This is a genomic window from Mesorhizobium sp. EU05-FHT14A09 (assembly GCF_058790995.1).
This window is the reverse complement of record NZ_JBYTDF010000005.1, coordinates 169357-282607: the sequence shown is the minus strand read 5'-3', so window position 1 is coordinate 282607 and position 113251 is coordinate 169357. Positions and strand designations below refer to the sequence as shown.

Here is a 113251-nt window from a genome sequence, read left to right as displayed (position 1 = left end):
GGTCAGTTCCTTCTCCAGGAAATCCTTGAGTTCGCGCAGCGAACGGAGCTGGGTTGCGAGCGCATCCCTTCGAATGGTGAATATCCTGCGCTCCTGCTCCATTGCCAGTGCAACGGTCTCGTTCGATGCCCTGTCGGTCAGTTCGGAAGGGAAAGCCACGCTGTCATTGCCGGCCTGCTCCGACTGCAATCGTGCCCTGCGCGCAATCAGGTTGACATTGCTCAGGGCAAGGAGACCGATATCGCCCCGGCCAGAGATGACCTCTCGCTCCAACCGGGACATGTTATCCTCGCGTATCGGCAATCCGCCGGCGATGCCCAGGGCCTGCAGTACGGTAAGGCCAGGTCTGTATGGAAATTCGCCAGGTTGCTTGACGTTGCCTACGATATAGAACGGCCTGTATTGGGCAATCTCCACGGCCACATCTGGCTGGCGGCCAAGACCCATGCGCTGCATGAGGCGATCGGCTATCGAGCGGGCAAGATCCCCGGGAGCGGTGCCCTGCGCTCGTATCTGTCCGATAAAGGGCAAGAAGAGTGTGCCGTCGGCAGCAATCACGAAGCTGTCGTTGAGGGCAGTCCACTCGAAAATGACGTCGCGTGAGGCGCGCCATTCATAGACTTTGAGCCTGACCTTGTCCTGCGGTCCAAGCAGATACTCCGCGGCCGACGACGGCATCGGACCGATTGCGATCGCCAATGAAATGCCTGCCACTGTTGAAAGCCATTTCCGCATTGTCGCGACCTCGTCAGATCTTCAAGATGTATTCGGGTTCGATCCGGCCCATGGCGATATGCACGATCGCGAGCGCGTTGCCGCTCAGGCGGCCTCTGCGATCGACATATGGCTCGGGCCAAAGGCTCTTTGCGAGGTTGGCTGCAACATTGCGAAACATCAGGGGAAGCACGAAAGAGGCAGGAACCGTGCCTTTCCTCATCAGGTAGATCGCATTGGCGACCTGTGAGTAGCCGAACCGCTTACCGCTGACGCGTCCCGCCTTGATACCAAGATGAACGCCCGTGATCGACGTCACGCAGACAACGCGACCTTTGGATCTCATCTGGCTTGTGAAGTCGATGTCTTCCTGCCAGCCGTAGAGCACGAGGCGTTCGTCGAAGCGCAAATCGCCAATCAGTGAAGCGCGCAACGACATGTTGCATCCATAGGCACCAACGTGGTCGACCACAGGCGGCCCGCTCGGTGTTTGTCTTTCTGCGTCGCTTAACGCAACCCTTGCATCGTCCCAGGTCAGACCGGCGTTGCTGGCACCGTCCCTGACGACCCTGCCCATCACCACCGCCCACTCGTCGTTTTGAGCAAAGGCCTGTTCTATCTGCTCCAGGTATCGCGTGGACGGAACGAAATCGTCATCGAAGAATGTGATGATGTCGAAGCGATCCAGGGAAAGCTCGAGAGCTGCATTGCGTTGAGCGGCCAATCCTATCGGGCCTGAAACACTCGACAGCGGGAACGGTCCGCCATCCGTGAGTTTGAAGTGCGTTGCGTCGGGTACCGACAGGATGACCTCGTCAGGAAGCCTCGTTTGGCCGCCGAGATATCCCAACAAGCGAGCAACCTGCTCGCTGCGGCCGAGGGTTGGGATAATCACTGCAATTTTCATTGCTCGTCCGGGCGTTACTTCCCCTAAGCCTATGACGACGCGAGCGTTCGAACAGCCTGCATAAAAGTGGGTCCGACGGGCTCCGCCTACCTCCCAGCGCATGCTGTCGGTGTATCTCTGGCGTCCGGTTCACAACCATAAGCGGTAGGCAGGCATTCGACGGGAGCAATCTCTGACCGATCGGACAGCTTGCGAGGGTCATGGGACGAAAAGGAAACTGGGAAGCTTACGCAGGAAGGGAGAAAACATGCTCCATGAACGCTCTTCCGACCTGGCGGTCGCCGCCAAGGTCGACATGCCCATCGAGGAGTTTCCTGCTGCTTCGGCAAGCGGTGTCGACAGATACGGCAGGATAGCGGTTGTTCACGACTGGTGCCCAAATTTTCGCGGCGGCGAGCGCGTGTTGGCGCAAATCTGCAAGCAGTTTCCCAATGCAGAGGTGTTCACACTTTTCGATTTCCTTCCGGTCGAGGTGAAGGAGCAGTACTTCCGTGACGTGGAATTTCACACTTCCGCAGCCAACCGGCTTCCGATGATCGAGAAATTCTACCGGTCCCTCTTTTTTCTCTGTCCCTTCCTCATCGAGCAGTTCGACGTGACGGGCTATGACGCCGTGATTTCCTCTTCGGCCGCATTCTCGCGGGGGGTGATCACAAGACCCGATCAGCCGCATCTGTGCTATGTGCACAGTCCCGTCCGTTATGCCTGGGACGAGCAATTTTCTTATCTTCAGCAGGGCAGGCTCGGTTTCGGGCCGAAGGGATTGCTCTATCGCTATATGCTGCATCGTCTGAGAACGTGGGACACGAGAACGGCCCACGGTCCGGATCTGATGCTGGCAAACTCAAACTATGTCCGCTCTCGAATCCAGCATATCTATGGGCGTGACGCACGCGTTGTTTTCCCGCCGGTCTGCCTGAACGAACTCCCCTGCGTCGAGGACAAGGATGACTATTACGTCTCAGCATCCTTCCTCGCGCCTTACAAACGCACCGACCTGGTGATCAAGGCCTTCAATGCGATGCCGTCGCGACGGCTGATTGTCGTGGGAGAAGGGCAGCAATCAGCGGCTCTACGGTCGCTGGCCGGTCCGAATGTCACTTTTTCAGGGTTCCTCCCGCGCAAGGAATACGTCGAGACGCTCGCCCGGGCGAAGGCGATGGTCTTCGCCGGCTGTGAGGATTTTGGCATAGCGCTCGCGGAAGCACAGGCCTGCGGGACGCCGCTGATCGCATTCGGTCGTGGTGGCGCAGTTGATATCGTCCGGCGTATGGGGACTGATACCGAACCAACGGGCGTGTTGTTCAAGACCCAGGCCGTTGACAACCTCATGGAAGCGATCAATCGCTTCGAGGAAAACAGCCACCTGATCACGCCGCGGGCCTGCACACGGAATGCCCAGCGCTTTTCGGAAGAAAATTTCGACCGAGCCGTGCTGGAATCGTTCGCAACTGCCCAGGCCCTTCACGGGGTCATGTGAATTCGCGCAGCCTGATCACCCTGGTTCCTTTCTCGATGCCGTCAGCAACAGCCATCGCCTCCAGGTAACGCAAGGCGCTCGTCCTCCAGCTATAGGCGGAGGCTCTGGCCTTGCCCTTTTCCGTCAACCGGCGGCACAGCGCCTTGGAATTGCGGAGGCTCATGAAACGGTCGAACCATGCATCCGGGTTGTCGGCCGCAGCATAAAGTGCCGCATTCCCGCAGACCTCTGGCAGGCTGGCGCGATCGGACACCACAACCGGACAGCCGAGGGCCATTGCCTCGACAACGGGCAGGCCGAAGCCTTCCGTCAGCGACGGGAAAGCCAGGCAAAGCGAGTCCATCAGCAGTGCGGCCAACGCGCTGTCGCAAACGCGTCCGAGCCAATGGATGTTTCGGGCTTCAGCCCTAGCCGTTCGCGTCTTGAAAACGCGCGGATCCGACACCCCGACAACTGCGATCTTCAGTCCAACCATTCCGAGGCGGTCGGCCAGGCCCAGAACGAGATCGACGTTCTTGTGAGGCGCGGTGCTGCCGATCATGACGACGGTATCGCGCGAGGCAGCCAACCTTGTCGCCGCAGAGTGTTCTGGTTTCCACTCCAAGGCATGCTCATGACCGTTCGGAGCAACAAAGGCCCTGCCTGACGGAACAATGCCGCGCCGAACCAGTTCGGTCAGCGAAAAATGGGAAACCGTCGCAATACCGTATGCCGTTTTGCCGAGGCATGGCAGCAGTGCCTTGTACGACGCCCTGAAGCCGAGCGAATAGCTGTGGGGGGCATTCCAGACGTTTGCATCATGTATGCAGACTATATGCTTGCGTGACAGGATCGGCCCCGTATTGCACAGGCTGATCAGGCCGCCGCCGTGCAACGAGGCGGCCAGCTTGGTCTGCTCCCACAGATGCCCACCCGTGCTGCCGATCTTGCAGCATTCGATGGAGTTGAGCGGGAAGTCCGGACTGTCCGGCGGGCATTGGAGGCAGAGCTCTAGCCCGTGGGTGAGGGGGCTCCGCTCCGCGATCAAAACGTCGAGCGAGCGGACGATCTCCCTGGCATAGCGTTGAACGCCTGTTGTCGGCTGGGAAAGGAAACGCCCGTTGATCGTCCAGTGCCGTGCCATACCCGCCTCGCGATCCCTGCAGTTTGAGGCTGCGATCGCGTGCGGTCACTACGGCCATTGGGTCACCTGGAGGCGTCAAGCATCATCCGGCCAGACGAGAGCGCATGGTGCCAGTACCTCAAACGTTCGAGGGTCCCTGCGTTTCCGAGAATGCTAGTCTTTCTGCGGGTCCGGCAATGTGGGGAAGGGCTATGGCCAAATCTGTCTACACGGGGCCGGCGCGGCAAGGCCGGCATTTGAACGGGAACAGCGTTGCCGTGGCATCGGCGCGATCGCTTCCCGGGTTCTCCGGATATCTGATTGGCCATGGCGACCAGACACGGATGGATTTCGGGCTGCCCAGACGACGCTGGACAATAAACGGAGACTTCACCCTACTGCAGCGCAATGGAATAGCGCGTTACGCTCGCGAGGTAACGATGGCACTGGATGCCCTCATCTCGGAAGGACATCCTCTCAGCCATGATCTCGAAATCGACCTCGTGGTGCCACGCCCGCTGACTGAGGCTCTTCCACTGAAAGCCATACCGGTGCGGGTCATTCCGGAGTTCAACCGGCCTCGACTGCCTCAATTCTGGGTTCAGGCGCAGTTGCCCTGGCATGTGCCTGGCGGCCTGCTAAGCTTTTGCAACCTGGCACCCGTCGTGCTGAAGCGCCAGATTGCTTGTATCCACGACATGCATACAAGGCTGATGCCCTCAAGTTACGCACGAGGATTCCGCTGGGCTCATCGCATCATCCTTCCGTTGCTTGGCCGGCGGGCTGCTCGGATCACAACGGTGTCGCAGCTTTCGCGCCGGCATCTGGTCGAATTCGGGATCGCACGCGAGGCAAACATCGTCGTCACCTACAACGGCAGCGACCATGCCAAGCAATGGGATTCAGCGAGGTCTACGCTGGCCGTGAATCGGGGCAGGCCCTATGTCCTTTGCCTCGGCCGAGCGGATCAAGAATATAAGAACATGGGGCTGCTCGCTAAACTTGCCCCTTATCTGGATGAGATGGGTCTCGACCTGTGGATGCCGGGCGACGTCGACGAGACCACGATCCTGCGGCACGTCCCGCAAATGCCTGCGAACATCATCCTGCTTGGCCGAATAAGCGATGACGACTTCAAAAAGGCGCTCGAAGGTGCCCTTTGCTTCCTGTTTCCATCGCGGATCGAAGGTTTCGGGCTGCCCGCTGTCGAGGCGATGGCTTCAGGTTGCCCGGTCATAGCCTCGACGTCGCCTTGTCTGCCCGAAATCTGTGGAGACTCGGCGCTTTATGCGGATCCTGACGACATCTGGTCATGGCTCGAAAACGTGCGTCAACTGGCGATCGACCCTGACCTGCGCAAGCACATGATCGAGAAAGGGCATGCCAGGGCAAGCAGTTATTCCTGGCGCTGGATCGCGTGGAATTATCTCGAGCTCATGATCCAGGTCGATGCGGATTTCGGGGAACTCCACGAATAGTCGATCATTCGATCCAGTCGGCCACCCCTCAGTTCGCTTCCTCTGAGCAACCCAACCGTCCGGGTGTTGAATCGAGGCAATCGCAGTCAAAAGGTCATGCCGCCTGATGGGCAGGGCTACGCCCTCAAAAGGGGTACGGTGAGGCTTCATATGCCCATATAGGCAAATTGCTTCCGACCCCGGCAGTTCCGACTATTCGGACATCCAATGTCGTGTAGGGAGGCATGATTGCCATGTCGTTTCGTTTCGCTGCCACTGCTGCCGTACTGCTGACAACAGCAGCACCCGCATCCGCCGATCTGCTCTGGGGAGTGAATGGCCATCCGGTGATCTCCTACCCAGACGTCCCAATCGAAAAACAACTCGATTTCGTCAAGGATCTCGGCCTCAAATCATATCGGGTCAACGTTACCTCAGCAGATGAAGCGGATAAGCTGGCCAAGGTCGTGACGGCAGGGAAAGAAAGAGGGATCGACATCCTGCCCGTGGTCACACCCGGACTGGATCTGGAACAATTCAGCCAGGATCAACTTTATGCCGAAGCGCGAAAACTGGCGGTCACCCTTGGCTCCAGATTCAAGAGCGATATCCGCGTTTGGGAACTCGGCAACGAGATGGAAATCTACGCCCTCATAAAGCCCTGCGAAAAGCGCGATGACGGGTCGCAATATCCCTGTGCATGGGGCACTGCGGCTGGCACCGGAGTGCTCGATTACTACGGTCCGCGCTGGGTGAAGGTGAGTGCCGTGCTCAAAGGCCTGTCCGACGGAATGACGGCGGTTGACCCGACGATAAGAAAGGCGATGGGTACGGCCGGATGGGGTCATACTGGCGCCTTTGCACGGATGAAGCAGGATGGGATCGCCTGGGACATCTCTGTCTGGCATATGTATGGAGAAGATCCGGAATGGGCTTTCCGCGAGATTTCCTCCTACGGCAAGCCCATCTGGGTCACCGAATTCAACAACCCCTACGGCAGTCAGCGCAGCGAACGGCAGCAGGCGGACGGCGTCAAGCAAACAATGATGCGGCTTGCCGAACTCAGGGACAAATACAAGGTCGAAGCAGCGCACATCTATGAACTGTTGGATGAGACCTATTGGGCCCCGAGCTTCGAAGCCAACATGGGGCTGGTCAGGCTTGCAGCCAACAACCACGGCAAATGGACAACGGGCGAACCGAAACCTGCTTACCTGGCCGTTCGCGACATCACGCGGGGTCCGCGACCGCTGCCCAAGCCGCAGCGGTACTGCGATGCCGATGCCAAGCCCGCTGATGGATCCAATCATGCCCGCGAGGCGGTTTTTGCACACTGCCTCGTCATGGGACAGGCTGGCGACGCCGCCAGTCTGAAGCGTTGGTCTGAAGCGCTCGAGAGTGGGGGCGCCGGGGTTGTCGATGTGATCATGGACATGATCCGGTCCAAGGAATTCGAGGCCAAATACGCCACGATCGGCCTGACGGATCGCGCTTACGTCAGCTTTCTCTATCTGCTGTTGTTGGATCGTCCGGCGGACAATTACGGGCTGGAAACCTATGCCCGCCAGCTGCGGAAGGGATCGATGACACGCGACGCGGTGGCTTTGGGCATCATCAATTCGAGCGAGTTCAGATCCCGACATGCCACCATGCGCGACGTCTCGGACATGCCGGCGCCAGGCTGAGCCAAGAATTGTCGGCAGAGGACGGGAGAGCTCTCTCTATGTTAGCCGGCTTATCCAATAGCGGTATGTCGGATTTCGCCGGATAGCACCGTCGCCTCGCTCAATTCTCTTTAGGGATTAAGGCAACCGACACATAGGCAAATCGAACTCAGAGGCGCTCCGTTTTAGCCTTTTGTTACATTCCATAGGGGCGCGGTGGTGTCAGGTTCATCGTCAGGCCACCGCGGCTCTCTTTTCCAGTTGATGGACAAGGAGCAGGTTATGAACATCCAGGCGATTGATGCCATTCGCGATCACAACGCAATGCGCCAAGGTACCGGTTGCAGACTTTGCGGATCGCGCCTGCGACACACGCTTGTCGATCTCGGAATGTCACCGCCTTGCGAGAGCTTCCTGCGGGCCGACCAATTGGACCAGCTGGAACTCTACTACCCGCTGAACGTCCAAGTCTGCGACACCTGCTATCTGGTTCAACTCAAGGAATACATGAGTCCCGAAACCATCTTCAGCGAGTATGCATATTTCTCCTCACTCTCGGCAAGTTGGGTAGCCCACGCGAAGACTTATTGCGAGACGGTCACGAAACGCCTCGGGCTCGGTTCCGAGAGCCTTGCCGTGGAACTCGCAAGCAACGATGGCTACTTGCTCCAGCACTTCCTGCCGCTCGGCATTCCGGTTCTGGGTGTCGAGCCGGCCGGCAATGTAGCGCGCGCCGCGCTCGAAAAGGGTGTGCCAACCAGAGTTGATTTCTTCGGGGTCCGCCTGGCCCTGCAGATGCTAGCAGAAGGCCTTCGCGCCGACCTCATCATCGGTAACAACGTGCTGGCTCAGGTGCCGGATCTCAACGACTTTGTCGCTGGAATAAGGCTCCTTCTGAAGCCGCAAGGTGTGGTCACTCTCGAGTTCCCGCACATCGAGCGATTGATGGCTGAAAACCAGTTTGACACCATCTACCACGAGCATTTTTCGTACTTCTCGTTGCTGACCATCGACCTGATGGCCAGCCGACATGGAATGCGGCTGATCGATGTGGAAGAACTGTCTACCTATGGTGGTTCACTTCGCGTCTATCTTGCGAACAAGGAGAGCGACTGGACCGCAAGCGACAGCGTTGGCCGGCTTCTTGATCGCGAAAAGCGGCGCGGAATGACCGAAATGGCAACCTATGCCTCCTTCGGTGAAAAAGCCCGGCGCGCTAAGCGCGATCTTTTGGCGTTCATGATCTCGGCCAAGAACGAAGGCAAGAAAATCTGCGGCTATGGCGCGCCCCGAAAGGGCAACACGATGCTCAACTATTGTTCAATCGGCCCCGACTTCCTGGACTTTACGGTCGACCGAAATCCCTACAAGCATGGGCGTTTTACGCCGGGCATGCACATCCCGATCAAGCCGATCCAGGCGATCGACCATGCAAAGCCAGACTATATTTTGATCCTTCCGTGGAATTTGAAAGATGAGGTCATCAAGCAGATGAATCACGTTGCCAGCTGGGGCGCGAAATTCATCGTATCGACTCCGTTCCTGGCAATAATCGATCCATCGGAGTCGTCGAGATGAAAGTCGTCCTGTCTTATGGCTGACCCTGCGGTATCTGCATGAGTGACGACTACGATGGCATGTTGGACCGATGATCCCGTTGGACCGATCGTGCGTCACATGATGCAGCGGTAAGGCGATCGCGAGCTCGACCAATTCCCCCCCTTCATCTCGCGAAGGGGCCTATCAGCGTGTCTCGAGCGGTCGCTGTCGAGCCGAAGCCAGGGCATCGACGAGGTCAGACAAACGGGATGTGGTTCGCGCCGATCGCGAGCCAGTCAGATCGCAAAGAAGGGCAAAGAAATTGGCCCGTCGAGGACGCCCCCGGCGGACCATCTTAAACATCATCAATCCTGCGCCAGCGCGCCTTCACCGAAAAGGTCGTTGACCTTATAGGCGACCTCTGTCCTGTTTGTAGCCTTCAGTTTCTTCATGATGTTTCGAATGTGAACCTTTACAGTGCTTTCACGCAGGTTCAGCTCGTGCGCTATGATCTTGTTCGCCTTACCACGCCGAAGTGCCTGAGCCACTTCCGCTTGCCGGTGCGTGAACATCGTCGTCAACGAACGCGTGTCGCGGTTGCCTGAAGCGATGAGATGCCGCATCGGCAGCACACTGCTGGCCGGCACGAAGATGCCACCGGCTGCAGCAAGGTTGACGGCTTCGACACAGATATCAATGCCAACGGACGTTGGTATGTAGCCGCGTGCACCGCATTCGAGGGCCATCAATATTTGTGCCAGATCTTCTGTGTCCGCCAACAGAATTACAGGAACTGAATCGAATTCGGACGAGATCAGCTTGATCTCATTCGCAATGCTCTGTTCCGTGATTTTGCGTCCGCCAAGGTTGAATAGAATGGCAGCCAAGGGCGGATATGCTCCCTTCTTTTTGCGCCATTCTTCGATTGTGCCCATGGCGGCAACGGTCATACCAAGGTCATGGTCCTCAAGTGCACCAGCCAGGCACTCTCGATCCAGGGCCCTTCCGTCTAGGATAAGCAAGCATTCGCTGCCTGCTTGTTCGTTACCTTCACCGGTGTTGCTCGACGAGATTTCTGATTGAGTTGTCGAAACGAAATTGTGCAGTCCGATTGCAGAACCCATACTAATACCCCACTTTCGCCCATACGCGTCGCCATCGTGGCGGCCCGCTACAACCTCCCAAAACTCCTGGATATTTTTGAAGTTTTCTAAGCGGCCCGTGAAGGCACAGCCGGACTTTCTGCAACTTAGAGCGCCCGCCCGCTTCTCCCTACGCCACCTAGAATTGAATAGTTTATGCTCAACAAACGGTCGCTAACCTAAGTTAATTTTATGAAAAAATTTTCTTTGAGCCGCAAAGGAGGAAGCGACCGATGTCGGGAGGAAGCCATCGTGCTTCATCCGAAGGGAGGACGATGGGCCGACGGTCCTATGCGGTGTCTTAGCCCAAAAGCTTCGTTGACGGTTTACGCTGCCCGAGACGAACATCGGTGTGCCTGCGTCTGCCCGGGTGACGGGGCCTGTCTGCACATAATGCAAGACAGGATAGGGGAGCCACCCGCCAGCCCCCAGTGGCTCCCCTATCGCTCTGACCGGACCATATGGTTCCCGCCTGCCGGCATGGCCGCCAGGCGGCTGGACGTTGACTTTGCCTGGCCGTCAGGCGTTCCCCTGTGGATCGATTTTACTCAGCCAGTGCTCGCATGTTTGTTCGCTGCGAGCTGCGGCTTCGAAGGCATCGATCAACTTCCTCGCAGCTTTGTTGGCAACGTGAGAGTCGGGATATTGAGTCGTCACGACCCGCGCCCGTTCGTAAATTTCCCTGAGTTGCTCTACCTGCTTGGGGCCAAATGCGCGTTGCGCAACTTGGGTGGTCATACTGCTTAACTCCTCATACCGGAGCCTGAAGAACCCAGCCCATACCCAGAACTCGATCACTCTCCAACTAACGACATCTAACAATTGTATGCAGAAACACGCGTACAGCCACTGTATAAGTGCCACAATTACCGCCGTCGAGGCGTTCTTTAGTCTGCGCTTGCGCAGTTGGGGTCACCCATTTGCAGGATGGTCTGGCCGCGGTCCGAAAAGCTGTCATTCGAAGCATTGCAAGTGCCGGATATGCGACCGGTTCAACGTGGCTACCTTGCGCTTCTCCCGATGGCCTTACAGTCTCACGGCTATGTGCAACGCCGCGTCGCACTGACTGAAAAACTACGGCTTCTTGCGGAACGCAAGGCTACGCCGTTTGACTCACTTGCCGAGTTTGCTGGCGTGTCGAAAGATGCATCATCGAAGCGCGCCTGACGGCAGGATTATCAGGGTCAGCCGAGCGAGAGGCAGCATGCAGGTATCTTTGCCGGGTCTGCTGGTGTGCGTGGCAATTCTCGTCATTGCCTACTATGTCCGGGGTTCGTTGCTGGTCGGGTTGATCGCATCCCAGGCATTCGGAGCCACGGCCGCCGTGACCCTCACTTTCCTGGGTGGGTCATCGCCGCTGATCTTCACCATGTTCGAGGTTTTGCTCGTTACGGCCGTCGCTGCCAGACGTCGCATCTGGCTCGACCTTGGCAGCGTTTTCGGAAGCATCCGTCCGATCTGGATTCTCGCAAGTCTGATGGTTTACGCCATAATCGGAGCCTGGCTGTTTCCGCGGCTGTTTGCGGGGCAGACGGTCGTCTTTGTCCAATCGAAAATCCGCGGTACCGTCGTGGAAGCTTCGCTGACCCCGATCTCAGGCAATATCTCTCAGACTGGTTATTTCATTCTCGGTGGGCTCACCACCATCGCACTTTGCATCCTGCTGATGCAGAGCGAAAGGATCGACCAGATACGCCGGGGCTTCTTCTTGTGGTGCGGTCTGCACGCTGCCATGGGATTAGTCGATTTCGTCGGCAAGAACACAGGGATTGGCGATGTGCTCGGGCCAATCCGAACCGCCAACTATGCCATAATCAGCAATGCTTATGAGGCTGGCTTCGCGCGCATTACCGGGGCTTTTTCCGAGGCATCTGCGTTTGCCGGCGCTTCCCTGGCTTGCCTGGCCTTCTCCTACACCTACTGGAGACGCACCAAGTCGCGTCTTGCCTTGTGGCTGTCGGCCATCCTGCTTCTCCTGACCATTCTGTCGACGTCTTCGACGGCTTATGTCGGCCTCGCTCTGCTGTGCATTCCGGTCGTGCTCTCCATGTCAGCATCCGTCCTGCGCGGTAAGATAGAGCGTGATGAGATATTGATCGTCCTGCTGATGGTGATGGGGATGGTCGGCATCATGGGCGTAAGTCTCTACCGCACCGACGCTCTGGATCCCTTCGTGAAGCTTATCAACAGCACCATCATCAACAAGGCGGATTCCGCCTCTGGACATGAGCGCGCCTATTGGAACGTCAAAAGCCTGCAGTCCTTTGTCGACACGGGTGGGCTTGGAGTTGGATTCGGCAGTTCGAGGGCATCGAGCTGGACGATCGCAGTGTTGTCTCAGCTTGGTCTTTTTGGGTCGCTGATGATGGCGATGCTGCTCGGTGTCCTGATCCGTGGATTGAGGGGCGTGCAAGAATGGGTGGCACCTGAAACGGCCGCAGTCGTCATGAGCATCAGGAATGCCTCATTCGCCAGCGTGATTGCCAACTCGGTGTCGGGTGGTAGCGCCGATCCCGGCGTCCTCTTTTTCATTGCAGTTGCTGTTGTTTCCGCCACGAGGATCAAAGCCTTGCGCACAGCGGCTGACTTTGCGCCACACCGTCTGTATCGGACGGTACCATCGACAGCTGCTTTCGGGATCCCCGGGGTATCTGGGCGCTAAACGATGCTGCCTTCACAGAAGCGCGTTTGACGCAGCTGTCACAGCTCGACCAGAAGCTCTCTCCATCTCCGCAAGAACTGTTCCTTCGATGCATGCGCGGCAACCTCCCGCAGCCTGTGGCTGGTCTCCGTTTTTTCGGACGGACTCCGCGAAAGGGCGTGTCGCATGGCTTGTCCGATTGCGGCAGGGTCCTTGGCGGGGACTTGCAGGCAGACACCCTCCACGGCTTCAACCAAGGCACTTTCTTCGGAGACAATGGGCAAAAGACCCATGTAAGCAGCCTCCAACGCAGGCATACCAAATCCCTCAAGCAGGCTTGGCAGGACGAATGCCTCGGCATGCGTGTAAAGCCAGCGCAACTGGCTGTCGGGGACATATCCCGGCACGACGACGCCAGGCACCGATTTCGCGAACGCGATGATCCTGTCGTGTCCCTCGCCTCGCGAGCCGCAGAGCACGTATTTGATGCCCTGCTGATAGAAGCCACCGTCCCGATATGCCTCAAGCGCGGCAATCTGGTTCTTGCGGGTTTCGAAGGCGCCGACCGTCAAGAAGAAGGCGCCATCGAGCCCGGGGAGCGCCTCGAGGGGACCTTCAAACAGGCCCGCGCGCACGTAAAGCGGGATCGTGATCAGGAACCGGAAGTCCGAACCATGGATCGAAATGAAATTGTTCTTCGACCAGTCGCTGACGAACACAACGGCTGGCCGATGCCTGCGGATTTTTTCATACGCAATGCGATAATTGTCGACGGTTGCGGCATCATAAAGATCGCTGTGACTTAGAGGGCCGACGTCGTGGCAAAGCACGATATCCCTTTCAGCCAGCTCCGATCTCAACACGAACAGCGGATCGAGAAAGATCCGCGTGCTCTCCTTCACGGCGCGGGAGCCAATCAAGCATCGTCGACTGTCCTTAAGCCAGTTGATCTCCATCATCATCAACCGGGCGGCGACCTTGCGGGCCAGCCCCTCGGGAGGATTGCCGCCAAGGCGCCAGTACCGGACGCTTGCGTGTTGCGGCACGAACTCCTGACACAGGTCTCTGGCAATGTGCCAGGCCCCGGTTCTGTTCAATATCGATAGCGAATTTTCAAAGAGCGGGCGTCCGACTGTTAGACGCAGCGAGCGAGCCGATCGTGCGCTTGCCGGTCCGTCCTGTGTGCCTGGCTTTTCGATACCCAGCAAACCGTTCACCCGATTGCAGTCGTTGGACTGTCGGCGGCTTTCATCCAATACAAAGTCTGTATCGGGGAAAAGCGTCGCAAGTTTCAGTTTTGATTGCTAAAAGCCTATCGATCGGCGACTTTTTCTGTCAACAGAACCGCGTGACTGAAGGGTCGCCAAAAGGGACAGCTTGGCCCTAAGCTTATTGGATGGTTCAGCTTCGCTCGGCCGATGAAAAGACAGTCACGGTGCACCGCCTCGACAAGCCGCCCGTTGGCCGCGGACCTTAAGCTTCCAGGCAGGCCGGCGCCAGATCCAGCAGCCACTTCGGATCGATACGTCTGACTGTCGTGAGCAATTCCTGCATCTCGCTGCGCGAGAACCGCATCGTATAGCGGTACAGCGATTTTTCGTCGTAGAGGCAGCCGGCGCAAAAACGCAGCTGAACTTCATCACCGCTGACATCCACCTCGATCAACTCGAGGGGCTGTCTAAGGATTGTCTTCTCGACTCCTGGTCGCTTTGCTGGTCCGATCTTTATGTCCATGACGCGTTGCCCTTACCGACCCAAGTTACACGGTTGGATGATGGGGTTCATTGAACCCCACTCCTGCAAATGTTGCCACTTGCATCCAACCCAGGCCGGATGAACTGCCCCACGGAATGGGGCCCACGTACATCTGGGACTATACAGAACGACAGGATACCTCCTCATCAGCGTAAGCTCTAGTCCCTTTTGGGGTACTCACAAAGGCGTAGGGGATCACCCATCTGGCGTTTGGCTGTTGCTGGGGTTGATGCCGATCGTTCCCTGGGGGCTGCGTATCCAGCGGCGGCCCGTGCCTCAAAGAACCTTTGCCAGGAAGTCCCTGGTGCGCTGCTCGCGAGGATCTCCAAAAACATTCTTTGGCGCGCCTTCCTCGATGATCATGCCCTTGTCGATGAATATGACGCGGTCGCCCACTTCACGGGCAAAGCTCATTTCGTGGGTGACGATGACCATCGTCATGCCCTCGGCCGCCAGCGCCTTCATGACCTGCAGTACCTCGCCGACCATTTCGGGATCGAGTGCCGATGTCGGCTCGTCGAACAGCATCACATGCGGTCCCATGGCAAGGGCGCGCGCAATGGCAACGCGCTGCTTCTGCCCACCGGACAACGTCCTCGGGTAGGCGTCGGCCTTGTCGGCGAGGCCTACTTTGCCCAGAAGCGTGCGGGCAAGACCTTCTGCCTTTTCCCTCGGGATTTTTCTGAGATGGATAGGTCCCAGTGTAATGTTCTCAAGCACTGTCTTGTGCGGAAACAGATTGAAATTCTGAAACACCATGCCGACACGCTGGCGAAGCGCGTCGATATCGTATCCTTTCGCGGTGATTTCTTCGCCCTCGAAGAGTATCGAGCCACTGGTCGGCTGCTCCAGCAGATTGAGGCAGCGCAGGAAAGTCGACTTGCCCGAGCCGGAAGGGCCGATGATGCATGCGACCTCGCCCTTCTGAATCGCGAAGTCGATACCGCCGAGGACCTGAAGCGCTCCGAAACTCTTTGTGATGCCGTTCGCCGTGATCATGAATTGAACCGAAGCTCCAGATATCGAGAGAGGCGAACCGCTAGCAGCACGATGATCAGATAGATGATGCCGACGACTGTCAGCACGCGCACCGTCTCAAAGTTGACGGCATAGATGTTCTGTCCGGACATGGTGAGCTCTCCCACTCCAATGACCGACAGCAGTGAAGTGTCCTTGAGCGTGGAGCTGAACTGGTTTGCGAAGGCGGGGATCATGCGCCAGATCGCTTGCGGGAGAACGATCATCCGCATCGTTTGCCAGTATGAGAAGCCGATGGACCGACCGCCTTCCATCTGCCCGGTGTCGATCGATTCAATTCCGGCGCGGAAGATCTCGGCAAGGTATGCCGCCGAATAGAGGCTGATCGTGATGATGCCGGCGGTGAGGGCGGGAATCCTTATGCCCAGCAGAAGCGGGATGCCGAAATAGACGAACAGGATCTGGACCAGTAGCGGCAGGCCCCGAATGAGATTGACGTAGCTGGCGGCGAAACCGCGCAGCACCCGGGATGTCGAGATCCGCATCAAGCCCAGGACCAGCCCGAGGATCAACGCCCCGAAAAGGGAGACGACAGTGATTTCGATGGTCACCCACGCCCCGATCAACAGGGGTGGGAGCGTTTCTTTCAGAAAGGCTAGCGTTTCCAAGTTACCTCGCAATCACTGTCATCTCCGGGTTCCGATGATGGTCAGCCGCCGAAATACTTCTTGTTGATCCGAGCGAGCTCGCCCGTCTCCTGTGCTTTCCTGAGACCATCGTTGAAGACCGCGAGCAGCGGACTGTCCTTCGGGAAAGCAAGCGCTACATCCGAGGTGTCGATCACCGGTCCAATAAGGCGCAGCGTCGGGTTGGCGCCATCCTGGCTGATCTTGTAGCCCAGGATTGCCGAGTCATGGACGACACCGGCCGAATTCGCGGTTTGGACGTCGAGGTACATGGCGGGTTCGTCGTCCAAGGCACGCACCGTGGCACCGTGTTTTTGGGCGATCTTCTGTGCCGATATCAGGCCTGCTGCACCTTTCTTGGCGACAATCGTCTTGCCTTTCAGGTCTTCCAGCGACTTGATCTCGCTGTTCACCGGAACCGCCAGCACGTTGCCCTCGGCGTAGTACGATGTGGAGAAGTCGACCACTTTCTTGCGCGCATCGGTGACGAAAAAGCTCGCCGCCGCCGCATCGATCTGCTGCGCCTGCAAAGCGGGAATCATCGCTTCGAACTTGAGGTCGTTCCAGACGATCTCGAGATGCTCGGATTTGGCGATCCATTCGATGAGATCGACTTCGAAGCCTTTGTACTTTCCGTTTTCCTTCATCGTGAAGGGGGCCCCGGTGGTCAGAATTCCGATCGTGACCTTCTGATCTTCAGCGCGGGCCGGGCCAGCCACAGCGAGACTACCGAGCGTCAGCGAAAGCAGGATGGCCGCTCTGCGCGTGAAGGTTTTGGATTTCATGTCTTCCCCCATTTCTGATGATCGAACGGTTCCGCGGCGCTTGCCCGGACCGTCGCAAGGAAAGAACACCATAATTGGATCCAAAATACAATAGTTGACATTGTGGATTTTTGGATCCAAAAAAGATACCGAAAATGACGATGCTGTTACATCAGGTCAGGTGATGAACTTCGAAGACAGGCTGCCCACTCCCGCCGCGCTAGCGCATGACGCGCGGCAGAAGGTTTTCGATCGCGTTCCGCAATGCGACGCCATCATCACCTTCGATCCCGCAAACATCGGCTATCTCAGCGGGTATTTCAGCATGATCCATGACTTCGAACGCGATTGGGCGACGGCTGCCATCGCGACACGCAATGGCGTGGTGCTGGTGACCGACAGTTCAGACGCAGCGGCAGCCTCCGAGGTCCTCGACTATGAGCGAGATTTCATCCGCTACGGCGGCTTCGTGATAGAAGAGCCTCAGGGCCGCAGCTTCTCTGCGCATTCCTCCTTCGCTGAAGCACTTATGGCGGGTCTCGACGGCGTTGCGGATCGTGGCGCTTTGATCGGCCTCGATCATGCGGGACTGGACACCCGGCAGAAACATCTGGGAGCGAGCCTGAACGGCTTGAGTACCGTCAACGTGACCGACGGCTTGCGCATGGCGCGGCAGACCAAGCTCAGTGGTGAGATCGAACTGATCCGGGCCGCGACGCGACTGGTGGAAAGCGGTATGGAAACGGCTTTCAAGGAATGCGGTGGCGGCATGACGGAGCGCGACTTCAGCGCCATCATGTGCCGGGAGATCATTGCCGGCGGTGGGGTGCCACGCCTGGTCGCCGTGACGTCGGGACCGCGCGCTGCCATGGTCGACGCCTATGCTACCAATCGCAGGCTGGAACGCGGCGATGCGGTTCGCCTGGACATAGGTTGCACGTTCAGAGGCTATTGGTCTGATATGGCGCGGACCGGCATTGTCGGGGAAGCGTCACGGGAACAGGCAGTCCGTTATCGTGCTCTTGTCCAAGGCCTGGAAGACCTGCTCGACATCGCCAGGCCGGGCGTCGCCGCCGAAACGCTTTTCCACGCAGCCGTCGACGGCGTGAAGCGTCGCGGTATCCCGCACTACCGCCGGCATCATTGCGGTCACGGCATCGGCGCGGAGATTCACGAGCAGCCGCCAATTGCACCAGGTTCGAAGACTCTGCTCGAGCCGGGCATGGTCCTGTGTGTCGAGACGCCCTACTACGAGATGGGGTGGGGCGGCCTGATGGTCGAAGACACCATCGCAATCACCGCTACCGGTTACGAAAGTTTGACCGCGATTTCGCGCGACATGAGGACGATGCAGTCATGAGTTCGTGGGCGACACGCGTTATCCATTCGAAGGTCGAGATTCCGGGTGGCTTCAACTCCTTGGCGACCCCGGTCTACCGCGGGTCGACAGTGCTGTTCCCGTCTGCAAAGGAGATCAGATACGGTCCGGATGCCTACGAGACCGGATATACCTACGGGGTTTACGGCACGCCGACCGCTCTCGAACTGGCAGCGCGCATTTCCGAGCTGGAGGGTGGGCTGCGGACCTACCTCACGCCGGGAGGGCAAGCGGCACTTGCGCTTGTGAACCTCGCCCTGCTGCGGCCGGGGGATCATGTGCTGGTCGCGGATTCGATATACGGACCGCATCGCAGCCTGGCGGCGACCATGTTGCGAGACCTTCAGGTCGACGTGGAATTCTACCCGCCGGGAATAGGCTCCGGCATTGCGAAGCTGCTGCGGAAGACGACCCGGCTGATCTGGTGCGAAAGTCCAGGATCCGTGACACTTGAGATTCAGGACGTGCCGGCGATCTGCGCCGCGGCTGCGGTGCGTGATATCCCTGTCGCACTCGACAACACTTATGCTGCCGGCGTTCTGTTCGATGCATTTTCCGCCGGCATTTCGATCAACATACAGGCCCTGACCAAATATGTCGGCGGCCATGGCGATATCTTGCTGGGGTCCGTGACGGCACGCGACCCGGAAATCGTCGCCAGACTACGCCAAGCCCATGACAATCTCGGCATGGCTGTCTCGCCTGACGACTGCAGCATCGCGCTACGCGGATTGCAAACGTTGGCCGTCAGGCTCCGGGCTATCGAGAAAAGTTGTCTCGACGTCGCCAGATGGCTGGAGCAACAAGGGGTGTTCGGCCGCGTCATCCATCCGGCGTTGCCATCTCATCCCGGCCATCTGCTCTGGCGGCGGGACTTCAAGGGCTCCTCCGGCACGTTTGCCGTCACGCTTGCGGGTTCTATGTCGATTGACGATGTCGATCGCTTCATCGATGCGCTGAGGTTCTTCAAGATCGGCTACAGCTGGGGCGGCACGACCAGCCTGGTCATGCCCTACTACAAGGTCGTCCGGGACAGAAACCCGGAAGAGAAATTCCTTCGCATCGCGATTGGCCTGGAGGATCCGGCGGACTTGGTTGCGGATCTGGCGAGTGCGCTGATATCTAGTGGTCTTACGCAAACGGTTACGCCGTTCGAAGCTGGCAGGACCTGAATTGACCGGAACGAAGACATTCGCACAGTTCGCCGAAGGCCTCAGGCCGGCGCATCGCACCGTCAGCGAGTATGTGGCGGACGCATTGCGCAGAGCGATCCAGGACAACGTCCTGCCGCATGGCAGTACACTGCGCCAGGAAGATCTGGCAGCGTCGCTCAAGGTCAGCCGGATGCCGGTCCGCGAGGCGCTGCGCCTGTTGGAAGCCGAGGGATTGGTCGAGTTCTCTCCGCATCGCGGCGCCGTGGTGGCAAAGCTTTCGACGGAAGAACTGATCGCGGTGTTCGAGATACGCTGTGCCATCGAGATGTTGGCCATCAAGCATTCCGTTCCGCTGCTCACCGACGCGGAAATCGCTGCCGCCGAGGCGCAGCTTGTCGCCATGACCAAGTCAGACGACGTTCACGATTGGCTGCGGCTTCACAGGCAGTTTCATTTGGGCCTCTGCCGGCATGCACATGAACGCATCGTCGCGCTCGCAGCCGACCAATACAATGCCATCGACCGCTATCTGTTGCTCGAGCGCGCCACGATGCAGAACCGCGACGAGGACGATGTCGAACACCGGCAGATCCTCGACGCCTGCGCCGATCGCGATGTTAATCGCGTCCTGGAGTTTCTGGAGCCGCATATCGGCCAGGCGGGCCGCGATCTGGCTGATGTTCTGCGAGCCAAGCACAAAGCCTCACTCGCCTAGATACGCGATGGCCGCTGCTCTTCCCCTTGCCTTCGATATCGAACGGGCGCGTCGAGAGACCCGAGATTGCGCGCGGATCATTCATTTCAACAACGCAGGCGCCGCGCTCAGCCCGGATTGCGTCGTCGACGCGGTCATTGATCACCTCCGGCTGGAAGCGCGAATTGGAAGCTACGAAGCGGCGGCCAGCCGGACCGAGGCTCTTGAGGCCACATACGTCTCATTGGCCAAACTGCTCAATTGTCGTCCCGATGAAATCGCACTTTCCGAAAGCGCAACGCGGGCCTGGGATATGCTGTTCTTCAGTATGCCCCTGCAGCCGGGCGACCGGGTGCTCACGAGCCGGGCGGAATATGCCAGCAACTACATCGCCTACCTGCAGCGCGTCCGCCGCGAGGGTATCATCATCGACATCATTCCGGACGACGTCGATGGCGTCCTGTCGGTAGACGCCCTGGCGGGTATGATCGACGACCGTGTCAAACTGATCAGCATTACGCATGTGCCAACCAATGGCGGGCTGATCAATCCGGTCGAACAGATCGGCGAGGTCGCGCGCCGGCATCGCGTTCCATTCCTGGTCGATGCCAGCCAATCCGTCGGGCAGGTCCCGATCGATGTGCAGGCTGTGGGCTGTGACATGCTCGTGGGCTGCGGCAGGAAATATCTTCGGGGGCCTCGCGGCACGGGCTTTTTATATGTGCGCGAAAGCCTTCTCGACCGACTGGACCCGATCTTCCTCGATCTGCTGGCAACGACGTGGACCGGCCCTGACAGTTTCGAAATTCAGCCGGGTGCCAGGCGTTTCGAAAGTTGGGAATCCTGCATCGCAGGTAGGCTCGGCCTGGGCGTGGCGGTCGATTACGCGCTCGGCTGGGGCATCGAAACGGTCGCAGCACGCGTGGCTGATCTCGCCGCGGCCCTGCGCGAACGGCTGAACGCCCTTGATGGCGTGCAGGTTCACGATCTCGGCCGGCAGCGATGCGGGCTCGTAAGCTTCAGTTTCCACGGGGCCGACCCGGAAGAGCTGCAGCGGGATCTCAACGGCCTCGGAGCCAATGTGGATGTCTCCTATGCATCGTCGACGCTCATCGATATGTCCGCCCGGAGATTGCCGACATTGATGCGGGCTTCGGTCCATTACTACAACACCGCCGATGAGATCGAAGCATTTTGCGCAATGCTCGATACCTTGAGCCGTCGGTAGAACGCATCCGCGTCAAGCCACTGCATTCCGCGGGCATATCGTTTCCAAGCAAAGACCGGATTGACATCCCTTCGTCGTAACAGGTATGGCTACAACTGGATGTAATTAATCTTGTTACATTCAGAGGTTCGGAATGAGCGCCAACAGCCGTCTTACAGTCGCCGTTCATATCTTGTCATGGATGGCCCTTGTCGCCCGAAAGCGTACGGATCCGGTCACTTCGGAACGGATCGCGCTTAGCGTGAACACCAATGCCGTCGTGATCCGGCGCACCCTTGGCCTTTTGCAGAAGGCGGGGCTTGTCCGAAGCCATCGCGGTGCAAATGCAGGTTGGACGCTCCGCAAAAGCGCTGACGCAATCACACTGCGCGAGGTGTTGGGAGCTCTCGAAGAAGGCGGCGTGTTTGCCTTGCATCCTTCTCCTCCCAATCCTGCATGTCCGGTCGGTCGAGGCATTCAACCCGTGCTCAGCCGTGTCTATGGCTCGCTGGATGAGCTGATCGGAAACCACCTCGCCGGGACGACGATCGAGCAGTTGCTCGCCGATACGCTTTCGACAACATCAGTGTCCTAGGCCTGCCGAGATGACGATCTGGCAGGCCCACTTTCACGTCATTCAGTGTAACAAAAATTGTTACATCTATGGAAAGCTTCAACATGGATAAACGTCTGCTCGTGCTCGCTCTCGGCACATTTGCGATCGGCACAGACAGTTTCGTCGTCGCCGGCATCCTGCCGGACGTTTCGCATGCATTCGGCATAGGAGCGGCTACGGCAGGCCAGCTCATCACTGTCTACGCGCTCGTCTACGCACTGATGACACCTGTCATGGCAACGGTGACGGCGCATTGGCCGCGCCGGACTGTGCTCGCGGCAGGTCTTGTTGTCTTCATTGCCGGCAATGTGCTGACCGCAGTGCTGCCGACATTCGATCTGGTTCTGGCGAGCCGTGCGATAGCCGGCCTTGGCGGCGCCATGTTCACGCCGGCCGCCAGCGCCATGGCGGCGGCTCTCGTCGCGCCCGAGCGGCGCGGGCGAGCACTGGCGATCGTCATGGCAGGCTTGAGCGGCGCAACCGCACTCGGGGCACCGATCGGTACCCTTGTCAGCAGGTTTGGCGACTGGCGGTTGACGATGTGGTTTGTCGCTGCGCTCGGCCTGCTGGCGATGGTCGGGGTCCGCATGCTGCTGCCCCAGATGACGCCGCCACCGCCGCTGCGACTGATGGAACGGCTGGCACCGATCGCCGATGCGCGTGTCGCGATGACGCTGCTCACGACCCTGTTCGTGCTCTCCGGACTCTATACCGTCTACAGCTACATCAGCATCGCCTTCGAGCGCGCCACCGCAGGAGACGCATTGGTTCTGGCGGCTTTGATATCGATGTGGGGTATCGCCGCGATCGTGGGCAATCTGGCTGCAGGGTTCCTCACCGACAGGTTTGGAAACCGACGGATCATCAACATCGCGTTGCTCGTCGCGGCCCTGGATTTTGCGTTCATGCCCATGATCAACGGTACGTTTGCCGGGGCGAGCGTCGTGCTGGTCATCTGGGGTTTTTCAGGTTGGGGAATTCTGGTTCCCCAGCAACATCGCCTGATCGGCATAGCGCCGGCAAAGGCGCCTCTGCTGATCGCATTGAATGGAGCCGCAATCTACATCGGTGTTTCGGCTTCCGCTGCACTTGGTGCCGGGGTTCTTCAGGTGCTCGACCCGCGTTTTCTGGGCCCCGCAGGAGCCGTGCTGATCCTGGCCGGTCTCTTCGCAGCCGAACTGGCGCACCGCCTGATCGGAAGAGCCGGCGCATCCGCCGCATCGGCCGCGGTGTCAGGTGGTCCACAAGGAGCCGAGACTCGAATTTGACGGAGGATTCTTACAATGACGTCCAGGCTCTATTTTGAAGATTTTGCCGTCGGGCAGACGTTCCAGGCAGGGTCGTTTCATATGGAGGCAGGTGCGATAATGCGCTTTGCCTCCGAGTTCGATCCGCAACCTTTCCATATGGAGCCGGTTGCAGCCGAAGCTTCGTTCTTCGGCGGTCTCGTGGCGAGTGGCTGGCATACCGCCGCGGCCACGATGCGTCTTCTGGTGGACGGTGGCCTGCCGATTGCCGGTGGGGTTATCGGTGCCGGCGGAGATGAAATACGATGGCCACGTCCTGTGCGTCCTGGAGATATCCTCAGCGTGGAGACGGAAATATTGGAGGCGAGGCCCTCCCGGTCGAATACGAGATTTGGTCTGCTCAAGGTTCGAATTCGCACCCTCAATCAAAACAACGAAGAAGTGCAGGTCGCGGTGGCCAACATCCTCGCACCAAGAAAGACGCGCTGATAGATCATTCTAAGATGCGGAGGCGGAAGCATCGGCGAAATCATCAGCCGCAAGTTCCTGCCAATATCCTGGAGTTCCAGCGCGAGCTTTCGGAGGCCGTTACCCGTCGAAAAAATTTGGAAAGCCAAGTGGCGGAGAGAGCGGGATTCGAACCCGCGATACGGTTTCCCGTATACACACTTTCCAGGCGTGCGCCTTCAACCACTCGGCCACCTCTCCGTCCTGTCGCTGTCACGGCCGGTTTCGCCGCGCCGGTCGTCGGGAGCGTGTCCCTTTGTGAAACCGGACCGTGGCCCGTACAGGATCGCCTCGACCGAAGGCCAATCCGTTTCCGCGCCCTGAGCCGTCAAAGCTTCGGGTGCGGGGCTCATCTAGTCGATCCGGCGGCGAATGCCAAGTCATATCGGCAGTATTCGTAAGCCTTCCCTGTGCTTTCTTTTCTGCTGCCTGCGAGGGCGGTTCACCGTCTCGCTCGTGCGGTCCGAAGGGGGGAGCCGCCCCGAGCGGGCCATCGGCTGCAGGAACCGGTGAGCTCGGCGCCGTCGATGCTTTTATCGGCGTTGCACCAATTGCGTGGACCGGCATGACGCCATATCTGTAGAGGCGAAACAGACACTGGAGCGCCGCGCGTCCTTCTGGACGCGCAAAGGTCGCTCTAGCATCTTAATTTTGCGCATGATCCTTTCCGAAAATTTCGGGGTCATGCGCCGGAAAGGTCTGCATGTTCCGTTTCCTGTTCAGACTTGCCGCCATGGTGGCGTTGGCTGTCGCGGTCATCATGGCTGTCCTCGATGCCACCCGCACGGTTGCGGCCTCGCATCTGGTGATGACGCCGCTCAAGGTAAGTTGGAGCGCGGTTTCGCCCGATACATTGGCCAGGACGGAAGCGTTCGTGCGTGAAAAGGCGGGTGCCGTCGCCTGGGACCAGGTGATCGACAAGGCGCTCGACCTGCCGGGCTTCGTTTTGTTCGCTGTGCTGGCATTCCTCCTCTATGCGATCGGCTACCGCAGACAGCGCCGCACCGGAAACTTTGCGGTCAGCGCGTAACATTTCGCTGTCTGCGACGAATGAGAGATCGACGAAACAGGGAGACATCTGATGTTTTTCCTCAGTGACATGCTGAACAAGAAGATCAATCTGCCGAAGCCTGAAGAGGCGCTGCCGGGCCGGGACCGGCCAATTCCGACCGCTGCAAAACACTATGTCTCGAAGCGGCCGCTGAAGGGGCCTTATCCTGACGGGCTGGAAACAGCCTTGTTCGGCCTTGGCTGTTTCTGGGGCGCGGAGCGGTTGTTCTGGCAGACGGAAGGCGTCTGGGTTACCGCGGTCGGTTATGCCGGCGGCATGACCCCCAACCCGACCTATCAGGAAACCTGCACCGGGCTCACCGGCCATGCCGAGGTCGTGCTCGTGGTGTTCGATCCGAAGATCGTTTCCTACCCGGAACTGCTGAAGATATTCTGGGAAGCGCATGACCCGACCCAGGGCATGCGTCAGGGCAACGATGTCGGCACGACCTATCGTTCCGCCATCTACACCTTCTCGGATGCCCAGCAGCAGACCGCGATCGCCTCACGCGATGCCTACCAGGCGTCGTTGCGCGCCGCCGGTCGCGACAAGATCACGACCGAGATCGCTTCGGCGCCCGAATTCTACTTCGCCGAGGAGGATCACCAGCAATATCTGGCCAAGAACCCCTACGGCTATTGCGGGCTGAAGGGCACCGGCGTGAGCTGTGCCATACCTGGTGCTGCAGCGTCGGCCTGACGACAGGCAGTGACGCTGCGGAAGCTGGTTTCGACCGCCGCTAGCATCCTCTTCAGAAACGGTTTTCCATGGCGCCGCTTTGGCGCCATGCTTTTTCCAAAGGGTCAAAATTCCACGTGAATTTTGTCCCTAGCCGTGCAAGATAAAGCTTGAGCGGGAGGGAACAGCTCCTGCCGGACGTCGCAAGCCGGGCCGGAACCCGGACCTGCGGCAGACTGGAAAAATAAACCTCAGGGGTGTGGATCCTATGAAACGTATCGTTCTCGGCCTTCTGGCCGCAACTGCGCTGGCCTTCCCGGCGATGGCCGAAGACATCAAGCCGGCGCTGCTCTACGATCTCGGCGGCAAGTTCGACAAATCCTTCAACGAGGCTGCCTATAACGGCGCCGAGAAGTTCAAGAAGGAGAGCGGCGTCGCCTATGTCGAATTCGAAGTCTCGAATGCCTCGCAGCGCGAGCAGGCTTTGCGCCGCTTCGCCGAAGACGGCCGCAGCCCGATCGTCATGGCCGGTTTCTCCTGGGTCGATTCACTGACCAAGGTGGCCAAGGAATATCCGGAGCTGAAGTTCGCCATCATCGACGATCAGGTCGACCTGCCGAACGTGCGTTCGCTGAAGTTCAAGGAGCAGGAAGGCTCCTACATCGTCGGCCTGCTCGGCGCGATGGCCTCCAAGAGCAAGAAGGTCGGCTTCATCGGCGGCATGGACATCCCGCTGATCCGCAAGTTCGGCTGCGGCTATGTCGGCGGCGCCAAGGCCAGCGGCGCGACCGACGTCATCTATAACATGACCGGCGATACCCCGGCGGCCTGGAACGACCCGGCCAAGGGTGGTGAAATCGCCAAGACCCAGATGGACCAGGGCGCCGACGTGATCTACGCGGCGGCCGGCGGTACCGGCGTTGGCGTGCTGCAGGCCGCCGCGGATGCCGGCAAGCTCGGCATCGGTGTCGATTCCAACCAGAACGGCCTGCAGCCGGGCAAGGTGCTGACCTCGATGCTGAAGCGCGTCGACGTCGCCGTCTACAGCGCATTCATGGATGCCAAGGACGGCAAGTTCACCGGCGGCATCAACAATCTCGGCCTCAAGGAAGGCGGAGTCGACTACGCCATGGACGACAACAACAAGGATCTCATCACTGCCGATATGAAGGCTGCGGCCGACAAGGCCAAGGAAGAGATCATCGGTGGCAAGATCGAAGTGCACGACTATTCCAGCGACAACAAGTGCCCTTACTGATCTGCTTCTGAACATCGAATGAAGCACCGCCGGGTGAAAGCCCGGCGGTGTTTTTTTGCCAGCGGACGTGGCCCACCGACGGCAGGTGATTGGCGCCTTGTCGGATTGCTGGAGCGTAGGCAGGTGGCTGGCGCACTTGCATGTCTGTTCAGGAGATCGCGCATGTCCCCCATCATCCGCAAGATGCGGCATTCCGATCTCGCACCGCTTGCGGCTTTGCGCCATGCCACCTTCTTCGCCGATGGCAGGCACTCGCAGGAGGCGGATGTCATCGCGCTGACCGGGCTGCTCGACGGCGATGATCTGGAAGTCGGGCTTGTCGTGGAGATCGACGGCAGACTGGCCGGTTCATGCCTGCTGGTGCGTGAAGAGATCGACCCGTTGCACGATGTCTCGCCCTGGCTTGCCGGGCTGGTCGTCGCGGAAGCCTGCCGTGGGCAGGGGGTCGGCCGCATGCTGGTCGAAGCGATCGAACAGCATGCCAAAGCGGCCGGCTGCGAGGATCTCTATCTCTACACCGATGCTGCGGAGGCCCTCTACGCCAAGCTCGGCTGGATCGTCGTCGAGCGTATGCTTGTCGACAGCGAACCGCTGGTGCTGATGCAGCGCAAATTTTAGATCGCTTCGAGACGCCGGCTATCGAAGCGCACTTTCGTTCTCGCCAATGTGTTAGGCTCCCTTGCTGCAAATGGAGAGACAGCATGGCAAGAGTGACCGGCATCGGCGGCATGTTTTTCCGCGCTCGCGATCCGAAGCTGCTGGCGGAATGGTATGAGCGTCATCTCGGCATCGATAACATCGCCAAGACCGTATGGCGTCAGGACGCGGGCCTCACAATATTCACGCCGTTCGCGCAGGAGACTGACTATTTTGGTCGGGCCGAGCAGCAGTGGCTGATCAATTTTCGTGTCGACGATCTGAACGGCATGATCGCCAGCCTGAAGGCGGCCGGCATTGCAGTGGAAACGCGCGAAGAGTGGGATTCGGAGGTCGGCCGTTTTGCCCGTATCCACGATCCGGAAGGCAATCCGATCGAATTGTGGGAGCCGTCTGCGGATGCGGCGGGGAAGGCCAACGAGGCCAGCACTTCCTGAGTTTGGCAGATAGCTTCAGCCCAGGCTCAATCGGCCGATGAGATAGCCAAAGGCGAAGGCGACGATCAATCCGGCCGCCACCGCAATGGCCAGCCGACCCGGCAAGGCATGCAGGCCGATGCCGACCGGCGGCCGTGGCCCGTCGATGATCCGGTTGCCTGCTTTCGCGCTGCCCTGCAGCGACATTTGCGGCAACTCGGCAATGCGTGCGGCGACGTCCTGCCAGGGACGGTTTGCTTCACCTGCAGCAGCCCGGTCGAACAGATGCATGCGTTCGGCCAGTTGCACCACGGCGTTGCGAAAGGCCGGATCAATCTCCAGATCGCGCTCCGCCCGTTCGCGATCGCGCTCATTCATCAGTCCCAGCACATAGTCGCTGGCGCGCGCGATACGGTCGCTTTCCCCGGTCATGGCTGCACCCTCCTTGCCATGGTGTAAGGCCTTTACCAGTGTGGCGGCTTGGTAACCGGAACATCCGGTGCCGTCTGTTCTTCCAGAACCAGGAAGCGGCTGGTCAATGCGTCGAGCTTTTTCTGCAGGCGTTCGATCGTCTTCCACTGCTCGGCGATCTGGCCGGACAGTTCCTCGATGGTCTTGTCCTGCTCGGCGGCATGGATCTCCAAAGTCGTCATGCGGTCGTCTGACATATCAATTTCCCTGGGGACCCGGCTTTGGCGGGCTTGAGTTGCATTACAGTGCCTGCCAATGGCGCATGCCCCGTGTGTTCGAAATTGACAAGCACGCCGGGTTTTGTCGAGAGTGGACGCCATAGCCGGCCAATTGGCAGGGGATAGGCGCCGTGCTAGTCAATTTGACCAAACGATAAAAATAAGTGGGAACGATCGCATGGCGGAAGCCGCAATCGAGCTGATCGGCATCAACAAGAGTTTTGGCGCCGTGCGCGCCAATCGCGACATCAATCTTGAGATCGCGCGCGGCACGATCCATGGCATCGTCGGGGAGAATGGCGCCGGCAAATCGACGCTGATGTCGATCCTCTACGGCTTCTACCAGGCCGACAGCGGCGAGATCCGCGTCAATGGCAAGCCCGCCTCGATCAAGACGTCCAACGACGCCATCGCGACCGGCATCGGCATGGTGCATCAGCACTTCATGCTGGTCGACAATTTCACCGTGCTCGAAAACATCATCCTCGGCGCCGAGAGCGATGCGCTGCTCAAGTCCTCCATCGCCAAGGCACGGTCGGAGCTCGAGCGGTTGGAACGCGAATACGGGCTTGAAGTGGATCCCGATGCCATCATCGAAGAGCTGCCGGTCGGTCTGCAGCAGCGCGTCGAGATCCTCAAGGCGCTTTATCGCGGCGCCGAAATCCTGATCCTGGACGAGCCGACCGGCGTGCTGACGCCGGCGGAAGCGGATCACTTGTTCCGTATCCTCAAGCAGCTCAAGGACCAGGGCAAGACGATCGTGCTCATCACGCACAAGCTGCGCGAGATCATGGCGATCACCGACTCCGTCTCCGTCATGCGCCAGGGCACGATGGTGGCGACGCGCGAAACCAAGAAGACCACCGTCGAGGAACTGGCCGAGCTGATGGTCGGCCGGCGTGTGCTGCTGAGGGTCGAGAAGGGCGAAGCCAAGGCGGGCGACGTCAAGCTGTCGGTCAAGAACCTGGTGGTGAAGGACCAGCGTGGCGTTACCATGGTCGATGACGTCTCGTTCGACGTGCGCGCCGGCGAGATCGTCGGCATAGCCGGCGTGGCCGGCAATGGCCAATCGGAGCTGCTGGAAGCGATCTCGGGTATCCGCAAGGCGGTTTCGGGCAGCGTGACGCTGGACGGCAAGCCGATCGACCTGACCGGCGCCGCCGACCCCGGCGAGCTGCGCCAGCGCGGGCTGGCACACGTGCCGGAAGACCGGCATCACGTCGGTCTCGTCCTGGCCTTCGAGGAAAACGAGAACTCGATCCTCGGCTACCACAACGACAAGCGGTACCTCAAAGGACCGTTTCTGGACGTCGATGCCATCATGGCCGATGCCAAGGACAAGATTGCCAAATACGATATCCGCCCCACCAACCCACGTCTCAAGACCGCCAATTTCTCGGGTGGCAACCAGCAGAAGATCGTGCTGGCGCGCGAAATCGAGCAGGATCCCGGCGTGCTGATCGTCGGCCAGCCGACACGCGGCGTCGATGTCGGTGCCATCGAATTCATCCACAAGCGGCTGATCGCGATGCGCGATCAGGGCAAGGCGGTGCTGCTGGTTTCGGTCGAGCTCGATGAGATCCGCTCGCTGTCCGACCGCATCCTGGTGATGTTCGCCGGCCGTGTCGTCGGCGAGCGTGGGCCGGAGACCAGCGAAGGGGAACTTGGCCTGCTGATGGCTGGCGTCGAGCAGAAGGAAGCCGCCGAATGAGCACGCCTTATGCCAAGCTGCCGGCCTGGGCTGACTACGGTCTGATCCCGCTGATCAATCTTGCGGTGGCCTTCATCGTTGCGGGGCTTGTCGTGCTGCTGGTCGGTGAAAATCCGTTCCGGGCTGCTGCGATCCTGGTGGAAGGAGCCTTTGGCCGCGGCCAGGGCATTGCCTACACACTCTTCTACGCAACCAACTTCATTTTCACCGGCCTTGCCGTTGCGGTCGCCATGCATGCCGGACTCTTCAACATCGGCGGCGAAGGCCAGGCCTATGTCGCCGGCCTCGGCGTCGGGCTGGTCTGCCTGGCGCTGGACCGGGTCGTACCCTGGTATGTCACCTTTCCGTTCGCGATTGCCGGCGCTGCCATCTTTGGCGCGGCATGGGCCTTCCTGCCTGCCTATCTGCAGGCCAAACGCGGCTCGCACATCGTCATCACCACCATCATGTTCAACATGATCGCGGCGAGCCTGATGATCTATGTGCTGCGCGACATCCTGAAGCCGGAAGCAATGCAGGAAGTGAAAACCCGCATGCTGGAGGCGGGGGCGCAGTTGCCCAGATTGAACTGGATCATCGAACTGTTCGGCACGGCCAAGATCCGTTCCGCGCCGTTCAACGTGTCCTTCCTGCTGGCGCTGGTGATGGCCTATCTGGTCTGGTTGCTGATCTGGCGCACCAAGCTCGGCTATGAAATCCGCACCTTCGGCTTCAGCCAGAAGGCAGCGCGTTATGCCGGCATTTCGGAAGTGCGCGTCACCATCATCGCCATGCTGATCTCGGGCGCGCTCGCCGGCATGATGTCGATCAACGCGATCATGGGCGACCAGCACAGCGTTTATGTCGATCTCGCAGGCGGTGCCGGCTTCATCGGCATTGCGGTTGCGCTGATGGGGCGCGCTCATCCTGTCGGCATCATTCTCGCCTCGATCCTGTTCGGCATGCTTTACCAGGGTGGCGCCGAACTTTCCTTCGAGATGCCGGCGATCAGCCGTGACATGATCGTCATCATCCAGGGGCTGGTGATCCTGTTTGCCGGTGCGCTCGAACACATGTTCCGGCCTTACATCCAGACGCTGTTCGCTTCGATCAGCCCGAAGTCGGTCGGCATGGCCGCGGTCAAGGGCGAGGGGGCCTGAGATGAGTTTCTTCGACGTCATCATCCAGACGCTGGACTCCACCATCCGCCTCTCGGTGCCGCTGCTTCTCGCTTGCCTCGCCGGCCTCTATTCAGAACGTTCGGGCATTTTCGACATCGGCCTGGAAGGCAAGATGCTGGCCGCCGCCTTCGCCGGCGCCGCAGCGGCCTCGGTCTTCCATTCAGCCTGGATTGGGCTCGGCATGGCCATCCTGGTCTCGGTGTCGCTTGCGCTGGTGCATGGCTTCGCCTCGATCACGCATCGCGGCAACCAGATCGTTTCCGGCCTTGCCATCAACTTTATCGCCGCCGGTTCGACCATCATTCTCGGCCAGGCCTGGTTCCAGCAAGGCGGCCGCACGCCGGCACTGGCGCCGAACGAACGGTTCGAGGCGATCACGCTTCCCGGCGCCGATGCTCTGCGCGATGTCCCGATCATCGGCCCGATCTATTCGGAGCTGATTTCCGGCCACTCTCTGCTGGTCTATGTCGCTTTCCTCGCCGTGCCGTTTACCTGGTGGGTGCTTTTCCGCACTCGTTTCGGCCTCAGGCTGCGCGCCGTCGGCGAAAACCCGGCCGCCGTCGACACCGCCGGTATTTCGGTTGCCTGGCTGCGCTACCGCGCCGTGATCTGCACCGGCATCCTCACGGCCATCGCCGGCGCCTATCTTTCGATGGTGCAGAGCGGCGGTTTCGTGAAGGACATGACGGCGGGCAAGGGTTACATCGCACTCGCCGCGCTGATCTTCGCCAAGTGGCGGCCGGTCAACGCCATGTTCGCCTGCCTGCTGTTCGGTTTCCTCGACGCGTTGGCGATCCGCCTGCAGGGCGCGCCGCTGCCGATCATCGGTAAGGTGCCGGTGCAGCTCATGCAGGCCCTGCCTTACATCCTCACCGTGATCCTGCTTGCCGGCTTTATCGGCAAGGCTATCCCGCCGCGTGCCGGCGGCGTGCCTTATGTGAAAGAGCGCTGATCGATGTCGCATGACCTCTACCTTGCCGCCAAGGCGGCCATGGCCAAGGCCTACGCGCCCTATTCGAAGTTCCCGGTGGGGGCTGCGCTTCGCACGGAAGACGGACGCATCTTTGCCGGCGCCAACATCGAAGTGGCCTCCTATCCGGAAGGCTGGTGCGCTGAGACGACGGCGCTCGGCCACTACATCATGGGCGGCGGCGGCAAGATCGTGGAGATCGCCGTCATTGCCGAGCGCATGGCGAAATGCTCGCCCTGTGGCGGCTGCCGCCAGCGGCTGGCCGAATTCACCCGGCCCGACACCAAGCTCTATCTCTGCGACGAGACCGGCGTGGCCGAAACCGTGACGATGGGCGACATGCTGCCTTATGGCTTCAGGGGCGATATCCTAAAATGAAGGACGCGATCGATCGCCTCGTTGAACGGCTGGATGGCCTTGCGCCAACGGTTGCGCTGGTGCTGGGATCGGGGCTCGGTGGGCTCGTTGAAGAGGTCGAGGATGCCGTGCGCATCCCTTATGGCGACTTGCCGGGGTTCCCGAAAAGCGGCGTCACCGGCCATGCCGGTGCGGTGGTGGCAGGGCTTTTCGCCGGCAAGCCGGTGCTGATGCTGGCGGGTCGCGCGCATTATTACGAGCATGGCGACGCCGCGGTCATGCGCCCGGTGATCGAGACGCTGGCCGGCATCGGCATCACGAAGTTGATCCTCACCAATGCCGCCGGCTCCGTCGATCCAGACATGCCGCCCGGATCGGTGATGCTGATCGACGACCACATCAATTTCTCGGGTTCCAATCCGCTGTTCGGCGAGCCGACCGATCGCCGCTTTGTCGGGCTGACCGAAGCCTATGACGCCGGCATGCGCGCGGCGATCGAGCGGGCCGCGAAGGCCACCGGCACCAAGTTGCACCAAGGCGTCTACATGTGGTTCTCCGGCCCGTCCTTCGAGACGCCGGCGGAAATCCGGATGGCGCGCATCATGGGTGCCACTGCCGTCGGCATGTCGACCGTGCCTGAGGTGATCCTGGCTCGTTTCTTCGGGCTCAGCGTGGCCGCCTGTTCGGTCATCACCAATCTCGCCGCAGGCATGACTGGCGCCGAGCTGTCGCACACCGAGACCAAGGACATGGCGCCGATCGGTGGTGCCAAACTCGCCAAGGTGCTGCACAAGGTGTTCCGGGACGGACTGCTGGACGGGTGAGGGCGGAGCATTTCCGGCGAAAATTAGGATCGCCTTCGATGCTCTTCCTCCTTGTTTTGACGCAATTCCGGACGCAAAACCGCTACGCACTTTTGCTGGAATTGCTCTAGATGCTGCCTCAGGAAATCATCCGCAGAAAACGTGACGGGCTGAAGCTGTCGGCCGAAGAGATCGTGGCTTTCGTTTCCGGCATCACCTCCGGCACCGTCACGGAAGGGCAGGCTGCCTCCTTTGCCATGGCCGTCTTCTTCAACGGTATGAACCGCGACGAAGCGGTGGCCCTGACCACGGCGATGCGCGATTCCGGCGATGTGCTCGACTGGTCGGATCTTCCCGGTCCGGTGACCGACAAGCACTCCACTGGCGGGGTCGGCGACAATGTCTCACTGATGTTGGCACCGATCGTGGCGGCTTGCGGCGCCTATGTGCCGATGATCTCCGGCCGTGGCCTCAGTCATACCGGCGGCACGCTGGACAAGATGGATTCGATCCCCGGCTATGTCAGCCAGCCAGATCTCGGCCTGCTGCGCAAGGCCGTGCTGGAGGCGGGCGCGGCGATCATCGGACAGACCGGCGACCTCGCTCCCGCCGACAAGCGGCTCTATGCCATCCGCGATGTCACTGCGACGGTGGAATCGGTGCCGTTGATCGCTGCGTCGATCCTGTCGAAGAAACTGGCCGCCGGTCTGCAGTCCCTGGTTCTGGATGTAAAGCTCGGCAACGGCGCTTTCATGGAAAAGTCGCGTGACGCGACAGCGCTCGCGACCAGCCTGGTTGAGGTCGCCAACGGTGCCGGACTGAAGACCAGTGCGCTCGTCACCGGCATGAACGAGCCGCTTGCCTCGGCTGCTGGCAATGCCGTCGAGGTACAGAATGCAGTCGACTTCCTGACCGGACGCAGCCGCGACAAACGCCTGGAGACGGTGACCCTGGCACTGGCCGCCGAAATGCTGCAGTCGGCCGGCCTCGTTGCCTCCAACCAGGATGGGCTGCAGCGCGCCATGGAGGCGCTGACCAGTGGTCGAGCCGCGGCGGTGTTCGGCCGCATGGTTTCGGCACTGGGCGGGCCGCCGGATTTTGTCGAGAAGGCCGCCCTTTACCTGCCTCAGGCGCCTGTGCGGCACGAAGTGAAGGCGGATCGCAAAGGCTTCGTCACCGGGATCGCCACGCGCGAGATCGGGCTCGCCGTGGTGGCTTTGGGTGGCGGCCGGACGCGACCGGAAGACAAGGTCGACCATGCCGTCGGGCTAACCCGCCTTTTGCCTGTCGGTGCGGAAGTGCGTCCGGGGGAAGCGATCGCGTTCGTCCATGCGCGCTCGCCAGAGGCCGCTGAGCAGGCCGCGGCAGACGTCTCTGCTGCCTATACGATCGGTGCGGCCAAGCCAGCCACGGAGAAGGCGATCCTGCGCCGCGTCGGACCGCGCGGTTAGACCGCAGGCTGGAGTATTTTGTAGCCAAGTGGAATCATTTGGTGTTATAAAAATGCTACGAAAACAAAATCTTAGAGCGTTTCCGCTTTTCCTTGAAAATGGAAACGCTCTGGGTGTTACTGCACCATCAGCAACGTGCCATCCTCGACGGCGTATTTGCCGAGGCGGCTGAGGAAGCTCATGCCGATCAGATTGGTGCTGAGCGCGCGGTCGTCGATGATGACCGCATCGATGTTGTCCAGCGCGATCCTGCCGACCTGGAGATTGGAAAGGCGCACCACCGCTACCTTGACCGGACCGTTTGCGGTCGAGACCTGCTGCGTGAAATCGGACGGGCTGATCGAAAGCCCGACGCGACGCGCCGTGGACGTGTTGAGCGCCACCAGCGTCGCACCCGTATCGATGAGGGCGTCCACCTGCTTGCCATTGATCTTGAAGGGCGAGCGGAAATGACCACTCGCGTCGGCCTTGATCAGCACCTTGCGGCCAAGTGGTTGCTGTGCGGTTTGCCCGGCGGAGCCGGAACCGCCAGGCAGCTTCACTGCCGTGGCAGACATGTCACTGCTTCGGCCGAGGAGCTGGTTGAGAAAATCGGGGTTCGACTGAAAGACGGACGGGATCGCCGCCGTACCGCCGGCGAAAACACCCAGAATGACCAGTTTACGCAGCATGGAACGCCCCCGCTCCAGGCGATCCTAAACAGCCTTGGTATCCGGCGCTTTAATTTCGAGTGTTTAGGCCCTGTCCTGGCTCGAAACCACACGGCTTCGTAAACGAATGGTAAAGGCCTATTTCGTGCCGAACATGCGGTCGCCAGCGTCACCAAGGCCGGGCAGGATATAGCCCTTCTCGTTGAGTTCGCGGTCGATGGAGGCGGTATAGACCGGAACATCCGGGTGAGCGGTGGTGAAACGCTCGATGCCTTCCGGCGCCGCCAGCAGGCACAGGAACCGGATGTTGGTGGCGCCGCGTTCCTTCAATTTTTCGATCGCCGCGATCGCCGAATTCGCTGTGGCGAGCATTGGATCAACGACGATGATGAGGCGGTCGGCGAGGTCACTCGGCGCCTTGAAGAAATATTCCACCGCTTCCAGCGTCTCATGATCGCGATAGAGGCCGATATGGGCGACGCGGGCGGCAGGCACCAGATCGAGCAAGCCCTCCAGTAAACCGTTGCCGGCGCGCAGCACGGATGCGAAAACCAGTTTCTTGCCTTCCAGCGTAGGGGCTTCCATCGTCTCCATCGGGGTTTCGATGGTGGTCTTGGTGAGCTCCAGGTTGCGTGTCACCTCGTAGCAGAGCAGCAGCGAGATCTCGCGCAGCAGCCGCCGGAACGACGCCGTCGACGTCTCCTTGTTGCGCATGATGGTCAGCTTGTGCTGGACAAGCGGATGGTCGACGACGGTTACGCCCTTCATGGTCTTCTCCTCGATATTGGAGCGGGATGCGATCAAGAGAACTCGCGCTCCATCCCTTTTGTCTTGGCGCATGAGCCTTGTTCGAAAAACCTGCAGCTTTTCGGGATCATGCTTTGAAAAAGACCCTAGCGGCTAAGCGGTGACCAAGAAACGCCCCGGCGCACGCCAACCACAGTTTTTGCGGGCTTTTCAGCGTGGGCTACCCTTGTCCAGTCGCGCAATCAGGGCCGCCTTTGTCTTTTTGTCGACGAAGGCCGCATCGATCGCGATGCGTGTCACGGCTGCCAGTGCCTTGTCGTTCAGGCCGAAATGTTCGGTTGCGATGTTGTATTCGCGTTTCAGCGACGTCCAGAAATAGGGCGGATCGTCGGAATTCAGCGTCACCTTGCAGCCAGCCGCCTTCAGCGCCGGGAAGGGATGGTCGGCAAAGCTGTCGAACACTTTGAGTGCGATGTTGGAGCCCGGGCAACATTCCAGCACCACGCCCTCGCTGGCGATACGGCGCACGAGGTCCGGGTTCTCGATCGCGCGGACGCCGTGGCCGATGCGTGTGGGGCGGATGTGGTCGAGTGCCGCCTGCACGCTTTCCCAGCCCATCAGTTCGCCGGCATGGATGGTGATGCCGAGACCGGCCTCGCGGGCGATCTCGAAGGCGCGGACATAATCCTCGAAATCACCCATGCGCTCGTCACCGGCAACGCCGAAGCCCGTGACCAGCGGATGTCCGCACCGGGCCGCGAAACGGGCAGCCTTTTCGATCGCCTCGACGCCGACATGGCGCACGCCGGTGACGATCATGCGTCCTTCGATGCCGGTCTTGGCCTTGGCGCGGGCCATGCCTTCGCCAAGGGCATTGGTATAGGCCTTGGGCGAGAGGCCGGCGCGCACGGCGTGGTCGGGAGAGGTGAACACTTCCGAATAGATGGCGCCATCGCGCGCCAGGCTGGTGAGATAATGTTCGGCCAGCAGCGCATAGTCTTCTTCGGTGCGGAAAAGATCGGCTGAAAAATCGTAGGCTGCGAGGAAGGAGGTGAAATCGTGCCAGACAAAGGAGCCATCACGAATGTAGGGAGAGGGGTCCTTGCCGTATTTCCGTGCCTGCAGGACAACGAGTTCTGGCGATGCGGCTCCTTCGATGTGGCAGTGCAATTCGGCTTTCAAAACCATGAGGCATTCCTGTGAACGGGCCATCCGGCGCGGCCGAACACCGCGCCTTTGACAATAGCGTCGCCTACTGCGATCGGCTATGGTCCGGCCAATTTTATGGCGGATGAAAAAGATGTCTGTTGAGAGAACCACCGCTACCGGAGGCATGGAAACCTCCTACGGCTTCCGGCAGGTCGGAACCGGCGAGAAGCAGCCGCTGGTCAACGAGGTGTTCCACAAGGTCGCCAAACGCTACGACCTGATGAACGACCTGATGTCGGCTGGCATGCACCGCCTGTGGAAGGACGCCATGGTCGCCTGGCTCAACCCGCCGAAGCGATCGGGCTGGAGGCTGCTGGATGTGGCGGGCGGAACCGGCGACATCGCTTTTCGAATCATCGATGCCAGCCATGGTCAGGCCCAGGCCACCGTTCTGGACATCAACGGTTCGATGCTGGGTGTCGGCCGCGAGCGGGCAGAAAAGCGCGGCCTGGCCGCGAACATCGATTTCGTCGAGGCCAATGCCGAAGACCTGCCCTTCGCCGACAATTCCTTCGACGCCTATACGATCGCTTTCGGCATCCGCAATGTGCCGCGCATCGAGGTGGCATTGAGCGAAGCCTTTCGCGTGCTCAAGCCCGGCGGCCGCTTCCTGTGCCTCGAATTCTCCGAAGTCGAGATGCCGCTGCTCGACAAGGTCTATGAAGCCTGGTCGTTCAATGCCATCCCGAAGATCGGCAAGGCGGTAACCGGCGATGGCGAGCCTTATTCTTATCTGGTCGAATCCATCGCCAAGTTCCCGAACCAGCAGAATTTCGCGGCGATGATCGGCAAGGCCGGTTTCGGGCGTGTCAGTTTCCGCAACTATACTGGCGGCATCGCCGCCGCCCATTCGGGCTGGAAGCTTTGAGGCGGGTGTGTTCATGAGTTCCGTCGGAGCTGCGTTCCGGCTCGTTCGGGCCGGCTGGGTGCTGGTGCGCGAGGGAGTCGTTGCGGCAATCCCGGGCGACCAGCTGACCGGCATGCCGAAATTCGGCTGGCGGATGGCGCGTCTGTTCACGCGGCGGCGAGCGCTGCGCGAAGGCCGCAGCGATCGCATGGCGCACGCGGTGGCGCGGCTGGGGCCGTCCTATGTCAAGCTCGGCCAGTTCCTGGCGACGCGGCCGGACGTGGTCGGTAACGACATCGCGCTCGATCTTGCCTTGTTGCAGGACAAGATGGGCACGTTTCCACAATCCCAGGCGGTGGCGGCGATCGAGTCGTCGCTCGGCCGGTCGGTATCCGACCTTTATGCCCGCCTGGAAGAACCGGTGGCGGCGGCCTCGATCGCGCAGGTGCATGAGGCCGAAGTGCTGCGTGATGGCCTTCCGACCAAGGTAGCCGTCAAGGTGATCCGTCCCGGCGTGCGCAAGCGGTTCCATCATGACCTCGAAAGCTATTTTCTCGCGGCGCGCCTGCAGGAAAAGTACATTCCGTCGTCGCGGCGCCTGCGTCCGGTCGAAGTCACCGAAACGCTCGCCCAGACGACCAAGATCGAAATGGACCTGCGGCTGGAAGGCGCGGCCCTGTCGGAGCTGGGCGAAAACACCAAGGCCGATCCCGGTTTCCGCGTGCCGGCTGTCGACTGGGAGCGTACCGGCCGTGACGTGCTCACCATGGAGTGGGTCGACGGCATCAAGATGAATGATATCGCCGGCCTCGCAGCGGCCGGTCACGATCTCAAGGCGATCGCCGCCAACCTGATCCAGTCCTTCCTGCGCCATACGCTGCGCGATGGCTTCTTTCATGCCGATATGCATCCCGGTAATCTGTTCGTCGAAGCCGACGGCACCATCGTCGCTGTCGATCTCGGCATTGCCGGCCGGCTCGGCAAGAAGGAACGGCGTTTCCTCGCCGAAATCCTCTACGGCTTCATCACCCGCAACTATCTGCGTGTGGCGGAAGTGCATTTCGAGGCCGGCTACGTGCCGCACAAACATGATGTCGCCGCTTTCGCGCAGGCGATCCGCGCCATCGGCGAGCCGATCCATGGTCAGCCGGCGGAGACCATCTCGATGGCCAAGCTGCTGACTTTGCTGTTCGAGGTGACGGAACTGTTCGACATGCAGACGCGGCCGGAGTTGGTTCTGCTGCAGAAGACGATGGTGGTTGTGGAAGGCGTTGCTCGTACGCTCGATCCGGCTTTCAACATGTGGAAGACGGCCGAGCCGGTGGTCGGCGACTGGATCCGTTCCAATCTCGGTCCGCGCGGCATGCTGGACGATGCCCGCGAGGGTGTCGGTGCGCTGGTGTCGCTGGCTCGGCAGGCGCCTGACCTGGCGGCACGGGCGGAGCGGCTGTCGCGCGAGATCGACCTGATGGCCGAACATGGTCTGCGTTTCGACGACGCCACCGCCAAGGCGATCGGCAAGGCCGAGGCGCGCCATACGCGCTCGGGACGCGTCGCGCTCTGGGTGATCGCGCTCACCTTGATCTTCATTGCCTGGAAGCTAATCTGACGGCACTGCTGCTGGGGCGAAGCATGACCCTTTCCGGAAAACGCGTCCTTCTTGTCATTGGTGGCGGTATCGCGGCCTACAAGTCGCTCGATCTGATCCGCCGCCTGCGTGAACGTGGCGCTGCCGTACGGTGCGTCATGACCGCTGCCGCACAGGAATTCGTAACCCAGCTTTCCGTTGGCGCGCTTTCAGCTGACCATGTCTTCACCGACCTGTTCGATCGCCAGGATGAGCACGATGTCGGCCACATCAGGCTGTCACGCGAAGCCGACCTGATCGTCGTGGCGCCGGCCACAGCTGATCTGATGGCCAAGCTGGCCAACGGCCACGCCAACGATCTTGCCTCGACGGTGCTGCTCGCCACCGACAAGAAGGTGCTGATGGCGCCGGCCATGAACCCCAGAATGTGGGCGCATCAGGCAACGCGGCGCAACCATGCCACCCTCATCCAGGATGGCGTCGCCTTTGTCGGTCCTGCGAGGGGCGAGATGGCCGAAAGCGGCGAGGCTGGTGAAGGTCGCATGGCCGAGCCGCTTGAGATCGTCGCGGCGATCGAGACGCAGTTCGACAGCCAGCCGAAACCGCTGGCCGGCAGGAAGATCATCATCACGTCCGGCCCGACGCACGAGCCGATCGATCCTGTGCGCTACATCGCCAACCGTTCATCGGGGAAACAGGGTCACGCACTGGCCGGTGCTCTCGCAAAGCTTGGCGCAGACGTTCATCTGGTGTCCGGTCCGGTGACGATCGCCGATCCGGCCGGTGTGACAACGGTGCATGTGGAGACGGCGCGGCAGATGCAGGCAGCCGTCGAAGGTCTTCTGCCGGCAGATGTTGCGGTGTTCGTGGCGGCTGTCGCCGATTGGCGCACAGCGAATTCGGCTGATGAGAAGATCAAGAAAGTGGCGGGCGAAGGACCACCTGCGCTGCAGATGGTGGAAAACCCGGATATCCTGGCTGGTATCGGGCATCACGCCCAAAGACCCCGCCTGGTCGTCGGCTTTGCCGCCGAGACACAGGACATCCTGAAGAATGCCGAGGCCAAGTTGAGCAAGAAAGGCGCCGACTTTATCGTCGCCAATGACGTCTCGCATGACAGCGGCGTCGGTCCTGCCGGTGTGATGGGCGGTGATCGCAACCGCGTTCGTATCGTTTCGAAGAGCGGCGTCGAGGAATGGCCGGAGCTGACCAAGGCGGAGGTCGCCTCGCGTCTCGCCGAGCTCATCGCAAAGCGCCTGAAGACGGTCTGACCGGCCGTTTGGCTATGGGCTCAGGCCTGCTGCGGCAGGCCGGGTCGTCCTGGCACGGAGAAGAGCTTGTACGCCGCGATGGCGCCAAGCAGGCCGAGTGGTACGAAGGCCAGGAACAGCCAGATCCCGGCATTTGCCGCAGCTGCGCGGTTGAGACCCTCTGAAAAGCCGCTGGCGTTGGCAACGATCCCGGCACTCGCGGCACCCACGGCATAGCCGATGCGCTGCATGGTTGGCACCGCCGACGAGGCAATGGTCTGTTCGTTGGCTGGTGCGGACGCGACGATGATGCGCGTCACGAAAGGCCACGCGATGCCGAAGCCGCCGCCTTGCAGCAGTGCGCAAAACAGGATGAGCGGGATCGAGCCATGCGGAACCGTGTAGGCGAAGCCGGCAATGCCGGCTGCGATCATCAATGCGCCGCAGACGATGATCGTGCGTTCGCGCTCAGGCGGCGCGTTGGCGACGAGGATCGACAGGATCGACCAGGCGATCGACTCTGCGGCGATGATGTAGCCCGTGGTCAGCATCGAGATGCCGTGCAGATTGGTCAGGATCAACGGCCCGTAGACTGCAAAGGAGCAGGTGGCCACCGAGAACGCGGCGATCATCGTCATGCCGCTGCCGACCGGCGTGCGCCATGAAAACAGGTTTGCCGGAAAGAGCCTCGATTGCGGCTTCAGTGCATCGATGCGGAAGAACAGAGCCAGTCCTGCCAATCCCAGGCCGAGCAGCAGGCTGGAGCGCAGCAGTGCAACATCGACGCCGGCTGAGGCGATCAGGATCACGCTGACTGCCAGGCACATCAGCGGCAAGGCAGGGAAGGGCGGCAGCGTAGCGCCGCCGCTTCGCGTGCGCCGCGCTTCCGGTGTGTTCAACACAAACAGGCTGGCCAGCGCCATTGCCACGCCACCAATGACAAAAATGCCAAAGGCCCAGCGCCAGGAAAGCAATTCGGCCATCAATGCACCCAGCATCGGGCCGCTGAACGCTGCGACGCCCCATATCGCCGACATCAGGCCGAACAGCTGTGGCCAGATCGCGCGCGGAAACAGGCGCTCGACCGAAACAAACGCCAGCGAGACCAGAGCACCACCGCCGAGCCCTTCGATCAGACGGCCGGTGAGGAAAGCTTGCATCGATGGCGCCGTCGCACAGAGGAGCGCTCCGGTCGAATAGAGCAGGGCGGCGACCATGACATTGCTGCGCAGCGCGACATAGCTGACCATGCGGCCGGCCGCGGCACCCGCGACGATGGCGCCGAGCTCGTAGATCGCCAGCGACCAGCCGACCAGTTGCACACCGGACAGATCACCCACCATGGCTGGCATGATGGTCGCCACCATCGTCTCGTTGGTCGCGTGCAGCAGGATGCCCAGCGAAATGAAGCAGAAGCGCGCGAGGTCGCCACTGGCCCACAATGCACGCCAATCCACCCGGTTCGCCTTGTCTTGTGTCATGCGCTCTCGTCCCAAGCGCCAGCTTGCGGCTGGCACGGCATTTTTCCAAGTAATTACTTGTAAAACCATTAGTGTGGTTGAACGCAAGCATTATTTTGCAGTTCGCAAGCCAAGCGCTGAATGTGTCCTGCCCGTTGCCGGATATCCGCCCTTTCGTTCATCACATCGCCACGAATAGTCTGCAGCGTCGCCGAATCTGATGAAACGAGGTACCCGATGCGTCTTTTCACCCTCATTCTGCTCGGAGCGACTGCAATGACTGCCCCTGCTCACTCTGCCGACCTCGTGCTCAAACGGGCGATCCTCGGCACCGGGGGCGTGGGTTATTTCGAATATGAAGCGACGGTCACCGGTAAGGAAACGCTGACCCTGCGGTCACGACTTGACCAGATCGATGACATTCTCAAGAGCATGATCATCCTCGATCCCGCCGGCACCGGTTCGGCAACCTTGCCGGGCAAGGCGGGTGCCGACGAGGCCTTCAACGCACTGCCATTTTCGCGATCGGATCTGGACAGCATGGCATCTCTGATGGCGGCGCTGAAAGGCGCGGAAATCAAGGTCGCAGCGCCACGCAGCATTGCGGGCCGCATTGCCAGCATCCAGCCGGAGCAGGTCACAGACAAGGACGGCCGGACAATCACGCGGACGCGTGTGTGGGTATTTTCCGGCGCCTCGATGGATCAGTTTGTGCTCGAAGACGCGCAGGGTCTTGAGTTTGCCGATGCGCGACTGGGCCAGCAGGTTTCCGGTGCGTTGACCGCGTTGCGCAGCGCACAGGATCGTTCCGGGCGCGACATCTCCATTCATCTGGCGGACGGTGCGCAACGCACCGTCCGCATCGGCTATGTTGCCGAGGCGCCCGTCTGGAAAACCGCGTACCGCCTGACCCTGCCGAAAGCGGGTGAAGACAAGGCACAGCTACAAGGTTGGGTGGTGCTGGAGAACATGACTGGCGACGCCTGGAGGGATGTTGCGGTGACGCTGTCCTCGGCTGCCCCCGTCACGTTTCGCCAGGCGCTCTACGATCCTTATTATGTTTCGCGCCAGACTATTGCGCCGCCGGTGAGCCAGGCTGCCTTGCCGCGAACCGATCAGGGGCAGGTTGCGCTCGGTGGTGCCAACTATGCCGAGATGGCCGTGCCAGCGGCGCCGGAACAAAAGCGGATGGTGGCTCGCAGCGCGATGGCCGCTGTTCAGGATGAAATGGTTCAGCAAGCCGATGCCGCGCCTGCGTCAACCGAAGAAAACGCTGCCGGCGCCAGCTTCACGCTGTCGGTTCCGGTCAGCGTCGGATCTGGTGAAAGCCTGACCATACCGTTTGTCGACCAGAAAGTACCAGCGGAAGCCGTGGCCTGGTATCAGGGCGGCGGGCGCAATCCCTGGCAGGGCATGACCCTCAAGAATGATGGGACGACGTCACTGCCTGCCGGATCGGCCACCATCTACGAGGCGACTGACGCGGGTCCGCTGTTTTCGGGTGAAGCGCAGTTTCCGCTTCTGCCGGCGGGCGATTCCCGCCTTGTCGGTTTCGGAGCCGAACAAAAGATCCTTGTCGACCGCGAAAACCGGACGGCATCGGCCGTTACCAAGGTCAAATCGGTCAACGGAGCATTGCAGATCGAAAGCAAGCTGCGCGAAACGACGCTCTATCGGGTCAAGAACATCGCCGCCGAAACGCGGCGCATGGTGATCGAGCAGCCACGCGCGCAGGATTGGCGTCTGGTGCAGCCAAAGGCCGAGGAAGCGACGCTGGCCGGTTCTGCCTACCGGATGCGGTTTGAGGTCGAGCCCGGCAAGACCAGGGAATTTCCGGTGGTGATGGAACGGCCTGTCGTCGAGACGGTCGCCATACAAGAGCTGACCGCCGAGCGTATTCTCGCATTGATTGCCAGCACGGAGCTTGATGCCGAAAGCAAAGCACGACTTGCCGCGATCGCAGAAGCGGCCAAGACGAGCGACGAGGCCAGCCAGGTTTTGGCCAGCCGTCAGGAGCGTCGCGACGGGATCACTGCCGATCAGGAGCGGATTCGTGAGAACATCGGCGCTGCACCAGAAGGATCGGATCTCGCGCGCCTTTACGCACAGAAGATGCTGGATCAGGAACGAGCGCTTGAGCAACTGGACAAGGATATTGTCGATGCCCGGGCGAAGTATGAGGAAGCGCGCCGTGTGCTGGGCGATCGGGTGCGGGCGTTCTGAGGCCCGATATCCGGCCGATGCTCGGCCTGGCGGGGCGCAGGCCCCCCCCCAGGCCTGAATTCCGCTTACTTCAGGGAATGCTGCAGTTCCAGCGATGTCACCGCAGCCGCGACATTGAGGCCGGTCTGAGCCTGCACGGAGAGCGGCTGCAACGCATAGGAATTGTCGAAGCCGCCGACCAGCACGTTGAGACCGCCGCCGGTCACCACGCTCGCTTCGGCATTGACGCCGAAATACTTGCCGGCAAGAGCGCCGGAATCATAGCTGCTCGAGGCGGCGAGAACTGCCCAGGACAGCTGACCCTGGTGTGTCATGCCGAGGTCGACGCCGAACTTGGAGATAACGCCGGTGTAGAGTTCGGACTTGCGGCTGTTGTAGGGACGGTAGGTGCAGGTGACGCCCTTGTTGGAGGCGACGATATAGGACTGGCCGCCATCGATGACGCAGTCGAGAACGCCAAGCTCAACCTTGCCGGCGCTCGCCGGCGCGGCAAAAGTCGTCATGGCCAGGGCGGCTAAACAAGCAAGTTTCTTCATGGTGGCGATCCTTCTGTAGTTCATGCCGGACAACGGCTTAATGCCGAGAGCGTTCCCTCAAAACCGTGGCGCGATGGTGGCGCAATCGTGGTCGAGTTGTCGCGTGGTTAAGATGGGCGGCTTGCCGTGGCCGATCGGCCACGGTTCAAGCGCGTCTGTTCAGACGCACGCCGGCACAAATGGAATGCGGCTTAAGCCCCACCCACGCGGGACAGGCCGTCACGCGCCGGCTGATAGGTTGGCGCCAGCCGGGCGGCTTCCTTGTAGGATTTTATCGCCTTGGCCTTTTCGCCCTTGCGCTCGTAGATGAGCCCCTGATTGGTCCAGGCTTCGGCATTCTTGCCGTCAAGCTTGATGGCCATGTTGAAGTCGGCGAAAGCGTTGTCGTCCTGGTTGAGGGCGAGGTAGGACAGACCGCGGCCATTATAGGGCTCGGACGCTTCCGGCGACAACGAGATCGCAGTCGAGAAGTCTTCGATGGCGAAGGTGTGCTGCCCCTGGCTCTGATAGATCAGGCCGCGATTGTGGTAGGCGCGTGCGTCGGTGGTATCGAGCTGGATCGCCTTCTGGAAATCGTTGAAGGCGTCCTGTGTGCGGCCGGCCTTGCGATAGAGGTTGCCGCGGCCGATATAGGCGGCGTCATAGCTCGCATTGATCTGGATGGCGCGATTGTAGTCGGCCAATGCCTTTTGCTGGTCGCCGATGAAGCGGTAGATCAATGCACGGTTCGAATAGGCCTGGTAGAAATCCGGCTTCAACTGGATCGCGGTATCGAAATCCTTGAGTGCTGCCTGATACTGGCCGCCGCGGCCATAGGCCGAGCCACGTACATTGTATGCCTCGGGGTCGCGTGGGTTGCGGTCGACCACCGAAGAGAGCGACGAGATGTTCTGGCTTGATCCCTGGGCTTTGTCGATCGCGTTGAGTTCGCCCGTCGGCGTCGACTGGCAGCCGGCAAGTGCCAAGCCCGCCATCAAGGCGGCGCTCAAGACGAAACCATTCAAGGAGTTTTTGCGCTCCGTGGTCAAAACATGCATCGGCTGCCGTATCCTCAACATCGACGCCCGGCATCCCGGGCTGTCGCTCCGGCCCCTGTCCCCGCCGTCCTGCGTTATACAAATATCCGCGTGCGTCAAACAAAAAGGTGGCGGCGATTTACATCGCGCCACCTTGGTGATCCTTCGAAAAGGATGGATGCAGGCAGGATTAGCGCGGAGCGCGCGCTGCACCGGCACCGGTCGGAGCCGGACGCGGGGTCGAGGGCAGCAGGCCTTCGCGCTGGGCACGCTTGCGGGCCAGCTTGCGGGCGCGGCGCACGGCTTCGGCCTTCTCACGCGCACGCTTCTCGGACGGCTTCTCGTAGTGACCGCGCATCTTCATTTCACGGAAGATGCCTTCGCGCTGCATTTTCTTCTTGAGCGCGCGAAGCGCCTGATCAACGTTGTTGTCGCGGACGAGTACCTGCACGGGCGATCCTGTCTTTACAATTTGAAATCAATAGGCAAGCGGCAATAGCCACAAGCCTCCGCGGCGGCTTCCACCACGAATTCCGGCGGCTGATAGCAGAATCAGGACTGAATGTCCACAGTTGCTTGTCGGGCTTTCGCGGTTTTCGCCGCGTCGCGCCTTTCATTGCCGCCAATTCACCTAGAATGAAGCGCCCGGACGCGACCGTCAATTCAAACAGTCGCGATTGCGTCCGGGCGTTTCGTCGCTCCTTGATCAGGTGCGGTTGATGGAGACGCCACCATCGGCAAACAGGGCGGTGCCAGTGGTGAAGGAAGATGCGTCCGAGGCCAGATAAAGAGCAGAGCGGGCGATCTCTTCCGGTCGCGCGATGCGTTTCAAGGCGTGCAGGTTCTCGACGAAGGCGCGCTCATCGGCGGTCTTGAAGGTGGCAGCGGGGGTATCGGTGCCGCCGGGCAGCAACGCGTTCACGCGAATGCCCTCGCGACCATATTCCGCCGCAAGTACCTGGGTGAGGCCGACAAGGCCAGCCTTGGCGGCTGCATAGGCAGCCATGCCTGGCATTCCGGCGGTGACGCCGACGAAGCTGGATGTGAAGATCAGCGAGCCGTTGCCACGCGCCAGCAGCGCGGGGACCTGATGTTTGGCGGCCAGGAAGGCGCTGGTCAGATTGGTGTCGAGTACGTCCTCCCAGGTCTGGCGCGGCATTTCGGGCACCGGTCCCATCGGGCCGACGACACCGGCATTGTTGAAACCGATGTCCAGTCCGCCGAAGCGGCCCAGTGCCAGCTCCACCAGCGCCTTTGCGTAGGCCTCGTCGTTGACGTCTCCGGCAAGCGCTGCCGCCTCACCGCCGTCCTCGGTGATCTCGGCTACCAGGGTGTCGAGTTCGGCCTGGCGCCGCGCCGCTGCGATGACCTTGGCGCCTTCCGTGGCGAAGAGACGCGCTGTTGCGCGGCCGATGCCGGAGGAGGCTCCGGTGACGATTGCGACCTTGTTGGTCAATGCGAGCATGATCTGTTCCTTTCCGAGACTTGGATGGCGCTTGCTCGCAGATCGGCAAAAGACAAACCACCCGAAACCCGCTCGCGGATCGAGGAACGACGCGGCGCAAAACGGCAATTGCCGTCGCAAATGGTGCAAGGATGGCTGCAAGGTTTCGCTAGTGATACTTCTCGCGCGTCGGAACCCCGATTGCCATACGCGAGGCCAGGTAACGTGAAGAAATATTCAGTATTCGCCATCGCCCGCGAGGCCATGCGCGGCCACAAGGGCTGGGAAGAACAGTGGCCTTCGCCGGAACCGAAGAAAAGCTACGACGTCATCATCGTCGGTGCCGGCGGGCACGGGCTAGCGACGGCCTATTATCTCGCCAAGGAACACGGCATCACCAATGTCGGCGTGATCGAAAAGGGCTGGCTCGGCGGCGGCAATACCGGCCGCAACACCACCATTATCCGCTCCAACTATCTCTACGACGAAAGCGCTGGCATCTATGACCACGCAGTGAAGCTGTGGGACGGCCTTTCGCAGGATCTCAACTACAACGTCATGTACTCGGCGCGCGGCGTGATGATGCTGGCGCACAATGTGCACGACATCCAGGTGCTGAAGCGCCATGTCCATGCCAACCGTCTCAACGGCATCGACAATGAATGGCTGACGCCGGAAGAAGCCAAGGCTTATTGCCCGCCGCTCAACATCTCGCGCAATGCGCGCTATCCGGTGGTGGGCGCCGCGCTGCAGCGGCGCGGCGGCACCGCCCGCCATGACGCGGTTGCCTGGGGCTACGCCCGCGGTGCTGCGGCGCGCGGCGTCGACATCATCCAGAACTGCGAAGTCACCGGCATCCGGCGCGACGCCAGCGGCGCGGTGACCGGTGTCGAGACCTCGAAAGGCTTCATCGGCGCACGCAAGGTCGGCGTGGTGGCGGCCGGCCATTCCTCGGTGATCATGCAGATGGCCGATGTGCGCATGCCGCTGGAGAGCTATCCGCTGCAGGCGCTTGTGTCCGAACCGGTAAAGCCGGTGTTCCCCTGCGTGGTCATGTCCAACACCGTGCATGCCTACATCTCCCAGTCCGACAAGGGCGAACTGGTGATCGGCGCCGGCACCGACCAGTATGTTTCCTATTCGCAGACTGGTGGACTGCATATCCTCCAGCACACGCTGGACGCGATCTGCGAGATGTTCCCGATGTTCACGCGCATGAAGATGCTGCGCTCGTGGGGCGGTATCGTCGACGTGACGCCGGATCGTTCGCCGATCCTGGCCAAGACGCCGGTCAAGGGGCTCTATGTCAATTGCGGCTGGGGAACCGGCGGCTTCAAGGCGACGCCGGGTTCGGGCCATGTCTTTGCGCACACGATAGCGCGTGACGAACCGCATCCGATCAATGCGCCGTTCACCATCGAACGCTTCCGCAGCGGGCGCCTGATCGACGAGGCGGCAGCCGCTGCCGTGGCGCACTGATGCAGACGCTGGCGGCAACCATGGCTCTTGCTGCGCCCTTCATGCTGACCGGCGAGAAAGGGATGTTCCATCTGCCCGATGCAAGCGAAGTGCGCCTGCAGGATATAAGCCGCGCGGCACATGAAGGCGATTGGCCGTTCTCGGTCTCGTCCGGCTACCTGGGTTGCGTATGGAGCGCCGGCCGCAAGACCGTGTCGTTTGTAGAGAAGCCGTCTGCCAGCGATACCGCACCGGATCCGCGGATCGTCGTCGTTACCACCGACCCTTTCCAACTCACTTTGCTCAACATGGCCAACCGCGACCTTTTCGCGCCGGCGGACTCGGTGGAGACACTGATCAAACGTGTCGCGCCTTTCGAGACGCTCGGCGAGAAACTCTGCGACCAGCCGCAAGGCGCGCGCATCGGCGACGGCGAACTCTAGGATCAAGACAATGCTTCTCATCCGCTGCCCCTATTGCGAAGAAGAGCGTCCGGAACTCGAGTTCCGCAATGCCGGCGAGGCGCATATCGCGCGACCGACCGATATCGCCGCCATCAGCGACGACGATTTCGAAAAGTTCTTCTTCATCCGGGCGAATCCCAAGGGGATCATCTACGAGCGCTGGCGCCATGTGCATGGCTGCGCGCGCTTCTTCAACGCAGTGCGTGACACCGTCAGCGACAAGTTCGTGATGACCTACAAGGCCGGCGAACCGAAGCCTTCCAAATTGCCTGGAGTTTCCAAATGAGCGGGGCTTTTCGCATCGGCAATACCGGCCGGTTGACGCCGGCCAGGACTGCCCGCTTCACCTTCGATGGCAAGGCTTACACTGGTGTCGAGGGCGACACGCTGGCTTCGGCGCTGCTCGCCAACGGCGTGCATCTGGTCGGTCGCTCGTTCAAATACCACCGTCCGCGCGGTTTCCTGTCCGCCGGAGCGGAGGAACCGAACGCGCTGGTTGAAATTGCACGCGACAGTGCCCGCAAGACGCCCAATGTACGTGCCACCGTTCAGGAGCTTTATGACGGGTTGTCGGCCAAGTCGCAGAACCGCTGGCCATCGCTGTCCTTCGACGTCGGTGCCGTCAACGACGTGGCCTCGCCGTTCTTTTCAGCCGGCTTCTACTACAAGACCTTCATGTGGCCGAAGTCGGCCTGGAAGAACCTCTACGAGCCGAATATCCGCTCGGCGGCTGGCCTTGGTGTCGCCCCGGATCAGCCGGACCCCGACCACTATTCCGCGCGTTTCGCGCATTGCGACGTGCTGGTGCTCGGCGGTGGTGCGGCAGGTCTTGCTGCAGCCCTCGCGGCTGCCGAGACGGGTGTGCGCGTCATCATTGCCGACGAACAGGCTGAATTCGGCGGCGCGCTGCGCTTCGAAAGCGGCGCCCGCATCGAAGGCCAGGGTGGCTGGGCCTGGGCACAGAGCGTCGTCACCAAACTGAAAGCCATGGGCAATGTCCGGGTGCTGCCGCGAACCACGGCCTTCGGCTACTACGCGCAGAATTTCATCGGGTTGGTGGAGCGCGTCAGCGAGCATCTGGCCGACCCCGGCCACGACATACCGCGTGAGCGGCTGTGGCAGGTGCGCGCCAAGCGGGTGGTGCTCGCCACCGGCGCGATCGAGAGACACATGGTGTTCGCCGATAATGATCGGCCAGGTGTGATGCTGGCTTCGGCTGCGCGGACCTATCTCAATCATTATGGCGTCGCGGTCGGCCGCAATGTCGGTGTCTATACGGCCAATGATTCTGCCTATGGGGCGGCGATCGATCTGAAAAAGGCCGGCGTCAATGTCGCGGCCATCGTCGATCTGCGCGACAATCCCTCCGGTGCATTGATCGACCAGGCCCGCGCCGCCGGTATCGAGATCCATGACGGCCGTGCGGTCACGCGCGTCGGCGGCAAGCTGCGCGTCTCGTCCATGACCGTGCAGCCGAAGAACGGCGGCGGTGAACGCACGATTGCCATCGACGCGCTGCTGATGTCGGCCGGCTGGACGCCGTCGGTGCATCTGTTCTCGCAGTCGCGCGGCAAGGTCGCCTTCAATGAGGACAAGCGGTTTGTGCCCGGCACCTATGCGCAGGATTGCGCGTCGGTTGGTGCCTGCAACGGCACAGACGGCCTGGCTGCTTCGATCGATGAAGCCTATGCCGCCGGCGCCAAGGCGGCGAAAGAGGCCGGCGGCAAAGCCGCTAAGGCCAGCAAACCGAAGGTCGACGCAGACGAGATCTGGTCGCGTGGTATGCTGGGTTCCGCACCCGGTGCGGGTCCGGACACGACGGTGAAGGCCTTTGTCGATTTCCAGAACGACGTCACCGCCAAGGACATCCGCCAGGCGGTCCGCGAAGGCATGCGTTCAATCGAACATGTCAAGCGCTTCACCACCAACGGCATGGCGACGGACCAGGGCAAGACCTCTAACATGCACGGGCTGGCGATCGCCGCTGACATGCTGGGCAAAGCCATCCCTGAAGTGGGCCTCACGACGTTCCGCGCGCCTTATACGCCGGTCACCTTCGGCGCCATCATTTCGCACGCACGCGGGCCGCTGTTCGATCCGACGCGGCGCACGCCGATGCATGGCTGGGCGGAAAAGCATGGTGCCGTGTTCGAGGATGTCGGGCAGTGGAAGCGCGCCTGGTACTTCCCGCGCGCCGGAGAGGACATGCATGCTGCCGTCAACCGCGAATGCGTCGCGGTGCGCAAGGCGGCCGGTCTTTTCGATGCCTCGACGCTCGGCAAGATCGAAGTGGTTGGCCCAGACGCTGCCAGGTTCATGGAACTGCTTTACACCAACCCCTGGGAAAAGCTCGAGGTTGGCCGTTGCCGCTATGGCATCATGCTGCGCGAAGATGGCTTCATCTATGACGACGGCGTCGTCGGTCGTCTTGCCGCCGACCGCTTCCACGTGACGACGACGACCGGTGGTGCCGCCCGCGTCATGAACCATATGGAAGATTATCTGCAGACCGAATTCCCGCATCTCAACGTGTGGCTGACGTCGATCTCGGAACAATGGGCGGTGATTGCGGTGCAGGGGCCGAAGTCCCGCGACATCATCGCGCCGCTGGTCGAAGGCATCGACATGTCCGACGAGGCGATGCCGCACATGTCGGTGCGCGAAGGCAAGATCTGCGGCGTGCCGACCCGGCTGTTCCGCATGTCGTTCACCGGCGATCGCGGTTTCGAGGTCAACGTGCCGGCCGACTATGGCCAGGCGGTCTGGGAAGCGCTGTGGGCCGAAGGGCAGAAGCATGGCGCCGCGGCCTACGGCACCGAGGCCATGCACGTGTTGCGTGCCGAGAAGGGCTACATCATCGTCGGCCAAGATACGGACGGCACCGTCACGCCGAACGACGCCGGTCTCGATTGGGCGGTCGGCAAGAAGAAGACCGATTTCGTCGGCATTCGCGGCCTGACGCGACCGGATCTCGTCGCCAAGGGCCGCAAGCAGCTCGTCGGCCTCAGGACCAAAGACCCGAAGGTTGTTCTGGAAGAGGGTGCGCAAGTCGTAGACAACCCGCACCAGCCGATCCCGATGAAGATGATCGGCCACGTCACTTCGAGCTACTGGTCCGAGAATTGCGGACGCTCGATTGCGCTGGGGCTGGTTGCCGGCGGACAGGACCGCATGGGTGAAACGCTCTATGTACCGATGCCGGACAGGGTGATTGAAGTGGAAGTCACGGGCATGGTGTTCTTCGACGAAAAGGGAGAGCGCCTCAATGGCTAAAGCTGCTCAGAATACCGGCGTTGTCCAGGCGGAACGGCGTCCCGCACTGGCGGGGCGCAATGCCTCGGCCGCCCATGTCACGCTGACAGCATTCGAGCCGGCCGAACGTGTTTCGCTGCGTGCTCCGGAGGCTTCGCTTGCCGCCTTGTCCAAGGCTCTCGGCCTGGCGCTACCGAAAAAGCCGAAGACCTCCACCACGAAAGACGGCCGCGTTGCGCTTTGGCTCGGCCCTGACGAGTGGCTGATCATCGATGACGCCGGCGGCGACCCGCTGGCCGACTGCGCCAAGGTCAAGCAACTGCATTCGGCTGTCGGCGTCTCGCACAGGAATGTGGCGATCGGCGTGACCGGCGCGGGTGCGGAAGCAACGCTCAGTGCCGGCTGTCCGCAGGATCTCTCCCTGGCGGTCTTTCCCGTCGGCGCCTGCTCGCGCACCATCTTCGGCAAGGTCGAGATCGTACTTCACCGCACGGCTGAAGACGCTTTCCGCGTCGAATGCTGGCGTTCGTTCTCGGATTATGTCTTTACTTTTCTTTCCGAGGCGGCACGCGACGCGGCTGCATAGAACGGCGTCTCCGTTGGACGCGCTCCAGTGCTTTCGGCCTGTGCATCGTGTTGTTGGAAATTGCCTCTGATCTGGGCGGCGAGCGAGGAACCAAAGACGGATCGCGCCGTTCTGTCCGGACAGGATAGAGGGAGTTATCCATGGCCAATTCGTCGAAGCCCGCAGGCATTTCCAAATCAAAGAAGACGGCTGCTGTCCGCTCGTTCGAACATGAGCGCAACAGCGGGCAGGATGCCGAGAAAGAACTGGAAGAAGGGCTGGAGGATACGTTCCCGGCCAGCGATCCAGTTGCAATAACGAGCACATCCATTTCAGGAGCGCCGGCGAAACCGGGCAAGGCAAAGCGATAGGCTGTCCGGTTCGGCAAACCCGATCGTTTATCTGTAATTGCAAGAAAAGGGGCGGCTGGATAACCAGCCGCCCCTTTGCCGTTCAACCTGCAAGGGAGGGGGAGAGCCTTACCGGATGGTCGGCATGGTCCAAGGGCTGCCTTCAACGCCGAGGCGCGGGCCGCTGGTGGTCTTGCCCTGCTCGATTGAGCCGGTCGCGGAATAGTCAACGTTACCGGCGGTCTGGGTATGAGTGGCGGGGGCATGGGTCTTCGCGGTTTCGCCAGCGAAAGCGGCGCCCGAAAGGGCAACCAGGGTGGCGAGGGCAAGAGCTGTCGTTTTCATCGACTTTCTCCGGTTCAAGATATGAATTCTATTTTCCGTACATGTACGTTACAGCGCACATGTATGCCGCTCGTAGGGAAAGTTCAAGAGAAAATTGTACGTGTACGAGAAATTTTTCAAAGCACGGGCAAGACGCTCACCCGGGCTCGGCGTGCGTACCGGAACCAAGCCGTTGAAAAGACAAGCCTAAAGCGCTGGAATTTGAACCGGTGGCGCGGTTTGTCGCAGGGCGGGATGCTTCACTGACGCGCGGTCGAGCCGAGAATGCCTGCGACGAGCGCTGGCGGCATTCGACCCGCGCAGGTACGCAATTGTAGCGTTATCGCTTCAGCATTTCCTCGCAGGCTGCTCGCCGAGCGGAGGAATGTCCTGCCCCTGGAGGGCTGCCAGCCCGAATTCGCACATTCGGTTCACGAAGGCCTGCTGGTCGCCGAAATGATAGAAAGGGAAGGTAATCAGCAGCGAAATCGTGCCGTGGCCGGTCGCCCACAACATGGTGGCGATGGCGTGGGGATCGCCTTTCAGTTTGCCGGCAGCCACGCATGCCTCGACACGGCGGATGAGCAATTGCATCGCCGGGTTCTCTTCGTCGATCTTCTCGAACGAGCGGCCTTCGGGCAGCTTTGTCTTTTCGGTCATGAACACGGTGCGGTATTCGTTCGGATTGCCCAGGCCGAAAGCCGCATATTCGGTCATGACGGCGCGCAGCGCGTCGATCGGATCGTCGGGCGCGTTCTGTTCGATCCGCCTGGCCAGTATGCGGAAAGCATCCTCGGCCAGCGCAAACAGGATGTCCTGTTTGTCGGCGAAATAGGAATAGACCGACATTGGCGCATAGCCGACCATCTTGGCCAGCTTTCGGATGGTCAAACCCTCGTAGCCTTCCTCCTGTACCAGCTTGTGAGCCGCGGCCACGAGTTCCGATCGCAATGCCGCCTTCTGTTGTTCACGGCGTGTTTGCGCATTCTGGGGCAATCTTGTTGCCTTTCTTTTTTTGTTTTGCTCCCATTCCCCTCACGACCGACAGTATATACCCAGTACAGTCATCCGCAAGATATCGTTAGGGAAATTGCCTTCCAGGACCTTACTCAAATGGCTCCAATTCCACCGTCGACCGCAAGCGAGTGGCCGGTCATGAAGGTGTTTTTTGGGTCAGCGGCGAAAAGCATCGCCTCGACGATCTCCGGGACTTCACCGACACGTTTCATCGGCACGCCTCGCGTCAGTTCCGACAAGGCCAGCGTTTCCGGTGCGCCCGACAATTTCACGAAGTCATCGACCATTTTTGTGCGCGTATGCGCGGGACATATCGCATTCACCCTGATGCCCTTGGTGGCATATTCGGCGGCCGCCGATTTGGTGAGGCCGACGACACCATGTTTTGCCGCGGCATAGACGGAAAGCTTCGGTGCGCCGACCAGCCCGGCCACGGAAGCGATGTTGACGATCGCGCCGCCTTTGCCCTCTGCTTTGAACTGTCGTTCCATCTGCGGGATCTGGTGTTTCATGGCATAGAAAACGCCGAGCAGGTCGATTTCGAGGACACGGCGGGCCTCATCCGAAGCAACCTGGGGCAGGCGCACGAAGCTCTGAGCAATGCCGGCATTGTTGACGGCGACATCGAGTCGGCCGAACCGCTCGACGGCAAGCTTCACGAGGGATTCCGACAACGCTTCGTCGGCTATGTTGCCGGCCAAGGTTACCGTTTCGGCGTCAAGTGTCGCAGCAAAGTGCTGCAGCGCATCGCCACTTATGTCGGAGAGAACCAGCCGCGCGCCTTCGGCAGCGAAGCCTTTGGCGGCACCTTGGCCGAGGCCACCGGTGGCGCCCGTGATGAGCACAGTCGCTCCGTCGAAACGGCCCATGGTCATTTCCCTTTTTCGAGCAATTGCACGGCAAGGTGAGCGAGCAGCCTGACCGCGTCGGCGTAGACCTTTGCCTTGGCGGGATTGGAAGCGTTGCCGTCCAAGGCGCGCTTGTAGACGCCCTGACAGATCGCAGCGAGACGAAAGAAGGAAAAGGCCAGCAGGAAGGTCCAGTTGTCGATGCCGGCCAGGCCGCGGCGACGGCAATAAGAAGCGACATAGTCTTCTTCCGATGGCAAGCCGACCGCCGCGCGGTCAATGCCGCCCAGTCCCTTGAAGCCGGATTGGTGGGGCAGGCGCCATTGCATGCACTGATAAGCGATGTCGGCGAACGGATGGCCGAGCGTCGACAATTCCCAGTCGAGCACTGCAATGATGTCGGGACGCGCCTGCGCAAACATCATGTTGTCCAGCCGGTAGTCGCCGTGCACCAAGGCCAGGAGGCCGTCATCGGCAGGCTTGTTTGCCTCCAGCCAGCTGATCAGCGTCTCCATCTCGGCGTTCCGCTCGGTTTCGGAGGTGCGGTATTGACTTGCCCATCGTCCGAGCTGGCGTTCGAAATAATTGCCGGGCTTGCCATAGTCGGTGAGGCCGACGGCACCGATGTCGACATTGTGAAGCGTCGCCAGCGTAGCGTTCATCGCGTCATAGACCGCCGCTCGCTCCTGCCCACCGGATGCCTCGGGCAGAGCCGGATCCCAGAAGATCCGGCCCTCGACAAAGGCCATGACGTAGAACATGCGCCCGATCGGCGAATCCTCGTCGGACAGATGCAGCATGCGCGGCACCGGCACATCGGTTTCGGCCAATGCCTGCATGACGCGGAACTCGCGGTCGACCTGGTGCGCCGATTTCAGCAACTGCCCCGGCGGCTTGGCGCGCAGCACATACCGACCGCTTGCCGCGGTCAGCAGATAGGTCGGATTGGACTGGCCTGATTTGAACTTCTCGATCGACCGTAGCTTTGAGAAGCCGTGGATTTTCTGCTCCAGATAAGGAGCAAGCAGTGCGGGATCGAGCGTGTTCGGATCGGTCATGCGTCCTGCGCTTCGGGTTCCACGAAGGTCAGCGTCAGCCAGCGCGCGGTGAGCGCGGGTTTCAGCGAGCCTTCGATCTCGATGGTCACGTCATGGGCGGTCTGCACCCAGCCGGACGGCCGTGCCTTGACATCAGCCAGCACGAAACGGGTGCGAATGCGGGCGCCGGTCTTGACGGGGGCCAGGAAGCGCACTTCGTCGAAGCCGTGATTGACACCCATCTTGCCCTTCGCAAGCGGCGGCAGGGTTTCGAACGTCATGGCCGAAAGCAGCGACAGGGTGAGGAACCCATGCGCGATGGTGCCGCCGAAGGGCGCCTCGGTCGCGGCGCGTTCCGGATCGCAATGAATGAACTGATGATCGTCGGTGGCGTCGGCGAACTGGTCGATCATCGTTTGTGTGACAACCCGCCAGGGCGAGAGGCCGACTTCCTTGCCGACATTGGCGAGCAATATTTCGAGACTGATGGGTTGCACGGATATCTCCTGGCGCCGTCGCGGCTCTATTCCTTGAACAGGGTCAGGCCGTGCTGCACCGATTGTCCGCCATCGATCGGCAGGATCGCGCCGGTGACATAGCTGCCAGCCCGGCTGCACAAATAGAGTGTGGCGCCGCCAATGTCATCCGGCTGTCCGATGCGGCCGATGGGAACATGGCCGCCAACGTGTTTCGCCTGCTCATCGCTGCCGGTGGCGAAGGCCGTCATGCGGCTCTGGAAGGGACCAGGGGCAAAGGCGTTGACGGTGATGCGCCGGGCGGCAAGCTCTATCGCGAGCGTGCGGGTCAGGTGATGAACAGCCCCCTTGGAAGCCGTATAGGAATAGGCGTCGTCCGCCAGCGGCTGCGTGCCCATCACCGAACCCAGATTGATGACGCGTGCGGGGTCGGCATCGGTTGCCGCTTCTTCCAGCAACGGCAGCAGTTCGCGGGTCAGATGGAAGACGGCGGTGACGTTGACGCCGAACACCTTGGCCCAGGCCTGGTAAGGGAAGCTTTCCAGCGGTGCGCCCCAGGAAATACCGGCATTGTTGACCAGTATATGCAGCCGGTCGGTGCGGGCCTTCACGGCTTCGACCAACGCGGCGATACCGGCTTCGGAAGAGACATCGCCGGCGAAGCCTTCGGCACGGCCGGAACTGCCGAGCGCATTCAATTCGTCCGCGACCTTGACGCAGTCCTCGCCCTTGCGCGAGGCGATCATGACCGTCGCGCCGCCAAGCACCAGCGCAGTCGCGGCCATGCGGCCGATGCCGGTCGCGGCTCCCGTCACCAGCGCCGTCTTGCCTGCCACCGAGAACAGTTCGTCGAGATAGCTCATCGGTCCTCCTGCAGCGTTCCGGTCGGGATCAAACTTAACCGCCCTCGGATTGACAACATACCGAGTAGTATGTTGAACTTCGATCCTTGTAAAGCCGGCAAAAATCGAGGCGCAATGGCAGCGAGACCGCACTTGGCGGAGCGGGAAGAGGAGGCCAGGGCCGTCGGCGGCATCACCGTCGCCGACGGCTCCCGCGCCGCGATCCTCGATGCCGCGGCCGCCTGCTTCATGGCAAAGGGTTATGCCGCGAGCTCGATCGATGATGTTGCGCGCAGCCTTGGATCGACCAAAGGGCGCATCTACCACCACTATCCGTCGAAGGGAGACCTCTTCGCCGATGTCTTTCGTGCTGGCATGGATATGAACTATGCCGCGATCGAACCGGTGCGCAACATTGCCGGACCGGCGGTCGCGCGCTGGCGGCGCATGGCGATGGTGCACACACGCCAGATGATCGTGACCAGACCCTACCAGCGCGTCGTCTGGGAAGGTGTCGAACTTTACCTGCGTGGCGCGACCACACCGGAACAGCGCGAGGAATTCGCGCGGCTCATGCAGTACCGCAATGACTACGGCGCGATCTTCCGGCAGGTGATCGTCGCCGCGCGCGAGGCCGGCGACATGCGTTTCGATGATCCTCGCATCACCGAACAGCTGATGTTCGTTTCGCTGAATTCGCCGCTGTTCTGGTACACGCCGCGTCCCGGCGAAAGCGAGCACGACATCGAGGCGATCGTGGTGCAGGTTGTCGATTACACTGCGCGTGGGCTGGGGATCAGCGCATGACCGTAAAATTGCAGTTTCCGTGAAAAGCGGAAACACTCCACGAAGGGGAGCCTGTGATGGCTGACATGAATCTCGGCATGACCGAGCGGCTGAAGCCGATCCATGCCCAGGTCGCCGCGATGGTGCGTGACGAGGTGATGCCGCTCGACGAAGAGTTCCTGGGCGAAGTCGGCAAGGCCGGTGATCGCTGGGCCTACACCAGGCGCCAGACCGAGATCCTCGAGGGGTTGAAGTCGAGGGCACGTGAGCGCAGCCTGTGGAATTTCTGGCTGACCGGGTCCGAGCGCGGCTATGGGCTCACCACGGTCGAGTACGCCTATCTCGCCGAAGAGATGGGCAAGGCCCATCTCGGTGCCGAGACCTTCAATTGCTCGGCACCTGACACAGGCAACATGGAAGTGCTGGAGCGCTATGGCTCGCAGGAACACAAGGAGAAGTGGCTGGCGCCGCTGCTTGATGGCAAGATTCGTTCAGCCTATCTGATGACAGAGCCGGATGTGGCGTCCTCCGATGCCACCAACATTTCCATGCGTTGCGAACGCGACGGCAATGACTACGTTCTGAACGGCGAAAAATGGTGGGCTTCCGGCGCTGGTGATCCGCGTTGCGCCATCTACATCGTCATGGTGAAGACCGGCGGCGACGGGGAGCCCAAGCACAAGCAGCATTCGATGATCCTGGTGCCCGCGGACAGCGAAGGCGTCACCAGAGTGCGCGCCATGCAGGTCTATGGCGACGACGATGCCCCACACGGTCACATGCATCTTCGTTTTGAGAATGTGCGCGTGCCCGCCGGCAACATGATCCTCGGCGAGGGAAGAGGCTTCGAGATCGCGCAGGGCCGGCTCGGCCCAGGCCGCATCCATCACTGCATGCGTGCCATCGGCCAGGCCGAAATGGCGCTGGAACTTCTGTCCAGGCGGTCTATGCGGCGCGAGGCATTTGGTCAGCCGCTGGCAAGGCTCGGCGCCAATTTCGACATCATCGCCGAGTGCCGCATGGAGATCGAAATGGCGAGGCTGCTGTGCCTCAAGGCCGCCTGGATGATAGATCGCGGCGATGCACGCGCTGCCGCGCCGTGGATCAGCCAGATCAAGGTGGTCGCGCCGCGCGTTGCGCTGAAAGTGGTCGACGAAGCGGTGCAGATGCACGGCGCGCAAGGCATCAGCCAGGATACGCCATTGGCGCGGGCCTGGACGCATTTGCGTACGTTACGGCTGGCCGACGGACCTGATGCCGTGCACCGTCGCCAGGTCGCGCGCGAGGAACTCAAGAAATATACTCAGGAAAAGCTCTAGAGCATTTCCGGCGAAAATAGGATCGCCTTCAATGCTCTATCTCTTTGTTTTTACGCAATTCTGGACGCAAAACCGCTACGCACTTTTGCTAGAATTGCTCTAGGCGCCCATTGGCGCAAGCGGGTCGGAGGAGAGCATGAAAGCCATAATTGCCCGTGCCTTCGCGCCGCTCGACCAGCTTGTCTATGGCGATTGGCCGGAGCCCGAAGCGAAAGGGGATGGCGTCGTCATCGAAGCCGAGGCCATCGGCGTCAATTATCCCGACGGTCTTCTGGTGCAGGGTCTCTACCAGATGAAGCCGCCGCCGCCATTCGTGCCGGGCATGGAGGTTGCGGGACGGGTTGCTGCCATCGGTCCGAAGGTGACAGGCCAGAAGGTCGGCGACAGGGTTGCGGCCCTTACCGTCATCAGCGGTTATGCCGAAAAGGTCGCCGTTCCCGAGGCGATGGCGATGACGCTGCCCGATGCGATGAGTGCGGCGGATGCCTGCGCGCTCATCTGCGGCTATGGCACATCTCACCACGCCTTGAAGCAGCGCGGCCAACTCAAGGCGGGCGAGACACTCTGCGTCCTGGGTGCGGCAGGTGCCACCGGTATTGCCGCCGTGCAGATCGGCAAGGCGATTGGCGCCAAGGTCATCGGCGTGGCGTCGTCGCCTGAAAAGCAGCGAATCGCCCTTGAAGCCGGCGCCGACATCGCGATCGGCTACGACAATCTGAAGGATGCGCTCAAGGAAATCACCGGCGGCAAGGGTGTCGATGTCGGCTTCGATCCGGTCGGCGGTGATGCGTTCGAAGCGCTGGCGCGCGCCATGGGCTGGAATGGGCGGTTGCTTGTCATCGGCTTTGCCTCGGGCAGCATTCCGAAGCTCTCTGTCAACCTGACCCTGGTGAAGGGGTTCTCGGTCGTTGGCGTCTATTGGGGCGACTTCACCGTCAAGGAACCGCAGGCCTATGCCGACAATATGCGCGAACTTGTCGGCTGGTATCTCGCCGGCAGCATCAAGCCGGTGATCGAAGGCATCTATCCATTGGCCGATGCGGCCGACATCCTGAAACGCGTGCTGGGGCGTGGCGCTTCCGGCAAGCTGATCCTTAAACCGTAACCTCAGGCAAGGAATGCTGTGATGACCATTGCATCCGAAATGCAGGCGCTTCTTCTGGTCGGTGACGGCTATGCGCGCGAGCCGAGCGGCAGTGCGCTGGAAGCGATGGAGCCCTATCTGCGACCCGGCGTCATCGGCGTGCCGGTGCCTGGTGCAACGCAGGTTCTCATCCAGGTGAGCCTGGCTTCGATCAACCCTTCCGACGTGATGTTCGTGAAAGGGCTTTATGGTCAGCCCCGGGTGCAAGGCCAGCCTGCCGGTTTCGAAGGTGTCGGCACGGTGGTTGCGGCGGGGGAAGACAGTTATGCGCAGAGCCTCGTCGGAAAGCGTATTGCCTTCGCCACCGGTCTCACCAACTGGGGTGCGTGGGCCGACTATGCGCTGGCCGAAGCGCTCGCCTGCATCCCGCTGATCGACAGTGTCCGCGACGAGGACGCGGCGGCGATGATCGTCAATCCGCTGACGGCGATCGCGATGTACGGCCTCGTCAAGGATGAAGGGCACAAGGCGTTCGTCATGACCGCCGGTGCGAGCCAGCTCTGCAAGCTGATCATCGGGCTTGCACAGGAGGACGGCTACCATCCGATCGTGACGGTTCGTCGCGACGACCAGATCGCGCCACTGAAGGAACTGGGCGCCACGCATGTGCTGAACGAAAAGGCGCCTGATTTCGCCAGGACGCTGCGCGAGGTGATGAAAGCGGAACAGCCGCGCATCTTCCTTGACGCCGTCACCGGCCCGCTCGCCTCTCTGGTGTTCGACGCCATGCCGAAGCGGTCACGCTGGATCATCTATGGCCGTCTCGATCCGTCCGATACGCTGATCCGCGAACCGGGCCAGCTGATCTTCCAGCAGAAGCAGGTGGAAGGCTTCTGGTTGACCGACTGGATGCGCAAGCACAAGGATCGCCGCGGCCCGGCGGCGCTAGAGGTGCAGCGGCGCTTTTCCGATGGGCGCTGGGCTACCGATGTGACCGCCGTTGTGCCGCTGGCACAGGCGATGGAGCGTGTCCCGGTCGAACTCGCCAAACCCAACGGCAAGGTTTTCATCCGGCCCTGATTGCAATCCTGCGGCAATGTTGTCCGCCTAGACCGATGTCCGAAGATGAGCTGCGCGGGACGTCCGTGCCCGGGCTGTACCGCACAGCCCAGGCCATGATATGCCCGCGCCAGGTTGGCAGGCGGCTCCGGATTTCGAGAAGCCGCCGGTATCGGGCAATGTTGGGCGATGGCAAAAGTCAGGCAGTCTTGGGACTGGGGTGGTCTCGCCCTGTGGATCGGCGGTTTTGTCGCCATCCTCATCATGGCCGGCATGGCGCCAGACCATCGTTCGGTGATGCGCAGCTATCGTATTGCCAGCGACATGTTCCTTGCCGGCAAGCCACTCTACGACCTCGACGTCGCCATGGGCTACCTCTATTCGCCGGCCTTCGCAGCGCTCTATGTGCCGTTCATGAAACTCGGCCCCGTCATCGGCGACAGCCTGTGGCGTATCCTGGGTTACGGCGTGCTGACCTATGCGGTCTGGCGTCAGGTCCGGACGATCGGTCCTGAAAACCGCCTCTGGATGTTTTCCTATGCGCTTTTCCTGGCCGTGCCGATCACGGCCGGTGCGTTGCGCAACGGCCAGGCGACCATCCTGCTTACCGGGGCCTGCTGGTTGCTGGTTCTTTCGGCCCTGGAAGGGCGGCGTGCGGAGACCTTTCTATGGGCAACGGTGGCGGTGATCGCCAAGCCGACCGCCATCATCGTCTTTCTGCTGGTCGGAGCACTGCGCCTGAGGCTCATCCCCATCCTTCTGCTGTCGCTGCTCTTCGTGCTGGCGCTTCCCTACGCCTTCGCGCCAGCGGGCTATGTCAACCAGCTCTACCGGGACTTCGCCACGTTGATGACGTCGATGTCGGTGGACAAGTCCGCTGCTTTCGAGATGGCTGACTTCACGGCTCCCTTCACCGCCCTCGGCCTGCCTATCTCCACCCAGGCAGCAACCCTGGTCCGGATCGTTGTCGCCTTGCCGACGCTTCTTCTGGTGCTCTGGTACGACCGTCATATCGAGCGCCGGCTGGCCGGTCTCGCGGTCTTCTTGACGGCTGCTTTCTATATGAGCGTGTTCAACCCGCGCGTGGAGTACAACACCTTCGCCTTGCTCGCGATGCCAGCCGCCGTTGCGCTCGCGGTGATATGGGACAGTGAGGAAGGGGGCGTCCTGCGCAGCATCCTGGCCATAGCCTTGTTTGCCGTGGGGCTCAGCGGCATCAACCCGCATCTCCAGGATGCCTTGCGCCTGTGGTTCCGCCCTGTTGCCATGACGGCGATCACACTGCCCATCCTGTGGTGGTTCTGGTCCGTCGCGCAAGGCAGGTTCAAGCGTCAGGGAACGACGGCTCATGTCTGAACCCAAAATGACGCTCGACATTGTTGCGCCGTTCCTGAATGAAGCCGCCTCCGTGGCCGGCTTCGCGCGGTTGCTCGCGGAACTTGAGGCCGAGGTCCTGCGACGTTTCGGTCTCAAGACGCGCAAGATCCTGGTGGATGATGGCAGTACCGACGACAGCGTTGGGCTTTTCGGCAAGGCCCTGACCGGCGATTGGGAAATCGTGCGGCTCAGCCGCAATTTCGGCAAGGAGGTGGCCGTTCTGGCCGGCCTCGACCGGACGCAGGCCGACATGGTGTTGATCATGGATGCCGATCTGCAGCATTCGCTTGATGTCAGCCTGAAACTGATCACTGAACTGGTTGAAAACCCGGACATCGATGTCGTCTATGCGCGCACCAACCGCGAGGGCGCGAGCTGGAAACGCAGCCAGCTGGCCAAATTGTTCTACGGCCTGATCAACTCCAGCCAGCGTTTCGACATTCCCGAAAATGCCGGCGACTTTCGCGTCATGCGTGCGCCGGTGGCCAAAGCGCTGACGCAATTGCGGGACAAGCGACGTTTCAACAAGGGGCTTTATGCGTGGGCCGGATTCCGGCACAAGGCGCTGATCTACACGCCGGCGGACCGTACCAGCGGTACCAGCAAATGGAGTCGCGGCAGCCTGGTCGCGTTTTCGCTCGAAGGCATCGCCTCATTCTCCGTGGTGCCGTTGCGCATCCTCACGCTGAGCGGGCTAGCCGCCGCCTTGGCCGCCGGCATTTACGGCCTCAAGATCTTGTTCGAAGTCTTTTTCTTCGGCATCGCCGTGCCGGGTTTCCCGAGCCTGCTGATCGCAATCGTCGTCCTGGGCGGCTTCAACCTCGCACTGCTCGGCCTGATCGGCGAATATGTCTGGGTCGCGCTGAGCGAGAGCAAGGACAGACCTGTCTACATCGTGCGCGACGTGGTGAGCCAGGAAAAGGACGCTGGAAAGCCGTGATGCGGCGGATCCGCCTGATCGCAGACGATTACGGGCTGGCGCCCGGAGTGTCGGACGCCATCCTCGACCTGCTGCAAAAGGGGCGTCTTACGGGAACCGGTTGCATGACCGGATTTCCCGAATGGCAGGAGGCGGCGAAGCGCATCAAATCATTCGCCGGCCGTGTTCCGCTCGGCCTGCACCTGACGCTGACAGACCAACCGGCGCTCACGGCCGATTCCAGCCTGGTATCGAAAGGGCGATTGCCGCCGCTCGGGGATCTGGCAATGCCGCTCAAGCGGCGGCGCATCAAGGCGGGCGATGTCCAGGCGGAGCTCGACGCGCAACTTGATCGCTTTGTCGATGCGCTCGGCCGTATCCCGGATTTCATCGACGGGCATCAGCACGTGCATTTTCTGCCCGCCGTGCGCGATTGGCTGACGACGCGTTTTGCTGGTTCGGAAAAACCGATGCTGCGCGGCGCGCCGTCAGTGCCGCTCGAGGTTGGCGCGACTGCCATGAAGACGGCGGTCATTGCGACGCTTGCACGCGGTTTCGACCGGACGATGCAGGCAGCGGGCTTTCCGGTGATGAGGCCGCTGGCCGGCATCTACGACTGGAAACGGCCGGGCGATTTCGCACCGACCTTGCGTGCGGCCGTTTCGACGCTGGGCGAAGACGGCGTGTTCATGTGTCACCCGGGCCATGTCGATGCCGTCCTGGCGTCGCGCGATCCGATGCAGAAAGTGCGCGAGGTCGAATATGCTTTCCTGGCTTCCGAAGCGTTCGGCGTGCTGCTGGCAGAGCAGGATGCCACTGTACGGAGTGGACTGTCGTGAGCGGCGCGGCTGATCGCTCGCTGGGCGACAAGATGATCCGCTTCGCTGTTGTCGGCGTGGCGAACACGGCGATCGATCTCGCGGCCTTTTCCGTTTTGCTATGGCTCGCCGTTGTGCCGCTGGCGGCCAATGTCGGCGCCTGGCTCGTCGCGGTCGCATTCTCCTTCGTGGCCAACCGCCTGTGGTCGTTCGAGCGCGACAACTCGATCCCGCTCAGCCATTCCGTGTTCCGGTTCATCTCGCTGGGCGCGCTGATTTCGCTGGGCGTGTCCAGCGTGTTCATCGCCGGGTTGTCTGGATGGACCGGCGTCTGGCCGGCCAAGATCGTCGGTATCATCGTGGCGGCGGTGCTGAATTTCCTCGCCGCGCGCTGGTCGATCGAGGGCCGGCTGCTGCGTTAAAGAGAAGGAACCAGAGCGTTTCCGCGAAAAGCGGAAACGCTCGTGTCAGCGCAGGCCTTCCATCTCGCGAATGCGTCGCGCGCTGTCCGGCTCCATCTGGCGTGTGACGGCGCCGATCAATGTCTCGGCCACGACGAAAAGGGCTGCGGACGAGTCCCATGGCGAAGGGACGGCGGTGCGCCCGGCAATAACGTGGCGGGCGAAGCGGGCAATGGGCGAAAGCCACTGGTCGGTGAACAGGACGATCTGCACGCCGCGCTGGTGTGCCTTCTCGGCAAAACGGATCAGGCTGTCCTGATAGCGGCGGATGTCGAAGATCACCAGCACGTCGCGTTTGCCCATGTCGATCAGCCGGTCGCGCCACATGCTTTCCTGGCCGACGAGGTGGAAGACATTGGGGCGGATGATGGCCAGATGGGCGGCCATGTAGCGTGCCAGCGGGTCGGTGAAACGACCGCCGATCAGGAACATGTGGCCGCGATGGTCGGCCATCTTTTCCGCGATCTCGTTCAGCTGCTTGTCGGAGAGGTGTCTGAAGGTCTCGCGCAGATTGTCGAGCGTGGCCTCGATCATCGGCGAGGCGGCATTGCTTCGGCTCGGAGCGGCTGTCGTGCGCGAGGCCGGCGACTGCAATTGCGCGGCGAGTTCGTCCTGCAGGGCGGATTGGAATTCCGGATAGTTCTGGAAACCCAGCCGGGCGACGAAACGCAGGATAGTGGGCGAGGAAACGCCCGCCTGCTGGGAGAAGTCGGCGACCGTCTTCAGGCCGATGACAGGATAGTTCGCGACCAGCGTCTGGGCCGCCCGGCGTTCCCCTGTGGGCATGGAATCGATGCGGTCCGCGATGAGCTCGGCGATGGACGTGGTCGTCGTCTGCGTTCCCAACCCGGTATCCCCCATACATTTCCGAAAAGGCGTTTGACAAAGACAAACAAACTGTATGAAATCATTCATGGGAGCGCAATGAAACAAAATACGTAACATACGATACGCTCCCAGGGGACGGCGGATCGGATGGAGAGGACAGGCCGCAACAGGCATCCAGGTGCGGATTCCGTCAGGGTGACGAACCCTGCGGGCGCGGGCGCCTTTGTTTTCACCTGTGACCACGCTTCCAATTTCCTGCCCGCCGAATTCGGCACGCTCGGCCTTCCCGGTTCCGATCTAGCCCGTCATATCGCATGGGATCCCGGTGCGCTGCCGGTGGCGCAGATCTTGAGCGCGCAGCTCGACGCGCCCCTGGTCGAAACCTGCATCTCGCGCCTTGTGCTAGACTGCAATCGCCCGCTCGATGCGCCCGACCTGATCCCGCCGGTGAGCGAAACGACCGTCATCCCAGGCAACGATAACCTGTCGATGGAAGCGCGCCATCGGCGCATCGATCGCTGCTGGAAGCCCTTTCACGAAACGATCGAAGACCTGATCGAGGCACGGACGGCGCGTGGACTCGAGACGCGGCTGGTCTCGGTTCACTCCTTTACGCCGGTGTACAAGGGCGTCGACCGTCCCTGGCATATCGGCATCATCCATGACGAGGACACGCGGCTGTCGACGCCGCTGATCGCGGCGCTGGAACGGGACGGCAGTTTCACGGTCGGCGCCAACCAACCCTATTCGCCGGCTGACCGCGTCTACTTCACACTGGAGCGCCATGCGCGTTCGCGTGGCCTGTTGTGCGCGATGATCGAAATCCGCAACGATGAGATCCGGGATCAAGCCGGACAGAAAAAATGGGGAGAACGGCTGGCGGGCATTTTCACCGGCCTCGAACCGGCGCGGCTGCCGAAGCCGCCACCTCTCAAAACGCTACGAACCATCGAAGGCACCATCTGAAAGTAAAAATAAGGGAACACTCTTATGGCAGCGCCTGGTTACTCTGAAACTGACAAGAGCGAGGATGTCAAAGTCCTCCATTCCATGGGCTACGCCCAGGAACTTCAGCGGTCGATGAGCCGCTTTTCCAACTTCGCTATCTCATTTTCGATCATCTGCATCCTGTCGGGCGGTATCAATTCTTTCGCCCAGGCAATCTCCTCGATCGGCGGCGCCGGCGCCGGCATCGGCTGGATCGTCGGCTGCATCATCTCGGGTATGTTCGCATTGTCGATGGCTCAAATCGCCTCGGCCTTCCCAACGGCGGGCGGGCTCTATCACTGGGCATCGATCCTGGGCAATCGTTTCACCGGCTGGCTCACCGCCTGGCTCAACCTGCTCGGCCTGATCACCGTGCTTGGCGCGATCAACATCGGTACGGCGTTCTTCTTCCAGGGCACGTTCGGCTCCTGGGTGGGGATGGACACATCGGCGGGGCACGTCGTTGCCTTCGTCGCGCTGATCACGGTCATACAGGCGCTGTTCAACCATCTCGGCATCAAGGTCACGACATTCCTGACCGATATTTCCGGCTACATCATCTTCGCCACCACGGCGGTGCTGGTGCTGGCCTGCCTGTATTTCGCACCGGCGATAGACATCTCGCGTCTGTGGACGTTCACCAACTATTCCGGCGATGCCGGCGGTGGCGTGTTCCCGCAGAGCGACAGCATGGGCTATCTGTTCCTGCTCTGCCTGTTGCTTCCGGTCTATACGATCACCGGATACGACGCGTCGGCTCACACTTCGGAAGAGACCAAAGGTGCTGCACTGTCGGTGCCAAAGGGGATCGTCTCGGCGGTCTTGTGGTCGTCGCTGGTCGGCTGGATCATGATCTGCGCCATCACGCTCGCCATTCCGGACATGGCGGTGGCTGCGAAGCAGGGCTGGGGCATGTTCTTCGGCACGATGGACGCCATCCTGCCCGCCGGTTTGAAGAACATCGTCTATTTCCTGATCTTCATCACGCAGCTTCTGTGCGGCCTGGCGACTGTAACGTCTGCTTCGCGCATGTTGTTCGCCTTCTCGCGAGACGACGGAATGCCAGTGGGTTCGAAGGCACTGTCGACGGTTTCGCCGAAATACCGGACACCCGTCACGGCCATCTGGACGGCAGCGATCCTGGAGATCATCTACGTATTCGCAGCACAGTTCGTCTCGATCGGCGGCACCAATCTCTACACCATCGTCGTCAACTCGACGCTGGTCTTCCTGTTCCTGTCCTTCACCATCCCGCTGGTTCTGGCGATGTTCGCCTACGGAACGGCGAAGTGGCCGAACCCGGGCCCGTGGGCGATGTCGGGTGGGCTCTACAAGATCGTGACGTTCCTGTCCGTCGTCGGCATGGCGGTCATCTTCTACATCGCCATCCAGCCACCGAACGACAAGGTTCTGTGGATCGTCGTCGGCTTCGTGGTGCTGGCTGCAATCCTGTGGTTCGCGGTTGAGAAGAACCGCTTCCAGGGCCCTCCGATCGGCGACGAAATCGCCAAGCGCAAGGCCATCATCGCTGCCGCCGAACGCGCGGTCGGCGAGACGGGTGGAGCGCACTGACACAGCTAAGACCGTGGCCGGTTTCCGGCCACGGTCGCCTTCCGCAAATACGTTTCAGAAAAATTGAAGCCGGAGTGCTCTTAGAATGGCAGGCAACCTTTCGTTCGATCAGTTGAAGAAGGCGGTGCAGGCAGGGGAGATCGACACCGTTCTCGCCTGCGCCGTCGACATGCAGGGCCGCCTCGTCGGCAAGCGTTTCCTGGCGCAGTATTTCGTCGATTCCGCGCATGACGAAACGCATGGCTGCAACTATCTGCTGGCGGACGACATCGATATGGAACCAGTGCTCGGCTACAAGGCAGCGAGCTGGTCGAAGGGGTACGGCGATTTCGTCATGAAGCCCGACCTGGCGACGCTGCGGCAGATACCGTGGCTCGAAAAGACGGCGCTGGTGCTGTGCGACCTGCTCGACCACCACAGCCACGAGGACCTAGCCCATTCACCGCGCGCCATTCTGCGCAAACAGGTCAAGCGGCTGACCGAGCGCGGCTATATCGGCTACTTCGCTTCGGAGCTCGAATTCTATCTGTTCAGCGAAAGCTACGATGCCGCCCGCAAGAAGCACTGGCAAGGCATCGATACCGCCTCTCCCTATATCGGCGACTATCAGATCGGTATCACTACCAAGGAAGAAGGCATCATGCGCCGCCTGCGCAACGAGATGCAGGCGGCCGGCATTCCTATCGAGAACTCCAAGGGCGAATGGGGCCCCGGCCAGGAAGAGATCAATGTGCGCTACGCCGAAGCGCTGGAAATGGCGGACCGACACGTCATCCTGAAGAACGGCGCCAAGGAGATCGCCGATTCCGAGGGCAAGGCGATCACCTTCATGGCCAAGTACAACTATGGCCTGGCCGGCAACTCCAGCCACATCCACAATTCGCTGTGGAGCGCGGACGGCAAGACGCCACTTTTCTATGACAAGAAGGGTCCGTGGACGCTGTCTGCTCTCGGTCAGGCCTGGTCGGCCGGCCAGCTCAAATACGCCAAGGAATTCACCTGGTTCCTGGCGCCCTACATCAATTCCTACAAGCGCTTCCAGTCGGGCACTTTTGCACCGACCAAGATCATGTGGTCGGAAGATAACCGAACCGCCGGCTTCCGCCTGTGCGGCGAAGGCACCAAGGGCATCCGGATGGAATGCCGCATCGGCGGCGCCGACCTCAATCCTTATCTGGCCTTCGCTGCACTGATCGCGGCCGGCCTCGCCGGCATCGACGAGAAACTGGAGCTGCAGAAGCCATTCGTGGGCGATGCCTACCAGGCGTCGCGCCTGCCGGAGATTCCGAAGACCCTGCGCGAGGCCACTGAAACCATGGCCAAGTCGAAGATGCTCAAGGCGGCATTCGGCGAGGACGTGATCGAGCACTATGTGCACACCGCCCGCTGGGAGCAGTTCGAATACGATCGCCGCATCACCGACTGGGAACTGCACCGCGGCTTCGAACGGTATTGATTGCTGTTGTCACGGGCAAGGCAATCCGCATAGGGCCGGGCAGGGCTGTTTGACGAAAGGCATTTCGTATAGACGCTGCCGCTCGGTTTATCCTGTTCGCTGGCCCTCTGGGAAACAAGCGGCGAACCATTCTTGATATGAAGGACATCGATATGACCGAGACGGTCAAGCTCACATCTCCCATCGACGGCTCGATCTATGTTGAACGACCGGTCGCGACGGATCAGGCCATCAGTGCCGCTGTCGAGCGTGCTCGCACCGCGCAGGCCGACTGGGCGCGACTGCCGGTGGCAGAACGCGCCAAATACATGCTGAAGATGTTGGAAGCGCTGGTCGGCATGGCTGACGAGATCGTGCCGGAACTTGCCTGGCAGATGGGACGCCCGGTGCGTTATGGCGGCGAGTTCGGTGGCGTGAAGGAACGCACGCAATACATGGTCGAGATCGCCGAGCGCGCGCTGGCGCCGGTGCCTGCTTCCAATCCGAAGGACGGCTTCCGCCGTTACGTGAAGAAGGATCCGCTCGGCGTCGTCATGGTGATTGCGCCGTGGAACTACCCCTACCTTACATCCGTCAACACCATCGTGCCGGCCCTGATCGCCGGCTCCACCGTCATCCTCAAGCACGCCGCGCAGACGCTGCTGGTCGGCGAGCGCTTCGCCAAGGCCTTCGAGGCAGCGGGCCTGCCGAAATACGTCTTCCAGAACATCGTGCTCAACCATGCGCAGACCGAAAAATTGCTGGGCTCGGGCAAGATCGACCATGTCAACTTCACCGGCTCCGTTGCTGGCGGGCGCGCCATCGAGAGGGCCGCGGCAGGCACGTTCATGACGCTCGGCCTCGAACTCGGCGGCAAGGATCCTGCCTATGTGCTGCCCGATGCCAAGCTCGACCATGCGGTCGCCAATCTGGTCGAGGGTGCCTTCTTCAATTCCGGCCAGTGCTGCTGCGGCATCGAGCGCGTCTACGTGCACGAGAAGGTCTATGACGATTTCGTCGAGGGCTTCATCGCAGAGACCAAGAGCTATGTGCTCGGCAACCCGCTCGACCAGGCAACCACCATGGGGCCGATGGCGCAGGCACGTTTTGCCGACTTCATCCGCGAGCAGAAGGCCGAAGCGCTGCGCAAGGGTGCCACCGCGCATATGAACACCAAGGATGCCGCCGACAAGGCAGGTTCGCCCTATCTGCCGGCCGAAGTGCTGACCAATGTCGACCACCAGATGAGCGTGATGCGTGAGGAAAGCTTCGGCCCGATCGTCGGCATCATGAAGGTGCGTAACGATGATGAGGCGGTCGCGCTGATGAACGACAGTCCTTATGGACTGACCGCGTCGATCTGGACGGCCGACACCGATCGCGCGATCGCCATCGGCGACCGCGTCGAGACCGGCACCGTGTTCATGAACCGCTGCGATTATCTCGATCCGGCGCTGGTGTGGACTGGTGTCAAGGACACCGGCAAGGGCGCGGCACTGTCGCAGATCGGCTACGACAACCTGACCCGGCCGAAGAGCTATCATTTGCGCGAGAAGGTATGAGCCAAGACCGGCCAAATCCGAACCCGATCGTCGGGACCTCCCGGGCGGATGTGACCCATCCTTTTCCGGACGGCCCCGTCGGTTTGGGCGGTTGGCTGGTCCTGCCGATCATCGGACTGCTGGTAACACCGCTGCGCGGCGTATTTCATCTAGCCGGCTACGGAGAGCTGCTTGCGTCGATGCCGCGCCTGCCGGGCGGTCTGTCGGCCTTCCTGGTGCTGGAGTTTGTCGGCAACATCATTTTCTTGATCGTGCTGCCTGTCATCCTGCTCGTGCTGCTGTTTCGGCGGAGTGCCTCATTTCAGCGCCTGTTCGTCATATGGGCTGCCGGAGGCCTGGCCTTCATCGTGCTCGATCTGATCGGGACGCAGGTCCTTTTCGGCGACCTCATGGAGGCAACCAATCAGACGCTGCTGGATGAGCAGACGACAACAGAACTCCTCCGCAGCGTGGTCTTCTCGGTGATCTGGATACCGTACATGAGGCTCTCGCGACGCGTCGCAAACACATTCACCAATTGAATTCATCCAATAGGCAAACAACACATGTCCAAACTCGTCTCGAAATGGAATTACCCCACCACCGTGCGTTTCGGCGCCGGCCGCATCTCGGAACTTCCGGATGCGCTCGCCGCCACCGGCATCAAGAAGCCGCTGTTCGTTACCGATCCGGGTCTCGCCAAATTGCCGGTGGTCGCTTCCACGCTCAAGATTCTCGACGAAGCCAAGGTTCCTTACGGCGTCTTTTCGGAAGTGAAGCCGAATCCGATCGAGTCCAATCTCACCGCTGGCATTGCCGCCTTCAAGAAGGGCAAGCATGACGGCGTCATCGCCTTCGGCGGCGGCTCAGCACTCGACCTGGGCAAGCTGATCGCCTTCCAGGCCGGCCAGACCCGTCCGGTCTGGGACTTCGAGGACATCGGCGACTGGTGGACGCGCGCGAACTCGGCCGCCATCGTGCCGATCGTTGCCGTGCCGACAACCGCCGGCACGGGCTCGGAAGTCGGCCGCGCCGGTGTCATCACGCACGAGGAGAGCCACACCAAGAAGGTCATCTTCCACCCGAAGATGCTGCCCGGTATCGTCATTGCCGATCCGGCGCTGTCGGTCGGCATGCCGGCCTTCATCACCGTCGGCACTGGCATGGACGCACTTGCTCACTGCCTGGAGGCCTATTGTGCGCCTGGCTACCACCCGATGGCCGACGGCATCGCGGTCGAAGGCGTGCGGCTGGTGTTCGAGAACCTGCCCAAGGCCTATGCCAACGGCAAGGACCTCACTGCGCGCGCCCATATGATGAGCGCGGCTGCCATGGGCGCCACGGCCTTCCAGAAAGGTCTGGGTGCGATCCACTCGCTGTCACATCCGATCGGTGCGCTCTACGACACCCACCACGGCATGACCAACGCCGTCTTCATGCCCTATGTGCTCGCCTTCAACCGCGATGCCGTCGAGGGCAAGATCGAGCGTCTGGCCGCCTATTGCGGCATCAAGGGCGGCTTCGACGGCTTTGCCAAGGCGATCATCAAGCTGCGCAAGGAATTGAAGGTTCCGCACACGCTCGGCGGCCTCATCAAGGGGCTCGACATGGACAAGAAGCGCAAGACGCTGATCGCCGACATGGCGATCGTCGATCCCACCGCCGGCGGCAATCCTGTGAAGCTGACTAAGAAAGCAGCGCTGTCGCTGCTGGAAAACTCTTTGTCGGGAACGGTATAAGAGACACGCGAGACAGGTGCGACTGTCTTTCGCAAGCTTGCGCAAAAATAAGAAAAGCAAGGGGAACGAAAGTGCTGGGAGGAGGCGCCAAAAAGTTTAGCCGGAAAATGATTGGGCACCCGATTGCGGGTGTCCGGCAGTTGTAGTTAACTTTTCCAGCCCTTCGGGGCGCGGGGGCGGTCCGCCTTCATCGGACTGTCATATATCGGGGATACCAGCCATCTGCTGGCGTCCCACGGCGCAGTTCAACGGAGAGACAAATGTTCAGATTCACGGGAAAAGTGCTTTCCCTTACGGCAGTGGCCTTGATGGTCACGACGGCGATTTCGTCGGCCGAACCTTCAGCTGAGCTCGTTGCCGCGGCCAAGGCCGAAGGTCAGCTCACCACGATCGCGCTGCCGCACGACTGGTGCGGTTACGGCGCCGTCATCGACGCCTTCAAGAAGAAGTATCCGGAAATCAAGGTCAACGAACTCAACCCCGACGCCGGTTCGGGCGATGAGATCGAAGCGATCAAGGCCAACAAGGACAACAAGGGTCCGCAGGCTCCTGACGTCATCGACGTCGGCCTCTCCTTCGGTCCGTCCGCCAAGAAGGACGGCCTGATCCAGCCATACAAGGTCTCGACCTGGGACTCGATCCCGGATAGCGCCAAGGATGCCGAAGGCTTCTGGTACGGCGACTATTACGGCGTGCTGTCCTTCATGGTGAACAAGGATCTGGTCAAGAACATCCCAGCCGATTGGGACGACCTGCTGAAGCCGGAATATGCCAACTCGGTTGCTCTCGCCGGTGATCCCCGCGCGTCCAACCAGGCGATCCAGGCCGTTCACGCAGCCGGTCTCGCCTCGGGCGCCGCTGCCGGCAAGGCCGCTGGCGAAGCTGGTCTCGAGTTCTTCAAGAAGCTGAATGCCGCCGGCAACTTCGTTCCGGTCATCGGCAAGCCGGCGACCCTGGCTCAGGGCCAGACCCCGATCCTGATCAACTGGGACTACAACAACCTGTCGGGCCGCGACACGCTGAACGGCAACCCGCCGACCGAGATCGTCATCCCGGCCAAGGGTGTTGTCGCCGGTGTCTACGTGCAGGCAATCAGCGCCTACGCACCGCATCCGAACGCCGCCAAGCTCTGGATGGAACACCTCTATTCCGACGAAGGCCAGATCGGCTGGCTGAAGGGTTACTGCCACCCGATCCGCTTCAACGATCTCGCCAAGAACGGCAAGATCCCGCAGGATCTGCTCGACAAGCTTCCGCCGGCCGCTGCCTACGAAAAGGCCGTGTTCCCGACGCTGGAAGAGCAGGGCGCTTCGAAGGAAGTGATCACCAAGAGCTGGGACTCGGCGGTCGGCGCCAACGTCAAGTAAGCTGCTGATATTATCCGGGCGGCGCCGCGCCGCCCGGATTCTTCATAAGTAAAGACAGGCCGGCATGACAGATATCAGTCTTTCAGGACCGGCTGCTGCCGGGAAAACCCTACCGCCGGCGCAGGCGAGCGCGATGCGCTTGCCGACGCAATGGCTGGGCGTGGCGCCGTTCATCATCTTTGCGTTGATGTTCCTGATCCTGCCGACGGTGTACCTAGTCGTCGGTGCATTTCAGAACGAGGTGGGTGAATTTACTTTTGCCAATATTGTTGCGCTGTTCGATCCGCCGAGTCTCACTGCCTTCTTAACGTGTCAATTCAATTCCTGGATAAGTTGGACACCTGCCGATTGTAAGCTGTCCACGATCCCTGCTGCTTATTGGACATCGATCCAGATCAGTTTCGCATCCGCATTGATCGGTGCGTTTGCAGGGTTGGCATTGTCGATTGCCATTGTGCGCGGTGGGTTGCCTAACTGGATCCGTTCGGCAACGCTGACTTTCTCCGGAGTTGCGTCGAATTTCGCCGGTGTGCCTTTGGCCTTTGCATTTCTGGCCACAGTAGGTCGGGTAGGCCTCCTAACCGTGCTGCTGCGTTCAGTCGGCTTTGATCTCTATCAGCATGGGTTCAATCTTCTTACCTTCTGGGGGCTGACGTTCACGTATGTCTACTTCCAGATTCCATTGATGGTGGTGATCATCACGCCAGCGATTGATGGCATCAGGAAAGAATGGGGAGAAGCAGCTGCCACGCTTGGGGCTACCCAATGGCAGTACTGGCGCATGGTCGTCATCCCGGTGATCTGGCCAAGTTTCCTCGGTACCGTCATCCTGCTTTTCGCTAATGCATTTGGTGCGATCGCCACCGCCTACGCGCTGACCGGGCCGGCGCTCAACATCATTCCGATTCAACTCTTCAACCAAATCCGTGGCGACGTGCTGCACAATGCCAATCTGGGCTATGCCATCGCCTTCGGCATGATCTTCATCACCGGGCTCGCCAATGTCTTCTACATCTGGTTCCGGACCCGTTCGGAAAGGTGGCTGAAATGAAGTCGGGCAAGTTCTGGGCCTGGGTCACCTTCATCCTCGGTGCCGCTTATTTCTTCATCCCTTTGATCGCGACGATGGAATTTTCCATGCGCATGAAGCGGGGAGAATACTCGTTCGAGGCCTACCGGGTCGTGCTTGGCGACCCGCGTTTCCAGGAAAGCTTCACCTTCTCGGTGGTGGCCGCCGTCTTCACGATCATTCTTGGCGTGCTTCTGGTGGTGCCCACCGCCTACTGGATCAGGCTGCGCCTGCCGCAGCTTCGGCCAGTGGTCGAGTTCGTCACGCTGTTGCCGCTGGTCATCCCGGCGATCGTCATCGTCTTCGGCTACATTCGCATGTATGGCTCGAATTCGCCGCTGCCATTCCTGTCGAGTGACGTCGGCACCAGTGCGCTTCTGGTCATTGGCTATGCAACGCTGGCGCTGCCCTACATGTATCGTGCCGTCGATACGGGATTGCGAACGATCGACGTGCGAACCTTGACCGAAGCCGCACAAATCCTTGGGGCAGGCTGGACCACCATCATCAGTCGCGTCATCCTGCCCAATGTGCTGATCGCCGTGCTGTCGGGAGCGTTCCTGACCTTTGCCATCGTCATCGGTGAGTTCACCATGGCAAGCCTGCTCAACCGCCCGGCCTTCGGCCCTTACCTGCAGAACATCGGCGCCAACCGCGCCTATGAGCCGGCAGCGCTTGCCATCATCGCCTTCGTCATCACCTGGGGCTGCATGTCGGTCATCCAGGTGCTTTCCCGTTTCGCGCCGAAATCCGCGAACCGCCCGAATTGAGCTCCGAGAAAGTCCAGCCCATGGCCGACCCATTCCTCTCGATCCAGCATGTGAAGAAAAGCTTCGGTCCCACCACCGTGGTCGAAGACTTCAACCTCGACATCGAGCGGGGTGAATTCGTCTCGTTCCTCGGACCATCCGGCTGCGGCAAAACAACGGTGCTGCGCATGGTTGCCGGCTTCGAAGAGCCGACCGCCGGTTCGATCATCGTCGGCGGCAAGGACGTGACCAGGCTGAAGCCGAACCAGCGCAATGTGGGCATGGTGTTCCAGGCCTATGCATTGTTCCCGAACCTGACCGTGGCACAGAACGTTGCTTTCGGTCTCAAGGTTGCCGGTGTTGCCAAGGCGGAAAGCGACCGGCGCGTGGCTGAGATGCTGGACCTGATCAAGCTGCCGCAACTGGGTGACCGCTACCCCTACCAGCTTTCTGGCGGCCAGCAGCAGCGCGTCGCCCTGGCCCGCGCCCTTGCACCGAAGCCGAAGCTGCTGTTGCTGGACGAGCCACTGTCGGCGCTCGACGCCAAGGTGCGCGTATCGCTGCGTGATGAAATCCGCGCGATCCAGAAGGAACTCGGCATCACCACCATCTTTGTCACGCACGACCAGGAAGAAGCGCTGTCGATCTCCGATCGCATCGCGGTGATGTATGGCGGCAGGGCCGAGCAGGTCGGTGCGCCGTTCGAAATCTACAACCGCCCAGCCACCAAGTTCGTCGCCAATTTCGTCGGCACGCTCAATGTGCTGGAAGGCGTCGTCAGCGATGCGGGTTTGGGCCGCGTGCGCATCAACGCTGAGGAAATCGGCCTCAAGGGCAAGCTCAACGGCTCCAAGACCGGCGACACGCTTTCGCTGGCGCTGCGACCTGAAGCGATCGCGCTGGGGCCGCGTCCGGGGCACGACGCGACGTTGTCCGGCGAGATTGCCGACGTGCACTTCCTGGGTTCGGTGATCCGCGTCAGGGTTGGCATCGGCGGTTCGAAGATTTCGCTCGACACCTTCAACAACTCGTCGACACCGCCGCCGAATGTCGGTGACAAAGCAGAGATCTCCTTCTCCTCCGGAGACGTTCTGGTCCTGCACTGAGGCAGTGCAAACGCCTGCGGGGTAGGCCGGTGCATGCCGGCCGTTTCGCCGCGCCCAGACGGAGGATCTTGGGCGCGAGCCGCCGATCCCTCACTCCTTCTGAAGAAATCCCACCGGTTTCATCTCACCGGCGTCTGCGATCGCATGCCGTTCGAAGCGAGGGCAGGCCTTCCCGCATGTCGGTTTCGCCGCGCTTTGCGTTCTTCTGGTCCAAAATCTTATGTGCCGGCTGTCCATTGCGGCGGGCCGCGCAAAGGCGTATTTCCCAGCGTAAGAGATGAGCCGGGTAACGAATTTTCGTCCTGATCGTATATTCGGCCACATGCCGGCGCCCCCGAAATGAAGTCGGGCGTATGGCCTGAAATGGGGTCGGATACGAATGAGTCTAACCGTCTTCCTCGCCGTGCTGGCCGCTGCTGCCATGCATGCAAGCTGGAATGCGATGGTGAAGGTGCATCCCGACCGTTTTCTCTCGGTAACGGTGCTGACGTTGGGCATGGCGTCGATGGCGCTGCTGGCAGTGCCTTTCGTCGAAGTTCCCAAGGCCGAAGTGTGGCCATGGATCCTCGCCTCGACCATGTTCCACATGGGTTACAAGCTTTGCCTGATAGGCGCCTACAAGTCCGGCGATCTCGCCCAGACCTATCCGCTGGCGCGAGGCACCGCGCCCTTGCTTGCGGCCATCGGCGGCATCTTCTTGGTGTCGGAGGTGCCTGGGCCGCTATCGATCATCGGGATCGTGCTGCTGTGCGCCGGCACGCTGGTGATGTCGTTTCGTGGCGGCGGTCATCTGGAGAAACTCAATCGACACGCCGTCAGCTTTGCACTCGCCACCTCGGTTTTCATCGCCAGCTACACCTTGTCCGATGGCAGCGGAGCACGGCTGGCGGCGAGTGCCTCGAGTTATGCCGTCTATCTGTTCCTGGCAGACGGCATCTGGTCGCTGATCCTGTGCCTGGCCGTGCGGGGGCCTCAGTCGCTGCCCGCGATGGCGCGCGACTGGAAGGTCGGCGTCATCACAGGGGGGCTGAGCGGCGCGGCCTATTGGATCGTGATGTGGGCGATGACCAAGGCACCGATCGCTTCCGTGGCATCCCTGCGCGAAAGCTCGATCCTGTTCGCCATGCTGATCTCCGTCTTCGCGCTGGGCGAGAAGATGACGGTGTGGCGCAGCGCTGCCGCCTTTGGCATCGTTGCCGGCGTCGTGGCTTTGCGGCTCGGCTGAGCCTTCCACTCCAGCTCAGCCTCCGCCGATATCCAGATCGAACACCATCAATCCGTCGGTGCCGGCCTCGAGTGCCGCGACCAGACGGGCACCGGCTTGCTGGTGCGCTTCGTGCACCAGATAGGCGTCGCGGGCGGCGGCATCGACGAAATCGATGGTGAAGCCATGTGTGAAGCCACGGGCGAAAGGCTCCGGGCTGACATTACCGTTGAAGTGCACGGCGCCCATGCCGCCAATCACGCCGCGCAGCGCGGAGAGATCGGCATGAATGGCCGATCGTTCCGCTTCGGGAATGTCGTCGCGGAATTTCACGAAAACACAGTGGCGGATCATGGCGTGTTCACGCGATCCTCTCCTGGGTCGCCGGATCGAAGAACACTGCCTTGGTCAGGTTGAAGGTCAGCGGAGCGGTGGCACCGGGCTTGATGCGCGCGTCGGCACGCAGGCGAGCGACCACTCCCTTGCCGCCGAGATTGGTGACGGCGAAGGTGTCGGAACCGGCAGGCTCGACCACCTCTATGTGGCAATCGGTCGTCACCAGATGCTTGGCATTGCGGTCCGCGCCGTCGGGATCGGTCAGGGCTTCCGGGCGGATGCCGAACACCACCTCCTTGCCGCGATAGGCGGCAAGTGCGTTCGACGCGCCGTTGAGCTCCAGCGATACAGGTGTCGAACCGGCGCGGGCCAGCTCGACGGTGGCTTCGCTGCCGCTCTGGCCGATGGTAGCAGGCACAAGGTTCATGGCCGGAGAGCCCATGAAGTCGGCGACGAACATGTTGACCGGATTGTTGTAGATCTCGGCAGGCGTGCCGAACTGCTGCAGGATGCCGTCCTTGAGGACCGCGATCTTGGTCGCCAGCGTCATGGCCTCGATCTGGTCGTGGGTGACATAGACGATGGTCGTCTTCATGCGCTGGTGCAGGCGCTTGATCTCGGTGCGCATGTCGATGCGCAGCTTGGCGTCGAGGTTGGACAGCGGTTCGTCGAACAGGAAGACCTGCGGCTTGCGCACCAGAGCGCGGCCCATGGCGACGCGCTGGCGCTGGCCGCCGGAGAGCTGGCTGGGCTTGCGGTCGAGCAGGTGACTGATCTGCAGGAGCTGCGCCACCTCGGAAATCGCCTTGTCACGTTCGGGCTTGGCGACGCCGCGGATCTCCATGCCGAAGCCGATGTTCTCGCCGACCGTCATGTTGGGATAGAGCGCGTAGGACTGGAACACCATGGCGATATCGCGTTTCGACGGATGCAATTCGTTGACGCGTTTGCCGGCGATGCGGATCTCGCCGCTGGTGATCTGCTCCAGGCCCGCAATGGTGTTGAGCAAGGTGGATTTGCCGCAACCGGACGGGCCGACCAGCACGAGGAAGCCGCCTTCCTCGATACCCAGCGTGACGCCCTTCAGGATCCTGGTCGAGCCGAAGGACTTTTCGAGGTTGTCGATCTCAAGAAAGGACATTGTGTTCAGCCTTTCACGGCACCGGCCATCAGGCCGCGCACGAAATAGCGTCCGGAGACGATGTAGACGATGAGGGTGGGGAGCGCCGCCAGGATCGCGCCCGCGAAATGGACATTGTACTCCTTCACGCCGGTCGAGGAGTTGACCAGGTTGTTCAGCGCCACCGTTATCGGAATGGAGTCGACGCTGGAGAAGGATGATCCGAACAGGAAATCGTTCCAGATGTTGGTGAACTGCCAGATCACGGTCACCACGATGATCGGTCCCGATGAGGGCAGGAGGATACGCCGGAAAATCTGGAAGAAGGAAGCCCCGTCGATCTGCGCGGCGCGCACCAGCTCCGTCGGGAAGGCTTCGTAGTAGTTGCGGAAGAACAGCGTGGTGAAACCGAGACCGTAGATGGCGTGGATAAGGACCAGGCCGGGCACCGTGCCGGCGAGACCCAGCAAGCCGAGGATGCGGGCAGAAGGGATCAGCACGATCTGGAAGGGGATGAAGCAGGCGAGCAGCATCATGCCGAAGACGATGTTGTCGCCCTTGAAGCGCCATTTGGTCAGGACATAGCCGTTCAGTGCGCCCAGCACCGTCGAGATCGCCACCGCCGGCACCACCATCAGCACGGAATTCAGGAAATAAGGCTTCAGGCCGGTCGGCGAGACGCCGATCTGCGCCGTCGACCAGGCGGACAGCCAGGGCGCGATGGTCCATTGCTGCGGCAGCGCCAGCATGTTGCCCTGACGGATCTCATCGAGCGGTTTGAGTGAATTCACCACCATGACGTAGAGCGGCAGCAGGTAGTAGACCGCAAACAGGATCAGCAGCACATAGATCAGCGCGCGGACGACAATGCCGTTGCGGGTGGCAACGTCTTGCGAGGGGGCGCTCATTGCTTCTTCCCCCCGAGTTCGGAGTAGAGATAGGGCACGATGATGGCGAAGATCATCATCATCATCACGATCGCGGAAGCCGCACCCATGCCCATTTCGTTGCGGCCGAAGGTGAATTTCTGCATGAACAATGCCGGCGTCCAGGTCGCGGTTCCTGGGCCGCCGTCGGTCATGGCCACCACGAGGTCGTAGGACTTGATAGCGAGGTGTGCGAGCACGACGAAGGCCGACAGGAATACCGGGCGCATCAGCGGGATGATGATGCGGCGGTAGATGGTCAAGGTGGAGGCGCCATCGATCTGGGCCGCCTTGATGATCTCGTTGTCGACCCCGCGCAGTCCGGCAAGGAACATTGCCATGACGAAACCCGACGACTGCCAGACGGCGGCAATGACGATGGTGTATATCGCCATCTTGCCGTCCTTTATCCAGCGGAACGAGAAGCTTTCCCAGCCGATCGACTGCATGACATGCTCAAGGCCGATGCCGGGGTCGAGGAACCATTTCCAGGCAACGCCGGTGACGATGAAAGACAGCGCCATCGGGTAAAGATAGATGGGCCTGAGCACGCCTTCGCCGCGGATCTTCTGGTCGAGGAAGATGGCGAGTGCGAGCCCGATCACCGAGCAGATGACGATGTAGAGAATGGAGAAGATGGCGAGATTCTTCAGCGCCACGATCCAGTTTGGATGGTTGAACAGGCGCACATAGTTGCCGAAACCGACCCAGGTCGAAAAATCGGGCAGCAGCTTCGAGCCTGAGAACGACAGCACGGCCGTAAACAGGATGAAGCCGTAGACGAAGATCAGGATCACCGCAAAGCTCGGTGCCAGAACGATCTTCGGCAACAGGTCCTGCAGGGTGGCGCGCGGATTTGCTGCGGCGTTGCGCGCGGTCACGGTGGCGTTGGCCATGGTTCGCCTCGGTTTGAAAAAACGGTGCCCCGGCCGGAGCCGGGGCACGAGGATTCAAGCTCTATCAGCCCTTGGCAGCGGCAACGGCCTCGACCAGGGCGGCGGCTGCGGCCTTGGAGTCCAGTTCGCCGTTGAAGTGGCGGGTGATCACGTCATACATGGCGTTCTTCACCGCTGCCGGCACGGCGTAGCCATGCGCCATCGAACCGAAAAGCTTGCCGGACGAGTTGGCTTCGGCCAGGTCCTTGATGCCTTTCTTGCCGCAATCGTCGAAAGCGGTGTCCGGCACGTCGGTGCGCGCCGGCACCGAGCCCTTCACCACGTTGAACGACGACTGGAAGTCGGGGCTCTCGATGTCGGACGCCATGGTGAGCTGCGCCGCCTTCTTGTCGTCGCCGACCTTGAACATCATGAACATGTCGGAGTTGAAGGTGACAGCCCCCTGAGTGCCGGGGAAGCGGATGCAGACAAAGTCCGAACCGGGCTTCTGGCCGGCCTTGAGGAATTCGCCCTTGGCCCAGTCACCCATCATCTGCATGCCGGCCTTGCCCTCGATGACCATGGCCGAGGCCAGGTTCCAGTCACGACCGGAGAAGTCCTTGTCGACATAACTCTTGAGCTTGGCCATGCGATCGAAGGCTTCGACCATCTTCTCGCCACCAAGGGCGGCGGGATCGTTGTCGATCATCGAAGCCTTGTAGAAGTCGGTGCCAAGCGACAGCACGACGGCGTCGAAGATGGTGGCATCCTGCCAGGCCTGGCCGCCATGGGCGAGCGGCGTGATGCCGTTTGCCTTCATCTTGTCGAGCATGGCGACCAGCTCGTCCCAGTTCTCCGGTGCCTTGCCGCCGGCGGCGTCGAGCGCTTTCTTGGAGATCCAGACCCAGTTGGTCGAGTGCACGTTGACCGGCGCCGCGATCCACTTGCCGTCATGCTTGGCGAAGTTCTGCAGCGCGGTCGGGACCACCTTGTCCCAGCCTTCCTTGTCAGCCACTTCGCCGAGATCGCCGACGACGCCCTGCTTGGCCCAGTCGGTGATGTCGAAGCCGAGAGCCTGCACGGCGGTCGGAGGATCGCCGGCGGTGACGCGGGCGCGCAGTGCGGTCATGGCCGCTTCGCCGCCACCACCAGCCACCGGCATGTCCTTCCAGGTGACGCCCTGGCTTTCGAGCTTCTTCTTCAGAACGTCGAGCGCGGCGGCCTCACCACCTGAGGTCCACCAATGCAGCACTTCGACCGAGCCGCCAGCGGCATAGGTCGACGCGGCATAGCCGGCGGTGAGCGCCGAGCCGAGCATCGTTCCGATAAGCAGTTTGCGCAACATGAACTTCCTCCCTTGTTGCTGTCATATGACCGGCTGTCGCCGGTTACCTCCCAACCCGGCCCGCACTGTACGGTGCATGGCCGCGATGAAACCTGAATGTCCTTCTCCGATGCTGTTCCACGGCCTGTGCCTTTACCGGCCGGCCATCCCGATGCGCCCTCCCGATCGCTTCAGGATGTCTGGAACGTTGTGAAATCCGCTCGATCGCAAGCATCGGCCGGAATTATTCACGGAGTATGATCAATTCCGAAATGGCTGGCAAGAGCAGCATTTCATCATTCTCACCGGATGCGTCATCAGGCGCTTTGCTTCGCCAGCAAACATCGCCATCACCTGACGCAGGGATGGGTCTGGCGACAGGGGATTGACTTCGACGCGCCCAGTAATTTCTCATCGCGCGTGAGGTGTCGTCGACGCCCGACAAGAACCGCAGCCCCGCCAAGATCATATCGATGGCTAGCAACGCGCCGATTACTTTCGCCGTCCTGGTGTTCCCGCAGTTTCCGATGATGGCGTTCAGTTCGATCGTCGAGCCGCTGCGCGCGGCCAACGCTCTGGCGAAGAAGGAATGTTATCGCTGGATCATCGTGGGCGCCGACCGCGGACCGGTCGAAGCGTCCAATGGCGTCGTCATACAGCCCGGTTTCGCGGCAACCGCCAGTCCGAAAGCCGACCGTATCGTGGTCTGTTCTGGTGGCAATGCCGACAACCTCGTCGCATCCGACGCCATCAGCTGGATCCGCAAAAGCCTGCGCGGCGGCACGCATCTCGGCGCGGTGGCCGATGCAGCTTTCTTCCTTGCGCGGGCCGGCCTGCTCGACGGCCATGCCTGTACCCTGCACTGGACGAGCCAGGCCGCCTTCACGGAAGCATTTCCCGAGATCGACCTGCGACGTGACCTCTATGTCATAGACCGCAGGCGTTTTACCTCCGCGGGCGGCGTCGGCAGCCTGGACATGATGCTTGAGATCATTGCCGGCGATTATGGCGCTGAACTCGCCGCCGGCGTTGCCGAGTGGTTCGTGCACAGCCCGTTGCGATCGAGCGTCGATCGCAAGCTGATGCCGCTGCGGCTGCGCACCGGTGTGCGCAATGAACTGGTGCTGTCGGCCATCGCCATCATGGAAGACGCCGTCGAGGAGCGGCTTGCCATGGCCGATCTGGCGCAGCGGCTGGGCGTATCGCCGGATCGGCTGGAGCGCAGCTTTCGCAGCGAGCTTTCAGCCTCGCCGAACAGCTATTATCGCCGGCTGCGCCTGAAACGCGCCGCCGATCTGCTGGCGCATTCGACGCTTGCGGTGCGGGATGTCTCACTAGCCTGCGGCTTCGCTTCCATGTCGAGCTTTGCCCGCGCCTTTCGCGAACAATACGGCCATACGCCGAAGGCGGCACGCCGATACTAATGAGCGGAGTACTGCACGATCATTGCGGCTTTCCGCACAATTCCAATTTGCGGTTTGGCTCATTGTCCGAGGCTTCAGAGCAATTCCAGGAAAAGTGCGTAGCGGTTTTCCGTCCAGAATTGCGTAAAAACAAAGAGTTAGAGCGTTTCCGCGTTTCCGAAAATCGGAAACGCTCTTGGGAGCCAGGCATGAGCATTGTGGTTTTCGACCCCGACAGCACCGAAGATGTCGATTTCAAGGACCGCATGCGCCACCCGGCGACCGCGGATCCTGCCGGTGGCATGTGGCTTTCCGACACCGAGCCTTCCTTCATCGATGCGGTGGCGCTGAGAAAGGAACGGCTCGAACGGCTGCGCAGCTGGATGCGTGAAGCTGGGTATGGCGCCGTGGTGCTGTTCGACCCGTACAACCAGCGCTACGCCACGGGCTCGCGCAACATGTTCGGCTACTTCCTGCGCAACTCGACCCGCTACTTCTTCATCCCGACCGAAGGACCGATCGTGCTGTTCGAATATCCGCAGAGCTATCATGTCTCCATGGTGCTCGACACGGTCGACGAGGCGAGGCCCTCGAAACTGGTATGGTCCTCGGTCTCCGGCCGTGACGACGAGACGGCGGGGCCGTTCGCCGACGAGATCGCCGATCTCCTGAAAATGCACGGCGGCGGTTCGATGAAGCTCGGCCTGGATCGCTGCAGCCACCTGCAGGCGCTGGCGTTGCAGAAACGCGGCTGCGAGGTGAAGGATTGCCAGGGCGAGATTCTGGCCGTGCGTGCGATCAAGACGCCGCAGGAAGTGAAATGCCTCGTCGCCTCGATGGCTGGCGCAGAGGCCGCCGTCGCGGCGGTGCGCGAAGCGATCAAGCCCGGTGTCGCCGAGAACGAGCTCTTCGCCATCATGTATCATGAAGTGATCCGGCAGGGCGGCGAGTTCATCGAGACGCGGCTTTTGACGTCCGGCCAGCGCACCAACCCGTGGTTCAACGAGGCAAGCGGTCGCAAGGTACGGCCCGGTGAGCTGGTGGCGCTCGATACCGATACGATCGGTTGCTACGGCTACTATTCGGATTTCTCCCGCACCTTCCGCTGCGGGCCGGGCAAGCCGAGCGACTACCAGAAGATGCTCTACCGCATGGCCCATGACCAAGTGCAGCACAACATCTCGATCGTGAAACCGGGCATGGCGTTCCGGGAGATCGCCGAGAAGGCCTGGAAGATCCCGGACCGTTTCGTCGACCAGCGCTACACCTCGGTGATGCACGGGGTCGGCATGCATGGCGAGACGCCGTTCATCGCACATTCCATGGACTATGAAACCTATGGCCGCGACGGGATCATGCAGCCGGGCATGGTGGTTTCGGTCGAGAGCTATATCGGCGAGAAAGGCGGGCGCGAGGGCGTCAAGCTGGAGGACGAAATGCTGATCACCGAAACGGGGACGGAGTTGCTGTCTCGCTTTCCCTACGAGGACGAATTCCTCGAGGGCCATGCCTGATGAAGGCGCCCGTTTCGATCCGGCGCGGTACGGCAGCGGCCGTCTTCATCGACCTGCAGGAAGAGCACCGCAAGGACAGTCGCTATCTGGTCGAAGGCTTTTCCAATCTGCTTGCCAATGTCCAGCGATTACAGGCCGCGGCGCGGGCAAATGGCGTGTCGCTCTATCATTGGGCCTACATCGTCGATCTCGACACGCAGGAGCGGCCGTTCCATCCCCTCGATGGAAACGGCAAATCGGCTTTTTCCGGCAAGGGCGATCCGCTGACGGCGATCTGCGCCGAGGTGGCGCCGGGTGACGGCGAGACGCTGCTGATCAAGGCGCATGCCAGTGCCTTCCGTGCGGCCGAGACCGTCGAGCTCCTGAAGGCAAGGGGCATCGAATGGCTGATCGTTGCCGGGGTCTGGACCGAGGCCTGCATCGACGCCACGGTGCGGGACGCAGTGACCGCCGGCTTTCGCGTGCTGCTGGTCAAGGACGCCTGCGGCAGCGGCAGCGCCGCCATGCATCAGACGGCGGTCCTCAACCTTGCCAACCGCCTCTATGGCGGCGCGGTGGCCGACACAGACTCGGCATGCCGGCTGATGGCCGGGGAGGTCGTTGCGGCCTGGCAGGTCGAGGGCTCTGTGCCGATGCGCTTTACCTATGAAAATGCGGCGGAACTCTACGAGGCCCTGTGACGAGACGCCGAACTGGACCTTGAGACGATGGAGCGCGGGAAATACGCGGCACTGCTCGACCCGGAATACTGGGCCTATATCGACACGGTGAACGCCAGATATCTCCCCACCGCTGTCGACATGCCTGTCGAGCGGGAGCGTGTCCTTTATGACGAGATGGCGGCCGCCTTCCATACGGGTCGTCCTGCCGGGGTCGAAACCGAGGATGGCGCGATCACGTTGGCCGATCGCATCATCCCGTTTCGCCGTTACCGGCTGGATGGCCGCTCGCCGCGGGCGGCCATCCTCTATTTCCATGGCGGCGGGTTCGTGTTCGGCGGACTGGACAGCCATGATGATGTCTGCGCCGATTTTTGCGACGCGACCGGCTTTGCGGTGATCTCGGTCGACTACCGCCTGGCACCGGAACACCTGCATCCCGCTGCCTTCGAAGACGCCGTCGTTGCCTTCGACTGGCTTACGGCAGGCTGCGAACTGCCGATCGTGTTGTGTGGCGAGAGCGCCGGCGGCAACCTGGCCGCCGCCGTGGCCCATGCGGCGCGGGGCCGGGCAAGACCGGCCATTGGCCAGGTGCTGATCTATCCGAGCCTTGGCGGCGATCCCGCGGCGGGATCTTATCTCGAGCATGCCGAGGCGCCGCTGCTATCGACGGCGGACCTCGATTTCTACAGGCAGGTGCGCACCGGCCATGCGGCGCGACCAGGCGACGCGACGCTGGAACCACTCCGGGACAGCAATTTTGCAGGACTGCCGCCGACGGTGATCGTCACCGCCGAATGCGACCCGCTGGCGTCGGACGGAAAAAGCTATTGCGACCGCATCCTCGCCAGCGGCGGCATGGCAGCGTGGCTCAATGAGGGGCGCCTCACGCACAGTTTCCTGCGCGCCCGCCGGAGCGCCAAGCGAGCGGGCGAGGCGATGGCCGATATCGTGGCGGCGCTTGCAGCACTGGGCGAGGGCCGCTGGCCATACTGACCCGCCGGCGGCTCATCCTCGCAGTCCTTGCGCTCGACAGGTTGCGGAACAGCGCACAAGATTTGCGGGGAATGGAACAGTCCCGATCCCGCCACGAACTTATTCTTCGTCCCAGCAAGAACGCCCGGCATCAAAGCCATCCAACAAGCCGGGGTCAGGCAGGGGAGAGCCATGATCAAGCTGATGTTGACCGACCGGCCGCTGCACCCGCGCGCCGAGCCGACGGCGAACGACTTCAGGAAAGGCGCGATGAACCGGCGCGAGTATCTCGCCGCCATGGCGGCGCTTGGTGTCAGTGCTGCCGGCGCCTTCGCGCTCGGCGGGATCGCGCCGACACCCGCCCGCGCCGAAGAACCGAAGAAGGGCGGGGTGCTGAAGGTCGCCATGAACGTCAAGGGGTTCAAGGATCCGCGGACTTTCGACGGTGTCGAGATGTCGAACATCGCGCGCCACTGCAATGAATATCTGGTGCGATGGAACCGCGATTTCAGCTTCGAGCCCTGGCTGCTGGAAGCCTGGGAGATGAGCGATGATGCCAGGACGCTGACGTTGAAGCTGCGCAAAGGCATCAGCTGGTCGAACGGCGATGCCTTCAACGCCGACGACGTCATCCACAATCTGAACCGCTGGTGCGAGGCCGATGTCGCCGGCAATTCACTGGCCGCGCGCATGGGGGCGCTGGTCGACACCAACTCCAAGAAGGCTGTCGCCGGCGGTATCGAACGTGTCGACGACCATACCGTGCGTCTCAACCTGCCGAAGCCGGATATCTCGCTGATCGCCGGCATGGCCGACTATCCGGGCCTGATCATGCACCGCTCCTATCAGGGCGACGGCGATCCGAAGAAGGCGCTGGCCATCACCACCGGCCCGTTCGAACTGGTCAACTGGGATGCCGAGACCGGTGCCGAGGTCAAGCGCAAGGAGACGTGGTGGAAGGGCGAGATTCATCTCGATGGCATCAGGTGGATCGACTACGGCTCGGACCCGAGCCCGATGCTGTCTGCATTCGAATCCGGCGAGATCGACACCAACCACGAGACCTCGGCCGATATCCTGTCGCAGACCGAGGCGATCGGGCTCGGCCAATCCGAGATCGCGACCGGCTCGACGATCGTGGCGCGCTTCAACGTCAACAACGCGCCCTATGACGACGTCAAGGTGCGGCGCGCGGCGCAGCTGGCCGTCGACAACAGCGCGGTGCTGAAGATCGCGCTCGACGATCGCGGCAAGCCGGCCGACAACCACCATGTCGGGCCGATGCATCCCGAATATGCCGATATCGGCCCTGCCGTGCGCAAGGTCGACGAAGCGAAGGCGCTGCTCAAGGAAGCCGGTAAAGGCGATCACGAGTTCGACCTGATCTCGGTCGATGTCGAGTGGCAGAAGTCGTCCGGCGATGCGATCGCGGCGCAGATGCGCGATGCCGGCCTCAAGGTGAAACGTACCGTGTTGCCGGCCGCCACCTTCTGGAACGACTGGAGCAAATATCCCTTCTCCTGCACGGAGTGGCTCGGGCGGCCGCTCGGCGTGCAGGTGCTGGCGCTTGCCTATCGCTCCGGCGCCGCTTGGAACGAAAGCGCCTATTCGAACCGGGAATTCGACGAGCTGCTCGACAAGGCGCTGGCCATGCCGGAGGCGAAACAGCGGCAGGAGGTGATGGGCAAGATCGAACAGAACCTGCGCGATGCCGGCATCATCATCCAGCCCTACTGGCGCTCGGTCTACCGCAGCTTCCGCACCGGCGTGCACAATTGCGAACAGCATCAAGCGCTTGAGCAGCATTTCGAAAAGGTATGGCTGGAAAGCTAGAGCATTTTTTAGCCAAGTGGAATCACTTGGCGTTGCGAAAATGCGGCGAAAACAACACCTGGAGCGTTTCCGCGTTTCCGTGAAAAACGGAACCACTCCAGAGGCTGCGAAGCCGGTGCGAGACGTCACAAAACTCCCATGAAAGATGATGTAGGAGCGCTGCGCGGAAAGCGCTCCCATCGATTGCCACGACGCTGAAGGCGGCTGGACCAATAAGGGATCGATGGACACCCTAAAGTTGCCGATGTTAGCGGCGCATTAGGCGTTGCGCATGTATGCTTCGTGCGCTGGGGTTTGGGGTCGATCGTGCAGTCTTTGAAAGTGCTTTATGAGCGCAGCGGGTTCCTGCTGTGGCTTCTCACCGTTGTGACTGCAGTCTGCCTAGCAGCCCTCAAACCGCAATCACATTCCGTGCTGCCGGCCTATGAGTTCGGAACGGCAATGTTCCATCAGGGCCGGCCGCTCTACGATCTGAACAGCGCGATGGGGTATCTGTACACGCCGGCATTCGCCGCGCTCTACACGCCTTTCGCCTGGCTCGGATCAGAAGCGGGCGGGATCTTGTGGCGGCTTCTCGGCGTCAGCCTGCTGACTTTTGCGATCATCAGGCAGGCCCGCATCTTAGACCAGGCCAAGGCGGTCGAGATTGCGTCACTTGCCTTCTTCCTGGCCATTCCGCTGTCGCTCGGTGCCATTCGCAACGGACAGGCCACCGTGTTGCTGACGGCGGCCTGCTGGCTGCTGACCCTATCGGCCTTGGGCAATCGTCGGGCCGAGACCGTGTTCTGGGCGCTGCTGGCCCTCATTGCCAAGCCGACCGCGATCGTCGTGGTTCTGCTGGTCGGTGCCCTGCGGTTGCGGCTCGTTCCTTTCCTTCTTCTGGCGATCGGATTGGTTTTCGCAATTCCCTATGCTTTCGCGCCTACGGACTATGTGAACGCGCAGCATGCCGAGTTCTTCAAGCTGCTGACCTCGATGGGAGCAAACAAATCCGGGACCTTCGAGGCCGCCGACTTCACCGGGCTGCTCACGGCGCTGGATATTTCGGTGCCGGCTGGCGTGACCATCGTGCTGCGGATGATGGCGGGTGGTGCGGTGTTGCTCGCCTCGCTGTGGCTGCTCCGCAAGGATGACCGCCGGCTGAGTGCGTTCACCGTCTTCCTTCTGGCAGCTTATTACATGACCGTTTTCAACCCCAGGGTCGAATCCAATACCTACGTCATGCTCGTTGCGCCGACCGCGCTTGCGCTTTCCCTGATGAGGACCAGAAACGAGACCTGGAACCTCCCGCTGGTCTTAGGTGCTATCGTGTTTATGTGCGGATGGACGGGCATAGACCGCAACCTGCATGCCGCGTTGAACCCATGGTTCAAGCCGCTGGTGATGACACTGGTTCTGGTGCCGGTGTTCCATTGGCTGTACCGGCAGGTCTCAGCCAATGCGTATCGTCGTCCGGCAATCGCGTTTTCACGGACCAATGTGGGATAGCCATCGAATGCCATGGTAGGTTTTGCCTGCCAGCCTCGGCATTCGCTATCGTTGCCAGAAGGGCAATCTGGCGATCTCTTCCTCGACCTGCTCTTTCGTCAGACCGATGTCATCGATCAGGTAGGGCATGTCCTTGGCCAGTCGCTTGAGTTCCCGGCGAAAATGCGTGCGCTGCTGCCAGGCTGCAATCTCGTCTAGCAGCTTGCTCAGCCCGTAGCGCCGGCGCTCGGCCTTTCTGATGGCCGATCCCTCATGTTTTGCCGGAGCTCGGTCGATGCAAAGGGTGTCATGCATGGCAACCTCCATACGGTGGAGGGCACGGCCCTCGTTCGCAATGAGGCTGAATTCTGCCGGATGCGGCGAGCGTCGTAATTAAGGGCGCCCAAATAGTTCTCAAAACTTCCAAATGGGCTAGTTTGCCGTCGCGAACGCTTCGACCTCGTACGACTTCAGCGCAATTGGCATCACAGCGATAGAGACATGTCCGCTTCATCAACCTTTCTTGGCCTTCCCGATCGGCTCGCTGACGGCAGCACGCCCCGCATCGTCATCTTCAGCGCCGGTCATGGCAGCACCTATCCCGGCAAGGACAGCAGCGGTTACGTCGCAGCCGCTGATGCCATCCGCGCCGCCAGCCAGGACGACGCCGCGTTTGTGGAACATTGGGATTTCGATATCGGCGGCCCGCTGTTCGAGGGCAGGCCGGTCTGCTGCGTCGATACCGGCGACATCGCAACAACGATGCATGACAATGCCGGCAACCGCGCCCGGATCGAGGCGAAGACGCGCGAGATCCTGGCGCAGCCGGCGGTGCCGATCCTGCTTGGCGGCGACGATTCCGTGGTCATCCCTTTCCTGGCCGGCTTTGCCGGGCACGGACCGGTCTGGATCCTGCAGATCGATGCGCATATCGACTGGCGAGACGAGGTGCTTGGCGAGCGCTTCGGCTATTCGAGCCCGATGCGCCGGGCGAGCGAGATGCCGCATGTCGCCGGCATGGTGCAGATTGGCCTGCGCAGCGTCGGCAGCGCGCGGCTGAACGAAATCGAAGCGGCGCGGCGCTACGGCAGCTGTTTCGTGACTGCGCGCGAGGTGCATGAGGCGGGCACCGCCGCTGCCTTGCGGCATATTCCCGAGGGCGCGCAGGTGGTCGTCACCCTCGACTGCGACGGGCTTGATCCCTCGATCATGCCGGGCGTGGCGGCACGCACGCCGGGCGGCCTCACTTACACCCAGGTGATCGACCTGATCGCGGGTGTTGGCCGACGCGCCAGGATCGCCGGGTTCGACCTTGTCGAATTCTATCCTCCGGCCGACATCGTTGGGCTGACAGCGGAAACCGCGTCGCGCCTTCTCGTCAATGCGATCGGAACCATCGTCAGGCAGGCATGAGTTTGCGAGACCCATTCGGGTCTCGCAAACTGCGTTCTTCGCTCAATCAGTTCGGGACTTCGCGCGCGACCGGATACAAGAGGTAGCGACTGTCGTAATAGGGCGTGCGCTCATAAAACCAGGCCAGCCGGGCGTCTCCATCGGCTGCGAATTTGGGATCGGCTGCCAGCTTGGCCTCGAACTCGCGCTTCAGCGCGGGGTCGTTGGCAAGCATCCGCTCGGCGAGCGGAGCGATGACGTAGCCTTCGACATATTCGGTGCGCTGGAGAATACCCGGGAAATAGTTCCAGGCGAGCAGGGAGTCGCTGCTTTTGGCTTCCAGCAATGCGGCGGCAAGCAGCCCAAGCGGCTGGTTTGCGGGTACGCGCACCGAGCCGGCCGGAAGCGTTTCTTCCCGGCGGACCGGCTCGAATTTCGCTGTGAGCGGGATGTGGCCTTCACTGGCGGCGCCGAGCTTCGGATCGACGAGACGTGTCCTTTCCAACGTCAGGCGGCGTGGCGAAGCTGTCGTCTCGAAAGCGATGCCATGCAGTTTCAACCGCTCGATAACCTGCGCTTCCGACGGCGGCACCCACCAGGCTGTCGGCAGCGTGACCTCGACGTCCGGCTCTTCGCCGAACACGGGCATGCGTTGACGGATCGGCTTGCCCAGCCAACGCACTTCGTCGCGGCCCGATGCTGGCGAGCGATAGGTTTCGTGCGCAACACCAAGGAAATCGTCGAGCGTGTAGAGCGGCGTTTCGCGGCTCTTCCATCGCAGCACCGCGGTTTTCGGCCGCGTGGCGCGATCTTCGTCGATCGCGCCGCGCAATGCCGTACCTTCCTCGCCGAGCAGCCTGAGTGCGGCCTCGACAAAGACATAGGTGCCGAGCACGCGCTGGCGGTAGGGTTTGAGGGAATGGGTCTCCAGCAGCACGGTCGGCAGCCGCCGATAATCGCCATAGCCCGTCGAAAACCGCGGCGTGTCGGCCTCATGCAGAATGCCTTTGTCGGGCGCGCTGTTGTCGACCGCGCTCACATAATAGCCGGGGATGTGCCCGTTCTTGGTGAGCGCGCCGTCTACCTGCGAGCGGAAGCGCGTGTCGAGCCACCGGCCAATGGCCGGCGATTTCGCGTAGTAGCCACGCCAACCCGAAAAAGAATAGGTGATGTCGTATTGGTAGTCGGTGCCATCGGTGACGTGCAGATCGAGATAGAGCGCCGGGTCGATGCGCTGGATAAGCGCGATCATCGAATGCATCTCGGGCGAGTCGACTTTGAGGTAGTCGCGGTTCAGGTTGAAATTCTGCGCGGTGGTGCGCCAGCCTTGCGATTGGGGGCCGCGCTGATTGGGGCGGCTGTAAGCTGAGGAGCGCTCGTGTCCGTCGGCGTTGAAGATGGGGACGAAAACGAGGTCGGCCTTGTCGAGCAGGGTGTCCTTGCCCTTGAGGGCGATGTCACGCAGCAGCATCAGGCCCGCATCCTTGCCGTCGATTTCGCCGGAATGGATGCCCGCCTGCGCGAGAAGGACGGGCTTGCCGCCATCGCCCTTGCGCGCACGCACGAAATAGAGGTCCCGGCCTTCCGCCGTCTTGCCGAAATTCTCGATCGACAGCAGCGGCGATGCCGCAACCAGCCGCTCCACAAAGGCGCGCGTCGCCGCATAATCGGGGGTCTCGACGAAGTCGCTGCTCTCGATAGGCGTAACCCAGGGATCGTCTTTGGCGACGATCAGCTTTTCGCTGGCGCCAGACCAGGGCAATGCCGGCGGCAACGGTGCCGCCTCGAAGGTTTCCTGCGCTGCGGCGACAGCAGCCAGGGGCGTGCCGGCGGTGAGTAGCAGCACCAGGCGGAGAACGTGCATGGCAGAAGTCTTGGTTCTGGCGTTCCGGCTGATGGCGCGCCATGCCTTCATGGCCGGTATCGCGGGGGGAGTATCGTTCATCGCAACCTCCAGATGGTTGAGGATCCGGCCCCCCGACCAGAAACAGGAAGAGTGCGAAAGGTACGAACGGGATCGTAATTTAGCCATCCCAAATATTTCCGAAAACCACCAAAGGGCTAGATCATTTTGCCAGTCTGGTTTCGGCAAGCGGTGGCGTTTCTCTCAAGTCACCGCTGCAGCTGTTTCCGAACGCAAGGGAAACGGTCTATAGATCGCTCATGCAGGGAGCGCGCTTCACTTTTGGTCCGTTTGTGCTTGATCCGGACGTGGGAACGCTCACCCGCAACGGTGTTCCCGTTGCCATCGGCTATCGCGGGGTGAAGCTGCTGTCAGCACTCGTCGAACGGTCTGGGGACATCCTGGCCAAGGCGGAGCTGATGGATGCGGCCTGGCCGGACATGGCCGTCGAGGAAGGCAATCTCACCGTCCAGATCGCGCAGATTCGCAAGCTGCTAGGCCCACTCGGCGATGCGGGCAACGGCGATTGGATCGCCACGGTTCCGCGTGTCGGCTACCGCTTCACGGGCATCGTCGAGCAGCGCGATGACACGCAGCGCAGACCTTCGCCGCTGCCAGGAAAACCCTCCATTGCCGTGCTACCCTTCGTCAATGTCAGCAACGATCCCGAGCAGGAAGCCTTCGCGGACGGTTTGGCGGAAGACCTGATCACCGACCTGTCCAGAATTTCCGGGCTGTTCGTCATCGCGCGCAACTCGGCCTTTGCCTACAAGGGAAAGGCGACGGATGTGCGCGCGATCGCACAGGATCTCGGCGTGCGCTACCTGCTGGAAGGCAGCGCGCGCCGGGCGGCGGGTCGCGTGCGCATCAACGCTCAACTCGTCGACGCGGTGAGTGGCGAGCATCTTTGGGCAGAACGCTTCGACCGCAGTTTCGAAGATATCTTTGCCGTCCAGGACGAGGTCACAGCCAAGATCGTCGAAGCTTTGCTCGGGCGGCTGCGCGCACCGCAGCCACGCTACCAGTCAAAGAATGCGGAGGCCCTAGACCTCTGTATGCGGGCACGCAAGCTGATGGATGATTCTCCGCAGATGGCGCGGGAAGTGCATGTGATGCTGACACGCGCAGTTTCGCTCGACCCGGAATACGCCGAGGCCTATCGCTGGCTGGCCATGAACCATTGGATGGGGTGGGTGCACTGGGGTGGGCCAACGGAAGCCAATCGTAATGTTGCCCTGGAATTGGCGCACAAGGCCGTGGAGATCGATCCCGATGATGCCGGCTGTCGATGGGTGCTGGCTTACCTGTTGGCCTATGAGCGCGACTTCACGCGGGCGGACGTGGAATTTGCCAAGGCGGTCGAACTCGACCCAGGCGACGCCGACATATGGATGGCGCTGTCCGATATCGCGGTGCTCGCCGGGCGGGTCGAAGAAGGCCTCGAGCACATCCGCAAGGCTTTCCGGCTGAACCCGTTTCCGACGAGCGGCTACTATCTGACACTCGGCCAGGCACAGTATGCGTCCAGGAACTACGAGGCGGCTATCGAGACCCTGCGCCGCGATGAAACCTATCGCACGAGTTCGCGCCGTTTCCTGGCGGCCAGCCTGGCCCAACTGGGCCGGCTCGATGAAGCGCGCGTGGAAGTCGAACTGTTTCTGGTTGGCAACCCGCACTTCACGACAGGACACTGGGCTTCGACGGAACCATTTCGCGACGCCGCAACGCTGGAGCACTTTGTCGACGGCTTCCGCAAGGCCGGGCTTCCGGAGTGATGCGGCCGATCTGAGCCGATCACCTGGTCACGGAATGTAGCTTCGGCCGGTCAGCGGTTGCCCACGAATTGGTCGGCTCCGGAGAGGACATGCAGCCAAGGCTCACGGCGCGGTGTCCAGAGTTCATATTGCGGGACGAGACCGGACGGCGCTTCATCGAGCGTGCCGGCCATGATTTCGGCCTCGGTGTCGCTGAGCGCGAACACCTGGCCGCCGCATGCCGGGCAGAAGCTGCGGTCTTTATAGCGCGACGTCTGCCCTTCGCACCTGAACGCGACCAACGGCCAGATCCCATAGAAGGTGAAGGCCGAGCCACTTGTGCGCCTGCAGTCGGTGCAATGGCAGATGCCGGCGCGCAACGGCTCCCCCGATACGGAATAGCGGACCTTGCCGCACGCGCAGCCGCCCAAGCGTTTTGTGGTCAAAACTGCGGTCTCCTGTTCGATGGCGGGATACGCTCGCATCTCGGCACGCCTGCCGCTACCTTAGTGTTCAATTTCATAGATACAGCAACGGTAAAGGCGTATTTGATGAATTCTTCTTTTGATAATGTCAAAACAACGACGATTATGTAAGAAAGCAGGTTTATTTCTCTGATCAAAATTATGTATAGGTAATTCGAAATAATTCAGCGATTGGAGTTTCCGGGCTCGGTGTCTGCGGTGCATTTCTTGTGCAGATTTAATTGTGTGCCGACTTCCCAGTCGAGCATTTTCGAATTCTATCGACAGAGAATATGACGATGAATATTGAAAGGTAATTCATAAATAATTCTTTAAAAATCCAAATTAATAACGGTAAAACCCTCGTTTATAATTCAGCTTTCTTTAGAAATATAAGTATTATTCAGATCAAATAAAAGATGAAATTGCTATATGCGCGATCTCTAAATTGAGTTATTTCGAATAATTCTGCCTCATGGCTGCAGGATTTTGATCTGGCATCCACCATTGTGCAATATATTTTGATAGTCTTGCGATTTTTGAAAACGAGGCATAAAAGCCAAGCTGGTATCGAGGATTTTGCTTTATGACCTTTGCAAGCAGCGAAGAAGGTTCCCTAGGGGCGGATAGTCGGCTTGCTGGCCTGCTATATCTGGTCCTTTTTCCTGCGTTTTTTGCGTACCATCTCCTGGCCGCACTGGGTGCGATACCACTTTTCATGGGCGCGTGGTGGGGATTGTCTACCCTGCTATGCTTGGTTGTTCTTGGTTTCTTCGCATGCAAAAAAGCGATAACTCGCGGACCGTGGCTCATTCACGGGTCGGTGGGGGTTCTGTTTGCTGGCGTGGCCGGCTACGCGCTCTATTATCGCTTTTTCGGCCATGCATGGCAGCAAGATCAGGAGATGTTCACAGGGTCGGTCAAGTTGTTGATTGCCTGGGGTGGCCTCTACTGTGTGGGATTTTTGATCGAGTACGATCAGCGATTGCAGAAGGCTACAGCTGTTTCCCTGGGCGGTATGGCTTTGGCGGCGTTCCTGCTCATTGATCCGTTGGATTTCTCATTCATCCCAACGGAATGGGCTGGCGTTCAGCCTGGTGTCGCTGGCTACCAGTGGTTTAGTCAGGCGGTTTTGTTCACCGGTATCTTGTCACTTAGTTTTGCCAAGCGGTTGCCCGGGCAAATCGTTACACTGGCCGTGATGGATGCCACGCTGTTCCTTACGGCATCGAGAGCCGATCTCATTGCCGCTACGGCGGTTACGATGGGTTGGTTTGTCATCCAGATATTTCGCCGCCGTTTTCTCGACATTATCCCAGCTGCGTTTGCATTGGGCGTAACTGCGGCTCTCGTGTCAGTCTATCCGGCTGCCTACATCGCGATCGAAAAAGCTGGACCTGCGATGTTCGACTACCTGACACCAAAGAGTGGATCAAAAGACGCCGCAAATCGTACAAGGACCGAGACGATCCAGCGCTATGCCGAGCTTGGCGACCTATCCAATTCTCCGTCGATGCTGGAGCGCAACAAATACTTCTGGAGCGGGTGGGAGGCGATCGAAAAGTCGCCGCTAGCGGGAGACTATGGCGGTCAAATCAGAGATCACGGCAAATATGGCGCATACATGCACAACGCTCTGGGTGTGTGGAGGGACTACGGAATACTTGCCTTTGTGATTTTCTCCTTGCTGACCATAGCGGTGCCTATAATGGCGCTATGGAAGGTTCTTTGGGAGGGATCCGATGATCCGCTCTGGATGTTGGCCCTGTACGCTGGTGGTGTCATCCTTGTTTCGGCGTTGGCTGTAAAATCAGTCTATTGGCCACTACCAGCATTTGGCTGGGGACTGCTCGCCGCCAACATCGTTAGAGAGAAATCGAGAAGTTACAGTCTTTATAAAGCGACGTCTGCCCTTCGCACCTGAACGCGACCAACGGCCAGATGCCATAGAATGTGAAGGCCGAGCCACTTGTGCAGTCGGTGCAATGGCAGATGCCGACGCGCAACGGCTCGCCCTATACGGAATAGCGGACCTTGCCGCACGCGCAGCCGCCCAGGCGTTTTGTGGTCATCGGTACGGTTTCCCATTCGATGACGCGATGCACTCGCGTTATCCGCGTGTTGCTGCGTCTTTCATTCCGCCCGAAGCTGCTTCTGCAGGGCGACACAGGCTTTCGCCCATGAGGCCAGTTTGCTGCCGTCGCCCTTCTGCGGCGCCAGAAGGAGGCGCTTTCCGGCAATCAGCAGGGATGCCGCTTCGGAGCTCTTGTCGGTAATCGCCGCAAAGAGCTCATCGGAGGAGTCGAAGCTGACGGTTGCCGTCCAGCCGCCATCCAGTTCGTTGCGATCGGCCCGCACCGAGTTGATAGGCAGGTCGACAGAGCGGTCGACCAGTTTCAGCTGCGCACTCACCTGTCCACCGGTGCCGACGATCAGCGACGACACCATCTTGTCGACATCGTCGGCAATCACTGTGAGTTGGGGCTCACCCCGTGACGCCTTCTCGCAAGAAAGGCTGTGAGACAGGCACTCTGACGTTTCCTCCTCCGAGCAAGGGCTGACGAGCAACGATTGCTGGCTGTCCTGTTGCACGAAGTATGAGAACAGCTTTTCCGCATTGGCGGATGTTGATGACAACATCGCAAACAGCACGACCGCCAAGCCTGTCCTGAGCATCTTGTCTCCCCCCGTTTGTGCAACTCTACCGCATCGCGAATTTTGTTGCACGCCTGGCTGATATCGTCGGCGAAGGGATTATTTGCTGCGAACCTTTTCTTGCAGCAGCCGTGTAGTTTCGTCCGCAATTGCACAAGCAAATTCGATCTTCCTCGGGAAGACATTTGGCAAGTGACATAAGGAAGGGTTCGGATGGTGGGCGTGACAGGGATTGAACCTGTGACCCCTACGATGTCAACGTAGTGCTCTCCCGCTGAGCTACACGCCCATCCGACGGGGCGCATACACCACTTTTGTTTCGGCGCGTCAATAGCGAGAACACGGAAAGAAAGCCGACATCCAAAATGTCGCGCTGATGCTTGTCTGTCCGGGGAAAACGCGGCTGTTCTGACAGCTCGCCTTTCGCGGCCAGCAGCATGATTGCGCGAAAACCCGCCGTGCCAAGTCGAATCGATGGCTGCAGAGTGTCCGCGTTCTTAAATGATCGTGATGTCTGCCGTGCCGGCCGCTTACGCGGCGTGCAGCATCTTCTCGACCTCGTTGACGAGGTCACGCAGATGGAAGGGCTTCGACAGCACCTTGGCGTCGCGCGGCGCTTTGGAATCAGGGTTCAGCGCAACGGCCGCGAAACCGGTGATGAACATCACCTTGAGATCCGGGTCGATCTCCGTGGCGCGGCGCGCGAGCTCGATCCCATCCATCTCGGGCATGACGATGTCTGTCAGCAGCAGCGAGAACGGTTCTTCGCGCAGCCGCTCATAGGCGCTGGCGCCATTGTCGAAATCACTGACCTGATAGCCGGCGCGTTCGAGCGCCTTGACCAGGAACCGGCGCATATCGTCGTCGTCTTCCGCCAGCAGAATGCGTGCCATTCTCGTCCCGTCCGAATCATCCCCAGAGATTGTGGAGGAACAATCCCGTTAACCATCCTGTATATGGAATCGCAAGGGTAAACATCAAGTGAATGATGGGCCACTGTTCGCCTGCTTCAAACCGATGGAGGTGGCCGAAACGCTGGACACGAGGTCGGCGCGGTGGCACGTTGGCGCCATGACAGACGCATTGCGATGGGTTCCCGAAATTTGACGTCGCCAGCTGAGGATTTTGCTGCCGTCCCGCCCTTCGAAATCCGATCGGGCGCAGAACAGCGCGTTCCTTTCGTTTTCAATTCTCCGCACAGCGGCCGCCACTATCCTCACCGGTTCCTGGCGATGACCAAGCTGGACCGCAGCACCATTCGCCGCTCCGAGGATTGTTATGTCGATGAGCTGTTCGGTTCGGCGATCATGCTCGGCGCGCCGATGCTGGCAGCAAATTTCCCGCGGGCCTATCTCGATGTGAACCGGGAACCGTGGGAACTCGACCCGCGCATGTTCATCGAACCGGTGCCGCCTTACTGCAATATCCGTTCGGCACGCGTAGCCGGTGGGCTCGGCACCGTGCCGAGATTGGTGGGAGAAGGGCTGGACATCTATCCCTCGCGGCTACCGATTGACGAGGCTTTCCAGCGCATCGAACGTGTCTACAAGCCCTATCACGAGACGCTGAAGCGCATGATCGCCGGCACCCATGCCCGCTTCGGCTATGCGGTGCTGATCGACTGCCATTCGATGCCTGCCAGCGTGCGCACCAGCGACCAGGGCATGCGCCCCGACTTCATCATCGGCGATCGTTTCGGCACGTCTGCCTCGGCCTTGTTGACGCAGGAGGCGATCTCCCTGCTGAGCAGCATGGGGTATTCGGTCGCCTACAACAAACCTTATGCCGGCGGTTTCATCACCGAGCACTATGGGCGGCCACTGCGCAATCTGCATGCGCTGCAGATCGAGGTGAATCGAGGGCTCTACATGAATGAGCGCACCTTCCAGAAGTCTGTGGGATTCGATCCGCTGGCCGAGGATCTGGCGCGCTTTGCGGCCGACCTGATGGCGCTGCCGGACCATCACTTCCTGGACCTGCCGGAAGCGGCGGAGTGATCGGGAAAATTCGCTAAAAAAAGACCGCATCGTGGATACGACGCGGTCGAAGTCTAGGGAGGAAACGCCCAAGGTGGGCATGGACAGGAGAACCTGTCCAACTCCGAGGTTATTGTGCGCTGCACAAAAGTCAACATGATAATTAATTCAAAATGAAATAGGAAAGGCCTGCCTGCAGCGGGCGTGACATTCCGGCAACGCTTTTGTTAAGTAGACGTGGCGGCGCAATCTGCCGGCAGTTTCCAGGAGAGGCACTTTGAACATTTCCCCCGATTTCATGCGGCGGATCGCCGGCGCGGCCGCGGCTGAAACCCTGCCGCGTTTCCGCAGCCAGGGCGCCGTGGTCAACAAGCTCTCCGGTGGTTTCGATCCTGTCACGGAGGCTGATCGGGAAGCCGAACGGGCAATCCGCGCCCTAATCGGCGCCGAGTTTCCGGATCACGGTATTCTTGGCGAGGAACACGGCAGCGAGAACCTCGCCAGCCGTCATGTCTGGGTGATCGATCCGATCGATGGCACCCGCGCCTTCATTTCCGGCCTTCCGGTGTGGGGGACGCTGGTCGGGCTGACGGTCGACGGCGACGCCGTCGCCGGCCTGATGTCCCAGCCTTTCACGGGCGAACTGTTTTACGCCAATGCCGATGGCGCCTTCTATGAAGGGCCCGGCGGTCCGCGCAAGCTTGCCGCACGCAAGACGACAAAACTTGAAGACGCCACGCTGTTCACCACGACGCCCGCTCTGTTCAAGGGCGACGCACGCAGCCGTTTCGACCTTTTCGAGACCAAGGTGCAGCTGTCACGCTATGGCACTGACTGCTATGCCTTCGCCATGGTGGCGGCAGGCACGGTCGACATCGTCGCCGACCCCGGCCTCAAGCCTTATGATATCGTGGCACTGATCCCGATCATCGAGAAGGCGGGTGGTGTCGTCACCACGTTCGATGGACGTCCCGCCGAGAACGGCGGCGATATCCTGGCGGCGGCGACGCCGGAGCTGCATGAGGCGGCGGTGGAGGCGCTGCGCGGCTGAATGGTCGGCTCGCTGCAGGCAATTTGAGTGGTTTGGTCGAGCTTGACCCACCCTTGAGGGAAGGGTGGCAAGGTCGATCAGAAACCGTCGCAATCCTCGGCAAGACGCTTCTGGCGTGCGTTGACGATCTTGCCGTTGGCGATGCGGTAGATTTCCTGGTTCAGCGTGAGGCCGGGCTGGAAGTCGTAGCAGACGATCATCGTGACCGAGTTTACATCCTTTTCCTGCAGCCTGTGGCGGATCTCGGCATTGGCCAGGATGTCCTGCGACTGTTCCATGTAGGCGATGAATTCCTCGCGGCTCTGCGATTTGCCGGAGGCTTCGGTGTGGAAGACGGCATCCGGCGAAATCAGGCCGGCGAGGCCGTTGATGTCGGATTCGCCGAGCCGCCGATACCAATCCTGCACCACACGCTCGGGCTCATCGGCCAAGGCGAATGAAGGCGCCAGTGTGCCGGCAACCACAAGACCGGCGAACACTGGGCCGGCAAACACTGGGGTGGTGAACCGGCAAGTGCGGATCATCATCTTGGTTCCGTCATTCCATGATCGGTGGTTTCAGTTCGAGGCCAGCTCTGTTTGTGCTTCACCGCCCGGAATGAAGGCGTCGAAAGCGGCGAGCAGTTGCTCGCGATAATAGTCTTTCTCCTGCAGAATCTCGTGTTTGGCGCCATCGATCATGACGAAGGAACCCAGCCGGATGTGGCGAGCAAAATGTTCGACTGCGCGGGTCGAGACAACACGGTCGTTGCCGGCGCCGACGATCAGCGTGGGGATTTTCATCGCCGCCATGAAGCCGGGATCGCGCACGACCTCGGTGGCGATGGCCGCGGCACGCAGCCAGCGCACGGTGGGACCTCCCAGTGCCAGTTGCGGGTAGGCCTGGTAAAGCCCGGTGTTGCGACGATAGCGCTCGGGATCGCTGGTCAGCAGATTGCGTTCGAAAGGCGTCGGCAGGGGCTTGCGCCGGCCCCAGGCGACATAGAGGCGGCCAAGGCCGAGATAGGTCAGTACGCTGCCGAGGCGACGCACCATCTTCATCGATACGCCCTGGTCGGGCAGGTCGAGGAAGGGCGCGATCAGCACCATGCGCTGGACGCGGTTGACCATGTTGGCGCTGGCCAGCAACGCGACCAGTGCCCCCGCGGAATGCGCAAGGATGTAGTAGGGTCCACGGCAATCGGGCAGCACCACCTCGGTGAACAATTGCTCGAGGTCCCTGGCATAATCCTGGAAGCTTTTGACATAGCCGCGCTGCGGGTTCCTGAGCAGCCGGTCGGACGCACCCTGGCCGCGCCAGTCGAGCATGGCCACGCCGAAGCCGCGGCCGGTCAGATCACGGACGGTCTCGAAATATTTCTCGATGCATTCGTTGCGGCCAGGAAGAATGACCACGGTGCCTTTCAACGGCCTGCCAATGGCAGCAAACCTGGCGAACCGGATCTGCTTGCGGTCGCGTGTGGTGAGGAAGCCCGAAAAGGCGTTGTCGGGGACGGGATTGCCGTCAAGTTCGTAGAAGAGATCCGTCATCGGCGCTTCGAGCGGTTCGCACCCGCGGGCGGGCCTTCAGCAGGTGATAGAAGCTATTCGCTAAAATGCAAAGCAAATCCGGTGCGATGCGCGGTCCCCCGAAATATCTGAAGCCGGAAGCGCGTGACGCAGCGCTTCCGGCTCCTGTCGATCCGGGAGGAAGGGACGTTGCACCCGGGTCGGCCTCATGGCGGCGGTGTCTTGCCGCTGATCTCGATGTTGGGTTCAAGCTACCGCCGGCCGCCTGAACGGCGGCAGAAGAGCCGGTTCATCTGGTGTTCATGTGGAATGCGACCGGAGAACTGGGACGGTTGCCTTGAAACGTCTTGCATGGACACCCAGATGTCTGCTGTGGCCGCCGATGTCGGGGTCGCTGGTTCACTGGAAACGCCGGAAGGGTTTCGCCTGAACCAAACCATGTTGCTCAATAGGAGAACACACCATGCGTCATGTCGATTTTTCCCCGCTCTATCGCTCGACCGTCGGTTTCGACCGTCTCTTCACGATGCTGGATTCGCTGGCCCAGCCGGAAGGCGGCCAGAGCTATCCGCCCTACAACATTGAGCGCACCGGCGAGGATTCCTACCGGATTTCCATGGCCGTCGCCGGCTTCTCGGACGATGAGATTTCGATCGAGGCCCATCGCAACGTGCTGACCATCAAGGGGGAGCGCAAGGACGAGACCAACGGCGAAGGTTCCGAAGTGCTTTATCGCGGCATTGCCGCTCGTTCCTTCGAGCGCCGTTTCCAGCTGGCCGATCATGTCGACGTCGTGGGTGCAGCGCTCAAGAACGGTCTGCTTCACATCGACCTGAAGCGCAACATTCCCGAAGAGTTGAAGCCCCGCAAGATCGCGATCTCGGCCGCGCCGGCCAAGACCAAGCAGATCGAAGCCAAGGCTGCCAACTAATATTGCCGATATCGGAAGGCTCAGTCTTCTGAAAAGGAAAGCGGTGCCGCAAGGCGCCGCTTTTTTTTCGATCCGGGATGGAACGCCGCCTACACGTCGCTTTTGCGGTTCAGCGAGATGACGGCACAGACGATCGCGAGTGCGGCAAGCCCGCAGGCAGCGGCAAGATAGCTCTCCTGAAAGCCGATGGCCTCGATCAAAGGCTGACTGACAAACGGCGACGTGAAGTGACCGATGAACATCGACGCCGTCACCATGCCTGCCAGCCGTCCACGCGTGGCAGGGGTAGCCTGCGCGATGATGCCTGACATCAGATTGGGTATGGTCAGACCAAGGCCAGCACCGGCAATCGCCATGGCAAGCAGGACGGATGGCATCATCGTTGAAAAGGCGACCAGCACAAAGCCCAACGTCATCAGGCAGAGGCCGAACACGAAGATGGACGGCACCGAAAACCGGGCGCGCAGCCGACCATAGGCCAAGGCCGAGCCGGCCATGACCAGATTGTGCAGACCGAGCGCGAAACCCGCACTGCTTGCTGCGCCGATACCGACCACACGCAGATAGAAAGGCAGTTGCGACGGGATGAAATAGAAGATCATGTTGACGAGGAAGGCGACCGCACACAAGGCGGCGACCGGCATCCACAGAACCGCCCGTTCGGACAGGTTTTCCGTGGTTTGCGGCATATTCGACGCAGATCGCGCGGGTTCGGCCAAGAATGCCATGGCAGCCGGGACGATGGCGAAAGCCACGGCATAGATCGCGAAGGGCGCGCGCCAGTGATAGTCGGCGAGAATGCCGCCCGCAGCGACGAAGGCGACGCCGCCTATGCCGGTGAATGCCTGCTGCAATCCCAGATAGCGCTCGCGCTCGCTGCCACTGAAGTAGTCGCCGACGAGCGCGGTGGTGAGCGTCATGATGCCGCCGATGGCGATGCCGAGCGCGGCGCGGCCGGCAAGCAGCGCTGGCAGGCTGTCCACGAACAGACCCGAAATGCCAGAAAAGGCATATAGCAGGATCGAGCCGATCAGCAGGCGCAGCCTGCCATAACGATCGGCCAGACCGCCGATCAATGGTGCGCAGAAGGCAACGAACAAAGCGGGCAGCGTCAACACCATGCGGCTGAGCAGCTTGACGCCTTCAACGCCTGCGAAATGCGCCTCGATGGCCGGTAGCGATGGCGAGATCGTGGTACCGGCCATGATCGTCAGGGTCGCAACCATGAGAAGCGTAATCTTGCAACCGAGCGTCGATCGCGCTGCCGCCATGGGAGCCATCGATTGCGCCATTGTCATGCTCGTCTCCATCTTCTTTGGGCCGGCCAGTCCGTCGCGTCCATCATGGCGCGAAGGGGGCCTTTCGTCCGGAGCCCAGTAGCCATCCGGATCGATCGAGCGAGTGTTCTACAAGTTCAAGTAAACTTTAAGTCAAGGGTGTGTCAGAAGGAATTCGACTGTGTCGATCCGGTCATTCCACGAGGAGGGGCGCGATCAGGTTCTCTGCAGAGCCAGGTGGGCGCCGAGCCCGACCAGCAGCGCGCCACCGGCGCGGCGCATCATGCGCTGCGCGCCGCTGGAGCGCCTCAGACGCGTGACGAGAACGCCCGCGAGCATGACGCAAACGATGTCGGCTGAAGAAAAGATCAGGTTGGCGAGGCTACCCAGGATGAGAAATTGCGCCCAGACCGGGAGCGTGGCGGAGGCGTCGATGAACTGCGGCAGGAAGGCGAGGAAGAACAATGCCGTTTTCGGATTGAGCACCTCGACGGTAATGCTCTCCACGAAGGCGCGGCGGCCCGATTTCGCACCGATGGCGTGAGGATTGATTTCGCCGCCGTCAGACTTTGCGCGCAACATCGAGATGCCAAGCCAGACCAGATAGGCGGCACCGGCGAGCTTGACCACAAGATAGAGAACAGGGACGGCGTGGAAGAGCACCGAAAGCCCAGCAGCCGCGGCGATGACATGCACCGTACAGCCGAGATGAATGCCGACGGCCGCCATGAAACCCGACCAACGGCCGCGCGCGATGGTCTGTGCCGTTGCGTACAGCATGGCAGGTCCGGGGATGTAGGCAAAAACCGAGGTCGTGATGAAAAAGGCGATGAGCAATTCGGTGGAGGGCATGTCGTTTCCCCAGAACACTTTGTAGCCAAGTGGAATCACTTGGCGTCACAAAAATGCGACGAAAACAAAACTTCGAGCGTTTCCGCGTTTTCGAGAAAAACGGAACCGCTCCAAGCGTCAGTAGACGATTTTACACAAAACAGCGCCCGAGCGCATCATGTCAGATGAAGTTCCGCCTTCATGAACGTCACCGCCTTGCCGGTGATCAGGACGCTATCGCCGGAAAGTTCACATAGAAGGTGGCCGCCGCGTGCCGAAGCCTGGAACGCGGACAAGTGGTTTGTGCCGAGCTTTCCCGCCCAATGGGGAACGAGCGTCGCGTGGATAGAGCCGGTGACCGGGTCCTCCGGGATACCGGCGCCCGGCGCGAAATAGCGCGAAACGAAGTCGTAGCTGTCGCTCTTGCCGGTGATGACCAACCCTTGCAGCTTCAAAGTCGCTATTTTTGCCAGATCTGGCACGAAGGCACGGACGGCGGCTTCGTTCGACAATTCGACGAAGATGTTCTCGAAATTGCGGAAGGCATGGTGGTCGATATCGGCGAACAGTTCGGCGATCGGTGCGGGCAGGTCAGGCAGTGGCTCCGGCGGAAAGCTCGGCAGGTCCATGCGATAGCCGCCGTCGACGCGGGCAACACGCAGTTCGCCGACACGTGTCGAGAAGGCCATTTCGCCGGCCACGCCGTGGTGTGCGGCAAGCGCGTGCGCGGTTGCCAGTGTGGCGTGGCCGCAAAACTCGACTTCATGGACCGGCGTGAACCAGCGCAGGTCCCAGCCTTTGCCATTCGGCCTGGCAAAAGCTGTTTCAGCCAGATTGTTTTCGGCAGCGATGGACTGCATGACATCTTCCAGCAGCCAATCGTCGAGAATGAGCACGGCGGCCGGATTGCCGCCGAAGATACGATCCGAAAAGGCGTCGACCTGGTACATCACCGTCATGGCAGTTGCTTTCTTTGAGCTTCAGGCCCTGAGTTGTTCAGCGAAGCGGTCGACGTCTTTTTCGGTGGTGGCGAAGCTCGTTACGAAGCGATAGAGCCCCTCGTTCTCGCCGACATGACCGTCGAAGCCGTGGGGCTTGTGCCAGTCGTAGAAGGCTGCGCCCGAAGCCAGAAGCCGCTCGGCTTTCTTCTTGTCGAGGATCGCAAAAACCTCGTTGGCCTGCGGCAGCCATGCCAGCCTCGATGTCGCACCGTCCTCGACCGCCGCGGCGAGGCGCGCGGCCATGGCGTTGGCATGATGGGCGGTCTCCATCCACAGCCCGTCCTTAAAATAGGCATCGAACTGGGCAGCGATGAAGCGCGACTTGGAAAACAGCTGCGCAGCACGCTTGCGCAGGAATGCGAGTTCCCTGGCGCGGTCGAGATCGAACAGAACGATCGCTTCCGCACACCAGCAGCCGTTCTTTGTGCCGCCGAAGGACAGGATGTCGACGCCGCGCTTCCAGGTCATTTCGGCCGGTGTAGCTTCAAGCGAGGCGAGCGCGTTGGCAAAACGAGCGCCGTCCATATGCAGCGGCAAGCCGTAGCGGCTGGCAAGCCTGGAAATGACTTCGATGTCATCGAGCCCGTAGACCGTCCCTGTTTCGGTCGACTGGGTGATGGAGATCGCCATCGGCCTGCCGGCATGGACGACCTCTCCGGCAAAACGCTCGATTGCCTGCTCGAGCGCAGCCGGGTCGATGCGGCCAAGCGCGCCGTCGACAGGCCGCAGCCGCGAACCTCCGGTGAAGTACTCCGGTGCGCCACATTCGTCCTCGACGATATGCGATTCGCGATGACAGAAGGTGATGCCGCCGGGTTTGTTGTAGGCGGTGAGCGAAAGCGAGTTGGCGGCGGTGCCGGTTGCCACGAAGAAAACCGCGACCTCGCGTTCGAAGATATCGCTGAAGCGTTGCGCGACGGCCTTGTCCAGATCGCTGTCGCCATAGGCCGCGGCAAAGCCGCTGTTGTGCGCATTGAGCGCGGCGGCAACCTTGGGGTGGGCGCCGGCCCAGTTGTCGGAGGCGAAAAACATGCTTTCGGAGCCCATTCCTGGCTTTTGGGGAAGGCGCGAACCATGACCGCATTCCGGTCCGCTCCGCAAGGTCCAACGCTGGCCGGATGTTTGGAGCCAGAGGCCATTTATGCTATCGGGCCAGAAAGTTTCCGTGGTGATGGATGTGGCGTAATTTTCTTTCGCCAATCGGCTGGAAAATTTCCGAATCGGTCTTGTGCGGTGCTGGGATTTCTGTCATACAAATTTAGGACAGCATTGCTGTCTTATTTACCGATACCAACCAGGCTGGATTGGCGTATGATCAACGCTTGTCCGGCTGCCGCCACGAGTGGCGTGCGATGACAGGCCGAACCTCGGCCGGACGATACCCGGCATGGTTTGCCAGGATTTCGCGACAGGTGCGAGACGTGTGGAGAGGGAAGTGTCAAGCTTCCCATGGAGAAGAAGCGTCCGAGTGGCGCAAAGCAGAGGATAGGACGATGACGGAAGTGACGCCATCTGTGACGACGGTTTTTGCCCCGGTTGCACAGACGAAAGCGGCCACCGTCAAAACCGCCCTGCGAACCACCACCGCCGCGACTACCGGCTTGTTCGACCGATCGCCCTCGGCGCAGGGCATGTATGATCCGCGCAATGAGCATGATGCCTGCGGCGTCGGTTTCATCGCCCAGATGAAGGGCGTGAAGTCGCATCAGATCGTCAAGGACGGCCTGTTCATGCTGGAAAATCTCACCCACCGTGGCGCTGTGGGTGCGGATCCGCTGATGGGCGACGGCGCCGGCGTGCTGGTGCAGATCCCCGACCGTTTCTTCCGTGAGGAAATGGCCAAGCAGGATATCGAGCTGCCGCCAGCCGGCCAGTATGGCGTTGGCCACTGGTTCATGCCGCGGGATCCGGAATTGCGCGCTCATGTGGACGCGATCATCGCCGAGTCGGCGCAGTCGGAAGGTTTGCCGCTCATCGGTTTCCGCGACGTCCCTGTCGACAATTCTTCCCTGTCCAAGGCACCCGACATCGCCGCCGCAGAGCCGTTCCACCGCCAGGTGTTCATCGGCCGCACGCCGGACATCGACAACGACGAGGAATACGAGGCGCGCCTCTATCTCCTGCGCAAGGTGATTTCGGGCCGTATCTATGCCGAGCACAACAACAAGGACATCGGCTCCTACTGCGTGTCGCTGTCGGCGCGCACCATCGTCTACAAGGGCATGTTCCTGGCGTATCAGGTCGGCGCCTACTACAAGGACCTGGCGGACCCACGCTTCGAGACCGCGCTGATCCTGGTCCATCAGCGCTTTTCGACCAACACTTTCCCGTCGTGGAAGCTGGCGCATCCCTACCGCATGGTCGCCCACAACGGCGAGATCAACACCGTACGCGGCAACAACAACTGGATGGCTGCGCGCCAGGCCTCGGTCGATTCCGAACTGTTCGGCAACAACATCTCCAAGCTGTGGCCGATCTCCTATGAAGGACAGTCGGATACGGCGTGTTTCGACAACGCGCTCGAGTTCCTGTTCCAGGGCGGCTACACGCTGGCGCATTCGATGATGATGCTGATCCCGGAAGCCTGGGCCGGCAACAAGTCGATGGATGCCGACCGCAAGGCTTTCTACGAATACCATGCGGCGCTGATGGAGCCATGGGACGGCCCCGCCGCCGTCTGCTTCACCGATGGGCGCCAGATCGGTGCGACGCTGGACCGCAACGGCCTGAGGCCGGCGCGCTACATCGTCACCGATGATGACCGTGTCATCCTGGCTTCCGAGGCCGGCGTGCTGCCCGTCGAGGAAAAGCACATCGTGCGCAAGTGGCGCCTGCAGCCGGGCAAGATGCTGCTCATCGATCTGGTCAAGGGCCGCATCATCTCGGACGAGGAGATCAAGAAGGAGATCGCCGCGCAGCATCCCTACAAGGATTGGCTGAAGCGCACACAGCTGGTTCTGGAAGACCTGAACCCGGTGGAGCCGCGTGCACTGCGCAAGGATGTAACCCTGCTCGATCGCCAGCAGTCGTTCGGCTATAGCCAGGAAGACCTGAAGCTGCTGATGGCGCCGATGGCTGTGACCGGCCAGGAAGCGGTCGGCTCGATGGGCACGGATACACCGATCTCGGCGATGTCGGACAAGTCGAAGCTGCTCTACACCTATTTCAAGCAGAACTTCGCCCAGGTCACCAACCCGCCGATCGATCCGATCCGCGAGGAACTGGTTATGAGTCTGGTGTCCTTCATCGGGCCACGGCCGAACATCTTCGATCTGGTTGGATCCTCCCGCAAGAAGCGGCTGGAAGTGCGCCAGCCGATCCTGACCAATGGCGACCTGGAGAAGATCCGTTCGATCGGCCACACCGAGGACCGTTTCGACACCAAGACCATCGACGTCACCTATTCGATCACCGAAGGGGCGGCGGGCATGGCGGGTGCTGTCGAGCGCCTGTGCGACCGTGCCGAAGCGGCTGTTGCCGGCGGCTACAACATCATCATCCTGTCCGACCGTCAGGTCGGGCCGGACCGCATCGCCATCCCGGCGCTGCTGGCGACAGCAGCCGTGCATCATCACCTGATCCGCAAAGGGCTGCGCACGTCGGTCGGCCTGGTCGTGGAATCGGGCGAGCCACGCGAAGTGCACCATTTCTGCTGCCTCGCCGGCTACGGCGCCGAGGCGATCAACCCTTATCTGGCCTTCGACACGCTGCTCGACATGCACAAGAAGGGCGAAATGCCGGAAGAGGTCGATGCCTCCGAAGTCGTCTCGCGCTACATCAAGTCCATCGGCAAGGGCATCCTCAAGGTGATGTCCAAGATGGGTATCTCGACCTACCAATCCTATTGCGGCGCGCAGATCTTCGATGCGATAGGCTTGAAGAACGAGTTCATCGAGAAGTACTTCACCGGCACGGCTTCGCTGATCGAAGGCGTCGGCCTCGACGAGGTTTCGGAGGAGACGGTGTCACGCCATGGCGATGCCTTTGGCGACGATCCGGTGTTGCGCACCACCCTGCAGGTTGGTGGCGAGTACATGTATCGTATGCGCGGCGAAGCCCATATGTGGACGCCGGATGCGGTGGCCACGCTGCAGCATGCCGTGCGTAAGGGCTCTTGGTCGACTTTCAAGGAATTCTCGCAGCAGATCGACAGCGAAACGGCACGCGCCCAGCAAATCCGCGGCCTGTTCCGCGTCAAGCTGGCCGAGGAGACCGGCCGC

Annotated in this window: 108 protein-coding genes, 2 tRNA genes and 1 pseudogene (2 of these 111 running past the window's edge); 65 read left to right on the top strand and 46 right to left on the bottom strand. The window is 61.0% G+C overall.

What is annotated here, in order from left to right; genetic code table 11:
• Positions 1-735, bottom strand: the 5' portion of a protein-coding gene (locus AC3WTO_RS19350; protein ID WP_492558431.1) for a polysaccharide biosynthesis/export family protein. 576 nt of this gene lie to the left of the window's left edge; 735 of the gene's 1311 nt are visible here — the first part of the coding sequence; its start codon is at positions 733-735; its stop codon lies off the left edge, out of view.
• 13 nt (positions 736-748) lie between these two features.
• Positions 749-1621: a glycosyltransferase family 2 protein gene (locus AC3WTO_RS19345; RefSeq protein ID WP_492462520.1), complete on the bottom strand. Its 873-nt coding sequence runs from the start codon at positions 1619-1621 to the stop codon at positions 749-751.
• A 295-nt stretch (positions 1622-1916) separates the two neighbouring features.
• On the opposite strand from AC3WTO_RS19345, the gene AC3WTO_RS19340 reads away from it, so the two are divergent.
• Positions 1917-3101 (top strand): glycosyltransferase, encoded by a 1185-nt coding sequence (locus AC3WTO_RS19340; protein WP_492462762.1) that lies wholly within the window; start codon positions 1917-1919, stop codon positions 3099-3101.
• On the opposite strand, the gene AC3WTO_RS19335 is transcribed toward AC3WTO_RS19340, so the two are convergent.
• Positions 3094-4224 carry a glycosyltransferase family 4 protein gene (locus AC3WTO_RS19335; protein WP_492462518.1) on the bottom strand — a complete coding sequence of 377 codons (1131 nt, stop codon included), beginning with the start codon at positions 4222-4224 and terminating at the stop codon, positions 3094-3096. The two genes, AC3WTO_RS19340 and AC3WTO_RS19335, sit on opposite strands and share 8 nt — an antisense overlap.
• 191 nt (positions 4225-4415) lie before the next feature.
• Here AC3WTO_RS19335 and AC3WTO_RS19330 point away from each other — a divergent pair, with 191 nt between their 5' ends.
• From AC3WTO_RS19330 to AC3WTO_RS19320, 3 genes are all read left to right on the top strand, one after another.
• Positions 4416-5681 carry a glycosyltransferase family 4 protein gene (locus AC3WTO_RS19330; protein ID WP_492462516.1) on the top strand — a complete coding sequence of 422 codons (1266 nt, stop codon included), beginning with the start codon at positions 4416-4418 and terminating at the stop codon, positions 5679-5681.
• A gap of 233 nt (positions 5682-5914) precedes the next feature.
• On the top strand, positions 5915-7345 hold the full coding sequence (locus tag AC3WTO_RS19325) for a DUF4214 domain-containing protein (RefSeq protein ID WP_492558430.1): 1431 nt from the start codon (positions 5915-5917) through the stop codon (positions 7343-7345).
• A 261-nt stretch (positions 7346-7606) separates the two neighbouring features.
• The gene (locus AC3WTO_RS19320) at positions 7607-8902 is read left to right on the top strand and encodes a methyltransferase domain-containing protein (RefSeq protein ID WP_492462512.1); all 1296 of its coding nucleotides are present in this window, start codon (positions 7607-7609) and stop codon (positions 8900-8902) included.
• Positions 8903-9228: 326 nt separating this feature from the next.
• Here the strand turns inward: AC3WTO_RS19320 and AC3WTO_RS19315 are convergent, their stop codons facing one another.
• On the bottom strand, positions 9229-9987 hold the full coding sequence (locus AC3WTO_RS19315; RefSeq protein ID WP_492462510.1) for a LuxR C-terminal-related transcriptional regulator: 759 nt from the start codon (positions 9985-9987) through the stop codon (positions 9229-9231).
• A gap of 537 nt (positions 9988-10524) precedes the next feature.
• Complete coding sequence (locus tag AC3WTO_RS19310) at positions 10525-10743, bottom strand: hypothetical protein (protein ID WP_492462508.1); 219 nt, start codon at positions 10741-10743, stop codon at positions 10525-10527.
• A 379-nt stretch (positions 10744-11122) separates the two neighbouring features.
• Between AC3WTO_RS19310 and AC3WTO_RS19305 the strand changes: the two genes are divergently transcribed.
• Positions 11123-12667, top strand: a complete 1545-nt coding sequence (locus AC3WTO_RS19305) for a hypothetical protein (RefSeq protein ID WP_492558429.1) — start codon at positions 11123-11125, stop codon at positions 12665-12667.
• Positions 12668-12705: 38 nt separating this feature from the next.
• Here the strand turns inward: AC3WTO_RS19305 and AC3WTO_RS19300 are convergent, their stop codons facing one another.
• The 5 genes from AC3WTO_RS19300 to AC3WTO_RS19280 all read right to left on the bottom strand — a co-directional run bounded on the left by AC3WTO_RS19300 (position 12706) and on the right by AC3WTO_RS19280 (position 16970).
• Positions 12706-13863, bottom strand: a complete 1158-nt coding sequence (locus AC3WTO_RS19300; RefSeq protein WP_492462504.1) for a glycosyltransferase — start codon at positions 13861-13863, stop codon at positions 12706-12708.
• A gap of 256 nt (positions 13864-14119) precedes the next feature.
• Positions 14120-14380, bottom strand: a complete 261-nt coding sequence (locus AC3WTO_RS19295) for a hypothetical protein (RefSeq protein WP_492462502.1) — start codon at positions 14378-14380, stop codon at positions 14120-14122.
• Between the two features lie 297 nt (positions 14381-14677).
• Entirely contained in the window at positions 14678-15400 is a 723-nt protein-coding gene (locus AC3WTO_RS19290; protein WP_492462500.1) for an amino acid ABC transporter ATP-binding protein, read from the bottom strand.
• Complete coding sequence (locus tag AC3WTO_RS19285) at positions 15397-16005, bottom strand: amino acid ABC transporter permease (protein ID WP_492462761.1); 609 nt, start codon at positions 16003-16005, stop codon at positions 15397-15399. The genes AC3WTO_RS19290 and AC3WTO_RS19285 overlap by 4 nt, the downstream gene beginning before the upstream one ends.
• Before the next feature lie 83 nt (positions 16006-16088).
• Positions 16089-16970: a transporter substrate-binding domain-containing protein gene (locus tag AC3WTO_RS19280; RefSeq protein WP_492462498.1), complete on the bottom strand. Its 882-nt coding sequence runs from the start codon at positions 16968-16970 to the stop codon at positions 16089-16091.
• 43 nt (positions 16971-17013) lie between these two features.
• Here AC3WTO_RS19280 and AC3WTO_RS19275 point away from each other — a divergent pair, with 43 nt between their 5' ends.
• From AC3WTO_RS19275 to AC3WTO_RS19245, 7 genes are all read left to right on the top strand, one after another.
• Positions 17014-18189 carry a M24 family metallopeptidase gene (locus AC3WTO_RS19275; RefSeq protein ID WP_492462496.1) on the top strand — a complete coding sequence of 392 codons (1176 nt, stop codon included), beginning with the start codon at positions 17014-17016 and terminating at the stop codon, positions 18187-18189.
• Positions 18186-19379 carry a cystathionine beta-lyase gene (gene metC, locus AC3WTO_RS19270; RefSeq protein WP_492462494.1) on the top strand — a complete coding sequence of 398 codons (1194 nt, stop codon included), beginning with the start codon at positions 18186-18188 and terminating at the stop codon, positions 19377-19379. Before AC3WTO_RS19275 ends, metC begins: the two co-directional genes overlap by 4 nt.
• 1 nt (position 19380) lies before the next feature.
• Positions 19381-20076 (top strand): GntR family transcriptional regulator, encoded by a 696-nt coding sequence (locus AC3WTO_RS19265; RefSeq protein WP_492462492.1) that lies wholly within the window; start codon positions 19381-19383, stop codon positions 20074-20076.
• A 7-nt stretch (positions 20077-20083) separates the two neighbouring features.
• Complete coding sequence (locus AC3WTO_RS19260; RefSeq protein WP_492462490.1) at positions 20084-21283, top strand: aminotransferase class V-fold PLP-dependent enzyme; 1200 nt, start codon at positions 20084-20086, stop codon at positions 21281-21283.
• Between the two features lie 133 nt (positions 21284-21416).
• Positions 21417-21857, top strand: coding sequence for an Rrf2 family transcriptional regulator (locus AC3WTO_RS19255; RefSeq protein WP_492462488.1), 441 nt, complete (start codon positions 21417-21419; stop codon positions 21855-21857).
• A gap of 83 nt (positions 21858-21940) precedes the next feature.
• The gene (locus tag AC3WTO_RS19250) at positions 21941-23146 is read left to right on the top strand and encodes an MFS transporter (protein ID WP_492462486.1); all 1206 of its coding nucleotides are present in this window, start codon (positions 21941-21943) and stop codon (positions 23144-23146) included.
• A gap of 15 nt (positions 23147-23161) precedes the next feature.
• Positions 23162-23614 (top strand): MaoC family dehydratase, encoded by a 453-nt coding sequence (locus tag AC3WTO_RS19245; protein ID WP_492462484.1) that lies wholly within the window; start codon positions 23162-23164, stop codon positions 23612-23614.
• Between the two features lie 129 nt (positions 23615-23743).
• Here the strand turns inward: AC3WTO_RS19245 and AC3WTO_RS19240 are convergent.
• Positions 23744-23833, bottom strand: a tRNA-Ser gene (locus tag AC3WTO_RS19240).
• A gap of 502 nt (positions 23834-24335) precedes the next feature.
• Here AC3WTO_RS19240 and AC3WTO_RS19235 point away from each other — a divergent pair.
• The 5 genes from AC3WTO_RS19235 (at position 24336) to AC3WTO_RS19215 (ending at position 27713) form a co-directional block, all read left to right on the top strand.
• A complete protein-coding gene (locus AC3WTO_RS19235; RefSeq protein ID WP_492462482.1) occupies positions 24336-24662 on the top strand; it encodes a hypothetical protein in 327 nt (108 codons plus the stop codon).
• Between the two features lie 51 nt (positions 24663-24713).
• On the top strand, positions 24714-25382 hold the full coding sequence (gene msrA, locus AC3WTO_RS19230; RefSeq protein ID WP_492462480.1) for a peptide-methionine (S)-S-oxide reductase MsrA: 669 nt from the start codon (positions 24714-24716) through the stop codon (positions 25380-25382).
• Between the two features lie 247 nt (positions 25383-25629).
• Positions 25630-26619: a BMP family lipoprotein gene (locus AC3WTO_RS19225; protein WP_492462478.1), complete on the top strand. Its 990-nt coding sequence runs from the start codon at positions 25630-25632 to the stop codon at positions 26617-26619.
• Between the two features lie 162 nt (positions 26620-26781).
• Positions 26782-27237, top strand: coding sequence for a GNAT family N-acetyltransferase (locus AC3WTO_RS19220; RefSeq protein ID WP_492462476.1), 456 nt, complete (start codon positions 26782-26784; stop codon positions 27235-27237).
• 83 nt (positions 27238-27320) lie between these two features.
• Positions 27321-27713: a VOC family protein gene (locus AC3WTO_RS19215; protein WP_492462474.1), complete on the top strand. Its 393-nt coding sequence runs from the start codon at positions 27321-27323 to the stop codon at positions 27711-27713.
• Positions 27714-27728: 15 nt separating this feature from the next.
• Here the strand turns inward: AC3WTO_RS19215 and AC3WTO_RS19210 are convergent, their stop codons facing one another.
• Positions 27729-28124 (bottom strand): hypothetical protein, encoded by a 396-nt coding sequence (locus AC3WTO_RS19210; protein WP_492462472.1) that lies wholly within the window; start codon positions 28122-28124, stop codon positions 27729-27731.
• A 32-nt stretch (positions 28125-28156) separates the two neighbouring features.
• A complete protein-coding gene (locus tag AC3WTO_RS19205) occupies positions 28157-28360 on the bottom strand; it encodes a SlyX family protein (RefSeq protein ID WP_492462470.1) in 204 nt (67 codons plus the stop codon).
• A gap of 199 nt (positions 28361-28559) precedes the next feature.
• Here AC3WTO_RS19205 and AC3WTO_RS19200 point away from each other — a divergent pair, with 199 nt between their 5' ends.
• The 6 genes from AC3WTO_RS19200 (at position 28560) to deoA (ending at position 34833) form a co-directional block, all read left to right on the top strand.
• The gene (locus AC3WTO_RS19200) at positions 28560-30092 is read left to right on the top strand and encodes an ABC transporter ATP-binding protein (RefSeq protein ID WP_492462468.1); all 1533 of its coding nucleotides are present in this window, start codon (positions 28560-28562) and stop codon (positions 30090-30092) included.
• Positions 30089-31231, top strand: a complete 1143-nt coding sequence (locus tag AC3WTO_RS19195) for an ABC transporter permease (RefSeq protein WP_492462466.1) — start codon at positions 30089-30091, stop codon at positions 31229-31231. Before AC3WTO_RS19200 ends, AC3WTO_RS19195 begins: the two co-directional genes overlap by 4 nt.
• A gap of 1 nt (position 31232) precedes the next feature.
• On the top strand, positions 31233-32204 hold the full coding sequence (locus AC3WTO_RS19190; protein WP_492462464.1) for an ABC transporter permease: 972 nt from the start codon (positions 31233-31235) through the stop codon (positions 32202-32204).
• 3 nt (positions 32205-32207) lie between these two features.
• The gene (gene cdd / locus AC3WTO_RS19185; protein WP_492462462.1) at positions 32208-32600 is read left to right on the top strand and encodes a cytidine deaminase; all 393 of its coding nucleotides are present in this window, start codon (positions 32208-32210) and stop codon (positions 32598-32600) included.
• Positions 32597-33403, top strand: coding sequence for a purine-nucleoside phosphorylase (locus AC3WTO_RS19180; protein WP_492462460.1), 807 nt, complete (start codon positions 32597-32599; stop codon positions 33401-33403). Before cdd ends, AC3WTO_RS19180 begins: the two co-directional genes overlap by 4 nt.
• A gap of 110 nt (positions 33404-33513) precedes the next feature.
• Complete coding sequence (gene deoA, locus AC3WTO_RS19175) at positions 33514-34833, top strand: thymidine phosphorylase (RefSeq protein WP_492462458.1); 1320 nt, start codon at positions 33514-33516, stop codon at positions 34831-34833.
• Between the two features lie 116 nt (positions 34834-34949).
• Here the strand turns inward: deoA and AC3WTO_RS19170 are convergent, their stop codons facing one another.
• The 3 genes from AC3WTO_RS19170 to AC3WTO_RS19160 form a co-directional block, all read right to left on the bottom strand.
• Entirely contained in the window at positions 34950-35504 is a 555-nt protein-coding gene (locus tag AC3WTO_RS19170; protein ID WP_492462456.1) for a retropepsin-like aspartic protease family protein, read from the bottom strand.
• Positions 35505-35621: 117 nt separating this feature from the next.
• Complete coding sequence (gene upp, locus AC3WTO_RS19165; RefSeq protein WP_492462454.1) at positions 35622-36251, bottom strand: uracil phosphoribosyltransferase; 630 nt, start codon at positions 36249-36251, stop codon at positions 35622-35624.
• 189 nt (positions 36252-36440) lie between these two features.
• The gene (locus AC3WTO_RS19160) at positions 36441-37418 is read right to left on the bottom strand and encodes an adenosine deaminase (RefSeq protein WP_492462452.1); all 978 of its coding nucleotides are present in this window, start codon (positions 37416-37418) and stop codon (positions 36441-36443) included.
• A gap of 112 nt (positions 37419-37530) precedes the next feature.
• On the opposite strand from AC3WTO_RS19160, the gene ubiE reads away from it, so the two are divergent.
• Genes ubiE through coaBC form a run of 3 tightly spaced genes read left to right on the top strand, consistent with a single transcriptional unit; the run spans position 37531 to position 41145 of the window.
• Positions 37531-38307 carry a bifunctional demethylmenaquinone methyltransferase/2-methoxy-6-polyprenyl-1,4-benzoquinol methylase UbiE gene (gene ubiE / locus AC3WTO_RS19155; RefSeq protein WP_492462450.1) on the top strand — a complete coding sequence of 259 codons (777 nt, stop codon included), beginning with the start codon at positions 37531-37533 and terminating at the stop codon, positions 38305-38307.
• A 13-nt stretch (positions 38308-38320) separates the two neighbouring features.
• Positions 38321-39895 carry a 2-polyprenylphenol 6-hydroxylase gene (gene ubiB / locus AC3WTO_RS19150; protein ID WP_492462448.1) on the top strand — a complete coding sequence of 525 codons (1575 nt, stop codon included), beginning with the start codon at positions 38321-38323 and terminating at the stop codon, positions 39893-39895.
• A gap of 23 nt (positions 39896-39918) precedes the next feature.
• On the top strand, positions 39919-41145 hold the full coding sequence (coaBC, locus tag AC3WTO_RS19145) for a bifunctional phosphopantothenoylcysteine decarboxylase/phosphopantothenate--cysteine ligase CoaBC (RefSeq protein ID WP_492462446.1): 1227 nt from the start codon (positions 39919-39921) through the stop codon (positions 41143-41145).
• Positions 41146-41165: 20 nt separating this feature from the next.
• On the opposite strand, the gene AC3WTO_RS19140 is transcribed toward coaBC, so the two are convergent.
• On the bottom strand, positions 41166-42605 hold the full coding sequence (locus AC3WTO_RS19140) for an MFS transporter (RefSeq protein ID WP_492462444.1): 1440 nt from the start codon (positions 42603-42605) through the stop codon (positions 41166-41168).
• Between the two features lie 255 nt (positions 42606-42860).
• Between AC3WTO_RS19140 and AC3WTO_RS19135 the strand changes: the two genes are divergently transcribed.
• Positions 42861-44807 carry a DUF4139 domain-containing protein gene (locus AC3WTO_RS19135; RefSeq protein WP_492462442.1) on the top strand — a complete coding sequence of 649 codons (1947 nt, stop codon included), beginning with the start codon at positions 42861-42863 and terminating at the stop codon, positions 44805-44807.
• 65 nt (positions 44808-44872) lie between these two features.
• Here AC3WTO_RS19135 and AC3WTO_RS19130 read toward each other — a convergent pair whose 3' ends face one another.
• The 4 genes from AC3WTO_RS19130 to AC3WTO_RS19115 form a co-directional block, all read right to left on the bottom strand.
• Positions 44873-45343 (bottom strand): DUF992 domain-containing protein, encoded by a 471-nt coding sequence (locus tag AC3WTO_RS19130; RefSeq protein ID WP_492462440.1) that lies wholly within the window; start codon positions 45341-45343, stop codon positions 44873-44875.
• A gap of 191 nt (positions 45344-45534) precedes the next feature.
• Positions 45535-46380 carry a tetratricopeptide repeat protein gene (locus tag AC3WTO_RS19125; RefSeq protein ID WP_492462438.1) on the bottom strand — a complete coding sequence of 282 codons (846 nt, stop codon included), beginning with the start codon at positions 46378-46380 and terminating at the stop codon, positions 45535-45537.
• 169 nt (positions 46381-46549) lie between these two features.
• Entirely contained in the window at positions 46550-46810 is a 261-nt protein-coding gene (gene rpsU / locus AC3WTO_RS19120) for a 30S ribosomal protein S21 (protein WP_129413398.1), read from the bottom strand.
• Between the two features lie 255 nt (positions 46811-47065).
• The gene (locus tag AC3WTO_RS19115) at positions 47066-47824 is read right to left on the bottom strand and encodes an SDR family oxidoreductase (protein ID WP_492462435.1); all 759 of its coding nucleotides are present in this window, start codon (positions 47822-47824) and stop codon (positions 47066-47068) included.
• A gap of 204 nt (positions 47825-48028) precedes the next feature.
• On the opposite strand from AC3WTO_RS19115, the gene AC3WTO_RS19110 reads away from it, so the two are divergent.
• From AC3WTO_RS19110 to AC3WTO_RS19085, 6 genes are all read left to right on the top strand, one after another.
• Positions 48029-49282, top strand: coding sequence for a sarcosine oxidase subunit beta (locus AC3WTO_RS19110; RefSeq protein ID WP_129413400.1), 1254 nt, complete (start codon positions 48029-48031; stop codon positions 49280-49282).
• A complete protein-coding gene (locus tag AC3WTO_RS19105; protein ID WP_492462432.1) occupies positions 49282-49704 on the top strand; it encodes a hypothetical protein in 423 nt (140 codons plus the stop codon). The genes AC3WTO_RS19110 and AC3WTO_RS19105 overlap by 1 nt, the downstream gene beginning before the upstream one ends.
• Before the next feature lie 10 nt (positions 49705-49714).
• Complete coding sequence (locus tag AC3WTO_RS19100) at positions 49715-50011, top strand: sarcosine oxidase subunit delta (protein ID WP_144377865.1); 297 nt, start codon at positions 49715-49717, stop codon at positions 50009-50011.
• On the top strand, positions 50008-52998 hold the full coding sequence (locus AC3WTO_RS19095; protein ID WP_492462430.1) for a sarcosine oxidase subunit alpha: 2991 nt from the start codon (positions 50008-50010) through the stop codon (positions 52996-52998). Before AC3WTO_RS19100 ends, AC3WTO_RS19095 begins: the two co-directional genes overlap by 4 nt.
• The gene (locus AC3WTO_RS19090) at positions 52991-53563 is read left to right on the top strand and encodes a sarcosine oxidase subunit gamma (protein ID WP_492462428.1); all 573 of its coding nucleotides are present in this window, start codon (positions 52991-52993) and stop codon (positions 53561-53563) included. Before AC3WTO_RS19095 ends, AC3WTO_RS19090 begins: the two co-directional genes overlap by 8 nt.
• A gap of 140 nt (positions 53564-53703) precedes the next feature.
• Positions 53704-53913: a hypothetical protein gene (locus AC3WTO_RS19085; protein WP_492462426.1), complete on the top strand. Its 210-nt coding sequence runs from the start codon at positions 53704-53706 to the stop codon at positions 53911-53913.
• A gap of 108 nt (positions 53914-54021) precedes the next feature.
• Here the strand turns inward: AC3WTO_RS19085 and AC3WTO_RS19080 are convergent, their stop codons facing one another.
• The 6 genes from AC3WTO_RS19080 to AC3WTO_RS19055 all read right to left on the bottom strand — a co-directional run bounded on the left by AC3WTO_RS19080 (position 54022) and on the right by AC3WTO_RS19055 (position 58457).
• Entirely contained in the window at positions 54022-54237 is a 216-nt protein-coding gene (locus AC3WTO_RS19080; RefSeq protein ID WP_492462424.1) for a DUF680 domain-containing protein, read from the bottom strand.
• Positions 54238-54564: 327 nt separating this feature from the next.
• A complete protein-coding gene (locus AC3WTO_RS19075; protein WP_492462422.1) occupies positions 54565-55212 on the bottom strand; it encodes a TetR/AcrR family transcriptional regulator in 648 nt (215 codons plus the stop codon).
• Between the two features lie 113 nt (positions 55213-55325).
• Complete coding sequence (locus tag AC3WTO_RS19070; protein ID WP_492462420.1) at positions 55326-56102, bottom strand: SDR family NAD(P)-dependent oxidoreductase; 777 nt, start codon at positions 56100-56102, stop codon at positions 55326-55328.
• A 2-nt stretch (positions 56103-56104) separates the two neighbouring features.
• The gene (locus tag AC3WTO_RS19065) at positions 56105-57139 is read right to left on the bottom strand and encodes a phosphotransferase family protein (RefSeq protein ID WP_492462418.1); all 1035 of its coding nucleotides are present in this window, start codon (positions 57137-57139) and stop codon (positions 56105-56107) included.
• The gene (locus tag AC3WTO_RS19060) at positions 57136-57621 is read right to left on the bottom strand and encodes a MaoC family dehydratase (RefSeq protein ID WP_492462760.1); all 486 of its coding nucleotides are present in this window, start codon (positions 57619-57621) and stop codon (positions 57136-57138) included. Before AC3WTO_RS19060 ends, AC3WTO_RS19065 begins: the two co-directional genes overlap by 4 nt.
• Before the next feature lie 20 nt (positions 57622-57641).
• Entirely contained in the window at positions 57642-58457 is an 816-nt protein-coding gene (locus AC3WTO_RS19055; RefSeq protein ID WP_492462416.1) for an SDR family oxidoreductase, read from the bottom strand.
• 114 nt (positions 58458-58571) lie between these two features.
• Between AC3WTO_RS19055 and AC3WTO_RS19050 the strand changes: the two genes are divergently transcribed.
• The 8 genes from AC3WTO_RS19050 (at position 58572) to AC3WTO_RS19015 (ending at position 66220) form a co-directional block, all read left to right on the top strand.
• Positions 58572-59243 (top strand): TetR/AcrR family transcriptional regulator, encoded by a 672-nt coding sequence (locus AC3WTO_RS19050; protein ID WP_492462414.1) that lies wholly within the window; start codon positions 58572-58574, stop codon positions 59241-59243.
• Between the two features lie 56 nt (positions 59244-59299).
• On the top strand, positions 59300-60541 hold the full coding sequence (locus tag AC3WTO_RS19045; protein ID WP_492462412.1) for an acyl-CoA dehydrogenase family protein: 1242 nt from the start codon (positions 59300-59302) through the stop codon (positions 60539-60541).
• Positions 60542-60677: 136 nt separating this feature from the next.
• A complete protein-coding gene (locus AC3WTO_RS19040) occupies positions 60678-61646 on the top strand; it encodes an NADPH:quinone oxidoreductase family protein (RefSeq protein WP_492462410.1) in 969 nt (322 codons plus the stop codon).
• Between the two features lie 21 nt (positions 61647-61667).
• Positions 61668-62705: a zinc-binding dehydrogenase gene (locus AC3WTO_RS19035; protein ID WP_492462408.1), complete on the top strand. Its 1038-nt coding sequence runs from the start codon at positions 61668-61670 to the stop codon at positions 62703-62705.
• A gap of 168 nt (positions 62706-62873) precedes the next feature.
• Positions 62874-64040, top strand: a complete 1167-nt coding sequence (locus AC3WTO_RS19030) for a glycosyltransferase 87 family protein (RefSeq protein ID WP_492462406.1) — start codon at positions 62874-62876, stop codon at positions 64038-64040.
• Complete coding sequence (locus AC3WTO_RS19025) at positions 64033-65001, top strand: glycosyltransferase family 2 protein (protein WP_492462404.1); 969 nt, start codon at positions 64033-64035, stop codon at positions 64999-65001. Before AC3WTO_RS19030 ends, AC3WTO_RS19025 begins: the two co-directional genes overlap by 8 nt.
• A complete protein-coding gene (locus AC3WTO_RS19020) occupies positions 65001-65819 on the top strand; it encodes a ChbG/HpnK family deacetylase (RefSeq protein ID WP_492462402.1) in 819 nt (272 codons plus the stop codon). The genes AC3WTO_RS19025 and AC3WTO_RS19020 overlap by 1 nt, the downstream gene beginning before the upstream one ends.
• Entirely contained in the window at positions 65816-66220 is a 405-nt protein-coding gene (locus AC3WTO_RS19015; protein WP_492462400.1) for a GtrA family protein, read from the top strand. The genes AC3WTO_RS19020 and AC3WTO_RS19015 overlap by 4 nt, the downstream gene beginning before the upstream one ends.
• A gap of 45 nt (positions 66221-66265) precedes the next feature.
• Here the strand turns inward: AC3WTO_RS19015 and AC3WTO_RS19010 are convergent, their stop codons facing one another.
• Complete coding sequence (locus AC3WTO_RS19010; RefSeq protein ID WP_492462398.1) at positions 66266-67120, bottom strand: MurR/RpiR family transcriptional regulator; 855 nt, start codon at positions 67118-67120, stop codon at positions 66266-66268.
• Between the two features lie 114 nt (positions 67121-67234).
• On the opposite strand from AC3WTO_RS19010, the gene AC3WTO_RS19005 reads away from it, so the two are divergent.
• The 11 genes from AC3WTO_RS19005 (at position 67235) to AC3WTO_RS18955 (ending at position 79877) form a co-directional block, all read left to right on the top strand.
• Positions 67235-68053 carry an N-formylglutamate amidohydrolase gene (locus AC3WTO_RS19005; RefSeq protein ID WP_492462396.1) on the top strand — a complete coding sequence of 273 codons (819 nt, stop codon included), beginning with the start codon at positions 67235-67237 and terminating at the stop codon, positions 68051-68053.
• A 24-nt stretch (positions 68054-68077) separates the two neighbouring features.
• Complete coding sequence (locus AC3WTO_RS19000) at positions 68078-69646, top strand: amino acid permease (protein ID WP_492462394.1); 1569 nt, start codon at positions 68078-68080, stop codon at positions 69644-69646.
• 85 nt (positions 69647-69731) lie between these two features.
• Entirely contained in the window at positions 69732-71102 is a 1371-nt protein-coding gene (locus AC3WTO_RS18995; protein WP_492462392.1) for a glutamine synthetase family protein, read from the top strand.
• Between the two features lie 152 nt (positions 71103-71254).
• Positions 71255-72643: an aldehyde dehydrogenase family protein gene (locus tag AC3WTO_RS18990; RefSeq protein WP_492462390.1), complete on the top strand. Its 1389-nt coding sequence runs from the start codon at positions 71255-71257 to the stop codon at positions 72641-72643.
• A complete protein-coding gene (locus AC3WTO_RS18985; protein WP_492462388.1) occupies positions 72640-73164 on the top strand; it encodes a DUF2569 domain-containing protein in 525 nt (174 codons plus the stop codon). Before AC3WTO_RS18990 ends, AC3WTO_RS18985 begins: the two co-directional genes overlap by 4 nt.
• A gap of 24 nt (positions 73165-73188) precedes the next feature.
• Positions 73189-74361, top strand: a complete 1173-nt coding sequence (locus tag AC3WTO_RS18980; protein ID WP_492462386.1) for an iron-containing alcohol dehydrogenase — start codon at positions 73189-73191, stop codon at positions 74359-74361.
• Between the two features lie 260 nt (positions 74362-74621).
• Complete coding sequence (locus AC3WTO_RS18975) at positions 74622-75728, top strand: ABC transporter substrate-binding protein (RefSeq protein WP_492462384.1); 1107 nt, start codon at positions 74622-74624, stop codon at positions 75726-75728.
• 64 nt (positions 75729-75792) lie between these two features.
• Positions 75793-76779 (top strand): ABC transporter permease, encoded by a 987-nt coding sequence (locus tag AC3WTO_RS18970; RefSeq protein WP_492462382.1) that lies wholly within the window; start codon positions 75793-75795, stop codon positions 76777-76779.
• Entirely contained in the window at positions 76776-77567 is a 792-nt protein-coding gene (locus tag AC3WTO_RS18965; protein ID WP_492462380.1) for an ABC transporter permease, read from the top strand. Before AC3WTO_RS18970 ends, AC3WTO_RS18965 begins: the two co-directional genes overlap by 4 nt.
• 20 nt (positions 77568-77587) lie before the next feature.
• Positions 77588-78652, top strand: a complete 1065-nt coding sequence (locus AC3WTO_RS18960; RefSeq protein ID WP_492462378.1) for an ABC transporter ATP-binding protein — start codon at positions 77588-77590, stop codon at positions 78650-78652.
• Positions 78653-79031: 379 nt separating this feature from the next.
• Positions 79032-79877, top strand: a complete 846-nt coding sequence (locus AC3WTO_RS18955) for an EamA family transporter (protein WP_492462376.1) — start codon at positions 79032-79034, stop codon at positions 79875-79877.
• 15 nt (positions 79878-79892) lie between these two features.
• Here the strand turns inward: AC3WTO_RS18955 and AC3WTO_RS18950 are convergent, their stop codons facing one another.
• The 5 genes from AC3WTO_RS18950 to AC3WTO_RS18930 all read right to left on the bottom strand — a co-directional run bounded on the left by AC3WTO_RS18950 (position 79893) and on the right by AC3WTO_RS18930 (position 84458).
• Positions 79893-80210, bottom strand: a complete 318-nt coding sequence (locus AC3WTO_RS18950; RefSeq protein WP_492462374.1) for a Dabb family protein — start codon at positions 80208-80210, stop codon at positions 79893-79895.
• A gap of 7 nt (positions 80211-80217) precedes the next feature.
• Positions 80218-81333, bottom strand: a complete 1116-nt coding sequence (locus AC3WTO_RS18945) for an ABC transporter ATP-binding protein (protein WP_492462372.1) — start codon at positions 81331-81333, stop codon at positions 80218-80220.
• 5 nt (positions 81334-81338) lie between these two features.
• A complete protein-coding gene (locus AC3WTO_RS18940) occupies positions 81339-82220 on the bottom strand; it encodes a carbohydrate ABC transporter permease (protein ID WP_492462370.1) in 882 nt (293 codons plus the stop codon).
• Positions 82217-83134, bottom strand: a complete 918-nt coding sequence (locus AC3WTO_RS18935) for a carbohydrate ABC transporter permease (protein ID WP_492462368.1) — start codon at positions 83132-83134, stop codon at positions 82217-82219. The genes AC3WTO_RS18940 and AC3WTO_RS18935 overlap by 4 nt, the downstream gene beginning before the upstream one ends.
• 64 nt (positions 83135-83198) lie before the next feature.
• A complete protein-coding gene (locus tag AC3WTO_RS18930) occupies positions 83199-84458 on the bottom strand; it encodes an ABC transporter substrate-binding protein (RefSeq protein WP_492462366.1) in 1260 nt (419 codons plus the stop codon).
• A gap of 452 nt (positions 84459-84910) precedes the next feature.
• Here AC3WTO_RS18930 and AC3WTO_RS18925 point away from each other — a divergent pair, with 452 nt between their 5' ends.
• The 6 genes from AC3WTO_RS18925 to AC3WTO_RS18900 all read left to right on the top strand — a co-directional run bounded on the left by AC3WTO_RS18925 (position 84911) and on the right by AC3WTO_RS18900 (position 92309).
• Positions 84911-85861 carry a GlxA family transcriptional regulator gene (locus AC3WTO_RS18925; protein ID WP_492462364.1) on the top strand — a complete coding sequence of 317 codons (951 nt, stop codon included), beginning with the start codon at positions 84911-84913 and terminating at the stop codon, positions 85859-85861.
• A 188-nt stretch (positions 85862-86049) separates the two neighbouring features.
• Positions 86050-87354, top strand: a complete 1305-nt coding sequence (locus AC3WTO_RS18920) for a M24 family metallopeptidase (protein ID WP_492462361.1) — start codon at positions 86050-86052, stop codon at positions 87352-87354.
• Positions 87354-88034, top strand: coding sequence for an isochorismatase family protein (locus AC3WTO_RS18915; protein WP_492462359.1), 681 nt, complete (start codon positions 87354-87356; stop codon positions 88032-88034). Before AC3WTO_RS18920 ends, AC3WTO_RS18915 begins: the two co-directional genes overlap by 1 nt.
• A gap of 27 nt (positions 88035-88061) precedes the next feature.
• Positions 88062-89009 carry an alpha/beta hydrolase fold domain-containing protein gene (locus AC3WTO_RS18910; protein ID WP_492462357.1) on the top strand — a complete coding sequence of 316 codons (948 nt, stop codon included), beginning with the start codon at positions 88062-88064 and terminating at the stop codon, positions 89007-89009.
• 174 nt (positions 89010-89183) lie between these two features.
• The gene (locus AC3WTO_RS18905; protein WP_492462759.1) at positions 89184-90821 is read left to right on the top strand and encodes an ABC transporter substrate-binding protein; all 1638 of its coding nucleotides are present in this window, start codon (positions 89184-89186) and stop codon (positions 90819-90821) included.
• A gap of 306 nt (positions 90822-91127) precedes the next feature.
• Entirely contained in the window at positions 91128-92309 is a 1182-nt protein-coding gene (locus AC3WTO_RS18900) for a glycosyltransferase family 87 protein (protein WP_492462355.1), read from the top strand.
• A gap of 45 nt (positions 92310-92354) precedes the next feature.
• On the opposite strand, the gene AC3WTO_RS18895 is transcribed toward AC3WTO_RS18900, so the two are convergent.
• The gene (locus AC3WTO_RS18895; RefSeq protein WP_492462353.1) at positions 92355-92603 is read right to left on the bottom strand and encodes a DUF1127 domain-containing protein; all 249 of its coding nucleotides are present in this window, start codon (positions 92601-92603) and stop codon (positions 92355-92357) included.
• 186 nt (positions 92604-92789) lie between these two features.
• On the opposite strand from AC3WTO_RS18895, the gene AC3WTO_RS18890 reads away from it, so the two are divergent.
• Positions 92790-93701 carry an agmatinase gene (locus AC3WTO_RS18890; protein ID WP_492462351.1) on the top strand — a complete coding sequence of 304 codons (912 nt, stop codon included), beginning with the start codon at positions 92790-92792 and terminating at the stop codon, positions 93699-93701.
• A gap of 46 nt (positions 93702-93747) precedes the next feature.
• Here AC3WTO_RS18890 and AC3WTO_RS18885 read toward each other — a convergent pair whose 3' ends face one another.
• Positions 93748-95625 (bottom strand): M14 family metallopeptidase, encoded by a 1878-nt coding sequence (locus AC3WTO_RS18885; RefSeq protein WP_492462349.1) that lies wholly within the window; start codon positions 95623-95625, stop codon positions 93748-93750.
• A 218-nt stretch (positions 95626-95843) separates the two neighbouring features.
• Here AC3WTO_RS18885 and AC3WTO_RS18880 point away from each other — a divergent pair, with 218 nt between their 5' ends.
• Positions 95844-97358 (top strand): winged helix-turn-helix domain-containing tetratricopeptide repeat protein, encoded by a 1515-nt coding sequence (locus AC3WTO_RS18880; protein WP_492462347.1) that lies wholly within the window; start codon positions 95844-95846, stop codon positions 97356-97358.
• A 50-nt stretch (positions 97359-97408) separates the two neighbouring features.
• Here AC3WTO_RS18880 and AC3WTO_RS18875 read toward each other — a convergent pair whose 3' ends face one another.
• Positions 97409-97822 carry a GFA family protein gene (locus AC3WTO_RS18875; protein ID WP_492462345.1) on the bottom strand — a complete coding sequence of 138 codons (414 nt, stop codon included), beginning with the start codon at positions 97820-97822 and terminating at the stop codon, positions 97409-97411.
• A 565-nt stretch (positions 97823-98387) separates the two neighbouring features.
• Here AC3WTO_RS18875 and AC3WTO_RS18870 point away from each other — a divergent pair.
• Complete coding sequence (locus AC3WTO_RS18870) at positions 98388-99725, top strand: hypothetical protein (RefSeq protein ID WP_492462343.1); 1338 nt, start codon at positions 98388-98390, stop codon at positions 99723-99725.
• Here the strand turns inward: AC3WTO_RS18870 and AC3WTO_RS18865 are convergent.
• The 4 genes and pseudogenes from AC3WTO_RS18865 to cpdR form a co-directional block, all read right to left on the bottom strand.
• Positions 99682-99873: pseudogene (locus AC3WTO_RS18865) on the bottom strand (GFA family protein); the annotation flags it as partial. The gene AC3WTO_RS18870 and the pseudogene AC3WTO_RS18865 sit on opposite strands and share 44 nt — an antisense overlap.
• 61 nt (positions 99874-99934) lie before the next feature.
• Positions 99935-100462, bottom strand: a complete 528-nt coding sequence (locus AC3WTO_RS18860) for a hypothetical protein (RefSeq protein ID WP_492462341.1) — start codon at positions 100460-100462, stop codon at positions 99935-99937.
• A gap of 208 nt (positions 100463-100670) precedes the next feature.
• Positions 100671-100745, bottom strand: a tRNA-Val gene (locus tag AC3WTO_RS18855).
• Between the two features lie 241 nt (positions 100746-100986).
• Entirely contained in the window at positions 100987-101349 is a 363-nt protein-coding gene (gene cpdR, locus AC3WTO_RS18850; RefSeq protein WP_018429348.1) for a cell cycle two-component system response regulator CpdR, read from the bottom strand.
• A 195-nt stretch (positions 101350-101544) separates the two neighbouring features.
• On the opposite strand from cpdR, the gene AC3WTO_RS18845 reads away from it, so the two are divergent.
• Both AC3WTO_RS18845 and hisN read left to right on the top strand, forming a co-directional pair.
• Positions 101545-102453, top strand: coding sequence for an N-formylglutamate amidohydrolase (locus AC3WTO_RS18845; RefSeq protein WP_492462338.1), 909 nt, complete (start codon positions 101545-101547; stop codon positions 102451-102453).
• Between the two features lie 277 nt (positions 102454-102730).
• Positions 102731-103483: a histidinol-phosphatase gene (gene hisN / locus AC3WTO_RS18840; protein WP_492462758.1), complete on the top strand. Its 753-nt coding sequence runs from the start codon at positions 102731-102733 to the stop codon at positions 103481-103483.
• A gap of 77 nt (positions 103484-103560) precedes the next feature.
• Here the strand turns inward: hisN and AC3WTO_RS18835 are convergent, their stop codons facing one another.
• Together AC3WTO_RS18835 and AC3WTO_RS18830 are read right to left on the bottom strand one after the other, a co-directional pair.
• Positions 103561-104010 (bottom strand): nuclear transport factor 2 family protein, encoded by a 450-nt coding sequence (locus tag AC3WTO_RS18835; RefSeq protein WP_492462336.1) that lies wholly within the window; start codon positions 104008-104010, stop codon positions 103561-103563.
• Positions 104011-104040: 30 nt separating this feature from the next.
• Positions 104041-105012, bottom strand: a complete 972-nt coding sequence (locus AC3WTO_RS18830) for an alpha/beta fold hydrolase (RefSeq protein WP_492462334.1) — start codon at positions 105010-105012, stop codon at positions 104041-104043.
• A 442-nt stretch (positions 105013-105454) separates the two neighbouring features.
• Here AC3WTO_RS18830 and AC3WTO_RS18825 point away from each other — a divergent pair, with 442 nt between their 5' ends.
• Entirely contained in the window at positions 105455-105922 is a 468-nt protein-coding gene (locus tag AC3WTO_RS18825) for an Hsp20 family protein (RefSeq protein ID WP_101938661.1), read from the top strand.
• A gap of 89 nt (positions 105923-106011) precedes the next feature.
• On the opposite strand, the gene AC3WTO_RS18820 is transcribed toward AC3WTO_RS18825, so the two are convergent.
• The 4 genes from AC3WTO_RS18820 to AC3WTO_RS18805 form a co-directional block, all read right to left on the bottom strand.
• Complete coding sequence (locus tag AC3WTO_RS18820) at positions 106012-107220, bottom strand: MFS transporter (protein WP_492462331.1); 1209 nt, start codon at positions 107218-107220, stop codon at positions 106012-106014.
• A gap of 195 nt (positions 107221-107415) precedes the next feature.
• Positions 107416-108051, bottom strand: coding sequence for a LysE family translocator (locus AC3WTO_RS18815; protein WP_492462329.1), 636 nt, complete (start codon positions 108049-108051; stop codon positions 107416-107418).
• A 155-nt stretch (positions 108052-108206) separates the two neighbouring features.
• On the bottom strand, positions 108207-108989 hold the full coding sequence (locus AC3WTO_RS18810) for a PhzF family phenazine biosynthesis protein (RefSeq protein ID WP_492462327.1): 783 nt from the start codon (positions 108987-108989) through the stop codon (positions 108207-108209).
• Between the two features lie 21 nt (positions 108990-109010).
• Positions 109011-110063 (bottom strand): threonine aldolase family protein, encoded by a 1053-nt coding sequence (locus tag AC3WTO_RS18805; protein ID WP_492462325.1) that lies wholly within the window; start codon positions 110061-110063, stop codon positions 109011-109013.
• Between the two features lie 461 nt (positions 110064-110524).
• Here AC3WTO_RS18805 and gltB point away from each other — a divergent pair, with 461 nt between their 5' ends.
• Positions 110525-113251: the 5' portion of a glutamate synthase large subunit gene (gene gltB, locus AC3WTO_RS18800; RefSeq protein ID WP_492462323.1), read on the top strand. Its footprint extends 2028 nt past the window's final position; 2727 of the gene's 4755 nt are visible here — the first part of the coding sequence; its start codon is at positions 110525-110527; the stop codon falls past the right edge of the window.

Bases quoted from the DNA above. Each gene is read 5' to 3' on its own strand.
- AC3WTO_RS19345 (WP_492462520.1), bottom strand. From the start codon at position 1,621: ATGAAAATTGCAGTGATTATCCCAACCCTCGGCCGCAGCGAGCAGGTT.
- AC3WTO_RS19340 (WP_492462762.1), top strand. From the start codon at position 1,917: ATGCCCATCGAGGAGTTTCCTGCTGCTTCGGCAAGCGGTGTCGACAGA.
- AC3WTO_RS19335 (WP_492462518.1), bottom strand. From the start codon at position 4,224: ATGGCACGGCACTGGACGATCAACGGGCGTTTCCTTTCCCAGCCGACA.
- AC3WTO_RS19330 (WP_492462516.1), top strand. From the start codon at position 4,416: ATGGCCAAATCTGTCTACACGGGGCCGGCGCGGCAAGGCCGGCATTTG.
- AC3WTO_RS19325 (WP_492558430.1), top strand. From the start codon at position 5,915: ATGTCGTTTCGTTTCGCTGCCACTGCTGCCGTACTGCTGACAACAGCA.
- AC3WTO_RS19320 (WP_492462512.1), top strand. From the start codon at position 7,607: ATGAACATCCAGGCGATTGATGCCATTCGCGATCACAACGCAATGCGC.
- AC3WTO_RS19315 (WP_492462510.1), bottom strand. From the start codon at position 9,987: ATGGGTTCTGCAATCGGACTGCACAATTTCGTTTCGACAACTCAATCA.
- AC3WTO_RS19310 (WP_492462508.1), bottom strand. From the start codon at position 10,743: ATGACCACCCAAGTTGCGCAACGCGCATTTGGCCCCAAGCAGGTAGAG.
- AC3WTO_RS19295 (WP_492462502.1), bottom strand. From the start codon at position 14,380: ATGGACATAAAGATCGGACCAGCAAAGCGACCAGGAGTCGAGAAGACA.
- AC3WTO_RS19290 (WP_492462500.1), bottom strand. From the start codon at position 15,400: ATGATCACGGCGAACGGCATCACAAAGAGTTTCGGAGCGCTTCAGGTC.
- AC3WTO_RS19275 (WP_492462496.1), top strand. From the start codon at position 17,014: ATGAACTTCGAAGACAGGCTGCCCACTCCCGCCGCGCTAGCGCATGAC.
- metC (WP_492462494.1), top strand. From the start codon at position 18,186: ATGAGTTCGTGGGCGACACGCGTTATCCATTCGAAGGTCGAGATTCCG.
- AC3WTO_RS19260 (WP_492462490.1), top strand. From the start codon at position 20,084: ATGGCCGCTGCTCTTCCCCTTGCCTTCGATATCGAACGGGCGCGTCGA.
- AC3WTO_RS19255 (WP_492462488.1), top strand. From the start codon at position 21,417: ATGAGCGCCAACAGCCGTCTTACAGTCGCCGTTCATATCTTGTCATGG.
- AC3WTO_RS19250 (WP_492462486.1), top strand. From the start codon at position 21,941: ATGGATAAACGTCTGCTCGTGCTCGCTCTCGGCACATTTGCGATCGGC.
- AC3WTO_RS19245 (WP_492462484.1), top strand. From the start codon at position 23,162: ATGACGTCCAGGCTCTATTTTGAAGATTTTGCCGTCGGGCAGACGTTC.
- AC3WTO_RS19235 (WP_492462482.1), top strand. From the start codon at position 24,336: ATGTTCCGTTTCCTGTTCAGACTTGCCGCCATGGTGGCGTTGGCTGTC.
- msrA (WP_492462480.1), top strand. From the start codon at position 24,714: ATGTTTTTCCTCAGTGACATGCTGAACAAGAAGATCAATCTGCCGAAG.
- AC3WTO_RS19225 (WP_492462478.1), top strand. From the start codon at position 25,630: ATGAAACGTATCGTTCTCGGCCTTCTGGCCGCAACTGCGCTGGCCTTC.
- AC3WTO_RS19220 (WP_492462476.1), top strand. From the start codon at position 26,782: ATGTCCCCCATCATCCGCAAGATGCGGCATTCCGATCTCGCACCGCTT.
- AC3WTO_RS19215 (WP_492462474.1), top strand. From the start codon at position 27,321: ATGGCAAGAGTGACCGGCATCGGCGGCATGTTTTTCCGCGCTCGCGAT.
- AC3WTO_RS19210 (WP_492462472.1), bottom strand. From the start codon at position 28,124: ATGACCGGGGAAAGCGACCGTATCGCGCGCGCCAGCGACTATGTGCTG.
- AC3WTO_RS19205 (WP_492462470.1), bottom strand. From the start codon at position 28,360: ATGTCAGACGACCGCATGACGACTTTGGAGATCCATGCCGCCGAGCAG.
- AC3WTO_RS19200 (WP_492462468.1), top strand. From the start codon at position 28,560: ATGGCGGAAGCCGCAATCGAGCTGATCGGCATCAACAAGAGTTTTGGC.
- AC3WTO_RS19195 (WP_492462466.1), top strand. From the start codon at position 30,089: ATGAGCACGCCTTATGCCAAGCTGCCGGCCTGGGCTGACTACGGTCTG.
- AC3WTO_RS19190 (WP_492462464.1), top strand. From the start codon at position 31,233: ATGAGTTTCTTCGACGTCATCATCCAGACGCTGGACTCCACCATCCGC.
- cdd (WP_492462462.1), top strand. From the start codon at position 32,208: ATGTCGCATGACCTCTACCTTGCCGCCAAGGCGGCCATGGCCAAGGCC.
- AC3WTO_RS19180 (WP_492462460.1), top strand. From the start codon at position 32,597: ATGAAGGACGCGATCGATCGCCTCGTTGAACGGCTGGATGGCCTTGCG.
- deoA (WP_492462458.1), top strand. From the start codon at position 33,514: ATGCTGCCTCAGGAAATCATCCGCAGAAAACGTGACGGGCTGAAGCTG.
- AC3WTO_RS19170 (WP_492462456.1), bottom strand. From the start codon at position 35,504: ATGCTGCGTAAACTGGTCATTCTGGGTGTTTTCGCCGGCGGTACGGCG.
- upp (WP_492462454.1), bottom strand. From the start codon at position 36,251: ATGAAGGGCGTAACCGTCGTCGACCATCCGCTTGTCCAGCACAAGCTG.
- AC3WTO_RS19160 (WP_492462452.1), bottom strand. From the start codon at position 37,418: ATGGTTTTGAAAGCCGAATTGCACTGCCACATCGAAGGAGCCGCATCG.
- ubiE (WP_492462450.1), top strand. From the start codon at position 37,531: ATGTCTGTTGAGAGAACCACCGCTACCGGAGGCATGGAAACCTCCTAC.
- ubiB (WP_492462448.1), top strand. From the start codon at position 38,321: ATGAGTTCCGTCGGAGCTGCGTTCCGGCTCGTTCGGGCCGGCTGGGTG.
- coaBC (WP_492462446.1), top strand. From the start codon at position 39,919: ATGACCCTTTCCGGAAAACGCGTCCTTCTTGTCATTGGTGGCGGTATC.
- AC3WTO_RS19140 (WP_492462444.1), bottom strand. From the start codon at position 42,605: ATGACACAAGACAAGGCGAACCGGGTGGATTGGCGTGCATTGTGGGCC.
- AC3WTO_RS19135 (WP_492462442.1), top strand. From the start codon at position 42,861: ATGACTGCCCCTGCTCACTCTGCCGACCTCGTGCTCAAACGGGCGATC.
- AC3WTO_RS19130 (WP_492462440.1), bottom strand. From the start codon at position 45,343: ATGAAGAAACTTGCTTGTTTAGCCGCCCTGGCCATGACGACTTTTGCC.
- AC3WTO_RS19125 (WP_492462438.1), bottom strand. From the start codon at position 46,380: ATGCATGTTTTGACCACGGAGCGCAAAAACTCCTTGAATGGTTTCGTC.
- AC3WTO_RS19115 (WP_492462435.1), bottom strand. From the start codon at position 47,824: ATGCTCGCATTGACCAACAAGGTCGCAATCGTCACCGGAGCCTCCTCC.
- AC3WTO_RS19105 (WP_492462432.1), top strand. From the start codon at position 49,282: ATGCAGACGCTGGCGGCAACCATGGCTCTTGCTGCGCCCTTCATGCTG.
- AC3WTO_RS19100 (WP_144377865.1), top strand. From the start codon at position 49,715: ATGCTTCTCATCCGCTGCCCCTATTGCGAAGAAGAGCGTCCGGAACTC.
- AC3WTO_RS19095 (WP_492462430.1), top strand. From the start codon at position 50,008: ATGAGCGGGGCTTTTCGCATCGGCAATACCGGCCGGTTGACGCCGGCC.
- AC3WTO_RS19090 (WP_492462428.1), top strand. From the start codon at position 52,991: ATGGCTAAAGCTGCTCAGAATACCGGCGTTGTCCAGGCGGAACGGCGT.
- AC3WTO_RS19085 (WP_492462426.1), top strand. From the start codon at position 53,704: ATGGCCAATTCGTCGAAGCCCGCAGGCATTTCCAAATCAAAGAAGACG.
- AC3WTO_RS19080 (WP_492462424.1), bottom strand. From the start codon at position 54,237: ATGAAAACGACAGCTCTTGCCCTCGCCACCCTGGTTGCCCTTTCGGGC.
- AC3WTO_RS19070 (WP_492462420.1), bottom strand. From the start codon at position 56,102: ATGGGCCGTTTCGACGGAGCGACTGTGCTCATCACGGGCGCCACCGGT.
- AC3WTO_RS19065 (WP_492462418.1), bottom strand. From the start codon at position 57,139: ATGACCGATCCGAACACGCTCGATCCCGCACTGCTTGCTCCTTATCTG.
- AC3WTO_RS19055 (WP_492462416.1), bottom strand. From the start codon at position 58,457: ATGAGCTATCTCGACGAACTGTTCTCGGTGGCAGGCAAGACGGCGCTG.
- AC3WTO_RS19050 (WP_492462414.1), top strand. From the start codon at position 58,572: ATGGCAGCGAGACCGCACTTGGCGGAGCGGGAAGAGGAGGCCAGGGCC.
- AC3WTO_RS19045 (WP_492462412.1), top strand. From the start codon at position 59,300: ATGGCTGACATGAATCTCGGCATGACCGAGCGGCTGAAGCCGATCCAT.
- AC3WTO_RS19040 (WP_492462410.1), top strand. From the start codon at position 60,678: ATGAAAGCCATAATTGCCCGTGCCTTCGCGCCGCTCGACCAGCTTGTC.
- AC3WTO_RS19035 (WP_492462408.1), top strand. From the start codon at position 61,668: ATGACCATTGCATCCGAAATGCAGGCGCTTCTTCTGGTCGGTGACGGC.
- AC3WTO_RS19030 (WP_492462406.1), top strand. From the start codon at position 62,874: ATGGCAAAAGTCAGGCAGTCTTGGGACTGGGGTGGTCTCGCCCTGTGG.
- AC3WTO_RS19025 (WP_492462404.1), top strand. From the start codon at position 64,033: ATGTCTGAACCCAAAATGACGCTCGACATTGTTGCGCCGTTCCTGAAT.
- AC3WTO_RS19020 (WP_492462402.1), top strand. From the start codon at position 65,001: ATGCGGCGGATCCGCCTGATCGCAGACGATTACGGGCTGGCGCCCGGA.
- AC3WTO_RS19010 (WP_492462398.1), bottom strand. From the start codon at position 67,120: ATGGGGGATACCGGGTTGGGAACGCAGACGACGACCACGTCCATCGCC.
- AC3WTO_RS19005 (WP_492462396.1), top strand. From the start codon at position 67,235: ATGGAGAGGACAGGCCGCAACAGGCATCCAGGTGCGGATTCCGTCAGG.
- AC3WTO_RS19000 (WP_492462394.1), top strand. From the start codon at position 68,078: ATGGCAGCGCCTGGTTACTCTGAAACTGACAAGAGCGAGGATGTCAAA.
- AC3WTO_RS18995 (WP_492462392.1), top strand. From the start codon at position 69,732: ATGGCAGGCAACCTTTCGTTCGATCAGTTGAAGAAGGCGGTGCAGGCA.
- AC3WTO_RS18990 (WP_492462390.1), top strand. From the start codon at position 71,255: ATGACCGAGACGGTCAAGCTCACATCTCCCATCGACGGCTCGATCTAT.
- AC3WTO_RS18985 (WP_492462388.1), top strand. From the start codon at position 72,640: ATGAGCCAAGACCGGCCAAATCCGAACCCGATCGTCGGGACCTCCCGG.
- AC3WTO_RS18980 (WP_492462386.1), top strand. From the start codon at position 73,189: ATGTCCAAACTCGTCTCGAAATGGAATTACCCCACCACCGTGCGTTTC.
- AC3WTO_RS18975 (WP_492462384.1), top strand. From the start codon at position 74,622: ATGTTCAGATTCACGGGAAAAGTGCTTTCCCTTACGGCAGTGGCCTTG.
- AC3WTO_RS18970 (WP_492462382.1), top strand. From the start codon at position 75,793: ATGACAGATATCAGTCTTTCAGGACCGGCTGCTGCCGGGAAAACCCTA.
- AC3WTO_RS18965 (WP_492462380.1), top strand. From the start codon at position 76,776: ATGAAGTCGGGCAAGTTCTGGGCCTGGGTCACCTTCATCCTCGGTGCC.
- AC3WTO_RS18960 (WP_492462378.1), top strand. From the start codon at position 77,588: ATGGCCGACCCATTCCTCTCGATCCAGCATGTGAAGAAAAGCTTCGGT.
- AC3WTO_RS18955 (WP_492462376.1), top strand. From the start codon at position 79,032: ATGAGTCTAACCGTCTTCCTCGCCGTGCTGGCCGCTGCTGCCATGCAT.
- AC3WTO_RS18950 (WP_492462374.1), bottom strand. From the start codon at position 80,210: ATGATCCGCCACTGTGTTTTCGTGAAATTCCGCGACGACATTCCCGAA.
- AC3WTO_RS18945 (WP_492462372.1), bottom strand. From the start codon at position 81,333: ATGTCCTTTCTTGAGATCGACAACCTCGAAAAGTCCTTCGGCTCGACC.
- AC3WTO_RS18940 (WP_492462370.1), bottom strand. From the start codon at position 82,220: ATGAGCGCCCCCTCGCAAGACGTTGCCACCCGCAACGGCATTGTCGTC.
- AC3WTO_RS18935 (WP_492462368.1), bottom strand. From the start codon at position 83,134: ATGGCCAACGCCACCGTGACCGCGCGCAACGCCGCAGCAAATCCGCGC.
- AC3WTO_RS18930 (WP_492462366.1), bottom strand. From the start codon at position 84,458: ATGTTGCGCAAACTGCTTATCGGAACGATGCTCGGCTCGGCGCTCACC.
- AC3WTO_RS18925 (WP_492462364.1), top strand. From the start codon at position 84,911: ATGGCTAGCAACGCGCCGATTACTTTCGCCGTCCTGGTGTTCCCGCAG.
- AC3WTO_RS18920 (WP_492462361.1), top strand. From the start codon at position 86,050: ATGAGCATTGTGGTTTTCGACCCCGACAGCACCGAAGATGTCGATTTC.
- AC3WTO_RS18915 (WP_492462359.1), top strand. From the start codon at position 87,354: ATGAAGGCGCCCGTTTCGATCCGGCGCGGTACGGCAGCGGCCGTCTTC.
- AC3WTO_RS18910 (WP_492462357.1), top strand. From the start codon at position 88,062: ATGGAGCGCGGGAAATACGCGGCACTGCTCGACCCGGAATACTGGGCC.
- AC3WTO_RS18895 (WP_492462353.1), bottom strand. From the start codon at position 92,603: ATGCATGACACCCTTTGCATCGACCGAGCTCCGGCAAAACATGAGGGA.
- AC3WTO_RS18890 (WP_492462351.1), top strand. From the start codon at position 92,790: ATGTCCGCTTCATCAACCTTTCTTGGCCTTCCCGATCGGCTCGCTGAC.
- AC3WTO_RS18885 (WP_492462349.1), bottom strand. From the start codon at position 95,625: ATGAACGATACTCCCCCCGCGATACCGGCCATGAAGGCATGGCGCGCC.
- AC3WTO_RS18880 (WP_492462347.1), top strand. From the start codon at position 95,844: ATGCAGGGAGCGCGCTTCACTTTTGGTCCGTTTGTGCTTGATCCGGAC.
- AC3WTO_RS18875 (WP_492462345.1), bottom strand. From the start codon at position 97,822: ATGCGAGCGTATCCCGCCATCGAACAGGAGACCGCAGTTTTGACCACA.
- AC3WTO_RS18870 (WP_492462343.1), top strand. From the start codon at position 98,388: ATGACCTTTGCAAGCAGCGAAGAAGGTTCCCTAGGGGCGGATAGTCGG.
- cpdR (WP_018429348.1), bottom strand. From the start codon at position 101,349: ATGGCACGCATTCTGCTGGCGGAAGACGACGACGATATGCGCCGGTTC.
- AC3WTO_RS18845 (WP_492462338.1), top strand. From the start codon at position 101,545: ATGGGTTCCCGAAATTTGACGTCGCCAGCTGAGGATTTTGCTGCCGTC.
- hisN (WP_492462758.1), top strand. From the start codon at position 102,731: ATGCGGCGGATCGCCGGCGCGGCCGCGGCTGAAACCCTGCCGCGTTTC.
- AC3WTO_RS18835 (WP_492462336.1), bottom strand. From the start codon at position 104,010: ATGATGATCCGCACTTGCCGGTTCACCACCCCAGTGTTTGCCGGCCCA.
- AC3WTO_RS18830 (WP_492462334.1), bottom strand. From the start codon at position 105,012: ATGACGGATCTCTTCTACGAACTTGACGGCAATCCCGTCCCCGACAAC.
- AC3WTO_RS18825 (WP_101938661.1), top strand. From the start codon at position 105,455: ATGCGTCATGTCGATTTTTCCCCGCTCTATCGCTCGACCGTCGGTTTC.
- AC3WTO_RS18820 (WP_492462331.1), bottom strand. From the start codon at position 107,220: ATGACAATGGCGCAATCGATGGCTCCCATGGCGGCAGCGCGATCGACG.
- AC3WTO_RS18815 (WP_492462329.1), bottom strand. From the start codon at position 108,051: ATGCCCTCCACCGAATTGCTCATCGCCTTTTTCATCACGACCTCGGTT.
- AC3WTO_RS18810 (WP_492462327.1), bottom strand. From the start codon at position 108,989: ATGACGGTGATGTACCAGGTCGACGCCTTTTCGGATCGTATCTTCGGC.
- AC3WTO_RS18805 (WP_492462325.1), bottom strand. From the start codon at position 110,063: ATGTTTTTCGCCTCCGACAACTGGGCCGGCGCCCACCCCAAGGTTGCC.